Source organism: Carboxylicivirga mesophila (assembly GCF_018271975.1).
GTDB lineage: Bacteria > Bacteroidota > Bacteroidia > Bacteroidales > Marinilabiliaceae > Carboxylicivirga > Carboxylicivirga mesophila.
In genome coordinates this window covers 1-115,343 of record NZ_JAGUCN010000010.1, presented here as the reverse complement: position 1 = coordinate 115,343, position 115,343 = coordinate 1, and the positions used below count along the sequence as shown (strand labels likewise).

Annotated in this window: 86 protein-coding genes and 1 riboswitch (1 of these 87 running past the window's edge); of the genes, 23 read left to right on the top strand and 63 right to left on the bottom strand. The window is 41.2% G+C overall.

Translation table 11 applies throughout. The features are described from left to right. Positions 1–590 carry the 5' portion of a hypothetical protein gene (locus KEM09_RS10305; protein ID WP_212228091.1) on the bottom strand. The gene continues 856 nt to the left of window position 1, outside the view, so the window shows 590 of its 1,446 coding nt (coding positions 1–590); it begins with the start codon at positions 588–590; its stop codon lies beyond the left edge, outside the window. A gap of 206 nt (positions 591–796) precedes the next feature. Here KEM09_RS10305 and KEM09_RS10300 point away from each other — a divergent pair, with 206 nt between their 5' ends. Beyond that, a complete protein-coding gene (locus KEM09_RS10300) occupies positions 797–2,173 on the top strand; it encodes an MATE family efflux transporter (protein ID WP_212228089.1) in 1,377 nt (458 codons plus the stop codon). A gap of 48 nt (positions 2,174–2,221) precedes the next feature. Here KEM09_RS10300 and KEM09_RS10295 read toward each other — a convergent pair whose 3' ends face one another. Then, on the bottom strand, positions 2,222–3,526 hold the full coding sequence (locus KEM09_RS10295) for a carboxypeptidase-like regulatory domain-containing protein (RefSeq protein ID WP_212228087.1): 1,305 nt from the start codon (positions 3,524–3,526) through the stop codon (positions 2,222–2,224). A 398-nt stretch (positions 3,527–3,924) separates the two neighbouring features. Here KEM09_RS10295 and pepF point away from each other — a divergent pair, with 398 nt between their 5' ends. Further along, the gene (gene pepF / locus KEM09_RS10290) at positions 3,925–5,799 is read left to right on the top strand and encodes an oligoendopeptidase F (RefSeq protein WP_212228086.1); all 1,875 of its coding nucleotides are present in this window, start codon (positions 3,925–3,927) and stop codon (positions 5,797–5,799) included. 1,007 nt (positions 5,800–6,806) lie between these two features. On the opposite strand, the gene KEM09_RS10285 is transcribed toward pepF, so the two are convergent. The 4 genes from KEM09_RS10285 to KEM09_RS10270 form a co-directional block, all read right to left on the bottom strand. Then, positions 6,807–7,559 carry an SDR family oxidoreductase gene (locus KEM09_RS10285; RefSeq protein ID WP_212228085.1) on the bottom strand — a complete coding sequence of 251 codons (753 nt, stop codon included), beginning with the start codon at positions 7,557–7,559 and terminating at the stop codon, positions 6,807–6,809. 117 nt (positions 7,560–7,676) lie between these two features. Continuing rightward, entirely contained in the window at positions 7,677–7,976 is a 300-nt protein-coding gene (locus tag KEM09_RS10280) for a hypothetical protein (protein ID WP_212228084.1), read from the bottom strand. Between the two features lie 154 nt (positions 7,977–8,130). Next, entirely contained in the window at positions 8,131–8,511 is a 381-nt protein-coding gene (locus KEM09_RS10275; protein WP_212228083.1) for a hypothetical protein, read from the bottom strand. Between the two features lie 40 nt (positions 8,512–8,551). Then, the gene (locus tag KEM09_RS10270; protein WP_212228082.1) at positions 8,552–9,133 is read right to left on the bottom strand and encodes an HD domain-containing protein; all 582 of its coding nucleotides are present in this window, start codon (positions 9,131–9,133) and stop codon (positions 8,552–8,554) included. A gap of 879 nt (positions 9,134–10,012) precedes the next feature. On the opposite strand from KEM09_RS10270, the gene KEM09_RS10265 reads away from it, so the two are divergent. Beyond that, positions 10,013–11,896, top strand: coding sequence for a sensor histidine kinase (locus KEM09_RS10265; protein ID WP_212228081.1), 1,884 nt, complete (start codon positions 10,013–10,015; stop codon positions 11,894–11,896). A 67-nt stretch (positions 11,897–11,963) separates the two neighbouring features. Here the strand turns inward: KEM09_RS10265 and KEM09_RS10260 are convergent, their stop codons facing one another. The 15 genes from KEM09_RS10260 to KEM09_RS10190 all read right to left on the bottom strand — a co-directional run bounded on the left by KEM09_RS10260 (position 11,964) and on the right by KEM09_RS10190 (position 37,240). Then, positions 11,964–13,391: a sulfatase family protein gene (locus KEM09_RS10260; protein WP_212228079.1), complete on the bottom strand. Its 1,428-nt coding sequence runs from the start codon at positions 13,389–13,391 to the stop codon at positions 11,964–11,966. A gap of 7 nt (positions 13,392–13,398) precedes the next feature. Further along, entirely contained in the window at positions 13,399–14,823 is a 1,425-nt protein-coding gene (locus tag KEM09_RS10255) for a sulfatase (RefSeq protein ID WP_244824950.1), read from the bottom strand. A 106-nt stretch (positions 14,824–14,929) separates the two neighbouring features. Then, positions 14,930–18,340 carry a LamG-like jellyroll fold domain-containing protein gene (locus KEM09_RS10250; RefSeq protein WP_212228075.1) on the bottom strand — a complete coding sequence of 1,137 codons (3,411 nt, stop codon included), beginning with the start codon at positions 18,338–18,340 and terminating at the stop codon, positions 14,930–14,932. Positions 18,341–18,432: 92 nt separating this feature from the next. Next, entirely contained in the window at positions 18,433–19,407 is a 975-nt protein-coding gene (locus KEM09_RS10245; RefSeq protein ID WP_212228073.1) for a LamG-like jellyroll fold domain-containing protein, read from the bottom strand. A 343-nt stretch (positions 19,408–19,750) separates the two neighbouring features. Next, positions 19,751–21,949 carry a M60 family metallopeptidase gene (locus KEM09_RS10240; protein ID WP_212228071.1) on the bottom strand — a complete coding sequence of 733 codons (2,199 nt, stop codon included), beginning with the start codon at positions 21,947–21,949 and terminating at the stop codon, positions 19,751–19,753. A gap of 34 nt (positions 21,950–21,983) precedes the next feature. After that, on the bottom strand, positions 21,984–23,546 hold the full coding sequence (locus KEM09_RS10235; protein WP_212228069.1) for an arylsulfatase: 1,563 nt from the start codon (positions 23,544–23,546) through the stop codon (positions 21,984–21,986). A 56-nt stretch (positions 23,547–23,602) separates the two neighbouring features. Next, a complete protein-coding gene (locus tag KEM09_RS10230) occupies positions 23,603–25,312 on the bottom strand; it encodes a DUF3472 domain-containing protein (protein ID WP_212228067.1) in 1,710 nt (569 codons plus the stop codon). 112 nt (positions 25,313–25,424) lie between these two features. Then, positions 25,425–26,399 carry a LamG-like jellyroll fold domain-containing protein gene (locus KEM09_RS10225; RefSeq protein WP_212228065.1) on the bottom strand — a complete coding sequence of 325 codons (975 nt, stop codon included), beginning with the start codon at positions 26,397–26,399 and terminating at the stop codon, positions 25,425–25,427. A 128-nt stretch (positions 26,400–26,527) separates the two neighbouring features. After that, entirely contained in the window at positions 26,528–28,342 is a 1,815-nt protein-coding gene (locus tag KEM09_RS10220; protein ID WP_212228063.1) for a RagB/SusD family nutrient uptake outer membrane protein, read from the bottom strand. Positions 28,343–28,361: 19 nt separating this feature from the next. Beyond that, positions 28,362–31,856, bottom strand: coding sequence for a TonB-dependent receptor (locus KEM09_RS10215; protein WP_212228061.1), 3,495 nt, complete (start codon positions 31,854–31,856; stop codon positions 28,362–28,364). 195 nt (positions 31,857–32,051) lie between these two features. Further along, positions 32,052–33,062 carry a FecR family protein gene (locus KEM09_RS10210; protein WP_212228059.1) on the bottom strand — a complete coding sequence of 337 codons (1,011 nt, stop codon included), beginning with the start codon at positions 33,060–33,062 and terminating at the stop codon, positions 32,052–32,054. Positions 33,063–33,139: 77 nt separating this feature from the next. After that, positions 33,140–33,709 (bottom strand): RNA polymerase sigma-70 factor, encoded by a 570-nt coding sequence (locus KEM09_RS10205; RefSeq protein ID WP_212228057.1) that lies wholly within the window; start codon positions 33,707–33,709, stop codon positions 33,140–33,142. A gap of 91 nt (positions 33,710–33,800) precedes the next feature. Beyond that, the gene (locus KEM09_RS10200) at positions 33,801–34,109 is read right to left on the bottom strand and encodes a hypothetical protein (RefSeq protein ID WP_212228055.1); all 309 of its coding nucleotides are present in this window, start codon (positions 34,107–34,109) and stop codon (positions 33,801–33,803) included. A gap of 100 nt (positions 34,110–34,209) precedes the next feature. Next, the gene (locus tag KEM09_RS10195) at positions 34,210–36,672 is read right to left on the bottom strand and encodes a bifunctional UDP-N-acetylmuramoyl-tripeptide:D-alanyl-D-alanine ligase/alanine racemase (RefSeq protein WP_244824948.1); all 2,463 of its coding nucleotides are present in this window, start codon (positions 36,670–36,672) and stop codon (positions 34,210–34,212) included. After that, positions 36,665–37,240 carry a thymidine kinase gene (locus tag KEM09_RS10190; RefSeq protein ID WP_212228053.1) on the bottom strand — a complete coding sequence of 192 codons (576 nt, stop codon included), beginning with the start codon at positions 37,238–37,240 and terminating at the stop codon, positions 36,665–36,667. The genes KEM09_RS10195 and KEM09_RS10190 overlap by 8 nt, the downstream gene beginning before the upstream one ends. A 68-nt stretch (positions 37,241–37,308) precedes the next feature. Here KEM09_RS10190 and KEM09_RS10185 point away from each other — a divergent pair, with 68 nt between their 5' ends. From KEM09_RS10185 to KEM09_RS10170, 4 genes are all read left to right on the top strand, one after another. Then, positions 37,309–38,274, top strand: a complete 966-nt coding sequence (locus KEM09_RS10185) for a hypothetical protein (RefSeq protein WP_212228051.1) — start codon at positions 37,309–37,311, stop codon at positions 38,272–38,274. 93 nt (positions 38,275–38,367) lie between these two features. Beyond that, entirely contained in the window at positions 38,368–39,087 is a 720-nt protein-coding gene (gene rsmI, locus KEM09_RS10180; protein WP_212228049.1) for a 16S rRNA (cytidine(1402)-2'-O)-methyltransferase, read from the top strand. A 31-nt stretch (positions 39,088–39,118) separates the two neighbouring features. After that, entirely contained in the window at positions 39,119–39,988 is an 870-nt protein-coding gene (locus KEM09_RS10175; RefSeq protein ID WP_212228048.1) for a Cbp1 family collagen-binding glycoprotein adhesin, read from the top strand. A 58-nt stretch (positions 39,989–40,046) separates the two neighbouring features. Further along, positions 40,047–40,739 (top strand): YjjG family noncanonical pyrimidine nucleotidase, encoded by a 693-nt coding sequence (locus KEM09_RS10170; RefSeq protein ID WP_212228047.1) that lies wholly within the window; start codon positions 40,047–40,049, stop codon positions 40,737–40,739. 298 nt (positions 40,740–41,037) lie between these two features. Here the strand turns inward: KEM09_RS10170 and tnpA are convergent, their stop codons facing one another. The 13 genes from tnpA to KEM09_RS10105 form a co-directional block, all read right to left on the bottom strand. Beyond that, a complete protein-coding gene (tnpA, locus tag KEM09_RS10165; RefSeq protein ID WP_212228046.1) occupies positions 41,038–41,484 on the bottom strand; it encodes an IS200/IS605 family transposase in 447 nt (148 codons plus the stop codon). 317 nt (positions 41,485–41,801) lie between these two features. Beyond that, positions 41,802–42,554, bottom strand: a complete 753-nt coding sequence (locus tag KEM09_RS10160; protein WP_212228045.1) for an energy-coupling factor ABC transporter ATP-binding protein — start codon at positions 42,552–42,554, stop codon at positions 41,802–41,804. 1 nt (position 42,555) lies between these two features. Next, on the bottom strand, positions 42,556–43,314 hold the full coding sequence (locus KEM09_RS10155; RefSeq protein ID WP_212228043.1) for an energy-coupling factor transporter transmembrane component T: 759 nt from the start codon (positions 43,312–43,314) through the stop codon (positions 42,556–42,558). Then, positions 43,304–43,606: an energy-coupling factor ABC transporter substrate-binding protein gene (locus tag KEM09_RS10150; RefSeq protein WP_212228041.1), complete on the bottom strand. Its 303-nt coding sequence runs from the start codon at positions 43,604–43,606 to the stop codon at positions 43,304–43,306. Before KEM09_RS10150 ends, KEM09_RS10155 begins: the two co-directional genes overlap by 11 nt. Beyond that, positions 43,593–44,357, bottom strand: coding sequence for an energy-coupling factor ABC transporter permease (locus KEM09_RS10145; protein ID WP_244824946.1), 765 nt, complete (start codon positions 44,355–44,357; stop codon positions 43,593–43,595). The genes KEM09_RS10150 and KEM09_RS10145 overlap by 14 nt, the downstream gene beginning before the upstream one ends. 29 nt (positions 44,358–44,386) lie before the next feature. Next, positions 44,387–46,225, bottom strand: coding sequence for a cobalt-precorrin-5B (C(1))-methyltransferase CbiD (gene cbiD / locus KEM09_RS10140; RefSeq protein WP_212228039.1), 1,839 nt, complete (start codon positions 46,223–46,225; stop codon positions 44,387–44,389). After that, on the bottom strand, positions 46,218–48,044 hold the full coding sequence (gene cobM / locus KEM09_RS10135; RefSeq protein ID WP_212228037.1) for a precorrin-4 C(11)-methyltransferase: 1,827 nt from the start codon (positions 48,042–48,044) through the stop codon (positions 46,218–46,220). Before cobM ends, cbiD begins: the two co-directional genes overlap by 8 nt. A 15-nt stretch (positions 48,045–48,059) precedes the next feature. Further along, complete coding sequence (gene cbiE / locus KEM09_RS10130; protein WP_212228035.1) at positions 48,060–49,253, bottom strand: precorrin-6y C5,15-methyltransferase (decarboxylating) subunit CbiE; 1,194 nt, start codon at positions 49,251–49,253, stop codon at positions 48,060–48,062. After that, on the bottom strand, positions 49,246–50,637 hold the full coding sequence (cobJ, locus tag KEM09_RS10125) for a precorrin-3B C(17)-methyltransferase (RefSeq protein WP_212228033.1): 1,392 nt from the start codon (positions 50,635–50,637) through the stop codon (positions 49,246–49,248). Before cobJ ends, cbiE begins: the two co-directional genes overlap by 8 nt. A 21-nt stretch (positions 50,638–50,658) precedes the next feature. Then, entirely contained in the window at positions 50,659–51,384 is a 726-nt protein-coding gene (gene cobI / locus KEM09_RS10120; RefSeq protein WP_212228031.1) for a precorrin-2 C(20)-methyltransferase, read from the bottom strand. 9 nt (positions 51,385–51,393) lie between these two features. After that, positions 51,394–52,272 carry a sirohydrochlorin chelatase gene (locus KEM09_RS10115; RefSeq protein WP_212228029.1) on the bottom strand — a complete coding sequence of 293 codons (879 nt, stop codon included), beginning with the start codon at positions 52,270–52,272 and terminating at the stop codon, positions 51,394–51,396. Then, the gene (cobA, locus tag KEM09_RS10110; protein ID WP_212228027.1) at positions 52,265–53,044 is read right to left on the bottom strand and encodes a uroporphyrinogen-III C-methyltransferase; all 780 of its coding nucleotides are present in this window, start codon (positions 53,042–53,044) and stop codon (positions 52,265–52,267) included. Before cobA ends, KEM09_RS10115 begins: the two co-directional genes overlap by 8 nt. Next, positions 53,045–53,641, bottom strand: coding sequence for a precorrin-2 dehydrogenase/sirohydrochlorin ferrochelatase family protein (locus KEM09_RS10105; protein WP_212228025.1), 597 nt, complete (start codon positions 53,639–53,641; stop codon positions 53,045–53,047). Between the two features lie 273 nt (positions 53,642–53,914). Then, positions 53,915–54,119, bottom strand: a riboswitch (cobalamin riboswitch). A gap of 142 nt (positions 54,120–54,261) precedes the next feature. On the opposite strand from KEM09_RS10105, the gene mnmE reads away from it, so the two are divergent. Both mnmE and KEM09_RS10095 read left to right on the top strand, forming a co-directional pair. Next, on the top strand, positions 54,262–55,671 hold the full coding sequence (mnmE, locus tag KEM09_RS10100; protein WP_212228023.1) for a tRNA uridine-5-carboxymethylaminomethyl(34) synthesis GTPase MnmE: 1,410 nt from the start codon (positions 54,262–54,264) through the stop codon (positions 55,669–55,671). Positions 55,672–56,245: 574 nt separating this feature from the next. After that, complete coding sequence (locus tag KEM09_RS10095; RefSeq protein WP_212228022.1) at positions 56,246–57,781, top strand: hypothetical protein; 1,536 nt, start codon at positions 56,246–56,248, stop codon at positions 57,779–57,781. 480 nt (positions 57,782–58,261) lie between these two features. Here the strand turns inward: KEM09_RS10095 and KEM09_RS10090 are convergent, their stop codons facing one another. The 8 genes from KEM09_RS10090 to KEM09_RS10055 all read right to left on the bottom strand — a co-directional run bounded on the left by KEM09_RS10090 (position 58,262) and on the right by KEM09_RS10055 (position 71,532). Continuing rightward, positions 58,262–58,660: a cupin domain-containing protein gene (locus tag KEM09_RS10090; RefSeq protein WP_212228021.1), complete on the bottom strand. Its 399-nt coding sequence runs from the start codon at positions 58,658–58,660 to the stop codon at positions 58,262–58,264. A 54-nt stretch (positions 58,661–58,714) separates the two neighbouring features. Beyond that, complete coding sequence (locus KEM09_RS10085; RefSeq protein ID WP_212228020.1) at positions 58,715–60,100, bottom strand: FAD-binding oxidoreductase; 1,386 nt, start codon at positions 60,098–60,100, stop codon at positions 58,715–58,717. 147 nt (positions 60,101–60,247) lie between these two features. Further along, positions 60,248–61,324 (bottom strand): nickel-binding protein, encoded by a 1,077-nt coding sequence (locus KEM09_RS10080; RefSeq protein ID WP_212228019.1) that lies wholly within the window; start codon positions 61,322–61,324, stop codon positions 60,248–60,250. Between the two features lie 376 nt (positions 61,325–61,700). Beyond that, positions 61,701–66,194 carry a hypothetical protein gene (locus KEM09_RS10075; RefSeq protein WP_212228018.1) on the bottom strand — a complete coding sequence of 1,498 codons (4,494 nt, stop codon included), beginning with the start codon at positions 66,192–66,194 and terminating at the stop codon, positions 61,701–61,703. A gap of 101 nt (positions 66,195–66,295) precedes the next feature. Then, the gene (locus tag KEM09_RS10070; protein ID WP_212228017.1) at positions 66,296–67,834 is read right to left on the bottom strand and encodes a phospholipase effector Tle1 domain-containing protein; all 1,539 of its coding nucleotides are present in this window, start codon (positions 67,832–67,834) and stop codon (positions 66,296–66,298) included. A gap of 38 nt (positions 67,835–67,872) precedes the next feature. Further along, the gene (locus tag KEM09_RS10065; protein WP_212228016.1) at positions 67,873–69,381 is read right to left on the bottom strand and encodes a membrane dipeptidase; all 1,509 of its coding nucleotides are present in this window, start codon (positions 69,379–69,381) and stop codon (positions 67,873–67,875) included. Between the two features lie 5 nt (positions 69,382–69,386). Further along, positions 69,387–70,412, bottom strand: coding sequence for an alpha/beta hydrolase (locus KEM09_RS10060; protein WP_212228014.1), 1,026 nt, complete (start codon positions 70,410–70,412; stop codon positions 69,387–69,389). A 280-nt stretch (positions 70,413–70,692) separates the two neighbouring features. Then, a complete protein-coding gene (locus tag KEM09_RS10055) occupies positions 70,693–71,532 on the bottom strand; it encodes a LytR/AlgR family response regulator transcription factor (protein ID WP_212228012.1) in 840 nt (279 codons plus the stop codon). A gap of 291 nt (positions 71,533–71,823) precedes the next feature. On the opposite strand from KEM09_RS10055, the gene KEM09_RS10050 reads away from it, so the two are divergent. Beyond that, complete coding sequence (locus KEM09_RS10050; protein WP_212228010.1) at positions 71,824–73,371, top strand: carbon-nitrogen hydrolase family protein; 1,548 nt, start codon at positions 71,824–71,826, stop codon at positions 73,369–73,371. Positions 73,372–73,452: 81 nt separating this feature from the next. On the opposite strand, the gene KEM09_RS10045 is transcribed toward KEM09_RS10050, so the two are convergent. Beyond that, positions 73,453–74,598 carry a universal stress protein gene (locus tag KEM09_RS10045; protein WP_212228008.1) on the bottom strand — a complete coding sequence of 382 codons (1,146 nt, stop codon included), beginning with the start codon at positions 74,596–74,598 and terminating at the stop codon, positions 73,453–73,455. Positions 74,599–74,848: 250 nt separating this feature from the next. Here KEM09_RS10045 and KEM09_RS10040 point away from each other — a divergent pair, with 250 nt between their 5' ends. The 3 genes from KEM09_RS10040 (at position 74,849) to KEM09_RS10030 (ending at position 79,298) form a co-directional block, all read left to right on the top strand. After that, on the top strand, positions 74,849–76,456 hold the full coding sequence (locus tag KEM09_RS10040) for a peptidase domain-containing ABC transporter (protein WP_212228006.1): 1,608 nt from the start codon (positions 74,849–74,851) through the stop codon (positions 76,454–76,456). A gap of 3 nt (positions 76,457–76,459) precedes the next feature. Beyond that, positions 76,460–77,833 (top strand): HlyD family secretion protein, encoded by a 1,374-nt coding sequence (locus KEM09_RS10035; RefSeq protein WP_212228004.1) that lies wholly within the window; start codon positions 76,460–76,462, stop codon positions 77,831–77,833. Between the two features lie 82 nt (positions 77,834–77,915). Continuing rightward, entirely contained in the window at positions 77,916–79,298 is a 1,383-nt protein-coding gene (locus KEM09_RS10030) for a TolC family protein (RefSeq protein ID WP_212228002.1), read from the top strand. Between the two features lie 7 nt (positions 79,299–79,305). Here the strand turns inward: KEM09_RS10030 and KEM09_RS10025 are convergent, their stop codons facing one another. After that, entirely contained in the window at positions 79,306–79,770 is a 465-nt protein-coding gene (locus KEM09_RS10025) for an FKBP-type peptidyl-prolyl cis-trans isomerase (protein ID WP_212228000.1), read from the bottom strand. Positions 79,771–79,932: 162 nt separating this feature from the next. Here KEM09_RS10025 and KEM09_RS10020 point away from each other — a divergent pair, with 162 nt between their 5' ends. After that, the gene (locus KEM09_RS10020) at positions 79,933–80,751 is read left to right on the top strand and encodes an aminotransferase class IV (protein ID WP_212227998.1); all 819 of its coding nucleotides are present in this window, start codon (positions 79,933–79,935) and stop codon (positions 80,749–80,751) included. A gap of 48 nt (positions 80,752–80,799) precedes the next feature. Here the strand turns inward: KEM09_RS10020 and KEM09_RS10015 are convergent, their stop codons facing one another. Both KEM09_RS10015 and KEM09_RS10010 read right to left on the bottom strand, forming a co-directional pair. Then, positions 80,800–82,158 carry an SGNH/GDSL hydrolase family protein gene (locus KEM09_RS10015; protein ID WP_212227996.1) on the bottom strand — a complete coding sequence of 453 codons (1,359 nt, stop codon included), beginning with the start codon at positions 82,156–82,158 and terminating at the stop codon, positions 80,800–80,802. Between the two features lie 14 nt (positions 82,159–82,172). Then, on the bottom strand, positions 82,173–83,390 hold the full coding sequence (locus tag KEM09_RS10010) for an OmpP1/FadL family transporter (RefSeq protein ID WP_212227994.1): 1,218 nt from the start codon (positions 83,388–83,390) through the stop codon (positions 82,173–82,175). 285 nt (positions 83,391–83,675) lie between these two features. Here KEM09_RS10010 and KEM09_RS10005 point away from each other — a divergent pair, with 285 nt between their 5' ends. After that, positions 83,676–85,199, top strand: coding sequence for a DUF4301 family protein (locus KEM09_RS10005; protein ID WP_212227992.1), 1,524 nt, complete (start codon positions 83,676–83,678; stop codon positions 85,197–85,199). 97 nt (positions 85,200–85,296) lie between these two features. Here KEM09_RS10005 and KEM09_RS10000 read toward each other — a convergent pair whose 3' ends face one another. Both KEM09_RS10000 and KEM09_RS09995 read right to left on the bottom strand, forming a co-directional pair. Beyond that, a complete protein-coding gene (locus KEM09_RS10000) occupies positions 85,297–85,647 on the bottom strand; it encodes a P-II family nitrogen regulator (protein ID WP_212193013.1) in 351 nt (116 codons plus the stop codon). 183 nt (positions 85,648–85,830) lie between these two features. Continuing rightward, a complete protein-coding gene (locus KEM09_RS09995) occupies positions 85,831–87,171 on the bottom strand; it encodes an ammonium transporter (protein WP_244824944.1) in 1,341 nt (446 codons plus the stop codon). 477 nt (positions 87,172–87,648) lie between these two features. Here KEM09_RS09995 and KEM09_RS09990 point away from each other — a divergent pair, with 477 nt between their 5' ends. Beyond that, the gene (locus tag KEM09_RS09990; protein WP_212227990.1) at positions 87,649–88,737 is read left to right on the top strand and encodes a serine hydrolase domain-containing protein; all 1,089 of its coding nucleotides are present in this window, start codon (positions 87,649–87,651) and stop codon (positions 88,735–88,737) included. A 182-nt stretch (positions 88,738–88,919) separates the two neighbouring features. Here KEM09_RS09990 and KEM09_RS09985 read toward each other — a convergent pair whose 3' ends face one another. The 12 genes from KEM09_RS09985 to KEM09_RS09930 form a co-directional block, all read right to left on the bottom strand. After that, positions 88,920–89,654, bottom strand: a complete 735-nt coding sequence (locus KEM09_RS09985) for an outer membrane lipoprotein-sorting protein (RefSeq protein ID WP_212227989.1) — start codon at positions 89,652–89,654, stop codon at positions 88,920–88,922. 364 nt (positions 89,655–90,018) lie between these two features. After that, a complete protein-coding gene (locus KEM09_RS09980) occupies positions 90,019–91,293 on the bottom strand; it encodes an ABC transporter permease (protein ID WP_212227987.1) in 1,275 nt (424 codons plus the stop codon). 245 nt (positions 91,294–91,538) lie between these two features. Continuing rightward, positions 91,539–92,690 carry an ABC transporter permease gene (locus KEM09_RS09975; RefSeq protein ID WP_212227985.1) on the bottom strand — a complete coding sequence of 384 codons (1,152 nt, stop codon included), beginning with the start codon at positions 92,688–92,690 and terminating at the stop codon, positions 91,539–91,541. Between the two features lie 81 nt (positions 92,691–92,771). After that, on the bottom strand, positions 92,772–93,932 hold the full coding sequence (locus KEM09_RS09970; RefSeq protein WP_212227983.1) for an ABC transporter permease: 1,161 nt from the start codon (positions 93,930–93,932) through the stop codon (positions 92,772–92,774). A gap of 203 nt (positions 93,933–94,135) precedes the next feature. After that, a complete protein-coding gene (locus KEM09_RS09965; RefSeq protein WP_212227981.1) occupies positions 94,136–94,843 on the bottom strand; it encodes an ABC transporter ATP-binding protein in 708 nt (235 codons plus the stop codon). Between the two features lie 41 nt (positions 94,844–94,884). Beyond that, positions 94,885–96,030 carry a hypothetical protein gene (locus KEM09_RS09960; protein ID WP_212227979.1) on the bottom strand — a complete coding sequence of 382 codons (1,146 nt, stop codon included), beginning with the start codon at positions 96,028–96,030 and terminating at the stop codon, positions 94,885–94,887. Positions 96,031–96,035: 5 nt separating this feature from the next. Continuing rightward, positions 96,036–96,620, bottom strand: coding sequence for a TetR/AcrR family transcriptional regulator (locus KEM09_RS09955; protein WP_212227978.1), 585 nt, complete (start codon positions 96,618–96,620; stop codon positions 96,036–96,038). A gap of 492 nt (positions 96,621–97,112) precedes the next feature. Beyond that, positions 97,113–97,898: a prolipoprotein diacylglyceryl transferase gene (lgt, locus tag KEM09_RS09950; RefSeq protein ID WP_212227977.1), complete on the bottom strand. Its 786-nt coding sequence runs from the start codon at positions 97,896–97,898 to the stop codon at positions 97,113–97,115. A gap of 62 nt (positions 97,899–97,960) precedes the next feature. Further along, positions 97,961–101,266: a preprotein translocase subunit SecA gene (gene secA, locus KEM09_RS09945; protein ID WP_212227976.1), complete on the bottom strand. Its 3,306-nt coding sequence runs from the start codon at positions 101,264–101,266 to the stop codon at positions 97,961–97,963. Positions 101,267–101,342: 76 nt separating this feature from the next. Beyond that, a complete protein-coding gene (locus KEM09_RS09940; RefSeq protein ID WP_212227975.1) occupies positions 101,343–101,807 on the bottom strand; it encodes a hypothetical protein in 465 nt (154 codons plus the stop codon). Between the two features lie 111 nt (positions 101,808–101,918). Beyond that, positions 101,919–102,257 carry a DUF4907 domain-containing protein gene (locus KEM09_RS09935; protein WP_212227974.1) on the bottom strand — a complete coding sequence of 113 codons (339 nt, stop codon included), beginning with the start codon at positions 102,255–102,257 and terminating at the stop codon, positions 101,919–101,921. Next, positions 102,257–103,267 (bottom strand): Kelch repeat-containing protein, encoded by a 1,011-nt coding sequence (locus KEM09_RS09930; RefSeq protein ID WP_212227973.1) that lies wholly within the window; start codon positions 103,265–103,267, stop codon positions 102,257–102,259. Before KEM09_RS09930 ends, KEM09_RS09935 begins: the two co-directional genes overlap by 1 nt. Before the next feature lie 265 nt (positions 103,268–103,532). On the opposite strand from KEM09_RS09930, the gene KEM09_RS09925 reads away from it, so the two are divergent. The 6 genes from KEM09_RS09925 to KEM09_RS09900 all read left to right on the top strand — a co-directional run bounded on the left by KEM09_RS09925 (position 103,533) and on the right by KEM09_RS09900 (position 110,918). Then, on the top strand, positions 103,533–104,858 hold the full coding sequence (locus KEM09_RS09925) for a DUF4270 family protein (RefSeq protein ID WP_212227971.1): 1,326 nt from the start codon (positions 103,533–103,535) through the stop codon (positions 104,856–104,858). Continuing rightward, positions 104,845–106,083 carry a BamG family beta-barrel-assembly machinery protein gene (gene bamG / locus KEM09_RS09920; RefSeq protein WP_212227970.1) on the top strand — a complete coding sequence of 413 codons (1,239 nt, stop codon included), beginning with the start codon at positions 104,845–104,847 and terminating at the stop codon, positions 106,081–106,083. Before KEM09_RS09925 ends, bamG begins: the two co-directional genes overlap by 14 nt. A gap of 366 nt (positions 106,084–106,449) precedes the next feature. Further along, the gene (gene rsgA / locus KEM09_RS09915; RefSeq protein ID WP_212227969.1) at positions 106,450–107,508 is read left to right on the top strand and encodes a ribosome small subunit-dependent GTPase A; all 1,059 of its coding nucleotides are present in this window, start codon (positions 106,450–106,452) and stop codon (positions 107,506–107,508) included. Between the two features lie 91 nt (positions 107,509–107,599). After that, entirely contained in the window at positions 107,600–109,096 is a 1,497-nt protein-coding gene (locus KEM09_RS09910; protein WP_212227968.1) for a PepSY domain-containing protein, read from the top strand. Positions 109,097–109,213: 117 nt separating this feature from the next. After that, positions 109,214–110,500, top strand: coding sequence for a sensor histidine kinase (locus tag KEM09_RS09905; protein WP_212227967.1), 1,287 nt, complete (start codon positions 109,214–109,216; stop codon positions 110,498–110,500). 115 nt (positions 110,501–110,615) lie between these two features. Then, the gene (locus tag KEM09_RS09900; protein WP_212227966.1) at positions 110,616–110,918 is read left to right on the top strand and encodes a hypothetical protein; all 303 of its coding nucleotides are present in this window, start codon (positions 110,616–110,618) and stop codon (positions 110,916–110,918) included. Positions 110,919–110,989: 71 nt separating this feature from the next. On the opposite strand, the gene KEM09_RS09895 is transcribed toward KEM09_RS09900, so the two are convergent. The 3 genes from KEM09_RS09895 to KEM09_RS09885 all read right to left on the bottom strand — a co-directional run bounded on the left by KEM09_RS09895 (position 110,990) and on the right by KEM09_RS09885 (position 114,415). Further along, entirely contained in the window at positions 110,990–111,553 is a 564-nt protein-coding gene (locus KEM09_RS09895) for a hypothetical protein (RefSeq protein ID WP_212227964.1), read from the bottom strand. A gap of 23 nt (positions 111,554–111,576) precedes the next feature. Then, positions 111,577–112,998, bottom strand: a complete 1,422-nt coding sequence (locus KEM09_RS09890) for a dicarboxylate/amino acid:cation symporter (RefSeq protein ID WP_212227962.1) — start codon at positions 112,996–112,998, stop codon at positions 111,577–111,579. Positions 112,999–113,149: 151 nt separating this feature from the next. Then, positions 113,150–114,415 carry an LVIVD repeat-containing protein gene (locus KEM09_RS09885; protein ID WP_212227960.1) on the bottom strand — a complete coding sequence of 422 codons (1,266 nt, stop codon included), beginning with the start codon at positions 114,413–114,415 and terminating at the stop codon, positions 113,150–113,152. Between the two features lie 148 nt (positions 114,416–114,563). Here KEM09_RS09885 and KEM09_RS09880 point away from each other — a divergent pair, with 148 nt between their 5' ends. Continuing rightward, on the top strand, positions 114,564–115,130 hold the full coding sequence (locus tag KEM09_RS09880) for a hypothetical protein (RefSeq protein ID WP_212227958.1): 567 nt from the start codon (positions 114,564–114,566) through the stop codon (positions 115,128–115,130). Positions 115,131–115,343: the final 213 nt, after the last annotated feature.

Sequence of the window (115,343 nt, the reverse complement as noted above, 5' to 3'; positions counted from 1 at the left end):
TGCGTTTCATCCAGAGCATTCTGCTTACGAACGGTTAAAAAGTTGGAAACACCTATACTAAATCGTTCGTTGGGGGCAAATGACCAGCTGAGACCAAACCATTCTTCATTGAACTTCTTTTGCAGGTAAACATCACCACTAAAATATTCTTCTCCAGGAATGATAGGTAGCACATCTCCATAAGTACTGCTGCTTTCCGTAAGGCTGATATCCATATTACGACGCCCTAAAAATGAGTAGGCAAAAGAGTGCTTATCCCACCCTTTAACGCGGTAGGTACCAGCCAGCAAACTGGGCGCACCACCAAAAGACGACTGCCTTTTAGGTGACGTGCGATCGCCATTACTATTTGTATCAAAGGCATATGAGCTGAGCTGATACACTTTACCACTAATCAAAAAGGCATTTTCTTCGATAAAACTCAAGCGGGCCGGATTGTAATAAACAGCGCCTAAATCCTCAACACTACCATACACCGAGTTGCTCAGAAGCATGGAGCGTGTTCCGTATTGTTCAGTCCAGTAATGGGCATCCTGGGCACTAACGCTACCCAAAATGACACTTAAAATGATCAGCAATCTGACTCTCATAGGATGGGGTATAGTGATTAAACAAATAACAAATTAGCCATTTATAATGAGAAAAACATATTTCAAAGTTAAACACGCTATCAGATAATCGTAGCGCTAAGGTTTAATTTCTTGCAATAAATGATAAAAACTGACAAAAAGCATGAAATGACCGAGCCGTTGAATAGCTTTTGTTACTTTTGTGCCGCACAACAGAAACTTTATTCATGTCGAAACAGGCACAAAATGTAAAAGAGCTGGAATTTGAGAAGATACCAAAGCTCCTTTGGAGGTATTTTTTGCCAGCCTTTGCGGGTGTCATCATCAACTCTCTTTATAACATTGTCGACCGCATTTTTATCGGGCATGGTGTAGGAGCTATGGCTTTATCGGGTCTAAGTGCTGTATTTCCCATCATGGTTATTATGATGGCGTTTGGTATGCTGATAGGCATGGGGGCTGGCGTGAGGGTGTCCCTAAACCTTGGCAAAAAAGATTTCGACCGGGCCGAGAAAGTGCTTGGCAACGCCTTTGTACTCATGGTGATTGTTGCTTTGTTTATCATGTTTCTGGGATTTACAATTAAAGATCCATTGCTTCGCTTTTTTGGTGTTAATGACGAAACCTTCGACTATGCCAATGAATATCTTAACATCATATTATTTGGATCGGTATTTAATATTGTTGGCTACTCGCTGAATAATCTGATACGCTCTGAGGGCAGTGCAAAGGTAGCCATGATATCGATGCTCATCAGTGCCGGCTTAAATCTGATACTGGATCCGATATTTATTTTTGGCCTTAACATGGGTGTGGCAGGAGCCGCCTATGCCACTATTCTATCGCAGCTGGCTTTATGTATATGGGTCATTGCGCATTTCAGAAGCCGGCGTTCGGTCATACGGCTTAGAGTGCGAAACTTTAAGCTCAACAATGAGATTATCTGGTACATCATCTCCATTGGCTTTGCTCCATTCTCAATGCAAATGGCCTCCAGCCTGGTGTTTGGTACTTTTAATGTGCAGCTGGTAAAATATGGGGGCGATCTGGCGGTTGGTGCCATGGGTGTGATCATGAGCGTGGCCATGCTATTGGTAATGACCGTTATTGCCATTAATATGGCCGCTCAACCCATCATAGGTTTCAATTACGGGGCTAAAAACTACCGCCGAGTGAAAGAAACATTGGTTATAGGACTGATATTTGCCACCATCATCTCTATACTGGGATTTGCCTTGAGCGAATTATTTCCGCGCACCATTATTAAAGCCTTTAATAACAACAGCCAGGAGCTGCTTGATATAGGCACACGTGGGTTAAGACTCTTTTTGCTGGCCCTGCCACTGGTTGGATTTCAGATTATTACCGGTAACTACTTTCAGTCGACCGGAAAAGCCGGTTTGGCAGCCCTAATCTCTTTGCTTCGCCAAGTGATTGTGCTGGTACCTGTATTGTTAATATTGCCCAAGCACATTGGCCTTGATGGTGTTTGGCTGGCCGGACCAATTGCCGATACCGTATCGGCGCTGATTACATCAGTATTTCTAATTTACGAGCTTAAGCGCCTTAACAGGGCCATTGCATTTGGGCAAAAAGAAAGCTGATAGTCACCAGGGACTACCAGCTTGATATATGATGTATTGGTTTTAATGCTAGTTATCCAGCTTTTCGATATTCTTCTGAATCTTTTTAATAGCCGACTCGATTGACTTTTCTGGTTCAATTACATTATAGGCTCCCCAGAAATCAGCATCAGCAAAGCCCATTTCAGTATCGCTCATTACCACACTTTTCTTCAAACGCTCTGTACCTTTAAAGGCTTTCTCACTTGTTCTTTCCCAATCGGTAATAGCCATTTCAATACCGGTATGGTAAACGGTATTAAACCACTTTTTCTTCCAATCCACTTTAAATGTTATCTCACCACGCGAGTAACCATAAATCCATTTACCATCTTTCTCGCGGTAGGTCACCAGATAAGAAGCTTTTGTTGGATAAACATCGGCACCGGCAGGCTTACGCTTGATAAACATCTCACCTACTGCTCTTTTATCCTCCGTATTAACATTGTAAGAAGCACTTACAATAGCCATGGTTTCAGAGTCGATGTATAAGCTGCCATAGAACAATGGTTCAGGTACCCAGTCTTTCTGCTTGAAATTTAAGATATACAATATACGATCGTCCTGACGGGTGATATTGGCAATCTCAAAATCATACTGGTCAAGTAAGTCGTATCGTAAAATCATATACGGACTCTTCATAATATCCAGCATCAGTGTTGAATATGGGCCACCCTGCAATTTGAACAATACCGTATCCAGCTTGCTGTAATCAACGCTCTTACGTCCTTTCAGCAGCTTCACTGCATCGTCCTTATGGTTCGAATAACCTTGCTTGTATACTTCCACTACAGCTTCTGATAAAGATGCATAGTTGCGGCGCTTACGAATTGTTTCGCGGTAAAAAGCAGTCATTTTATTCTCATCCTGCGAGTAGTTGTCTTTTCGATGATTCAAAACTGCCTCAATGAGTAGGTTAGGATCCTTGGGAAACACTGTAATGGCATCCAATGACACCGTTAGTAATTCCAGCTTAATCTTGTTCTTGTCGTCTTTAAGAGATGCAATAGGTACTGATTTTTTTTCATAGCCGATGTATGAGAAGGTCATATTCTTATTCAGCATTTCATTAGGCACTTTTAGTGCAAAACTACCTTCGGAGTTAGTAACTGTTGCAATGTTCGTTCCTTCAATGGTTACGTTGGCAAATACCAGGTCGTCGCCACTGTTTGCATCCACAACTTTTCCTTTGATTTCTTTATAGGTGCCTTCTTCAAAAACCCGCTTCTCTTTTTTTACCACTCCCTGGGCCATAAAAGAGATGGAGAGCATTCCTGCCATCAAAATCCAAAAGAAACGTGTGCTTAATCCAATTGATTGACTATTTGCTTTCATGATATTTAGGTTTAATTGTTTATTTATTGCATTGTCATCATAAGGACAGCTCATAAACTTCCATACCCTTATCGAAAGTTCATTTTTTTTTATCAGGCAGAAGTTTTGAAGGCAGAAGGCAGAAGAAATAAGTCAGTGGTCAGTAGATAGTAGTCAGAGGAATGAAGATAGAAGAAAAATAACGTTTTAATCTAGAGCACCATGAGATTCGTTATCAGCCATAAGCAATTAGCCTTTTAATTAGCATCACGGAAAATGCTAACAACAAGCATCTGGCAGCTCTTCATAATTGATGATAATCATCTTTTCATATCGCCAATAAGCCCCCAAAACACATGTGCTTCTCATTTACTTTCCTTATTTTGCGGCACTAATAATTAACACACAACGATTAAACCATGAAGAAAGTATCTACCAAACTGCTGTCACTGGCCTTAATGCTATTGACTGTAATGACTTCTTTTGCTCAAAAAGAGCGCTCTGAGATTGAAGACAAATACAAATGGAATTTCACTGATTTGTATGAAAGTGACCAGGCCTGGTCGGCTGCCAAAGATAAGCTGGCTAAAGAAATGGAAAAGGTGAGCAGCTATAAAGGCCTGTTGGGCACATCTGCCGCCAGCCTGTTGGATTACATGCAATATTCAGAACAACTGATGAAGGAAGGTTACCGCCTTTACATTTATGCTTCACTTAAATCGGATGTTGACCTGCGCGATGCAGATAACATGGGTCGCGTGAAGGAAATCCGCCAGGTATTTATCGACTATGGCCAGAAGGCCTCGTTTGTAACACCTGAGCTGGCTGCCATCCCTGAAGCCACCATGAAGCAGTTTATCAGTGAGGAACCGAAACTAAAAATCTATGAGATGGGACTGATGGATGTGTACCGCATGAAGATGCACACCCTGTCGGAACTGGAAGAAGCTGTAATGGCTAAAACAGGTATGATCACCGGTACCGCTAATGCAGCATTCAGTGTATTCAGCAATGCCGAAATGCCACGCGCCAGCATTATGATGGATGGTAAAGAAACCGAACTGACACCAGCCAGCTTTAGCGTTGCCCGCTCATCGGCCGACCGTGAGCTGCGCCAGGAAGCCACTAAAGTATACTGGGACAACTACCTGAAATACGAAGGCACCTTCGGTGAGATGCTGAACGGTCAGGTTAAAGTAAACGTTTTCCGTGCCAAAGCCCGTAACTACAATTCGGCTTTAGAAGCTGCCGTTAAGCCCAATAATATTCCGGTTGAAGTATACAAGTCGCTGGTTGCGAATGTGAATAATAATCTGGAGACTTTCCACCGCTACCTGGCGCTTAAGAAGCGTATGCTGGGTGTTGATGAGCTGATGTACTCAGATATGTATGCACCAACCGTGAAAGGTGTGGAACTGAAATACTCTTACGAGGAGGCACAGGAGCTTATCCTAAAATCATTAAAGCCACTTGGTAAGGAATATGTAGAAGTGGTTGATAAAGCATTCAACAGCCGTTGGATTGATGTGTATCCTAACCCCGGTAAGCGCAGCGGTGCCTATTCAAACGGTGGTGCTTACGATGTGCATCCTTATATCCTGATGAACTACACCGACCAGTATAACGAGGTGAGCACACTTACTCACGAGCTGGGACATACCATGCACAGCTATTTCTCAAATAAAACACAGCCTTTTGCTACAGCCGATTATGCCACTTTCGTGGCTGAGGTAGCCTCTACTTTCAACGAGGTGTTGCTGAACGACATGATGCAGAAAAAGCTGAAAGACGATGATTTACGTCTGTCCTTATTAATGAGCATGCTCGATGGTTTCAAAGGCACCTTGTTTCGTCAGACACAATTTGCCGAGTTTGAACTGGCTATACATGAAGCAGCTGAAAAAGGTACGCCTTTAACCGGTAAAGTGTTAACACAGATGTATGGCGATATTACCCGCAAATACTACGGACACGACAAGGGTGTGTGTACTGTTGAAGATAATATTGCAGTTGAATGGGCTGCCATTCCTCACTTCTACATGAACTTTTATGTGTACCAGTACAGTACTTCTTTTGTGGCCTCACAGGCTTTAGCAGCCAAAGTGCTGGAAGGTGATAAAGAAGCCACCAAGCGTTACATCGAGTTCTTGTCATCAGGTGGCTCAGACTATCCTATTGAGCTTTTAAAGAAAGCCGGTGTGGACATGACTTCATCAGAACCGTTTGATAAGGCTATTGAAGCCATGAACGGCATCATGAACGAGATTGAAGCTATTTTGAACAAGAAGAAATAAGCAAGTCTTTATTATAGTATCGAAACGATAGACACAAGATTAAAGACTACTTCTAATACAATTTAAAACCTGTCGGGATTTAAAATCCTGACAGGTTTTCTTTTTTGTAGCCTATTTGGTTGTTGGCCCTCGCCTTTGATTTCTCTCAAATCCAACAGCCCTTAAAACGGATAACTATCCATGCAGAAACCGATAACTATCGGTTTTTAAGATCGATAAGCATCGTTTTTTTTGTGTAATAAAAATGGTTACCAAGCGCACTTTGTATGCTCTATCAATCCATAACAAAAGCCAGGCTATCCCTAACGTGGCTTTGTGTTACTATATAGGCCGGAGGCCTTGTTGATTATGATGTAGCGAGACGCTACGCCAAACGATTTACATTATTTAGTTCCTATAAGGAACGGGGTGATCTGATTTCCTCTCTATCTCACTTATCAAATTTACTAGATATCATAGCAACAAACCCTGTGAATATGATAGCTCTAAAAATATAAATATGAAAATTACTGAGCACATAGGAAATTGTAACCTGTTCAGGAGAGCGTCCCATTAACCTTGATGGAGCATCTCCCAATAGCAAATCTATCATTATAATTGATATTAAGATAATGAAACCTATTCCAAGATATTTCTTACTTCTACTATTCATTTTTTTGCAGTGGCATTTTTTCACTCATTCTCAAAGGTTTGTTTAATACATATTCCCAATAATCATAACTTACAGATGTATTATCTTTAGCTGTTTTATAATACCCGCCGCTGGCGCGGATTTGAATACATGCTACAGTTTTATAACCAAAACATCCAGGAAGCCATTTTCTTCCATAGCACAGATTTCAAATCTGCGCTAGCGGCGGGGAAGTGACAGACTTCGCTTAGCGATGGGCTCATAGCATCAAATATAACAAATGCTACCCTAAAAATAGAGCCGCTTTTGTTGTTAAATCATTTGTACTTTACTAAACCTCGCGAAAGGATTACTCCGGGAGCGGCGTACTTTACCATCACTCCTCATACATCATTTTGCGGGTCATACCACCGTCTATCACCAGGTTAGTGCCATTTATAAAGTTATTGTCTGGTTGTGTGAGATACATACAGGCCCTGGCAATATCAGCCGGCCGGCCTACCCGTCCTGAAAAGTGCTGTGTATGATCTTTAGCGCGCAGTTGAGCGTAATCACCTGTTTCTATCCACCCCGGACTAATACAGTTAACCTGTATGTTATCTGTTGCCATTGAAGCCGCCAAAGCATGAGTCAGGGCAATAATACCACCTTTAGACGCTGCATAGGCTTCACTGTTGTGCTCCGACATCAAAGCCCTTGTGGAAGCAATGTTTACAATGGCACCTCTTTTATTTGGCCGCATCAGCTTAGCAGCTTCGCGTGCACATAAAAAGGCACCTCGCAAATTTGTGTTAATCACACTGTCCCATTCATACACAGTTATTTCATAAGGTGATTTAAAGCTGGTAACACCGGCATTATTGATTAATATATCAAGACAACCATATTGATTCTTTAAGCTTTCAAATAGGTTCACAATTTCATTTGCCACACTAATATCCGCCTGATATACCGCTGCTACTCCCCCATCCTGATGGATCATATCAGCCGTATTCGCGGCCATCTGCCCAGATTTATCCACCACCAAAACTGTTGCCTGGCAACGGGCATAACTCCTGGCTATCTCTCGCCCTATACCAGAGCCAGCACCTGTTACTAATACAATTCTATTTGGAAAGTTATGTGTCATTGGTTCAATTTTATTGTTCAATGCTATTCACAGTTTACACGGAATTGTAATCCATGCCAGTACTTTACGAAAACAGCACAAATTATAATATATGCCTCAACAGAGGATTTTGTTATATTATTCAAAGCACTGTACTTGAAATTCCATTACCACTCCATCTTTCTTCTTATATAAGTAAAGCGTATCAGAGTAGGCCTTTCTGAATATTGAATCACCACATTCCAGAAACTCGACAAGAGGGTTGTACGAAGTTGGGCCCCATTCATAAGCCATGATACTCAATGAATCACCTTTTATAGTATGAACCAATGTGGTTCCTTTGTATTCATCACTTGCTTTAACCCTTAGATTAATAGCTTCATTGTTCTTAACTAAAGGAAACTTTTCTAATGTTTCTTCAGTAATATTATTCATCATTCGTACTCCTAAATAACTTAATCCAATTAGAAAAATGACAAATAGAAAAAAGTATAGGCCGGCCTTGGAACTCATAATATTAGGTTGAATTATTTGCTTAAATTCCTTCATTTTAGTCCACTATTCCACGCGATGGATTAGCACGGGGGCTGGGCTAGAGTCCAGTAAATTCGTCATTATTATCAATAGCAAAGAAGTATACCTTACTGTCTCGAAGAATAAATATTGAATCAGAATATGCTTTTTTAGAAATAGAATCGCCATTTTTTAAAAAGCTACCTATGCTTTCAGGATAATAGTCGTCATTAATTAATGTTGGTAACTTCAACTTCGAGCCACTACTTAATTGTATATAAGTATCATCCCCTATAAACACTTTAGTTACTTCCCCTTCAAATCTTTGCTGATAGCTAAGTTCATCATAGCTCTGCCAGTCTTGATTATATTTAAAAATAACATAAAATGCCATCACAATTGCTCCTACAATTATTCCGAATATTATTTTAATGAAGTGCTTATTTTCTATACTTATCATGTCTAAGACATTTTACACAGTGCAAGCGTGGTATAATATACTATTCCTGCTCCACACCATTCAAACCCAATTCAGCAGCTACCTGCTGCATGCCTTTGATTGTTTCGTCAATCAGCTCCTCAATTGGCATATTTAATAGTTCGGCGCCTTTGGTAATAATCCCCCGGTCAACCTTAGCTGCAAAACGCTTATCTTTCCAACGCTTCTTAACTGATTTAACGCTTAAGGTGTGAATACTCTTATCGGGCCGCACCAATACAGCTGTGGTTACCAATCCGCTCAGCTCATCGCAGGCATACAGTACCTTTTCCATGGTATGTAATGGCTCTACATCGGTACAGATACCCCAGGCGTGACTTAAGATGGCACGGATATAATCATCGGGCCAGTTGGCTTGCTTCAATATCTCTTCTGTTTTAAGGCAATGCGCATCCGGATACATTTCATAGTCGAGATCATGCACCAGCCCTATTATCCCCCATTTCTCTTCATCTTCGCCATATAGCCCTGCAAAATGGCGCATCACGGCTTCAACAGCCAAGCCATGGCGATACAAACTATCGGTTTGATTATAGGTGCGAAATAATTCAAGCGCCTGTTCTCTGGTTGGAATTGTTGTCATAGTTCTGATGTGTTTGAATGGTCGTTTAATACCGATAACTATTCAAAATGCGCCTTTAGTTCGTTTCACTCCTAAAAACACTATGAATATGTATCGGCATTATACCAGCGCATTTTAATATTTAAACGGTATAAGATAATAAAAAACATTGGTGTACGGTTAAAATCTATATATAAGTCCAGGCAAATTGCATTTAACGGTAATATTTCCATTGTGTTAGCTCAAGCCGCTATGGCTCCCGTTTTGACACGGGACAAGTCTTTCCTTTCTTCCTTCAGTTGAAGAAAGGAAACAAAGAAAACCGCCGACGGGTTTCTCACTTACCAATCAAGGCCTTGTTGATGAGAAATAAAGAACTCACTACGCTCAAACAGCTTTATTTCTTTGCATCAACTTCAACCAATGGGGCCCAAGCTGCGAAACCTAAGTCGGAAACAAATTACTAAGAACTTGAAAATATTTTAAATGCGATTGTCCTATTAATAAGCCCCGGGGTATTACCTGTAAAACTAGTATTAGATATTACATGCTATTTTAGCCACAGCAATATCTGATTAAACAGATTTTTAGTTCCGCTTTGCGGAACAATTTGTGATAATCCGTGTCATCTGTGGTTATAAAAAAATATTTAGCGCTTAACGCAACATTAAGTTTTTTAATCGACTAACTGCATCAATTAACGCAAAATGTTTCACTATGAGGATTTAAAGTTATTGTAGTCATGAAATTAGTGGACAAAAGAGGGAATTTAATCCATCTATAGTTTAAAGCACAATCCCTGTCTTTGGCCCATACCATCATTTAATTAACTTCCGTTGCGTAAACAAATATTATTCTGCATATTCGCTAAGGAATTAGTTACGCCAAATCACCATTATTTTGAAGTACCATCCTAAATCCATAAAGAATAATCTGGCCCTTACTATGGGCTTATTTGTGATGCTCACGGTAATGGCACTGGGCTGGGTGCATTATTATGCGGTGCGTGCTTCTATCATGGACGATGTTTATAAAAACGAGCTAATCACCGACCTGAAAGCCCATCAAAGCAACCTGCTGATTATACTGGAAAAAGCCATTGAAACATCAGCTACCATTGCCGATGATCCCGCCTTCATTCAGTGGTTTAGTGGAATGGATGATAGTCCCGAAACTAAGCAAATTGCCCTACAGAAGTTAGACTTTCTGCATAAAAACCTGGGTTATCCGTCTGTTTTTGCAGTAAGTAATACCACCAATGAGTATTGGTGCGAAGACTTTCGATTGCTCGATGTGGTTTCTGAGGAAGACCCCGATGACAGCTGGTTTTTTGAAACACTGCGCCATACGCGCAAAAGCACACTCAACTTCGACTATAATAATGTGCTAAAACAATCCATGCTGTTTGTGAATGTGATTATGGGTGATACCCATCAACCGATAGGCGTAGCTGGTGTAGGTATTGATCCGAGTATTCTTATCAAACAGTTTGAACAAAACAAACCATCGTCCAATACCCTGCTATGGTTAATTGACAGTAAAGGTAAGATACTGCTATCAGAGAATACCGCGGAGATTAACACCAGCCTGTCGGGTCTGTTTGAAACCTATGTGGTGGATAGTATATTAAACAGCCTGGGAGAACAGATTATACGCGAGGTGCATTTCAGCAATGAAAAATATGAGCTGGCTACCATGCCCGTTGGTGCTGCCGATTATAAGGTGGTGATGATTATACCCCAAAGCGACCTGCTGGAAATATTAGATGTTATTGGGTATAATACCGTATGGCTCACCATCATTATGCTGATATTGACCCTAATAGTTGCATCGTGGCTGGCCCGTAACATTTCAAGGCCAATCGTACACCTCACGCAGCTGTCCAGCCAGTTGGCACACTCAAAACTGGATGTTACGGTAAAAGAAAAACTGGTTAATCGCAACGATGAAATAGGTCAGCTGGCCAAAGAGTTTGCCAGCATGCAGAAGCAGCTATCGCTGGTGATAAAGCACCTGAACACCGCCAATGCTGATTTGGAAAAAGAGAAAAGCCAGCTAAAAAGCATCAATATTGAATTGAACACCGCCATTGAAAAGGCATCAGAAAGTGAGAAGCTGACCAAAGCATTTATGGCCAATATCAGCCATGAAGTGCGCACCCCAATGAACAGCATCATGGGCTTTGCACAATTGCTACATGCCGAACTCATTGACAATAAAGAGCTCAGCCCCTTTGCTAACCTTATTGTTGAGAATGGTCATCACCTGCTGGCTATCCTCAACAATATTATTGAAGTAGCCAAAATGGATTCAGGCGTTACAAAACCGTCACCTGGCAAATTCTCAGTTAACCATATCATTGAAGATGGCATCAAGCTCTTTTCTTATGGTTTAAAAAGCAATATCCAACTCATCAACCGGACCGACTCTTCTCATCCTGAAACCTTTATTGTTTCTGATGAATTATTGGTACGACGAATATTAAACAACCTTATTTCCAATGCCATTAAGTACACTCAAAAAGGAACCATTGAAGTAGGGTTTACAAAAACAGCCAAAGAAATAGTACTGTTTGTGTCTGACACAGGTATTGGCATCGATAAAAAAGACCAGGAGTCAATTTTTAAACCTTTCTGGCAAGCCAGCAATTCGAGCTCCATTAATGAAGGTGCGGGCCTTGGTTTGGCCATCTCAAAAAAAGTGGTTGAACTGCTTAATGGCCGAATATGGCTGGAAAGTGAACCAGGTAAAGGCTCGGTGTTCTATTTCTCATTGCCTGTATAAAAAACGCCCCTGACATTCTATCCAAAATACCAGGGGAGCTTACTAATCCTATGAAAAGCAATTTTATTTACTGCTCAATTGGCTGATTACTTTCAATGGCTTTATTGGCATCATCGGCCAAACGCATGATAGTTTTTACAACATCAGGATGCTGCTCTGCCACGTTTATGGTTTCCCCAATATCAGATGATAAATCATATAAATGAGGTGTTGTTAGTTCTCCTGTCCAGTGTTTACCAGGCAGTATTAATTTCCAGTTTTTATATCGCACACTCATCAAACCACCGGTTGCCCTGAAGCCGTATATAGCTTTATGAGGCGATTTTGCACTCTTTACTCCCTTCATCAATGGCAGGATATTTTTGCCATCGATCACGCGGTCATCAGGCACATCTGCGCCTGCTATGCGTGCCATTGTGGTAAACAAATCCATAGCGGCAATTGGCTCATCACAGGTCGCTCCGGCAGGAATATTTCCCGGCCATGTCATGATGCAGGATACACGAATGCCTCCATCGTATCGCTCCTGGTATTTGCCTTCGCGCAGTAAATGCTTACGCTCAGGATTGGTAAAACCAAATTTGCCATAGCAATTCTCCAGTTCCTCATCGCGGTGCACCAGCGGACCATTATCTGACGAAAACACGATGATCGTATTGTCTTCGATGCCCAGGCGCTTCAAAGTATTCATGATGATGCCCACCGATGTATCCAGGTACTCCACAGCATCGCCATAGGCAGCTGCTTTACTTCGACCTTCAAAGCCCTTGGGTACAAACCATGGCGTATGGGTTTCGATATTGGCATATTGCAGGTAAAACGGTTTATCCTGTTCCTTCACGGCACGATATATAAATTTACACGCTTCACGGGTAAACAAAGCCGGTAGCTCGGCCAAATCATTATTGTCGCATCGCTTGATAATCTGAGCCTGCTCAATAAGCGGAATAGCCGGATCGCTTACACCATTGGGCCGCCAGCCACTATTACCAATCCGTTCCGGTCCATGATCATTCGGGTAAGGAATACCCAGAAATTCATCAAAACCGTGCACGCAAGGCAAATATTGTGGCAGATGCCCCAAATGCCACTTACCGTATAAACCGGTGGTGTAGCCTTGAGCCTTCAACAACTCTGCAATGGTCGTCTCCATTTCATCCTCCAGGCCATGCTTCGAGTGAGGGAACAACACAAACAAGCCCTTTCCCTCATTAATTCTTGGCGCGTATCGGCCGGTTAACAAAGCAGCCCGTGAAGGTGTACAGGTGCCATGTGGTGCATAAAAACTGGTGAATTTCATGCCTTTGGCCGCCAGCTCATCCAGATTGGGTGTTGAGATGTCTTTGGAGCCAAAACAGCTTAAATCATCGTAACCCACATCATCCGCTAAAATATGGATGATATTAGGTTGTCTGACTGGCTCATTGCCAAACACCGACAGGCTTGTCAAGCTTATCATGACACTTGCCAGCAATACATATTTTATTCTGTTCATCGTCTGTTTACTTTTTTTGATATTCGGGATTAAGAGTGGTTGGCACAGGAGCATCAGTCTCATTAAGCCAATCAACCAGTTGTTTATTCAAGGCTTCAGCCACCTCAGGATATGTATTCACCAGGTTGGTACTTTCTCCCGGATCATCTTTCAGATTGTACAACTCCCTCTCATTGTCTTCGTAGTAGACGTGTAACTTCCAGTCTCCCTTTATAACGACTGAACCAGGTGTTGTCCGAAAATAAGGATCTCGTGCCTGATCCGTTTCAGGATTAATGGCCTGCAAATAAATGGGAAAATGAAAAAAGAGCGCCTTACGTTTCAAGTCTTTATCTTTTGTGATCAATTTCACCAGTGATTCGCCATCCAATATCTGCTTAGTATCCGGTTTGACACCCGCAATAGCCATAAATGTCGGGTAAAAATCCAGGCCTGACACTTGCTGGTCTATCACTTTACCAGAAGGGAAAACGGATGGCCATCGCATAATAAGTGGCTCCCTGATACCTCCTTCGTAGTATGAGCCTTTCCCTGCCCTGGCAGGGTATTGTGACGAGATATTAGCGATACCTCCATTATCTGAGAAAAATACAACCAGGGTGTTTTCTGAAATACCACAATCATCGAGACAAGCAAGCAGTCGCCCAACATTATCATCCATGGATTCCACCATGGCGCCATAAATAGCATCATTGCGCCCTATGCATCCTGACTTTTGCTCATATTTTTTAATCAGCTCAGCCTTTGCTTGCAGAGGTGTATGGACCGTATAGTAGGGCAAATAGAGGAAAAATGGTTGTTCACTTTCTGTAGCGCTGCTTTTGATAAAATCAATGGCTTCACTTGTCAGCCGGTCAGTCAGATACTCACCATCAGGGCCATCTTTCAAAGCAGCATTCTTATATGGACTGAAGTAAGACTTAGGGTGACCGGCATGCGAACCGCCAATATTCAGATCAAACCCCTGCGAACAAGGATCTTCCCCTAAATGCCACTTGCCCATTGAAGCAGTGTTATAACCCGCTGACTTCAGTTTTTCGGCTATCGTTACTACACTGTCAGCTAATACAGTACTATTCACGACTGGTATGAGCTTCCTGTTGATGGACTTGCCCCTTTCCGAGGAACCAACAGTGTATATCCCGTGCCTTGGTGTGTTTTGACCAGAGATGATGCAGGCCCTGCTTGGCGCACAATTGGCTGCGGGTGCATAGGCGTTATTGAACATGACACCGGTTTCAGCCAGGCGGTCAATATGCTTTGTTTCAAAATAGTTGGAACCACGATAACTCACATCCTGCCAACCTAAATCGTCCACAAGGATTAAGAGAATATTAGGCTTACTTGCTGATTTCGGCTTTATAGCACTATAACTATTGAATGTTGTTAAAACCAACAGTGATGCAAGGACTACAAACGTTTTTAATTGCATGTTCTATTTATTTCTTTTTTCAGCTAAATTGTCTCCCTCGTGCTGTTGCAACCCGAGGGAGACAGATCCATTCTCACATACTAATATATCAACTCAAACAATTCTGCTACTCCAGGAGTATCTTTTTTACAAACTCTCCTTTTGTACTATCAAGCACCTGTACAACCACCAACTCCTTTTGTCGGGATGATAGTGAAATAGTGGATACGCCTTCCTGAATAATTTCCTTTTTCAACATCTTACCAGCTAAACTATAAACACTTACCTGTGCTGACTTGCTACCCAAAAGCTCAACCTTTATATGACCACCCTTAAGCGCATATAGGTTTACCCATTGCCCGGCAACAGATTGTTTAATAGCTGTTGAAGTAGCTGCTAATTGGGTTATTTCACCACCACTTAATGCAGAACTATATATTCTGACATCAACCATTTGTCCAACAAACCTGCGCCCCATTTGATCGTTTCCAATAGTGACATCGCCTTGTGCCACTGTATTGATTGCCACACTCGATGGATAGGTAACTTCCTCTATGCCATCAACAAACAGCTTAACATCATCAACTGTAGGACTGCCATCATCGTCAAACACGCATGCCACATGATGCCACTGACCATCAGCTACATTGGTACTACCGATGATATTACCACCGCCAGGCTCCAGTCGTAAAACACCGTTTGTCTCCAGGCGAAATGCCCATTTAGTAGATGTGGCTGCTTTACCCCAGGCAGCTATGGCCTTGCTGTTAGTCGATGTCTTAATCCAGGCACTAATGGTACGGGCATTGGTTCCTTCTTCCCCTCTGTATCCAGGTACGGTAATATGCGCACTTCCATTAAAGTCAGCGACTGCACCATGCTTTGAATCAGTAATAAATTCAACGCCTGCATTCAATCCATCACGATGGTATAATGAGGCATCCTGTGCATCTCCATCAAACTGATAGTGCACCTGCAGATCGCCCCCTTCGGACGCCACAGTTATATAATCAGTAAGCGTTTTTGTATCAGTCCCGGCACTATTGGCAACCGTGAGACTTACCTCATAAGTACCGGGTGTATCATAGCGAACAATTGGATTAATGTCCAGGCTGGTAGCCGGTGAACCTCCTTCAAACTGCCACTGGTAACTCTGTGGATGCTGTGTGCTTAAATCGGTAAACTGTATTGAACTGCCCACCACTGCATTCACATAGTTGGCTTCAAAGTTGGCGACAGGCGCTTCTACAGCCACTCCATGCAGTGGCGAACACCAGAATCCACGCCCATCGGTGGACACGGTAATCAGGCTTTCGTCACGAGTATCACCATAGTAAATATCCATACCCGACACCCGAACCGCCGGTAAACCATTGGAAAAGTTGATCCAGTCAGACATGCCGGATTCTTTATAAAACACGCCTATATCGGTTCCTACATAGATGCCCTCAGTGGCTGTCTGATCAATCGTCATCTCCAGTAAAGCTACTGCCGGCAGATTGCTGGTTAAATCAGTCCATGAAGCACCCTTATTGGATGAGCGGTAAACCTTACTACCCTGCAGGATGAAAACCACACTCTCATCAGTTGAAAGAGCAGCAATATCATTGACTGACACCCCTGACAATGGCAGATTGCCCGTTAAATTGGTGTACGATGGGGTAGCAGCATTTATATTATCACTGCGATAGAGTTCTGTTCCCCTGGCCACATAAAACACATCCTCATTAGCTCCAGACTGTTCTACCTTCTGTATCTTAGACGTTCCTGCAAACGATGAAATGGTAGTCCAGTTAACTGACGCAGCGCGCACATTATTGCTTCGTTGCAGCTGCTTAAATCCGGCAAAAAGCGTATTAACATCGCTTTTATGTAATACACCGGTCCCGGTATACTCACCACGATCGGTGTTGTCAGGATTAATTCTAGAGTAGTTAAACCCACCATTAGATGAACGGCTCACCTTTTCATACTTCAGGTGATATACGTATTGTTCATCAGTTGGGTCTATAATACAGGTCGCTTCATCACCGCCCCAGGGAGTATACCACACTCCATTATTATTGAGTTTAACCCCACAATGCATAGTACCACCAGCCACGTTTGTTTTCTTTGTCTGGCTTTGGGTACATTCATACACCTCGGCGATAGGCAAACCATCGGTTATCATCTGAAACTGATTGGCGTCATTCAGGTAATAGATGCCTCCGTCATTGGCAGCGTACAGGGCATTATTATGTGGTGAAAAAGCCCAGTTCAACTGATCCATGTGCAGATTATCCCCATCAGTGGTCACTCCATTGAAAAATTGCGTCCAGGTGCTTCCGCCATCTTCTGATTTCCAACTTTTAACGCCACCGGCCCATACCTTGGATGCATCAGCAGGATCAACCACTACAAACAGATTATAGTTGGGCTGTCCCCTCGAAATAGCACCATCATCTTTATAGCCTGTTATACAAGGAGTGGTACCTGACTGCTTGGTAAAACTTACTCCTGCATTGGTTGATTTATAGAAGCCTTCAAAGGAGTCATCACCAAGATGGTCTCTGGCATTTAATACAAATACCTGATCAGGTGCTGCAGAAGTAACCGCTATTTTCATAAAACAGCCTTGCCCGAATGAGGTGTTTTCTGTCCAGCTGACACCACCATCGGTTGAACGATAGAACTGACTGGTGGCACCATTGGTGGCCGCATATAAAATATCCGGATTTGTCGGATGAGGTTTTAAGTCTTCAACTTTGCTGGATGCCTGCACCAGGCTCCAGGATTCACCACCATTGGCAGAACGGTAAATACCATTACCAGCTCCAGCAATAATAACATTTTCATTGCCCGGCTGAATCAATAAAGCCTTCACTTCTGTAGTTATTGAGGTCGTATTCCAGGTGTCACCCTCATCATTGGTGATATACACCCCCATATCTGTCCCAATTAAAATCGTATTTGGTTCTGAGGGTTTGATGGCACTCACATACACCTGCTCAGGAATATTGTCGCATAAGGGTTCCCATGAGGCTCCCCCATCCATCGTCTTGAACAATCCACTTTTGAAACAGGACACATACAAGGTTTGAGGATCACTGGGATGAAACTGAATATCTTTAACACGGCCACCATCTCTTTTGGTTCCATTACGAGGCCCTACATTCACCGGACCATAGCAATACCAATGCCCTTCCATTTCAGCATTTGCCGCATTCATCATATTTCTGTAAGCGCTGCTTACTGCTTTAGCCGGTATCAGATGTCCATTTTCATCGCTACGCTTTGAGTTGATGGCATACCAACGCTCAAACTGCTTATGTCGGTCTCCCTGATAATGCTCGTGGTTTGACCAATAGGCATCAAAAGCATCACGCGCCTCCTGCATGTTCACATCAGGCTGCTCCATCATATCAATCCAAACTGGCAAATCTGAATGTTCCGTACTATTATCGCTTGTTGATACTTTACGATTAAAGTTTAATAATTTACCAACCACTATAAAGGCAAGTAGTGGCAACATCACACTCCACAATTTATAACTCTTCATATCATTATTGTTTTTCTCATGCGCCGGAAAAGAGCTTTCTCTTTTCCGGCTTTGCATGAATCCACTCAAGAAACTCTATCTAATCATACCTGTTATCTGGATAATGCTACTTTCCGAACCAGAATTTTCCCAGTACCATCTTCAATCTTAACCAGGTAAATCCCATTGATTACATTTGGGTTAATAACTGTTTGCCCGGCTTCGATATCTGCTTTATAAATATTCTGTCCATTAACAGAATAGATCGATAACGAAGTCGAGCGCTCTGAAGAAATATTTATACCATTGCCGGTAGAAAATACTTCACACCAGGCATTTATTTTATCGTCATATAAATCAGTTGATACACCATGCAAAGCGGTGATTTCACTGGCCGACAGTGCAACATCATAGATCCTGACTCCATCCAGCATTCCTGTCCAAAAATAATTATTGCTGTATTCCGCTGCTCCAATGCGAACATCCTGGTTAACTACAGTTTCTATAGTTTGAGCAGGATTATAAGAAGCGTTTATATTAATAGGCGTAAATACACCATCCACATAAATTTTGACATCCTGAACAGCTGGCCCATCAACAGGATTGTAGGTAACGGCAACATGGTGCCATTGATCATCGTTTAAGCCTGATACAGTTGATTGCACGTTACAAGCTCCTGCTTCAATCCTAATTGTACCAGTGGCATTATGAATCATCACATTAAACATTTGTTTACCGCTGTTAGTCCCCCACGCTACTATGGACTTTCTTGATGGCCCCGATGAAGGGGTTTTAAACCAGGCAGCTACCGTCCTTTGGCCATCCCCTCCAATACCTTTATATCCTGTTATTGATAAGTACTTAAGCGTTTCACCAGGGGCTTCCCAGGCACTGCTGGCGGTTCCGTCCTTATCATTGCCAAAAACAGGCGCTCCATAGTTGGAAACGGCAGTAATGGCATTTGAACCGTCATCATTCAGATTTCCACTGAAGTTATAACTTGCTAATTGTCCATAACTTGTAACAAAGCCTACCGATACCATTGCAACAATTAATGCCACTTTTCTAAATACACTCACTTTTCTCATTTTGTAAATTTTTTTCATGGATTATAAAATAAGGGTTTGATGCAGCCGACACCAACATGGCCTGGATGATTTTGGGGCTATTCCCTTTTAAATTCATCCATTACCAGAGTGATGTCAGCCATTATTTTCAATGATTTATAATTACTACCCCACATCACAGAAGTGCTTTATTTTCTGCCAATTAGGGATGAATAAATGATATTAATGACTATTTTTTCTTTCAAATTTTGGATATAGGATGTCCAGCGCTGATAACTCCTTATCCTGTATTAATGGAGGAATATCAACGTAATCTTGGTTCTACACACTCAAAGTGTTAGGAAGAGTATGAAGAATGAGCCAACTAAAATGTCACTTCCATTCTATTATTATCTGCACCAATTGCCAATACAGCAATAGATCCTTCAGGTAAATTAACCGAGAATTGATTGTTTATATTGACATGAACTATGGTATCATCTACATACACTTCATAAGCAACAACATTCTCATAACCATTCATATTAAAGGTATATGTTGCTCCTGTGTTGTAACGATTAGCAGTTCCGGTAACAATTGCCTTATTTCCTTTATAAACATCCACCAGTGCCTCACGGATATAGTGTAAGGGCTGTGAGGGTTCGCTATACCCCAATTCCTCAATACGTGCTTTTACATCAGCTGATAAATCATACCCCCACAGGTCGAAAAAGCTGATCAAATCGTAACCACTTATCTTACTAGCCAGGTAGGCAAATTCATGATGTTCAACTCCCCTTTCAGGGTCCGGCGTAATCCTTATTTCCTCATGCAAGTCTTTATAGAAATCTTCCATTCCCAATACCTGTGAAAAATACAGCTCCAATTGCCAGAAATGAACCAGTTGTTCAAAAAAGTATTTCTTATCAACGGCTCCAGTTGCATCCATATGCTTCATACCTTCAACCATAAATGAATTATACGCTGCCATATATTTATCTTGCGTTTCGAGGCGCGACGGATTGCCAAAAGCCGCTTGCACATATAATGAATAAACATTATTTGAGACCTCACCCAGGACGCTCTCGTTAGCCATATTTTTCCACCTAAAGCCTGGCCTGGTCTGATTAACATGTCCTACTTCGTGAGCAGGTCCCCAAATATCAGTTGTTCTTAAACGATCAACATCACACAACTTAGGCATCGTAGATGGATTATATTCTGTCCGAAAACTTGTCGCATGCATATAGGTAGCCGCAGGAGAAGACCTAAAGAGCATTCTTGATTTATTGGTGCGCTTGTATTTGTAAAATCCCAAAAACTGTTCTTCGAGCCACACGATCGAATCATATACTTCTATTAAGCGCGTCGGATCCGGAGTATACTTTTTCAGGTCCTCAGTATTGAATATGATATGGGAATATTTACCCAACAAGTCAATGCGATTACTTACTGCTGAACTTAGCATACCTTGCCATTCCTCATTGGTGTTTTGCTCAATATCAAAGCATCCATTGACCTGACCATTCGCAAAGTTGACTTTAACCTGTTCATCCGAATTGTTGTGATAAAGCAAATAAATCAAGCCACTGATTTCAGCCTTTATTTTATTAACACCAGGTTTGAGTACATAATTTTGACCGGAAAATCCGGATCCTTTATCGTCATCATGATCAATTATCCGAACCACCAGTTCATCACTGTGTTCCTCCGCAAAAACAAGAAGTTCGTCACCTTGAGCAATATAGATCCCGGTTACATTATCAAGCAAACCATAGGTTGATGTTTTGTTAAGGCTACTTTGAATGGAAGGATGCGGGTAACTCTTGTACGTTTTTATGCGACGATCATCGTAAGTTTCATCATAAAGAGATAATGCTATGTTTCGGAACACAGAATTAGATATCGATTCCAGTGCTTCTCGCTCTACGCCAGCTTTTATGGCAGAACAGCTTTTATCGGTGAAGGCATCAGGAATATCCATGCTAATCCCTTCATTATAAAATTCAATTTCCTGAATGGAAACAACATCTCCAACACCTGATGATATATCGAAAACCAGCTTTTTAATTTTATCCTGGTATTGTGCAGGTATCTTTATCTTTTTGGGTGCAGGATCATCGGCATAATCCATTTCAAAGATGTTGATGAAATTCTCAGGATCATCTTTTGTTGATACCTTTACTGTACCCTTTTTAATCCTACCGTTACTCCCAACCTGACGCGGCCAGTAATAAATAAACTCAAAAGATGGAGCATTATCGGGAAATGTTGCCGTTATAACAACAGGAAATTCAGTTGGTGGATTATCCGTAATCCACGGGCTGTGATACTTGGTTGATAAATCTCCGTCAAATGCCATACTCAGGGGCTGTGAAGCTCGTTCAGTATGGTTGACATGCAATTCCAAACTATTAATGCTCACTTTTTCCGGATCGCCATTTATAATCTCATCCGGATCACCTGGTATGTATTCAAATTTAGGTATCTCAACCTCAATTGATTCATCATTACTACAAGCATATATTATACTTATGGCAATAATTCCTATCAGGAATATAGCTTTATGTAGATTTTTTCTCATCGAAATTGATTTAGTGTTTAAAAAGCAGAGGCAATTACTCTTTGATTATGCTATCACCTAATTGCTTAAACTTCCAACGGTTGTTCCAGGATTCAATATGTTCATCTTCTAAAATCTGGCGAACTCGAGCCAAAATTTCAGGGTGCCTGGCTGCTATGTTATTTTGTTCTTGCGGATCCAGCTCCAGATTATATAATTCAAATTGTGTATTGTTTTCCTTCCTAACGTTTTTACAAATTGCTTTAAACTGGCCAACACGAACGGCAAGCTGCCCGCCGTATTCAGGGTATTCCCAATACAGGTACTGATGCTCCTTCTGTTTTTCACCCATTAATTCCGGTAAGAAACTTATTCCGTCTGTATCTTTCGGCTTTTCAACACCTCCTATATCACATAAGGTCGGCAGCACATCCCAGAATGCTGATATATGTCCGCTTTCCGAACCTGCTTTGATATGGTCTGGCCAGGCTGCAATCATTGGCACACGAATCCCTCCTTCATGCAAAAAGCCTTTGCCACTGCCATACTCACTGTTGAACGGACCTCCGCTGTTAAACCAAGGTGAATCTGTCCCTCCATTATATGTAGGACCATTATCAGAACTGAACATGATAACAGTATTTTCATATAATCCCAGTTCTTTTAACTGTGTAATAAGCTGGCCAACACGCTCATCCAGATATGATACCATAGCAGCATAACCAGCATGTGGATAGCGATGTGGGAAATAGCCTCGTTTACCATCATAAGGCTCTTCATCGCCAAACTTTTGTGTATAATAATCTACCCAATGCCGAGGGGCCTGGATAGGAGCATGCGGTATGGGTGTTGCCCAATACAGAAAGAAAGGTTCATCCTTAGAGTTTTCAATAAAATTGGTGATGCGACCAAACATTACATCAGGTGTATATTCATTTAAATTATATGGTTTATAATTATCAATATCATATGGATCAGCACCTTCAGCTAACTTTGTTCCCGGAGCTACAGTATCATTATTCAGATAAAACCGGTTTTCATTTTCATAAAGATGCACCGGGTAATAGGTATGCGCCTGACGCTGGCAATTATATCCAAAGAAATAATCAAACCCCTGCTTTGTAGGAATACCATCTGTATGTGGGGCTCCCAGTCCCCATTTTCCTACAACTGCCGTTTTATAACCACTTGACTGTAAGAGCCTGCCAATTGTTTGTGTTTCTATGGGCAACGGCCTTTGTCCTTCAAGTGTTGAATCGGCGATTTGGGCTCTGTAATTCCACACATCACCCCGCTCTTTCCATTCATCATTTCCGCGCACATAGGAATGTCCCATATGCTTACCTGTCAATAAAACGCAACGCGATGGCGCACATACCGGAGCGCCTGAATAATGCTGTTTAAAAAGCATTCCACTTGCTGCAAGTGCATCGATATTTGGTGTTTCAATCAGTTTTTGCCCATAACAGCCTAATTCTCCATAACCCAGGTCATCTGCAAGAATATAGATGATATTTGGCTTATCGGCTTCATTTGCTTGCTTCGTGTTAGTCGTAAAGCATCCATTTAATGAAATTGTAAACAATGCAACCAACGCTAATAGTGTAATCGTTCTCATTCTACTGGTTCTGATATTAATTTTAAATTCTTACAATTCTTGAGCAGCTAATATTCCTATTCAGTTAAAGTCCTGAACTTTTGTGTATCGAAAGACCATGTAATACCTTGATCATTCTTAATTTTAATTCGATAATAATACTCTGTATCGGCCTCTAGTCCGTCAAGGAATATGGATTGATTTCCAGACGCCAGTTCAATAGATTTATTGTTTTCCCACTTGTCCTCTTTTGTTAAGCCTTCTTCCCTGCCCCAAAACAGGTATCCCTGAGCGTTAGTTCCTAAATCTGTAATGTTCAATGGTAATTCAGCCGAATTGGCTTTAATGTTTTCGGCAGTACCATCTTCAAACGTGGCAGGCATCATGTATAATTCAGCCAGATACTCTCCTTTCAGGTAATAAGGCACGGCATCCGGATTGCTCAATGTAACTGTTATTGCAGGTGTTCCGACTTCACCCCATCCTCCCATCTGCATCGAAAATTTATTACCGACAGTACGCCAATTACGATAACTAAGTTCATTAACCGAAGAACTTCCAATCAGTTTATTTATTGGATACCAGTTTTTATCTGTATCCATCTGCCAGCCTCTGTATTGGGTTTCTCTCAACTCATGGCCACTTCGCTCGGTAGATGCGGCTCCTGCGACTTCAACAAATGTACCTGTCTCCAGGTACTTAATGACTCCTGTCTTATTGTACTTTTTGCCACATCCATAAAGTTTCCAATGGCTATCAACAGGATCTAAGTAATAACTCCAATACGTATTATAGACTTCTCCCGGCTGCATTCTAACAGCAATAAGCTGTGTATTGGTATCAATTCCCACATAAGGATGCGGACCTCGTGGTTTTACCCCTGTACCCTCATGACCATACGAACCAAATGTAAGGCCTGGTCCAACCGCAATTAAATGACTCTCCTGGTAAAAAGGTGGTACCGGGTCATTCTGCCCATAGGACCACAATGAAAAGTTGTACCCGCCAAATGTTACAGTATTTAACGACCATGGTGATCCGGTATAACCGAAAGGAGTTGTTATTGGTTGATAACAGTTAACGGTTGTATTCATAACGGTCAACTCATGCACACTTATTTCAACAGGATTAGTACTTTCAGTCTGCCACTTGCCATGCACAGCAAATGGTCGATATCGACGCATTTCAATTTTTGCATCTTTTGCAGCTGAACCAACCAGGTGTACATTTTTCAGTCGGCCAATATCAGCCCCTTCGCTTTTTGCCATTTTTATCTGAAGCTTCACCATGTAAAAACCTGGTTTCACATCAGTAAATTCAGCCCCATTCTGAATTTCATATTTATTATCACCTCCAGTTGAAGTGATAGTAAGCGATTTCCGTTCATCGTTTAGGTAGACGTATAGTTCAGAGCCATCCTGGGTATCGGCAACACTCATTTCAGGATGTATAAAAAGATTTCCTTCCTTTTCAATGGTCACCCCAAATAAGATAGTGTCATTAAGTTGTTTCCAGTTATAGATATAGTCGTAATATTCAAACTTATTATATTCTTCACCTGAGGTTTTATCAACCAGATGAGCCCTTAAGGTTCCAACAGGAGAAAAAAAGCTTTCGTTGGTAGTAAGAGTTAGTGTGTCTGATACAACTGGCACTTCTTCGTTTATGCTTTCTTCTGATATACCTGCCTTATTACACTGGCAAAACATAAGCATTAAAGCAATTGCACCAAGCATTTTAAACTTGTATAACTTCATATAGTATTTTAAGGAATAATCATTTTTCATGGGATTATTTTTTAGGCCTCAAAAGTCAGAAGCATGGAATTACATAAATAAAGCGTATGTAATTCCATACTCACTTTTTGTCAGATCCTTTTATAAAAGAAATTCCGTTACACTAGTGAATACCTGCTAAGAAGCTAATTTGATCAACATCCAATGCTGTTTCATAGATACGTACATCGTCGATTAGACCAATGTATCTCGAACCTCCTAATTGTGATCCTATATAAATACCTGTTTCGCCAGCAACACCGGTATTAATCGTGGAGGATGCAACTGATGCATCTAGTACCCCATCAACATATAGCTTAACAGTGCTGCCATCATAAGTATAAGCAACGTGGTGCCAGGCATTATCATTAACAGGAGTAGCAGCATTCATACCACCACCTTGCCATTCGAATCGAATGACACCTGAATTCTGCAACTTAAATGAAGCACGACTATATGTACCCGCGGCTCCCCAATGTACAAGGGCAGTTGTTGCTGTTGCATCAGTTTTTACCCAACAAGCTACTGTACGAGCGTTACTACCATTTACACCTTTGTAATTATCCAACAGTACATCCTGACCTGCAGTTCCATTAAGTTTTAATGCCATACCACCAAACTTTGATCTTGGCTCGTAAGTCGATGATCCTCCAGATCCTGTACCACCAGCTGATCCACTATTTTCAATATTATTATCGAAAGTCATTTTAACAGTTGGAGTTACTCCTTCCAAATCAGGAATAACAAGAGGATTGACGGTTACAATTTTAGTTATTTCATCGGCACCAGCATCGTTTCGAACTGTTAAAGTAATGGGTTGTTCACCCTCTGCCAGAAACTCCACAGCAACACTACTTTTATTATCATATGTCGGATTTCCACCTGGAATTCGCCATGTATATAAATAAGGATCATTGGTTGAAGCATCTGTAAAAGTTACAATTGTACCTACTTCTACTGTCATATCATCATCATCGGCAGTAAAATCAGCCACTGGCTTATCGCCTAAATTAACCGTCTCATCATCTGAACACTGGATAAACAATAAGCTTATGCAACTTAATGCAATTATATATCTGAATTTTTTTAGTTTAGTCATCACCTAAAAATTTTTAGTAAGAAATACACAGAAGTTTTACTCTATAATTTATGCAACATCACTTCCATGTCCTAAAATTTAAACTTGTTTATACTGGCAGCTACAAACATGCAACTGCCAGTAAATTGTTATTTCCAACCAGGATTTTGCTTTAAAGCTTCATTTAGTACCTGCTCCTCACTAGGTAGTGGAAACAAGTAGTAATACTCAGGAAACACAGGAGGCGTACCTGGCACTAATTGCACATAGCCTTCAGCTGCACCACCTTGTATCGGAATTACCTTATTATAATCACTTTGCTTTATCCAGCGTCCTAACTTTGGAGCAGAGGCATAAGTCATTTTCTTCCATCTTCTCAGGTCTTCACGACGAAAACCTTCGCCCATCAGTTCAATTGCACGCTCTCTGCGAATTTCCCACAACACTTCGTTAACAGACGGATCGCGCGATGGATCAAAGTCAGCTGTAATTGCAGAAACATTCATTGCAGCCACTTCTCCACGTACCCTTAACTTATTAATGGTAGCATCAGCCACAGCCTGGTCAAACTCACCCAGCTCGAATTTAGCTTCTGCATGGTTTACCAATATTTCACCCATACGGAAGATAGGTCCATCATTAAAGTCTCTTGACGAAGTACGATAGCTAACGTTACTGAAATACTTCCAGAATCGGTATCCGGTAGCCGTTTGTGTTGGTAACAAACCTTCAAAATTTGGCACCTCAGTTGTAATACGATCTGACCAGTTACGGTCGGGCACTTGCTTGTAATGTGATTCCAAATCACCCAACTTTGCACCACTCACACGGGCCATTTCTGCAATCCACTCTTCATCGGCCGGGTTGCCAGTTGGCTCCCAAACACCTGTACCTGATGACTTAACTCGATATGGAGGAGGTGTCATAATAAGCAAACGTGTATCTCTGTCTCTGAACTCGGCATATGCATCCTTGTCGCCCTGAAACTGTGGACTATTCCAAATCGTTTGTCCATCCTTACAAAGGAACATATCAATACCTTTACGGGTTACATCATACTTATTATTGGTCGAACGGGTGTTGGTCGACATCATATGGAAGCCGGCATCATCCTCAATGTAATGACGATAAAGTATAATACCAGGCTGGCCCTGTAAATCCTCACGGTTGAATATTTGATCATAATACGGCATTAAATCCGGATAATCCTGAAGCAGCTTATCAGATGCTGCAACACTGGCTTCTAAAAACTTTGTATAGTCATCCAAACCATGGTATTTACGCCAGGTTCCTTCGAATAGCCCAAAACGGGAAATTAAAGCCCTTACAACATTGGCATTAATTGTATTTTCACCATCTCCTTCTTCTTTAACACTTTCTACCGCTTCCAGCAGATCTCTCAGTATATTATCGGCAACCACCTCGCGCGAATCTCTTGGACCATATAATATATCCGTATCGGCATCGGTTAGCGCATGCTCCACCCATGGCACTCCGCCAAATTTGGCTAACAGTTTCATGTACTCATATGACCTGAAAAATAAACCGACTCCACGCCAGTGTGCTTTATCAGTATCAGACATTTCGGCGTTAGCCACATTATCAATTAATAAATTTGCCCTGCGTATGCTCTCATACCTATTGGTCCAATCCCCATCTGTTGCCGGAATGGTCACTCTATCCCAAAGGTAAGCTTCCCCATTGGTGGCATAGCCATTCTCAATCAGATCAGCTTCAGCATCCCAGGCAATGGTTGTATAATATTTTCCGGTATGACCAGACCAGGGATAAGGATTAAGATTCTCATAAAAACCCCAGGCAAACACTTTGCAGTTGTCGTAGGTTGAAAACATGGTTGCTTCTGACAGTTCATCTTTTGGTGCCAGGTTCAGAAAATCGTCGTTACACCCAACATTAAACAGCAACAGTAAAAAGAGTACTGATATATATTTTATTTGTCTCATTTCTTTCAGTTTTTTAGATTTAGAATGTCAGATTTAAGCCCATAGAGAAATTGCGCATAAATGGATAAGCTCCATTAGCACTTTGATCAGGATCCATCCCTTTTGGCAAATGATCAAAAGTGTAGATATTATCACCAGAAATAAAAACCCTTAATGAATTAATACCTACCTTACTTACAACACGTTTGGGGATAGTGTAACCGAGTGTAATGTTCTGAATCTTTACATAACTTCCATCTGATAGGTACTTTGTTTGTGTATATCGACTCCTTCCATAGTTACTGTTAGTATTACCTTCAGGATTTCCATAGATTCTGGGGTAGAAGGCATCCTGGTTATCAGGTGTCCAATAATCCAACTGATGTGCATAAATATGATCAAACTGGCTTGGATATGGCCAAATCAAATCTGAATTCAAGTTTAGATCGCGCTTACCAACACCACTTAACACAAAAGAGAAATCAAACCCTTTATATTCGGCAAATCCATTGATACCAAACTGATATTTGCGAGTGTTGTTACCAATTACCTTGCGATCGCCAGGACCGGTATGAGCTATTAAATTTCCTTCCTCATCGTATTCTGGATAAATGGTTCCATTACCATTATTGATAATACCATCGCCGTTTAAATCTTTATATTTGACATCACCAGGCAATGGTGTTGGTGCATTCTCAATATATACAACACCCTCCTTTAACTGACGATCATCTCCATAAAGGTGAGCATCCAATGAACCTTCAACAAAATCGTCTACTGTATAATAGCCATCAGTTACATAACCCCATATCTCGCCAATCTTCTGTCCAACATAGTACTGGTTAATTAAGCCACCTTCGTTAAGAAACTTAGTGATTTCACCATCCGAATTAGACAGGTTAACATTGATACCATATCTTAACTGACCTATTCGATCATTCCATTTCAATTCAACTTCCCATCCGCGTACTTCAAGGTCAGCGATGTTTTGTTTTGGTGCATCAGTACCCAACACAGCTGGCAATTGTACACCGGCATTGAGCATACCTAAAGTTTTACGGGAATATAAATCCACATTGGCTCCCAGACGATTATCGAAGAAGCTTACATCTAAACCAACATTGGTTGTCTGTACTTTTTCCCAGGTAAAACCGCCACTCACCAATTGAGCAGGATTAAAGGAGGTATAACGCATGTTTAAGCTTCTGTCGATCCAATATGGGTTGTACTGCTCATAGCCAGCTATATATGGGTAGTAATCACGTGCCCCATCTGTTCTCACCAATTGGTTACCAATCTCACCCCAGGAAGCGCGTAATTTCAACATTGACAAGTAGTCAATTGATGACATAAATGGTTCCTTAGCAATATTCCATCCACCTGATATCGAAGGCAGTACCACAAAACGATCATCTTCAGCAAAGCTCGATGAACCATCGTAACGACCGTTAACTTCAATGAAGTACTTATCGTTGTAGTTGTAATTAATCCGACCGAAGTATCCTAACACAGCCCAATCATAATAGTTATCGCCCCCATCAAACTCTCCCAGGCCAAGGTTAAGCGATGGCTGATCAACTGTAATAAGGGTTTTACGATTCACATTAAAGGCGTTGTAGGTTTTCTTTTCACGGTTATAACCTGCCAGAAAGTTAAGCGAGTGATTATTAAAGCTCACTTTATACTTTGCATATATATTTAAACCATGGTACACATTGTCGGAAGTACTGCGAAATAGCTTCGTATTCTCATAGCGCTGCTGAGGGGTACTGTTTTCAATAAACTTAAACGAACTGGCAAAGCCAGCCTGCTCCTCCACCCGACTGAATTTATAGTAACCTTTTTCGAATGTGTATTCACCGGTAAGTGTCAGATTCTTGATCACATCCAACTCCAGTTTCTGAAAAATTCGGATATTATCATTATTTGTCATCCCAGGCTCCGAATAACGCACTACATTTCCTGGTGTATCGAAAGGCAGAATATTACTGGATGAAAGTTCAAGCGTTCCGGTTGGATCAAGTAAATCTATGTGACCGGTTGGATCATACATTCTTAATTGAATCGCATTGCCATATTGTGCCTGAGGTTGCGAGCGTAAACTACTCCGGTAGATGATATTGGTTGATGATCTTAAACGCTCGGTTAAATCAGCATTAAGCAAGGCATTAATATTGAAATTTTCGTAAGAATCCTTATCAGTAACCATTACACCATCCTCATAACTATAACCAGCATTAATACGATAGCTGATCTTATCAGCACCTCCACTCATCGTGAAGTTATGGATAGTTGAGTAACCAGTATCATCTAAAAAGTCACCAATTACATCGGTATCGGCCAACGGGTAATATTGCCCTGATTCGTCCACAACAATGGCATAATTCTTTCCACTAACAGGATCTTTTACATAAGTAAGTTGTTCCGGATTTGTTTCATATGTATCCAAATAAGATGACCAGGTGTCAACTTTCTGCCCGGCAAAATATTCATATACACCAAAATCCTGAAGTGCCTTTACAAACTGTTGTGTGGTTGCCTTCTCTGGCAGTTCCATTGGTGTTGATATACTAGTAGTTGTAGCATACTGAAACTTCATTGGTTGGTTCTTATCAGCTGACTTGGTAGTAATTAATATCACACCAAAGGCTGCACGTGACCCATAAATAGATGAAGCTGCCGCATCTTTAAGCACTGAGACAGATTCAATATCCTGTGGATTAATATCATTCAAGTCATCAATTGGCACATTATTAACCAATACTAATGGCGAGCCACCATTGATAGACGTCATTCCCCTGATATTAAGGCTGGTTGATGTACTACCTGGCTGTCCAGAGCTTGATACAACTTGTAAACCGGCTGATACACCCTGTAATGCCTGGGCTGAATTTGTTATTGGACGATCTTTGACAATCTGATCCATTTTCACAAAAGAAGTTGCCCCAGTAATATTCTCCTTTTTAGCAGAACCAAATCCTACTACAACAACCTCGTCTAATCCTCTTATATTTTCGAGTAACACAATGTCAATTGTGCTGCGGGCTGCCACCTGCACTGTTTGCTTCTCAAAGCCGATATAAGAAAAGGTAATCTGAGCTTCTTCTGAACTAACTGTTATTGCGTACTTTCCATCAATACCGGTAATAACCCCATTGGTAGGATTTCCCTCTTCAAACACATTCACACCTGGTAGTGGTTCGCCTGTGTTATCAGTAACAATACCTGAAATCGTTAAGGTTTTTTGCTGCTGGTCACTCTGAATTTGAGGTAAAGCGGCATGCAAGATAATTTTGTTATCTACAATTTTGTACACAATATTCGTTCCTTCCAGCAAACCATCGAGTAACTCCACAATACTCTGATTCCTACCTTGTAACGCAACAACCTGGTTTACATCAATTGTGGCATCATTGTATACAAAGGAATAGTCACTTACTTCTTCTATCTGACGAAGCACATCCTTAATAGAAGACCTCATGGTTTTAATATTGATTTCGTTCTCTTGTGAATAAACACTTGCGGATATTGGCATGAGGCCAATTAAAAGTATACAGGTTATTAATTTCATAATCCGAAACCATCTCAACAAGGTATAATTCTCCCTGCTGACGTTAAACATCAGTTTTTTTTTCATAGATTTGAATTGTTATTGTTAATAATACCTCGTGTTGTAGCACGAGTGTTAAACATTGGGAAGTGTTGTAGCACTTCCCTTTTCTTCACTTCATTACTGTTTGGTTATTCGTACATTTCGTTCATTGATAGTATATTGTATTGGTGCAACCACTTTAATTAGTTCCATTACTTCGGTAAGACTTTCATGCGTTATGGTTAGGGTAAATCGCTCAGAAGTAAATAATTCTTCATCCAGCTCTATCTGAACGCCATACCACCTCTCCAGCTTTCTTACTACCTCAATAAAGGTATTGTCATCAAATATGAGTTTATCGTTGGTCCAGGCAGTATAGAAACTAACGTTTGTCTCTTCCATTTCCACTGCCTGCAATTCTTTATTATAAATACATTGTTGTCCTGGCTTCATTAACCACTCTTTGCCGCTGGCATGCACTTTTACACCAACACTTCCCTCCTCAAGCGTTGTTTCAATGATCCTTTCATCCTTGTAGGAATGCACATTAAAACGGGTTCCATAAACGACTAAATCAATACCATCTGTCTGTACAATAAAAGGTCGCTCTTTATCTTTGGCCACATCAAAAAAAGCTTCACCATCCAGCGTCACAATTCTTTTATTGTCGTCTACATCATATTTATAAGTTAGTTCAGTGTCTGAGTTTAGCCAAACCTTAGTGCCATCCTGCAATACCACCTGGCTTTTCTGTCCCGAGGGTGCAATTACACTAAGCTTTTGATTATTGAACTCATTTTGTGACTGATTCATTAGCAAACGAGCCATTGACCCCACCATTAATAACAAGGTGATAATAGCTGCAACGCTCAGCCAGTTGTACTGGCGGCTTGTTAGCATCCTTATTTTACCTGAGTTTTGTTTAGACTGAATGCGGTTCTTTATTTGCTTCCAGTTAGCATCAGTATCATATATCCAGCCTTTAACACTAATGTCGGCAAACTGATAGCTTTCGTTAAACTCATTAAAGAGCTGCTTATTTTCATCCGACTCTTTCAACCACTCCGATAATTTTTGTAATTCATCATCCGTGGCAGTTTTGTCAAAAAACCGAACCATAAGGTTTCTGTAGTCTATATCTTCCTTCATTTTTTGCCTTTCTTAAAGGTAGTACAATGAAGAAGAGTTTTACCCCTACATGAAAATTAAAAAAATGTAAATAAAGATTAAATAAAGGTCAACAATACTGTAGTAAGGTATTCCTTCAACTCTTTACGGAATACTTTTAAGGCACGCCCTATCTGCGTTTCAACTGTTTTCACCGAGATATTAAGTTCCTCAGCAATTTCTTTGTGTTTTTTCCCTTCGTGCCGACTCATCAGAAAGATTTTACGACATTGTGCGGGCAGAGAATCAATGACCTCCTGAGTTTTAATGTCTATTTCTTTGGCCAGTAAAGAATCATGAGTGTCCACAAAATCACCCTGCAGATAGGCTGATTTAATCACATTTAAGTACTTATCCTCAACCTGAGAGTGTTTAATAATATTTAAACTCTTGTTCTTGGCCAGCTGAAAAAGGTAAGCAGTTATTGATTTATGAGCATTAAGGTCAGCCCTGTTCTTCCAGATGCTATAAAAAACTTCCTGAACCACCTCTTGTGTTGCTTCATAGTCATTGAGGTATTTATTGGTGAATGCACACAACTTCCTGAAATATCTGTGATAGAGTAATTCAAAGGCCTGATCATCACCTTTTTTTAATCGCCTGATAGTATCTTCTTCGTGTATGCCCACTCGCCATTTACCTTTTAGAGAGTGCGCAATTTAACGATTTTTAAGAAAACATCTTAACACGATCAGAAATTCAGGGAAGATATGTTAATCACTACAAACATACGCCTTCGCAATGAACACGCTGGTAAATAGGGGTTTCACTAAATTGCTGATGCCACTCTTCTTTCGAATAAGTATATAAGGATAGTGATTGGCCTGAGTGAATTTCCACTTTATAGCGCGCATCCATATATTGCTGCTCCAGACTAAAATCCACCTTCTCATTGGTGAATACATATACTTGTATTTCTTCATGCAAACCTGTTCCCTGAGGAAACAATATGATGACCTCAGCATAGGGATCCAATGCCTGAATATGCGCCTTTATTAAATCGGAAATATCACCTGATGTCTTATTCATGGTGGCAAAAATAGTATTTAACTCCATCAATAAGACAATTACAAGAGCTAATACGCGTACTCCAAAGCCGCATTATTATTACGTTTGCGCATAAGTAACACTATTCCATTACATAAACGCGCTTCACTCTCCGGCTTATACTGGTTAAAATTTCGTAGGGAATCGTACCTAGTTTCTCGGCCACTTCACTGATGCTGATGCCTGCTCCAAAAATTTCTACTTCGTCACTTTCCTGAACATGTATTTGTGTTACATCAGCCATACACATATCCATACAAATATTACCGATAACGGGTGCTCTATGCCCATTAATCAATACCTGTCCCACTCCATTACTTAAACGGCGATTATACCCATCGGCATAACCAATGGGAATGACAGCAATGCGTTTAGTTGATTCAGCCTGCCCTTTGCGGCTATAGCCAATTGTTGCACCGGCTTCAACCTCCTTAACCTGCGATACATACGATTTTAAGGTATTCACTTGCTGCAGAGCTTCATCATGGATAGCTGACACCCCATACATACCTATGCCCAGGCGCACCATATCAAACTGCGCATCAGCGAAGCGTTCAATACCGGCTGAATTAAGCAGGTGACGAATAAATCCATGTCCTAAGCCATTATGCATGGTTTCGCATGCCTGCTTAAAACGGTCTATCTGCTTGCGGGTAAATCCGTCATGCATCGCTTCGTCGCTTCCTGCCAAGTGCGAAAATACACTGCTCACCATCAATTCGTGGCAGCTTTTTAATCGCTCAATCAATTGAGAAATTTCCGTAGGCACAAAACCAAGGCGATTCATACCAGTATCGATCTTAATATGAACAGGCACATTGGTTAACCCCTGACGCTGAACAGCCGATAGAAAAGCATCCAATACCTGAAAGCTATAAATCTCCGGTTCAAGTTCATATTCGAGCATCATAGGGAAACTGCTCAGCTCCGGATTCATCACAATGATGGGCAGTGTAATGCCGGCTTTACGCAGTTCAATGCCTTCATCGGCAAAAGCCACACCCAGGAAATCCACTTTTTGATGCTGCAACAGATTGGCGATCTCAAAGCTACCTGTTCCGTATGAGAAGGCTTTGACCATGGCTAGCATCCGGGTTTCTTTCTTTAGCTTCGACCTGAAATACTGAATATTATGAGATAAGGCGTTGAGATTGATCTCCAATACTGTTTTATGCCTGCGTTGCTCCAACAAGGCCGATATCTGTTCAAATGCAAACTGACGTGATCCCTTTAGTAATATGGCCTCATTTTTAAAATTATTGACATCCACTTTCGCCAAAAAATCAGCTGTTGTGCGGTAGGCATTAGCTCCATCCATAGCGACATAGAGATGCTCTCCAATGCCTATCAGCTTCTCAACCCCCTTCTCACTGGCCAGCTTTTGTATCTGTGCGTATAGTTCCTGGTGGTCCATGCCACTCTGATAAATATCTGACAATATGAGTGTTTTGGACAACCCGCGCTTAGCACCCATCTGGTTCAGAAAATCGAGTCCCAACTCCAAAGCAGTCAGATCAGCATTGTAACCATCATCAATCAGCAGGCAATTATTAATGCCTTCCTTCTGCTCCAATCGCATGGCAATGGTCTGTAGTTTGGGTACTTCATTGATAATGTTTTGAACTGGAAGCCCCAACTCCAATGCCACCAGTACAACCAGCAGCAGGTTATCAATAGCTATCACATCCTGGTAAGGAAAATGCAGAGTAAACGGCTGCCCTTTCCAATTAAGCTGAAGCACAGCCCCTTCTGAGCCTAAATCGTGCTGCAGCAGTTGCAACGCATTGCCATCACCTTTACCGCAGCTAAGCAATTTTTTTTCAGGATAGAGCCTTAATAATGCTTCACCTATCAGCACATCATCACCGTGAAAAAAAATAGTATGAGCCGATTCGAAGAGCTTTAATTTCTCTTCCAGCTTCTCATCCATGGAAGCAAAATTCTCCTGATGAGCGCGGCCAATGTTGGTGAATATGCCAAAATCAGCGTGTATACAATCAGCCAGAGCTCTCATCTCACCTGGTTGAGAGATACCGGCTTCAATTAATGCGAATTCTATATCCTGCTCCAGCATCCAAATGGATAAGGGCACACCCAGCTGGCTGTTAAAACTTCGTGGTGAACGGCCTACTTTGAAATGACTTTCGAGCAAGCGTGCCAGCCACTCTTTAACAATGGTTTTTCCATTGCTACCAGTAATACCAATAAAAGGTATAGCCAAAGATTGCCTGACAGATGCTGCAATAGCTTGCAATGCCTGAACCGTATTTTTACAGATAATAAAGCCGGCATCGGGGTATAAGGAATAGTTTACCTGCACCTGCTCATCAACCAGAAAAGCTCTCATCCCTTTTTCGTATAATTCCGGGATATAAGCATGACCATCGTTATTGGCACTTTTAATAGCCACAAACAATGTTTGATCTGCAACGAATGTTTTACGGCTGTCATAGGCAATTTTCTGAATCATTAAATCAGTATTGCCAGTAACTTTAGCCGAAGACCATTTAGCCAGTTGAGTGAGTGAGTGAAACATATCAGGCATTGGCTTTCATGAAACAACAGCGACACAAGGGCTCGTACTCGTTTTTCTCACCAAGCACCACCAGTTTTTCCTCCTTAGACAAACGATGCGAGAAGTGTGCTAAATCGCCACATCGCATACAGATGGCGTGTACTTTAGTCACGTATTCAGCCGTTGCTAACAAGGAGGGAATTGGCCCAAATGGTTTGCCTTTGAAATCCATATCCAAGCCCGCCACAATAACGCGGATGCCCTGATTGGCTAGCTGATGGCAAACATTGGTTAGTCCGTTATCAAAAAACTGTGCTTCGTCAATCCCTACCACATTCACATTACTGCTCAACAGCATAATATTGCCTGAGGACTCCACCGGTGTGGAACGAATCGCATTGGCATCGTGCGACACCACCTCTTCTTCACTATATCGTACATCCACCAATGGTTTAAATATTTCCACCTTCTGACGTGCTATTTTTGCGCGTTTCAGCCGACGTAATAACTCTTCGGTCTTACCCGAAAACATCGAACCTACAATGACTTCGATCCATCCTTTCTCTGAATCCCTATTGGCCTTATTTTCAAGAAACATTTAGCGTATCCTAATTATTTAATTGCAATCGTTAACTTTGTCAGGTATGTAAAAACTGCGTTACTGCTATGGAAAAAGAAGCACTCATTGATATAATCCTGAATGACATTAAAGAAGTTCACGCATTGGTTAACACCTTTAAAGGTAAAAATGAGATCAATGCAGCTTTTATCAACTTAACCCGCACTAAAATAGCAAACATTAGTGAGGAGTTAAGCCTGTTGGAGCAACTTAATACTGAAAAAAAACAACAGCCCAATACTGAATCATCGCTAACATCGGAAGCCCTTAATACTTCAAATGGCAATGATAGTGTGGCTTATGCCGAATCATCAAGCCGTTTTGCCGAGGGCGAATCATATAGTGCGCAGGATGCTGTTCGCTCAGATAATGGTGATTTAGGCGCAGCGATCCATGCTGATGAAGAAACAATAGCTTCTGCGGGTCAAACAACCGCTGCTGACACACAAACAAAGGCAAGTGAACCTCAAGCATTGAAGGCTGACAAGCAAACAATCGCTCCTGCAAGTGAAGTAAATGCATCTGACACTGAAACAATGGCAGATGAACACGTAACATTGGAGAATGACATTCAAACAAATCATCCTGAAAGTGAATCAAAGACCACTGACAAGCCAACAGAGATGAATGTAAATACTCCAACAACCTCAAGCAATGCTATGAAAGGGGCTAAACCAGCCTCCAGAGCATCGGTATTGGGTGAAGTGATTCGGAAAGATGGCGCATCAGTCAATGAGGCCATTGCCAGCCGCAAAGAATCAGTAGAAGATATCAAGCAAATTGGTAAACCCGTTGATGATGTCAGAAAAGCTTTTGGTTTAAATGATCGCTTCTACTATCAGCGCGAGCTATTCAGCAACAATGCCGACTTGTTTAACCAAACACTGGAACAAATAAACAATCTGGACTCATACGATTCGGCTATCAGTTTTTTACGTTCGAACTATAACTGGCCCGCAGATAATGAAGCCAGTGAATCCTTTTACAAAAGTATAAAAAGACGTTTTATTTAATGGTAATCTGTTAATGCCTTTACCTGCTAATTTGAATTGAGATTTCGGGGCAATTGTACAGATGAACAAATGAGCAACTCAACAATCTGATAAATGAGCAAACTATATATAGTTCCAACACCTATTGGCAATCTGGAAGATATAACCTTAAGAGCCATTCGCATATTGAAAGAAGCGGATTTTATTTTGGCTGAGGACACACGCACCACAGGCTTTCTGTTAAAGCATCTGAATATTTCTACACGCATGTTTTCGCATCATAAATTTAACGAGCACTCGTCTGTTGATAAAGTGGCAGAACGACTAAAAGCTGGTGAAACAGGCGCTTTGGTTTCTGATGCCGGTACACCGGCCATATCAGATCCGGGTTACCTGATGGTCAAAAAATGTGTTGAAGAAGGCATTGAGGTAGAATGTTTGCCTGGTCCAACAGCCTTTGTACCGGCATTGGTCAATTCAGGCTTACCAAATGACCGCTTTTGTTTTGAAGGATTTCTACCACAAAAAAAGGGTAGAAAAACAAGACTGGAACTATTGGCAGAAGAAACACGCACTTTGGTGTTTTATGAATCGCCATTCAGGTTGGTAAAAACCCTTGGCCAATTTATTGAACATTTCGGCGCAGATCGAAAAGCCTCGGTATCCAGGGAGATTAGTAAGCTTCATGAAGAAAACAAGCAAGGAACGCTCGATGAACTTATGCAATATTTTTCATCAAAGACCGTTAAAGGAGAGATAGTTGTGATTGTTGAGGGAAAAAGTGAAGAGAAAAAGAAGAAGGAACATAAACAGGCCAAAACCAATTCACATTAAGTCATCATAAAAACACTTAAACATTTTGCAAATGAGATATTTACTTACCCTTTCGCTGCTACTGGCACTGTTTGGCTGTCAGCAAAAAAATGGCTCATCTGATTCTGATAAAGAAATGGATTCACTAAGAATGCTTTCGATGGAAAAAGATCGCCAGATGAACAACTTAGTAGCTGCCTTAATTGAAATAGATGATAACCTGCAGGCTATAAAAGAAAAAGAAAACCTGATAACACTGAATGTAGCCAGTAACGAAACAGGTGGTGAAGCGCTTGAAGAGCGAATCAACCGCGATATACAGGTAATATATGACCTGATGCTTCAAAATAAAGAACAGATAAGCAAGCTGGAAAAACAACTTCAGCAATCAGGAGCCAACAATACCAACCTGAATAAGCTGGTGAAGCGGTTAAATGCGCAACTTAAAGATAAAACTGTTGAAATCATCAGGCTGCAACAAAAACTCGAAAGTCAGAGTTTGCAGATTGATGATTTAAATTTCACAATCGAAGGCTTGCAAATTGTGGTTGACTCACTGGAAGGGGTAAAATACGCTACGCAACAAGCGCTTGACGAAACAACAGAAAAGCTGTACCGCGCCTATTATGTGTTTGGTACTAAAAAAGAATTGAAAGAACAGGAAATACTTTCGAGTGATGGATTCTTAAGTAAGGCAAAACTTCTGGCAGAAGGTTACTCGCAAGACTATTTCACAACCATCGACTACCGCGAGCTAGACTCATTGAATGTGTATATGGCAAAGGCTAAAATTCTTTCGAACCATCCGGAATCGTCATATACACTTGAAGCGAGTGAAGAAGGCGCTATGGTGCTTAAGATATCAGACAAGGAGAGTTTTTGGAGCATGAGTCGTCATTTAGTAATCCAGGTAAGTAAGTAATTTGATAACAAACAGGCTTCTCAACTCAACTAAAGCCTGTTAATTCGACTAATCAGATATGAAACAATACAAACATCTCTTTTTTGATCTGGACCATACACTTTGGGATTTCGAAGCTAATTCTGAAGCCACCTTAAAGGAGATGTTTGTATCCTATAAGCTATCGCGCTTTTTTAAAGACTACGAGGATTTTCATCAGCGCTACGAGGTACATAACCTCTATCTGTGGGCGCAGTACCGCAGAAATAAAGTGGATAAGAAAACGTTGAATACACAACGTTTCTACCTCCCCTTTGCCGAAGTGGGCTTTGATGATTTAACCGTAGCCAGGCAATTTGCCAGTGATTACCTGTCCATCAGTGCCACTAAAACACTTTTGTTTCCCAACACCCTGGAAGTACTGGAACAGCTACAAAAGGACTATCAACTGCACATCATCACCAATGGCTTTAAGGAAGTGCAGATACAAAAGCTGATTAACAGCGGTTTGCGCCAGTTCTTTACCAATATCTACATATCTGAGCTGATAGGTGTTCAAAAGCCCAACCGTTATTTCTTTGATTACACAGTTAAAAGCTGCCACGCCAAACGCAAAGAGTGTTTAGTTATTGGTGACAGTCTGGAAGCTGATATTATGGGTGCCAAAAAAGCAGGTATCGACCAGGTATTTTTTAACACCAAACAGGTTGCCTGTAAAGAAGACATCACCTATGAGATTAGTGATTTGAAAGAATTACTGGAGTTTTTGTAAAGACACATCGGGCCTTCAGCCCTTCCATTCCTATTATACATCATAAAACTGGATGATGGCCTGTTCTATTATATTTAGCTCTTTCAGAGCTTCTTTGTTAACACTAATATTTTCCCTGTAAGGCAAACAGCTAACAAAACAAATTCAAGACGGCCAAACGTAACTTTGATACATTAAGCCCTTTCAGTGCCACATCCTAATATTATCAAATTGCCTGAAAGGCAATCATTTATCAAGACAGGTCGACAGACCTGTTCTAACCAACCATAACTCTATGAGTGCTGAAGGCACGATATATTTAATCCCACACATATCGCTCATCAAACTCAACATTATATCTTTTGAGAAACTCGCGCAACTCATCTTTAAAATAGGTCCTCTGATGATGTTGCTTCTGCTTGAGGATATACTGTTTTACCGTTTCAACCTTAGAAGCACTTACTGAGAAAATAGCATAGCCATCCTGCCAAAAGAAATCCTGAATGCCCTTGCCCTTCATCCATTTAGATGATGATGATTTAACCTTTGACACCAAAGAGGCAATGCTGAGTATTCGAGGTAGTGTGGCTAAAACATGGACATGTTCAGGATTGGCATATATTGCCTCAACATAGGAGTTTAACTGAGAAAATGTAGCAACCATATAGGCCTGAAGTTCTTTTCTTACTCCTTCATTTATCAATTCTTGACGCTGTTTTGTTGAAAAAACGATGTGAACATACACCTTGGATAATGATTGTGACATAATAAATTGGTTTGGTTGGATCCAATTTACATAAATATTTCTCAAATGACACATCGGGCCTTCAGCCCTCCCATTCACATTATGCAAAGTCAAACAGGCCTTTGGCCTATTCTGATACATTCCGCTCTTACAGAGCTGATTAATTAACGGTAATATCTTGCCAAAAGGCAAACAGCTAACAAAAGAGATTCAAGACGGCCAAAGGTAATTTTGATACATTAAGCCCTTTCAGGGCAACATCTTAATATTATCAAATTGCCTGAAAGGCAATAGCGTATCAAGACAGGTCGACAGACCTGTACTAACCAGCCATAACTCTATGAGTGGTGAAGGCACGATAGGTTTTGCTTTACCGGCGCAATATCTAATTCCTCCAAAAGCTGCTCCCTGGCAAACACTTCACTGGCTGAACCATCGGCTTTCAATTGTCCATTTTGCATTACCAAAGCTCTATCGGCCCACTCATAGGCAAACTGCGAATCGTGAGTACTTACAATAACCGTCTTCCCCATTTCATTGAGCAAATTTAAAATTCCCAACAAACGTTGCGATTGACGATAATCCAACCAGGCAAAGGGCTCATCAAGCATAATAATCTCCGGCTCCATGGCCAATACACCAGCCAGCGCCACCTGTTTCTTTTGTCCATAACTCAGGGTATGCACAGTTTGCTTTCTTAAATCACTTATGCCGGTTAACTCCAAATACACGGTGATGCGCTGCTGCACGTCCTCTTCTTTCAATCCTATATTTCGTAAACCAAAGGCCACATCCTCATCAACATGTGTTGCCACCACCTGCACATCCGGGTCCTGAAAAACATACCCAATACTCCGACAAAGTTGCTTTCGGTGCTTTCGACAATAGCGGAAACGCTGTCCCTGAATATAATAGTCGCCTTCATCGGGCTTTATTACACCTGCAAGTAACAAACATAAGCTTGACTTTCCAGAACCATTACTTCCCATCAAGACCACCTTCTCTCCATTGGTAATACTTAGCGACATATCTTGTAAAGCCTTAATACCAGACGGATATGTAAATTGTATATTTCTTAGCTCTATAGCCATATTATAAACGGATAAAAGATAATGCCACAAAACAACATGCAACTCCGGCAATAGCCAGCACGTTCAAGAAAGAACTCCTCTCCCATTTTTCGGGACAATATATTCGACCGTGATACGCCCGAACCTGCATCGCCTGATAATTTTGCATGGATAATCGCATACTTTTTATAAACACGGCAGACTGCATTGCGGCGAATGAACGGATAGTATTATTAAGCGTTACATAGCCGAGTCGCTGCCGTTGAGCCATCATCACTTCATTGGCAGTTTTTTTAATTCCAAACAAATAACGATACGACAGAAGCATTAATTCAATTACAACATCAGGAATACGACAACGTTTTGCTAAAGTCATTGACTCTTCAAACGACAAACAATACATAGCCAAACGAATAGCAGACAAACCGTTGATGGCTTTAAGAGCTATTATGCCAGCATGCTGCATACTCGTTTGCGTGATATTCCACCACAAACCAAACAGCTGAAACTGCATTATAGCATCTGCGGTCTGATTACCTACTTGAAATATCAAACCAAGAGTTCCGGTAAAGATAAATGCTCCTCCAAATAATAAAAAAAGCCACTTATCATTAGATTTAGGAACCAAGCGGAATAAAAGCACTAATCCCGCAATCAGCATAAGGCTTTGCGATAGCCAATGCTGTATGGAAATGGCTAAAACAAGCCACGTTGTCACCAAGAACACTTTCTCACCTGTTCCTTTTAATATGCCCGCTATTGCCGGATTTTCACTTAGCATCTGAAGCTACTTTTTTACCTCTGATATAACCAATAAAATACGCTAACACTCCCGTACCTATAGCAGCCTGCAAAGCAAACAATAAACTCTCTGTTTCACCTCCTGGCGGGGCCCACACCGACTCGAACCATGGTGTGTAAGCTTCCTTGGCGTTATCAATAGCATCGGCTGCCATTGTATCAGCACCACCAAACTCCGAATCACCTCCCATCCATAAGGCTACAACAGGGATAATCAATACAACTAGCAACAGTATGTAGTTTTGCTTTTTTAAGTTCTTATTTGTTTTCATGCGCCAGCTTATTTTTTCCGAACCCCTTAATAGTACTTAGTGAAAATATAGCAGACTCCTTAATAAAATCGTTCTGCACCAAAACATTAATTACAATGACTGTTAACAAGCCCTCAACGATGGCTACCGGCACTTGTGTAACACCAAAAATCCCAATAAACTTGATGAATGCCCCTTGAAAACCACTAATCGAATCGGGATGAGCCAAAGCTAACTGAATCGACGTGACAACATATGTTGCCAGATTACCGATAACTGCAGCGGTAAACAACGCAATCCGTAAAGAACACTTACTTTTTTGCAATGCCTTAAACACAACAAACGTAATAATCGGCCCAACACAGGCCATAGCAAAAGCGTTAGCACCTAATGTAGTGATGCCACCATGTGCCAACAAAAACACCTGAAAAAGTAATACAATACAGCCTACAACCGACATAGCCATTGGCCCAACCAAAGCCGTACCAAAGCCCATACCTGTTGCATGTGAGCTACTACCGGTTACCGATGGCAGCTTGAGCGATGACAACACAAACGCGAATGCGACTACCATAGCCAGTATCATTCGTCGCTCGGGTGCCTGCGACAATTGCTGACGCACACTTTTAACTCCAAGAAATAAAAATGGAATGAATACAATACTCCAGATTACAGACCATTGCGCTGGCAAATAGCCCTCCATAATGTGCATACCGAAAGCCTGTAAAGGCAACAGCACAATAAATAGTATAAGCAGATTCTTTTTAGTCATTATTTATATCTTCTACACATTAATTTCCTTTAATTCATCAACACACCGTCATTATTAATGAGGATGAGCTGAAGTTGATATCCGTTAACCGCGACAGATGCAACCTCTTCGCAACGTTGCTTCAGTAATTTGAAAAATGGCTCATCCGGGCAGAAAGGAAAGATACTTTCCAGCTCCCGCGCCAGTCGAATAGTTTTTATTTGTTTCTGATAATTTTCAGAATATCCGGCCACACTAACCAATTGAGCGATAAACTCTTTATCCATCACCACATTACGACTATGCGTATCAAGATGACCGGCTGCCAGTTTAACGGCTTTGCCAATCATGATACCCAAATGCGCCACTTTAATATTCCGCTGTGATGCTGCGTTCAAAGCATCTCCGATGTAATTGCCATATTGCACAAAACAATAAGGAGGTAGATGCTTAAAATGCTCTTTCAGGTAACGCTCGCTTCGGCCACCAGAGTTAAATACGACCTGTTCTGCATTGTTTTGCTCAACCACATCAAGTTGACGCTGAATGGTCTGCACATAAGCTTCTGATGAAAATGGCTTGATACGCCCCGTACTGCCAATAATGGATAAACCGCCTTCGATGCCTAATCGCGGATTAAAGGTTTTAAGAGCCAATTGTTGGCCCTGCGGAATAAACACCTCAACGTCAAATCCAGCATTTGGTAAACCATGTTCATCGAGCAAGCGTTCCATCTCAGCCTTTATCATCGCACGTGGCACTTTGTTGACAGCCGGCTCATTAAGCGGCAAACCCAAACCTGGTAACTTAACAATGCCAACACCTTCTCCCCTAACAAAACGGATATCACCCTTTTGATTCAGGTAAACACGACAGCCGATGACCAAACCATCCATCAAATCCGGATCATCGCCGCTGTTTTTTATCACTGTTGCAAAAGCCGAATACTCTTCCTTGTCCATCGTATGTAGTGGCATACTTACCTGCTCACCATCGGGCAAACGAATAGCAATTTTATTGTTACACTCACCTGTGAGCAATAATGTTGCCGCAGCTTTGGCACAAATGGTCGCACATGTGCCGCTGGTATATCCATGTGCTAAGTCTGGCTTTGGCAAGCTATAGTTCGCTTCCATGTACTGACGTAACTCGGCCCGGCATTTAAAAACTTTGGTGAATTCAGGCAATGTAGGTTGTTCGAGCACAAGCAGCGGTAACTGATACTTTTGCGCTAAAGCCACTTTCTGTTCAAACAAGCCATTATGCCCACTGTCTTTTGTCAGCAACACTTGTATCTTTTTTTGCTCAATAAGTTCTTCAGCATCTTTGAAGTTATCAAACGCCAATGAACCCATGATTTTATCCTGACTCACTCCACAAGCCAAAGCCTCATCCCACGACAAAGGACGATCCAATATGCGATACCAAACCTCGGCATCATCCAGACTATCGTGCAGCTTGGCAACGCTTTTAACACCCATCAGGGATAAAATCCTATTGTAGCCCGTCGCTTTACAAGCCTGAATCATTGCATCCAATGACTCATGATAATGCACATTATCAGCTTGCTTTTTGTCAGCAAAAGAACGCTCAATACGGATGTGTGCCAATTCCAGCTTCGCACAGCAAGCATGTATATTCCAATGCAAGTCCCTGGCATACGGATGCGCTGCATCAATGATAAGTTTAATATTCTGCTCCTTACAAAAATGAATCATCTCATCGGCAGGTAAGGCCTGCTCCAGCTTAAAGCAGTCCTCATGCACCTCGAAAGCAGTTGGTGTTTTGGTCGAGTAGAAATAGGTGAATCCCATATCATTCAACCAGTTAGCCGTCGCCTTACCTTCGGTAGTACCACCAAACAATAATATGAAAGGAGTATTATGCATCTTTGCCCTGACGAAATAAGTGTGTGAATTTACGATCGTACAACCTGGAACGGTTATCGCGATTATCGATGGCTTCGCCAACTACAATCATAACGGTTAGCGTTAGGTTATTCTCCTTAACAATCTTAGCCAAATCCATCAACTGACCTCGCCATATCTTCTCTTCTTTCCAAGTTAGTTTATAACAGACTGCAACAGGTGTCTCGGGTGGATAACCTTCCAACAACTGACGCTGCATTTCGTCAATCAGACTAACACTCAAGAACAGACAAATCGTACTCTGAAACTTGGCCAGCTCCGAAAGCTTTTCGCGCGGCGGCATTGGCGTACGACCTTCTCCACGAGTGAGTATAATTGTTTGAATGCGCTCCGGAATGGTAAACTGCGATTGTAGTCGCGCGGCGGCAGCCTGAAACGATGAAATACCCGGTACAATTTCGTATGGCATATTGTGTTGATCGAAGAAATTCATCTGCTCCTGAATCGCACCATAAATACATGGATCACCTGTATGCAAACGCACCACCAAACCTCCTTTATCATAGGTCTCTTTCATGGTGTCAAACTGCTCTTCCAAATCCATTTGTGCAGAATTGCGCACCACACAACCTTCCTTGGCATAATGTGTCAATTGTTCAGGCACCAAACTGCCCGCATAAAGAATCAGATCAGCAGCCTGTAACAAGCGTTTTCCCTTCACCGAAACTAATTCAGGGTCACCAGGACCAGCACCAACAATCACAACTTGACCGCGTCGTTCCTGCGCTAAATCCATAGCAATTGCTAAAGTAAAATGCTTCCCTGCCTCATCGCAACCTTTAGTTTTTTCGAGCAACAGATTAAGATTACCTGAACCCAATAAAGCCGCAGCTTCTGACACATTACTTGCACCGGTTGCGTTAAGTGCCGCTTCTGATATCTTCAGTTTATCAGCCACACGGTTTAAATCACTTGCAGTATGGGTTACCAGACTAATATTTCTCTGCTGTGCTACATCAATAAACGCCTGCTCGTCCTTCTTAATATCAATGGTATGCAAAGCCTTTACAGAGGCACAGCTTAAACCTTCCTCCTCAAGAATAGTACAAATAGCCTTATTGAAATATTCGGAACATAAACCCTTCTGAGAACCCGCACCAAGCACCAGACACTTAGGCCTGAAGAATAAGCAAGGTATGTCAATTTCACTGATATAGGGCGACACGGCAATAATTAGTTCAAACTGCGACTCGTCCACCTCACTAAAGTGGTGAAAGAGTGTTACATGATCTGGTAAAGTATTTTCGAGGTGCAGTGTTCCTGCATCTTTTGTTTCGAGCACTAAAGCCGTTGAAGCCCCATTCACAAAGCTCGCAATGAATTCATTCTCACTCAAGCCCAGATACTCGTTGGTCCAGCCAAAGTTATTTCCGATAATATCCAATGGCCACAATTCAAGAGAATCACTCGCTGTAGTCACAATAGCCTGACCGCCTGTGATACGTGCCACTCGCTTAGCCAGCTCATTGGCACCGCCTTTATGACCCGACACAACAGGCTGCACAAAACGACCATGGATATCAATATTAAGCACAGCAGGATCAGTTTGTTTGCTGCCCAAAACTGGCGCAACAGAGCGAACCGTAATTCCCAATGCGCCTATGAAAATCAGGCTATCCAACTCATTAAAATGCGCTACTATGAAACCAGATAATGACTCAATCGCCTGTGTGCCATCATAGCCACTTGTTGAATAAATGACTGCATCGAGCTCTTGTTGAAGCGTATTGGCCAAAGGCAAGGCATGGCGATTATTTACAATGATTGCTGTTTTGTTCATATTAAAAAACTTGTGCTAGCTATTATTTTTTATTGCCTGATAAAGAGTAACAGGATTATGGTCATCCTGCTGTATAAGCATCTTATCGCTTATGGTCATCGCTACTGCTTCGATGGCTTCCTTAAACGCAGTAGCAGTTTCATCACTTACTGCGTTAAAAACCATGATGCCACCCGGTTGTAAGTAAGTTTCCAAACGGGTAACCATTTCTTTCAAACGTCCGCCATGTCCGCCAATAAAAATCCTGTCGGGAGCTTTCCATTGAGAGAGATCGAATGTGTAAAAATCATCAATACAATAATTGATGCCCGGAATACGGAATTTCTGTTGATTCTTCTGCATTAACGCTCTCGATTCCTCACGCTTCTCGATGGAAAAAACCTCCATCTGCGGTGCCATCTGTTTGGCTTCGATAGAAACCGAACCTGTACAAAAGCCAATATCCCATAATACTTTGGCCGTATCCAATTTAAGCATGGATAAAGTCATCAGACGAATGCTGCGTTTGGTTATCATCTTAGGTCTTCCCTCAAGATGGTGAAAACCCTCTTCTGGAATGCCAAAAGTACGCTCAAAATGAGTTGTTTTTTCCAGAATTAAACAATTGGGCATGATGCTTTCAACAGATGCCAGTTCATCAACCGACAACTCACGAACGACTTGGAGTTCACCCCCCATACGCTCACCAAGATACACCTTGTAATTGAGCAAACCAGCCTCTTTCATTCGCTGACCAATGGCAGCAGGTGTTTTGTTTTTATCCGTGAGCACACCAATCAGCTCCGAACCAGTAATCAGTTCTTTTTCGAGATTACTCCATGGTCGACCGGTTAATGTTGCCACCTTCATCATGCCATAGGGCAGATGACAATGATGAGCCAGCATTTGCAGGCTGTTAAATGTAGGATACACCTTCAGTGGTGCATCCGGGAATTCGCGTTTCAGTGTGTTGGCAATTCCGAAAAAGAGCGGATCGCCCGAAGCAAATACCACTATCTCTTCATTCAGTGCACGATATTGCTCAAAAGTAAGCTGCAAAGGCACCTCCACTTCAATCCAAAGGTGATGAACAGGCAGTAAGTGTTTCACAAGCTCATAATGACGCGCACCACCCGAGAAGTAATGAGCAGATGCAATGATGCCATTCACCTCATCACTAAAAACAGGACTTGTTTCGTCGCTGATGCCAACTACGCGAAAACTACACATCACGACCAGGTTTAAGCGTTACGGCCTCGTCGCGACTCAGTACCGCATTTACGATTGTCGCTGCCAGATTAGAGCCACCTTTGCGCCCTTCAATACTAATGTACGGCAGATTCTTGAAAGTCATCAGACGATGCTTCGACTCCTCCACATTAACAAAACCCACAGGCGCACCAATGACACCAGCCGGCTGAAAGTCCTTTCTACGCATTAGCTCAGTCAATTCAATCAATGCAGTTGGCGCATTACCAAAGACATATAAAGCATCGGGATGTTCCTCAATCGCCAGGCGAATACCTGCCTGTGTGCGCGTAATGTTTTTTTCCTGCGCCAAAGCTACTGTACGCTCATCGTGCAAATAGCATTTAACATTAATGCCATAACGCTCACACGCTTTTTTGCGAATGCCGCTCTGCACCATGGTAACATCGGTAATAATGGTTCCGCCGTTTAGCAGATACTCATTCATACGTGCCACGGCTTCGTTTTTAACGCGTAAGAGCTGTTTCATTTCAAAATCAGCCGTTGTGTGAATGCAGTGCATCATCACCCATTTCTCCTCGTGAGAAATATCCAAATCGGCCAATTGCCCGGCAATGGTTCGAAAGCTCTCCTGCATAATTAACGGACCCGGAGCGCCTTCCTGCTCGTATTTGGAATAATAACCGCGCGGCGTGATAAACTTGTTATTGGACACATAGCTTTGCGAGTTACCAATCACAACGATGGAAAACATATCCACAATCTCTGGATCAAACTCACCCAAAGTAGTTAATGTAATATGCTCCTCTTCACGTTCAACCTGTCGCAATACAGCAACAGGCGTTGATAGTGAACGCTCCTCGAGAAAGAGCTCTTGTAAGCGATACAGCTGCCAGTAGCGTTTCTTGCTGCGCGGATTGTAAAGGACTGTCACGAAATCGCCCATTGCCGCTGCCTTCATCCGTTTTTCAATCAGTTTCCACGGCGTTAATAAGTCAGAAAGCGATAAAATCACAAAATCGTGACTCAAGGGCGCCCCCAGTTTGGCAGCGGCAGCCTGAAAAGCAGAAATACCAGGCACCACCTCAACCGGAATCGATGACTGACGTTTATCCGCCATCTCCAAAATAAGCGAAGCCATGCCATAAATACCGGCATCACCTGAACTGATAACAGCGACTCTCTGACCCGCTTCAGCTTTTTCAAAGGCGATTTTTGCACGCTCCACCTCCTGACGCATGCCAGTATCAATACACTCCGTTCCTTCGGCCAGGTAACATTGAATAAACTGGAAATAATATTTGTAGCCTATCACCACATCTGCCTCTTTAATAGCATCAATGGCCGGCTTTAAAAACAACTCTGGATTTCCTGGCCCTAAACCTATTACTTTTATATTGCTCATATGTATTTACGTACTTTTTGCTCAGCTATTAGTTAGCTTAATTTGCTCCTCGTTACGGATAATGATGATTGAAAAATAGGGTATCCTTCGCTCGGTTAAAACGGATACATCTCTGGTTGTAAACTGCTTGTCTGCACCCATGTATTCGCCATAGAAGAAGTCGAGCTGATGCTTCTGCAAAAATCCAGCAATCCAGTCCTTTAGCTTCGACACCTTCATAATCACCACCGTTTCATTAGCGCTGACATACTCACCAAGCTGGTTTTCACTCTTCACTTCAGGAACAACCAGCACTTTATCTGTTTGCTTACAAATTGGCTCTAGCCCTAATGATCCTCCTAATATAAATGCCGGCACACCCGGAATCATTTCGTATTTCACACCAGCCTTTTTAAAATCATCAATCAAGTAGGCAAATGTGCTGTAAAAAGCGATATCTCCTTCACTGACAACGGCCACCATCTCTCCTGCCTTGGCATGCTGAATGCATTTAGCGGCCAACTGACGATAAGTTTCATTCACCTCTGAACGATCGTATTTCATCGCCACTGAAACCGGACGAAACTTTGTCTCATCAATCTCCAACGAGCCAAGTACACGCATTGCCATGGAACTCTTCATCCCTTTTTCATTGGTTGTTTCAGGATAATAAATGACATCCGCCTGCTGTAGTGTTTTGAGTGCCTTAATGGTGATCAAATCCGGATCACCGGGACCAAGTGCCACACCGTATATTGTTTGTTTCATGTCTATCTGTTAGTGATGATGGCCACAACAATCGTGTCCGTGATGATGGTGATGACCGTGATCATGCCCATGGTGATGATGCGGCACGTAATTCTCCAACGTTTCCTTATCTACGGACGAAATCATATCCACTTCCCCCCGCTCAGCACTCTCCAAACGCTTAATTAATATTTGCGCCAGATCCTCCGATTCGCTTAACAATGGTGCCATAAACACTTTGCGATCCGGATGCTGTTTTGAAAATTCGTCCAGTAAATCATGTGCTTTATCCATGTAAACACCAGGGAAGAACACATAAGGAACGACTATTATATTTTTATATGGTAACTTTTCGCAAATAGATAATGCCTCAGCCACTGATGGATAAGTCATCCGGCTACAGTAACCATTTATGCTAAAAGCGTACTTATTCGTCTCCTGGACCATGCGTGTTAATCGTGCTAAATCGCCATTAGCTGCAACTTTCGAAGCACCAACGCCCAAACCAAACAGTAATGTATCATTCGCCTCCACTTCTGCGCCATTCAGCGCTTTACTAATCAGATCGTTTGACAGATGCAGCATCTCATCGCAATCCCCAATATAGTGCGCCATACTAATAGATACGTTGTACTTAGCCTGCAACTGATAGAGCATGCAAGGAATATCCTTTTGGATATGGACCCCGGTAAACAAAAACACAGGAACAGCAACAATCTCTGTTACGCCGCGCTGAGCCAAACGTTTCACTCCCTCCTCAAAACCAGGTTCCGATAATTCGAGAAATCCAGCTTCCACTTCATAATCGGTTAATAAAGCCTCTATTTGTTTTGTGTATTTTAAAAAGGCCTCTTCGCCTCTTTTCACACGGGTACCATGACCACAGATTAAAACTCCTTTTTTAGACATGTATTAATTCTTGAGGTTTAACAGATTGAATAACCGGTTTGAGTTGTTCGGAAAAGTTGACTACTTCGCCAATGACCATTAAAGCTGGAGGTAAGAACCCTTTATCCTCCATAACATCGCCAATGGTTTTAAGCGTAGCTGTCAGCATTTCTTGTTGCGGGTAAGTTCCCCAGCGAATCAGGGCCACCGGAGTCTCCTCTTTCTTACCACCAGTAATCAATTCATTGGCGATGCGTTGCGCATTACTCACGCCCATATACACAACCAATGTATCTGATGCTTTTGCCAAGGCTTGCCAATCAACAGAATTGTTTCCTTTTGCTGGGTGCCCGGTTACGAATGTTACCGACGAAGCCACATGACGGGCTGTTACAGGAATCCCCATGTAAGCAGGTACGGCTACACCCGAAGTAATGCCGGGGACCACCTCGTAATCAATTCCATATTCGATAAGGGTCATTATTTCCTCTACTCCTCGTCCGAACACAAAAGGATCACCACCCTTTAAACGCACAATATTCTGACCTTTTGAAGCATAATGGGCTATCAACTCATTTAGTTCTTCCTGTGGAAAAGTGTGCTTATCCTTCTTCTTCCCCACGTAAACCATTTCGCAAGCATCAGGGCAATAGTCAAGTAGTTCTTTATTAACCAGGTAGTCGTATAAAACGATATCGGCCTGTTTGAGCAACTTCACAGCTTTTAAGCTGATTAAATCGGCATCGCCGGGACCGGCGCCAACCAACCATACTTTACCGTAGTTGGGATTCATTTATATTGAGTTAAGGTCTACATTGTAATTTTCTATCTGACTGATTAACTCATCAATCAAAGCATTCATTTCATCCTGACGGGCCAGGTCTCCGGTTTCAAGATATTGCTTCCGTTTCGCACCAATCTGCTCTATCGCTTCAGGCGTAACTGCTGTTAATTTGGCCATAAAGTATTTACGTAAACGTGCAGATAATGCAGGAGAAGTTCCTTCGGTGGTAATCCCCACATTCAGATGCCCAACCTGACAAGTGGCGGGAATGATGAAGTTGCCCTTATCGGCACCATCCACACTATTTGCCAGTACACCATTCTCTTGTGCCTCTGAGATGATTTGCTGATTGATTGTTTTGTTATTGGTAGCGGCAAATACCAGGAAAAAGCCAACGACATCGTTGTTGTTATAACATCGGTTGATATGCTTCATCCTGTTATCACCAAGTAACTCCTGCAGAGCCGGTGTTAATTCTTTGGAAATGACAGTTACGGCTGCACCGGCAGACAGCAATTTATTCACTTTTCGTTGAGCAACTTTACCGCCACCAACAACTAAACAAGCTTTATCTTTTATGTTGATATGAATTGGATAGAACTGCATGTTAAGCCTGTTTGGTATTTAACACACCTGTTCTGTCCTCTTGATACATCAAGCCATTAAAATGTTTATTCATAACACACTTTAACGCCCCGGAATGAAAGTGAAATGCATAAAAAAGCATACAACATCCTGCAACCATACGTTTCAGTCAAATTGGTTAATAACCCATCTGAAACGGCCTGTCGCCATTACTATCTGCACCTATTAAGCGCCGTAACTATTGATATGCTTTTTATTCATGTATCAAACTTTTAAACCCGAAAGCTTTGATTAATAATTATTTGTTACATGGCAGGTTTTCTGACTTACTCCCTCCTGATTGCGCCTTCCCATTTCGCTAAACTGAAACAGTGACCTTATGCAATGGAGTTAACAGAGCTTACAGCTGCGGGTACAGCTCCGGATTTACACCGGATTCCCTCTTTCCGCCAAAGTCCGAATAGGTTGACTTTGACTCACCATTTATGATCGCAAATGTAATACAATTTTACAAGCGCCAAACCGATGAGGACATTTTTCTTTAATGAATGGTTTAAGGGCTCAATTGCGTATATTTGCAACATTATTAAAGATTCTAACACATAGCCAGCGCTTCTGCACTGGTTTGAAAGACCAAAAAAATGCTAAGCGAAAAAGATACCATTTGCGCCATATCAACTGCCCAGGGAATGGGTGCCATTGCTGTTATCCGTCTATCGGGCAATCAATCCATTGCTGTCTGTGAAAAAGTTTTCAGACCAGCCAAAGCAGACAAGAAATTAATGGAGCAAAAAGCTAACACCATTCATTTTGGCAGCATTAGTGATGGCGACAAAGACTTAGACGAAGTATTGGTTAGCATCTTTAGAGCGCCTCATTCGTTTACAGGTGAGGATATTATTGAAATAGCCTGCCATGGTGCCCCCTATATTCAGCAGCAGATATTACAGTTACTCACAAAAAACGGTGCCCGACTGGCAACAGCTGGTGAGTTTACCCAACGTGCGTTTATAAATGGCAAAATGGACCTGTCGCAAGCTGAAGCTGTGGCAGATTTAATCGCCTCACGAAGCGAAGCAGCCCGACGTGTTGCACTGCAACAAATGCGTGGCGGTTTTTCAAGTGAATTGATTAATCTGCGCATGCAACTACTCAACTTCATTTCGCTAATTGAACTGGAACTGGATTTTAGCGAAGAGGATGTGGAGTTTGCCAATCGCAATGAACTTACTAAACTGGTTGCTGAAATTGAATCGGTACTGAAAAAGCTGGTTAACTCATTCGCATTGGGTAATGCCATCAAAAATGGTATTCCGGTGGCGATTGTGGGACACACCAACGCCGGCAAATCAACACTTCTAAATACCTTATTGCAGGAAGAGCGTGCCATTGTATCGGACATCCACGGCACCACTCGCGATGTAATTGAGGATACCATCAACATTGAAGGTATCAGCTTCCGTTTTATCGATACTGCGGGCATTCGCGCCACTCAAGATGAGATTGAAAACCTTGGTATCGAGCGCACTTATGCTAAAATCAGTAAGGCAACCATTATCTTACTCATGCTTGATGTTAACGATCCGGATAATAAGATACATGATGCCATTACTGATGTAAAAAAACGCATGGATGATCATCAGCAGCTGATTGTGGTTATTAACAAAACTGATTTGGCCAACGACGGTGTTCAGGAGCGCTTCCAGAAGAGCAGTTTCAAAGAGTTATCCGGCACCGATGCCATAGTGCCCATCTCTGCTAAGCAACAATTGAATATCGATGCTTTAATAGCCGCTCTGCTCAAAACCGTTAATCTCTCAGCTATCGACAATGACGAGGTGATTGTCACCAATGTGCGTCACTACGAGGCTCTACAAAAATCGCACGAAGCCATCCTGCGCGTGGTTGATGGCCTGCAATCTGGTATTACAGGTGATTTTCTTGCTCAGGACATTCGCGAAGTGCTTCATTTCTTAGGTGAGATCACCGGACAGATCAACACAGATGAAGTGTTAGGTAACATTTTTAAGAATTTCTGTATCGGAAAATGATTTATAACACTGATATTTAGATGCTTAAATACACGTCAAGCATACAAAATTTGTTCATAAATACAAAGTTTTTGAAGCAAGAATAAAAACTAGTTTCCTAGAGTATATGCCAACTTAGTAATATACAATTTGCACTCTACCCAACTAAACCAAGCGGATCCATAAGATTTAATTATGGATTAGCTCAATAATGCAATACCTCAATGTGATACAAATGATGCAATTTCAGAATAGCATTAATACATTAAGATTCACACCTCACCTATAACACTGAATACCTATTAGTTACATCGACACTTATCATCCTTTTTCACCAGCCACAAATTAATGGAAGTAAGTTCTGCTATTCTATAGTTATTAAGATCTGGCAATCATTTATAAGGCAATTACCCTTGACGAAATTTACCAGGCGTGCTATTTTAGGCGGGTCTGATAATTTTAAACAAGGGAAATAGTTATCAGCTATCATTTGATTATAATGTTGTTTGTGGGAGAAACAGCTAAATCTCCCATAGCATCACCTTAACATCTGCATTACTCTATCGCTTATTAGGAAACTTAAAACCTGTAAACAATGAAAAAAATTAATGCATTTAAAGTAGTACTCTCTTTGTCGATACTGCTAATGGGTATTGGTTGCGATGAAGAAAAGAAGGAATTCATTGAGTCCGAAAATTCGATGACATTAAAATCAACCTGTTCAAGTACCGATCCCACAGTTCCGGTAGACATTATCCCAGTTGTAGTAGATGGCAATACCCCCGCGGTGACATCCACGAATGTGAAAATTGATCCACCAGTAGCAGGAACGTACGCTCTTGGTGCTGGCACGGTAACTATTGCATTTAGCAATGAATCGTGCGGACAAGTGATGACCTGGGAAGTATCCGACAATATTGTAATCGATCACGTGTATGCGAAAGGTAGCGATAAATACAACGACTATGACTATACTGGTGAAAGTCCAAAACCGAAAAACGATGGCAACCTACACTGTCCTGTCAATCCAAGTGGCTCATATGCCGACTTTAGCCATGTAAACTTTGTTTTTCATTATCAATTGACTGTTGCTAAAACGGCTGAAACAGAATTCACCAGAAAATGGGATTGGGTAATTGATAAAGTTGCAGATAAATCAGAACTGGTGCTTTCTGAAGGACAGGTATTCAATGTGAATTATGATGTCACCACTACTGCATCTGCAGTTGACAGCGACTGGAAAGTAAGCGGCACTATCACTATACTTAACGAAACACCACTGGAAGCTGTTGTTACTGACATAACAGATATTGCAGGAGGAGTAACAGCAACTTTGGCATGCGAACTGCCACACACACTTGCACCTGGAGAAACACTAGAATGTGATTACTACGCCGATCTGCCTTCTGGTGCGGATGGCACCAATACTGTAACAGTAGTAACCAGCACCCCAATGGTGGAAGGAGGTATTGCCACTGCTGATTATACTTTTGGAGAACCAACTAATGAAATTGACGAATGTATCACAGTCAGTGATGATAAATTCGGTGGCTTGCTTGGCATTATTTGCGGCAGTGACTCTCCTTATATATTTGAATATACACTTAGCCCTCCAAGTGAATGCGGTGAGTATGAGTTCACAAACACAGCAAGCTTCGAAACGAATGATACACAGACTTTGGGAAGTGATGACTGGACAATATCAGTTACGGTGCCGTGCGACAATGGATGTACACTCACCCAAGGCTACTGGAAAACACATTCTGAATTCGGCCCCGCTCCTTACGATGATACCTGGGCTCAACTGCCACAGGGGGCATCAACTGGCTTTTTCTCAAGTGGACTAAGCTACTACCAAGTACTTTGGACCCCACCGGCTGGTAATGCCTACTATCAACTGGCCCATCAATATATCGCAGCTGAACTGAATATGCTTAATGGCGCTTCAAATGGAGATATTATTGATGCATTTAATAAAGCAACAAACTTGTTTGAAGAATATAGCCCGGATGAGGTAGCTTCTTTCAAAGGAAAAGATAAAAATATGTGGACCAAATTAGCCAGTACATTGGATGCCTATAACAATGGTATAATCGGACCTGGCAGTTGTGATGAAGAGGTAATAAAATAGATTGCATACTAAAAAATGGCATGATACTGATTTAATCAAATACAAAGAAAGGTGCGCAGTTAACGCACCTTTCTTTTTAGCTACCAAGAGTCCCAAAAGATTTGTAATCATTTCAAAGTTATCTTATACGAAAACTTTAAGGAATTGATTATTGAGCCTAAGTGCACTATTTTAAAGGATAGATATTGTATACACCTTGTGACTTCAGCCACTTTTGTAAAAGATATGAATGCTCCCATTTATTTCTAAACGATGTACCAGATAATGTTTTCTACATTCACCCCGGACAATACACCATCTATAAAGCAGATATACAGCCCAATAAATAACAAAACAACTTTTCCCCCAATTGCACCAAATAAAACATTATAATCTAATTATCAACTCCTTAGTATTTTCGAATTGATTTTGCAAATAAACTGTATAAAAAAAGGGAAGCCTTTAACACTTCCCTTTCTACATATTATATTCAGTTAATTATCAACCATTAGCCGGTTGAGCCATTTTATTGATAATGTGACTAATTACATGCGAGTGTTCATCTTGTGGACTGAACAACACCATATTTGACGATTCCTCGGCGATAACTGTGTGTCCGGGAGGCCAATAAAACAAATCACCTGTTACAACAGTTTCCTCAGTACCATTTGTGTATTCTACCCGGATACGGCCATCTAACACATAGCCCCAATGGGGACATTGACATTTGTCTTCATGCAATCCTTCGAGTAATGGAGAAATATCAGTTCCTTTGTTCAAAGTAAAAAATTCGCCACTAATTCTACCATACCCTGTTGAATCACCAAATCCTGTTTTCTGTCGGGCAACAGCTGCCGGTGAGTTAATTTTTACCGGCACATTTTCTTTCGCAATTTTCATAGCTGTAAGTTTTTATTTAACAATCACATTAACTTGTACATTTTGCTGTTTCTTTTAAGGTCTTATATTTTGATTAACCCTAAAAAGATTATCTGGATCATATTTCGTTTTGATTTCGAGTAAACGTGGGTAGTTGTGCTGATAACAAGCCTGTACTCGCTCCTGTCCTTCTTCCATCATAAAATTTGAATAGGAACCTCCTGCTGAATAAGGGTGTAAGGCCTCCCAATACGATTTACACCAGTGCGTGATCTTTTCTGCATTCGTTGGATCAGGATCAATTCCCACAATAACACCCGCATATTTGGCATCGCGATAAGCCCAAGGAGTATCGGTATTGCTAACTCTAGCAGCAGCACCGCTGAGTGGATACATGTGCATTTGAGACAAAGGAGTTGGTATCTTCGAGCCAAACTCGCGATGAATCACCTTAACTTCTGCACCTAAGTCCTTAAAATAGTCGCCGCGCCAATAAAACTGAAGACCAGGTGGTAATAAACCATCAAAAAGAGTTTGAATAGCAGGATATGGCATCTCACCTACGAACTCAAATATGGGACTCTTCGAACGAACTTCCTTAAAGTCAGACTCGAACCTATCACTATCACCTGTATAACACCATACAATGCCACAAAAAGCCTTGTCATGTAGCTCTGAAGGAAAGGGGTCTCCCGGAATAACCATGGTGGCAATAAACCCGTTTAGATCTTCAGGGGCATTGTGTATAAACTGATGATACCACTCCATGATCTCTTCTGTTTGTTCGATGGGCCAAAGTGTTGGACCTCCAATAACAGTTGACAAAAGATGAGCCTGAAATTTAAATGAAGTAACTATTCCAAAGTTACCACCTCCACCTCTAATTGCCCAAAATAGTTCAGGATAACAATCTTTATTAGTCGTTACTAAAGAACCATCAGCCAAAACCATATCAGCTTCAAGTAAGTTGTCGATAGTTAAACCAAATTTACGACTCAAATAACCAACGCCACCACCGAGTGTTAAGCCTCCAACTCCTGTTGTTGAAATGATCCCTGCCGGTATGGCAAGACCATAGGAATGGGTGACGTGATCCACCTCGCCCCATAGGTTGCCTCCGGCTACCCGAACGGTGTTATCAGATGTATCAACCCTAACGTTTTTAAGCCTTGACAGGTCTATTACCACTCCATCATTGCATATTCCTAAACCACCACCATTATGACCACCTCCCCTGATGGCCAGCAGAAGATTATTATCACGAGCAAAATTAACAGACAAACGAACATCAGTAACATCCTGACAATATGCAATCAAAGATGGGTATTTATCTATCATTGCATTATATACCTGCCGGGCATTATCATATTGCTTATCGTTTTGAAGAACAACATCACCTCGTATCTGAGTAATAAATTCTTCTACTTTAGAAGGATTTATATCTTTTAATGATTTTTGCATGCCTTTATCTTTTATATGCAATTTATGCGCAAAAAGAAAGACAGAACTAGCAATATTGATTCAAATACTGGTAAAATCAATTCAATTCCTAGATGGTGTTAATAACAACTAAGCAATAATTACCTTTTAAATCCTATAACTATTAAGTCAACCTATTGAGGAGGCAAGATAAGAAGAGGGCGAGATGCCGAATCTTTTCTTAAAACATTTAGAAAAATAAGACGGGCTTCCAAATCCGTTTTCAAAAGAAACTTCGGCAATTGTTTTATGCTGCCGTTCAAGCATAACGAGAGCATTGTCTAATTTAAACTCTTTAATCAGCTCATTTGGAGATATTTCTGACAGTGCCACAACATTTCTATACAGTTGCGATTTGCTTAATCCTAATTCAATTGCTAAATCATTAATGGTGAATCCTGGTAAATGACCCAATTGATCCAATTTCTTGCCAAGTTGTGCCAAAAAACGCTCCTCCATTGGTGCTAAAAGCTTAAGCCCATCAATACCCTTGCAACATTCTAATCCTTTATGCTGACAATAATCTTTTACAGTATGTGATACCATAATGCCGTTATTATTTGAAACAAAACACAGGTATTTGGACATATTGATAGAATGACCAAAGAAATTAGTATCATTATCTATTGGAGTGCCGGCATATAGGCCTAATTTAATTTTATTACGAGATATACCCGAATTGTTGGTTGCAAGAACAAGATGACGTACCTCGTTAGCACATTTTATGGCATCTTCGGCAGCAGTAAATGAACAAAGCTCTGTGTTACCAATACGATCTGCTAACCTCCCATTATGCTTTTTTAAAACAACTTGTATTTCAGCTAAAATATTATCTTGAGTTTGATTACTGCTCTGTCCAATAAAAAAATATCGAAAAGCCAATAAAAAACGTAGTGCCGATTCTTTAAGATAAAGCGAACTATCATGCCTGATATCATCAGGATCCTTTATTCTTCCCAAGAATGATTCAACGACCTGATTATCGACCTCAACAATCTGATGAGGAACCAGACCATGTGCATTTTTATGCAATTCTTTAACGGACTCTTTGGTTGGTGCCTCAATCAAACAAAATGCTGTTTGCCTCTCTTCATCAAACCAATATGTTAATGCCCGGCAGTTATACAAGTGTTGAATCTTTAAATCCTGCTGATGAGCTTCAGCTACATCTTGAGCCGTTACACCTGGTAAATCGTGACGATCCATGTATATTGGCATAATGATCTTCTTTTGAAATAATCTCTTGTTATCGAACAGTTATTTAAACTCCCTTATAATTAATCAATTAGGCAATATAAGGAATTTTAAAGATTAGTTAAACCTTTTTGAGCTCTTTTATTAATCACCATGCCAATGTCTCTAATAATGTTTTCTACATCGAGAACTAACATTTCACCCTGCTTTCCTATTGATTGGCAACCAATTAAATAACAAAACAACTTTACACCCCCATTTGTACTCTAAACTTGTCTATACCAGAATTATAATCACTTTAGTCTCCATGTCTCGAGATAAATCATAAAACACAAAAAAGAGGGAATCCGCATTAAGAGACCCTCTTGGTATTGTTAACACACGCCTATCAACTTCCGCTCCTTAACGGAAAATTAAAGAAGCGTAAAGCAAAGGTGAGAATGGCTCCAATGGAGATAAGAATGGATTGAATGCCGGTTAAAAACTCCTGCTGGGTCACCACCAGGAATACGATGATGGCCACGCCCAACAGCTTAAGTGGCAATCCGTATTGGCTCCAGCCCGCTTTGCTATGCTCGCGCAAAGATGCATTGATGGCATCCACTTCATTTTCCTGGCGGGTAACAAACAGCGTGAAACTCAGATTAAACAGCTTAAGAAACTGCCCATTCTTTATCAGGCCTTTATTAATAAGAATATTAATCACGCCCTTTTTATGCAGGTTGATAACGTAATCATCAGCTATATCATAAAGAATGGATTTTTCTTCATTATCACAACTATCCCATATCTTTTGGTAATAGGTACGATTAATGAGGTAGGCCTGAAGGACATTATCTTCATTGACTACCTTATTTTTAATCTCTTCGGTTTCTTCATTACCCCATTTATAGTCATTCTCCGACAGGGTATCCTGCCGCCTGAACAGCTGGTATTTATCAACCAATGCGGCATTTTTACCAATTTCATCATCTATCCAGCTAATGTGTTTTTTCCATTGCTGCTTGTAAGTGTCACCAGTAATTGATCTTTCAGGCCTGAACTCATCCTCCCACTCCTGCTTAAGCGCACCTATCTGCTCAAGCACATCTTCTTTTAGGGGCTGCCTGGTTATGGGTACATAGGTCATGGAGAAGTAGGCCAAACAATTAACCAAACGCTTGAGGATCGTATCCAGCTGCATCCGTTTCTTCGCTGTTTTTTTATTGTTCTTGCGCAACTCTGAAATTAAAGAATCACGAAAATGCTGTATTAATATACGAGGCATTTTAAAGCAAACGATGTTGAAACTCAGGAACTGTTCTGTTTCCAGCACATTTTCGAGGTACTCAACAAAGGTTTGTAGTTGACTCACCCCTTTAAAGCTCATATGATCGATAAAAAGGTACACATGCTTATTGGCATTGTTGTCGCGCAACAAGCTTATTAAGCTCTGTGGCAGATGCAGCCGATACATTTTTGTGTGTTCATTTTCGATGCATTTTCGGTAAAAAGCCTTATCGGGCATAGTTACAATGTATTTGTTCTCACCCTTTTCGAGCTCATGTAACTGCGTTTTACTCTGTTTTTCGGTAAACATGGTTTTTGCATACTTAAACCCGGGAAATAAATACCGATTGGCCATGGTAGGTAAATACATAAAATACAGCACCGAAATTACCAGAAAACCATAGACAATACCTAAGTAACGCTTGGTGATATGCCACAACCCTGGTTTGTCCATCCGCATCACAAACAGTTGGTCGTTGTGCGGAAAACCACCTGTTTTAACTTGTAGATTTAGACTATCTCCACTTATAAAGTAGGTATACTGCTTAAGAGTATCATCGGAATTAATATAACTGGGCTTTACCCGGTTTCCACGATCTTCAATGAGGTTATTTAAGAAGAACATATTGGCCCTGGCCTGACCAAAAACATGAACGTAATTAAACGTTCCCTTCAGTTGATCCAACCTGAAATTACACGATTCAATATTATTATCACCTTGTTCATCTACCAGGGTATCAAACTTCATATGATGAAGCTGCTCATAGTAATTCCCTTTTCGTTCCAGCGGTTTAATCGTACTCTTACGGTTATTTTGTTCCAGCAACAGCTCTCTGCGTTCCAGAATCTGCTCAGCCACATACCGCTGCTGTGCCATGTAATGCAAGGTGGTTTCCTGCTGGTAAACAACGGTATACAAAACCACCAACGGCATAAAAGCAAATAGCAGCAGCAGTGTGTAAACGTATAGGTAGTATTTTATCCGGAAAGTATTCAACACACTCACTTTCTTTCTAAGAACAGCCGCCACCTTATCTTTAATCGCCTTCAGCCTTGTGCCATTATTTTTAAAGGAAACAAACAATAGCCCATTGAAAGTCGTTAGGATAAAAACACTCCCTATAAAAGAATAACTCATAAAGCAGGTTTTGGGCATCATCAGTTCAACCAGACTTAAAAGTGCAACTGAAAAAATGGCATAGTAGATGAACAACTTAAAGGTGATTTTGCATGCACCTTTACCACACAAGAAACGCATTTGAGCCAATAATGAACCGGCTCCTATAAGCGCCAGCAGACTTATCCAGTGTATAACATAAATGCGTCTAAAAAATAACATTACTACCACCACCCAAAGAACTATTAACAGGCTATTGTGCAGAGCCAAACTGATATATTTTTCTGCGATCTTCTTTTTCGGAAAAAAATACAACAGCGAGTGTGGCGGATTGTGGATATCTGAGTTAAAATTTTTGTACATGCGGTACCCCCATGTGCACAGAAACCAGAATAGCACAATAAGGATAAAAGCTGCAATGATAATGTATCCGGCATGGTTGATGATTTGAGCATAATTATTCACCTCGCACATGGTGACGATGAATAAATCCAAATCAACATTCAGGGGCTCCACCCACATAAGGGTGGGTTTCATTTTATAATCGGCCTTAAAAACATCTTTTCGGTGACTTAATATGGCTGCCTTTAAATCAGGATGCTGATCCGTCTCATAAAAAAGATTCTCCCGAACATTATTTTCAGGGTCTTTATGAAACCACACTTTACCCTTACTATCAATAACACAAAAGGAGTAGCCATGGGGTAAAATGGTATTGCTTACCGATGTTAGTTCAGTACCAATACAAGCTAAATAGCTGGACTTTCCGATTTTCGACGAGAAAATAACTTGTGGCCGGGCAGTTGTTAAAGAAAAAATGGATTGCATGCCAAATGCAGTGCCATTCTGCGTAAAAAGGGTTGGAGCGTTAAAGTAGTCACGCATCCTTATGTCAATGCCATCCATGGTATCAATATCGGAGTATCTGCAATTATTGTGAGTTATATTGAGTATTTTCCCGTAATCGTTACTTACAATTACATCTGACATCTCCATTGCAATAAACTTACCTTCAAAGCGTTTGGGATCAATATGTCTTTCGCGATCTTTGGCTACGAAGATATCGAGCCACGACAAGGTATCGATGGTCAAAAAACTGGTTTTAGCAATAATTCTGTGGAGAGTTACTGAGTCTCGTTTAAAACTTTTAAAGCTATCAGAGGTTACAAAGTTTGACAATGTATCTTTTACTGCTGTGATATTAATCAGTAAACTATCCAACTCCGCGTTAAAGTCATGGCGTATTCCATTTGACATTTGTTCTAAATGTTCACCATCACCCTTCAGATGCCCCTTGATGTATGCCAGGTTAGTTTCGTACAAAATAAAGTAACCCATAATAAACACCAGGCCAACCGAGCTGAGTACTAATGTTATCAGATTTTTGATGGAATAAGCTTCACCCGCAGCCACTACAAAGAGTTTAATAACCGGAATACTAAATAACAGTAGCAGAACAAATACCGTAATGGCGGTGAGAAGGGCCCGGTCGAATCCACGCTTTAATGAAGCATATTTAACTTTTGGTATCAGGCCAGCCAGGTAATGAATATTCACCCCATCCACTTTAACTACAAATAACTGATAGTCTTCACCCTTTAATGATATGGGAATTGATAATTCATAAGGATTTTCGAATGAAAAATCAGAGGAGCCTCCGCCGAGTGATAGTTCTATTTTTTTGGAAGTGTTAAACAGATGCATCAGCGTATCAATATTTATTGACTGCTTTGACTTTTTCTGCTTTAGTTCTATATGCGTATAATCAAACTGATTATACACCACTTCTGTGGAATCAAATGCAATAAACCCTTCGAAAAAATCAGCTTCATCCAGCACGTTGGGAAAGATTTTATCTTTATGAACCGGTAATTGACTTAGGTATGGTGCTATGACGTCATTAAGAATGGAGTCAATTTCGTACTCATAGTAGTTAACTTTTGATGGCTCTGCCAAATAATCAATATCATAAAACAAATAGTCTTCTTTGTTGCTTTCGTTATAATTGTACCTGTTTTTTATTTCTCGCTCTATTTTATACTGCATAGCAGGGAGCAATTCATCCAAGACGGCAAGGTATTTTTCAAATTGTTCATCAAGAACAATGTACCTTAGCATTAGCGGCTCCTCTTTTTCGATCAGATAGCTTCTATTCTCATATCTATACAGTACTGAAAATGTAGTATCATACAACTCCTCAAGATCAAATTCAATCTCACTCATCTCCTGATAAAGAGGCTTAATTGAATCTTTAACAGCATTGACTTCATCAATATCATGCTTAAGAATATTAAAACTATTAGCTCCCGTAGTTTCAATATCCCTCTCCTTCTCCCTCAAATCTCCGGCATATCGATATAACATTTTAAAAGCCTGTCGCTTTACTTTATCTTCTTTTACACTTTGAATATGGAAATAGTACAAGCCCATGGCCAGTATAATAACCAGGGAGACCGTCATTAATATTCCAAATCGTTTACCTGTTAGTTTTTGCATAATTGTTAGTTTGGCTGGCAGAATGAATGGTTAAATCGTCATAGAAAGGGAGATATTCATCTCCCTTTTAACAGTTTATAGTCAGTAAAACATAGAGGCATTTACGCTTCCTCAATCCTGACCTTCAAAAAGCCACTATTGTTGCCATAGTAACCGTTCAGATCGTTGGCAAAAGCACAAAACTCGCCTGACTTTTTGGGGGAGTAGTTCTTTAGTCCGTTTCCTATGGCAAAAGCCTCGTCATCATTATGACCAATGCAGCCACATAGAGTGAACCAGTCTACACCGTTGCCCGTCACTCGTTTAAATGGTTCGGCAATGGCAATGGCGATTTCGCGCGCAGCAAGCTTAACTTTGCCTCTATTCCAGCCGTTGCCATCAACCGGATGAATACCTCCATCGCGCCATTTATACTTGTCTATTTCAATCACTTCGATATTATAAGATTTACCTTTCTGAAGATATATGCCAGTATGATTGTATTTTAAATAGGCATACACACGTGTTACGACACCTCCTTTAGATGGCACCTTCAGATTACTTCTGTTCATCAGCTTATGTTCCGAAGTCCCCCTAAACTCTTTGGTGGTATCGTCGCGGTACCAGATTGTATGCTCAATCCCTTTAAGCGATTGTGGCTTATAATCAGCATCACGGAAGATACGATCGGCTACTGACCAGTGTACCATTGGCAGTTCCTCTTTAAGCACCTTATCTTCTTTAATCACACAACACAAGCGGTCGGTTAAAGTGATGTGCGATATTACAGGCAGTCGCTTTTGTTGATGATTAAGTCCAAGTGGATTGGGATCAATCTGTACATCATCAGGTTCAATTTCCAGTCCGGAATCAGAATGAAATACCTGATCGTATTGAATATTTTTGGGCGATAAAAAGCGAATCTCCAGCTCAGGCAACTCTTCAAACCAATCTAAAAAGAAGCGGAGCGCATTATCCGATAAACCATCGTAATTATAGCCACCACCCACATCGCCATGAGCCCCCGGAAACCAAATTTCGGTTACTCTTTCATCCTTATTCATTAATGTTGGCTGAAAGACCTTTCGCTTATCATCCAGTGAAACCAGGTGCAAAGCTTTCAGAACATTGGAAGGAAGCGTATGACCATGCTCAAATACCACATCTGACGAAGGCCTGTCTTCTTTTCTGAAATTTGGCATACCTATGGAAGCTACTGTATCAAAAACACCTTCTATAACTATTTGTCTATTCACAGTGCTATTGATAATGGCTGCAAATCGCCTGGCCAAGGCAGCACCCCGACTAAAACCTGTAACAACGATATAATCTATATCTTCGGAGTAATAATCATTGAAATTTTTAGAGGCATCTTCAAGAATTGTTTTCACATCTTTGCTCTCTTTTGATAGGCCTGCATTAAATTTACGCTGAAAGAAATTTCCGTACGTGCCAATGCCGTGATAATAGAATGTATACGAACCATTTGACAGTTGTGTTTTCCCATATTCCTCCTTCAGTTGGCCACCAAGAAGCAGATGAAACTTAAGTACATTGGTTATACTATCATCTTCTTCTTTACCACTCAACCTTCTATCCTGGATGGCATCAGCAGGTTCATTATCGGTACCATCAAAATTAAAAAACAGTATCTTTTTCATGTCTCAATGTTTTTTACCCTTAATACATCGTTTAAATCTTAAAAGTGCTTATTCAAAAACTCAACCCCATTATTATAAAATACATCACTCACAAAAGCAGCCGGATCAGGAATCAGGTCGCTGGCATATAGTTCTATCGCTTCTTCGAGATTATACTGCAGAAATTCAAAGTCCTCTGCCGCTGGACAGCAATCAATGGCATTAATTAAACCATCAAAGTCGGAACCTATTACAATGTGTTTTCCGGGGTTAACAGGCTTATCCATTGTTTGTCCCACTATCATGATATGCATAATATTATTTAGCAGGTGCAGCAAATGATTGCGTTGCTGGGCCATGCTCCGTTTAGCCCCCTCTCCTACCAACAAAAGCGTTTCCTCTTCTTCATTCTGACGCTCCTCTTCTTCGTCAAGTTGGTTTTCATCGTCATCCATATGCCGGTGTTGTTGCTCTGCTAGTGGCATGGGCGCTATAAATTCATTCCATTCACTATCACTAATAAACTCTTTACTCGTCTTTTTTTCTTCTTTGGCATAACCAAGCACCCGCTCATCCAGTATTAACCCTATTAGTCCGCCCGACCTAAGTATCGCCTTAATATCTTCATCATACAGATTAATGCTATCCGGATTAAAGCGGGTTCCATTTATGTGTCCTCTCTGCCGCTCATATTTGACCTTATATACCGGATGCGCCTTTTTCTTACGAAACTTCGCAATGGGTTTCGTGCTCCACGAACACCCGGTGACCGCTACGTGAGAGGCTATTATTGGCTTATCGCTATATTTCGCGTAGAACTGTTTGCGTGCTACCATACTCAGGTGTTTGATATCAATCAAAATGGGCTTTCCTTCCCATCGAGCATTCAGGCAGGTATCTATCACCTGATGGCCCATATCAGAGATGCCATTTCCCAGCGGTAAGAAGGGTTTCTTACCCAGTATTTTAATGGCATACGCATGATTGGCAAACACATTTGGGCTAATGTGCGTTAATGTGAGGTATAACAAACGCAACGGATCTCCTTTGCGGTATTCCTTTAGCTTATCGGTAATTATATTGATATCACTTGATTCATTGCGTCCGTAATACAATGCATGCCCACCTTCGAGTGTTGCTATTAAATACAGTGTATCCATGTCATCAGGTTCATACTCATCCATTGAATTGATCCACTTTACCCGTTCCCAGGGCTCTTCTTTATTAACAGCATTGTTTATGACAGAATCTATTTCCTGCTCCAACAAATCGGGATAACAATAACCTTTAACCTTTCGGGCCATCCGCCTAATCTGTCGTTTATCGATATAACGTACCGGACCGGCTACGGTTTGAACCAAAGCCCCTTTTAGAAAAGCTGCTTCGATGGCCATTAAACCAACACATGCCAGGTTACAATTGCCATCCAAGAGCTGATTTAAGTTTGATTGTGAATCAAATATCTTATTGGCAATATTATCTACTTCGTCCCAGGGGCTCTTCCGATGTTTCTGCAAAGTCAGCATCGGTTTCAGGGTTGGATGACAATGTAAATCAAACGTTTTCATGGTGTTTATTTTAAAAGGTACTTGTTCTGATTAGCCATATAGGTGCGCTGCGGATTTTGGTCTTCGTCGGCTCCATTCAGCACCTGTCCAATATCTTTAATGACTGTTGCACTGTTCTTATAATACCAGTGGTCAATAAGCTTTTCGCGCCCTGTTTGCTGATCGCTTATTTTCGTACAATCGACAACATGCACGTTATTAGGAATATTAAATGGCGATACAGGACCGTTTTTACCCAGGCGGCTTTCAAAATTTTTGGTGTATTTAGAAATACGAAGCGCATCATCACTTTTATGAGTATACACGTGCAGACGCTCACAAAAATCGTTGATTCGGTAGAGCGGTTTACCCTTTTCGAAGGTATCGTGCTGCACATCAGGTGCCGCCAATATTATTTCATTAAAGACCTGACCAATGCCGGCATAAGGCCCTTTACTCACACTATGCACCATCTGCTCAAACACCTGACCACCCAGACTATGTGCCAACAGGTGGATGCCGTTTCCGCACCGCTTGTCGGTACCTACTACCTGACTAAAAAACTGCAATAGTTTATACCACCCGCGGGCAAAAGCCTCTCCGGCATAGCGGGCATCAGCACGATCGGCCCGGTATTGCAATATGTTGTTGTTAGACGGCCAGGTAAAGCCAACAATTCTCGCAATATTGGAGTCATCGTTTTCTACATATGCTTTTTGCAGGTGTTGCATGTTTTGGATAAAGCAATCGAACCCACACTGAAAACCATGAATAAACACAAGTGTATCATTCTTTTTATCATCTTTGAGCATATCAGCATATAACTGATGAAACCAGGCTGCGGACCCCTGCGTTTTATCAGTGAGATAGTCAACATCCTGATAGTTACCATTTTTAATAGCCACATCGGGCAATAAACGGTAGCTTTCAGTTTCAAGATTAAGGAAGCCAAAACGAAGATTCATAGTAGCTCCGGCCGAATGGCTGGTATCTACCTTTTCTGCACCATTATCAGTAATGATGCTGCGGTTAGTAAAGAAAAATTGTTCCATTTTGCATGAAGAACTAATCGATTAGCATTAAGCAGTAGCGAACAAGGGGAATATGCACAGCTACTACACTTTACTTCAAAAACGTCACCGATTAGTTGAAAGATTGTATAAGTAAGGTTGACAAGGATGATTTTTGACAAACACAAGTCAATACTCAAGCTTCCGATACATCAACAAACAACACTCACACAACCACTTACACAAAGACACAAGTTAACCTGAAAATAAAGGAATGTCAAGTCTTTTTTAAGTCAGCATGAATAACTATAGTTGATTTCACTTACAAAAATGACTTAAAGTGGCTGTGGTAAGTTTTAGATATCGGAATAGGTTCCTGGATTCCCTTAAGCATGGCCACCTGCTTCTTTTCAAGTCTTTTAATGATGGTGATCTTACTTGTATTAATCATATAAGAACGATGACATCGCCTGATGGGTAATTGCTGTAATGGTTCTTCCAGATTTTTAAGTGAATTGCGTATAAGTTCTTTGCGAACTTGCTCTCCTTCGATCTGATAATATATCTCCACATAATTATCCATTGAAACCAGATAGAGGATCTCACTTAACTGTATGGACAATTTTATTTTCCCATTTTCATCGGTAAACTGAACCAGCGTATTGGCAACTTTATGATGTTTAGATTTCTGCCTGAACTCATTAATTGCTTGCTGCTTTTGATACCACGACAGTAGTATTAACGAAAAGCTATACGGCGGAAGCAAGGTCAACCCAACGTATTTTAAATTGGAGGAAAATTCAGCAACAAACTGCCAGAAACTTCTTATATCATCATATAGTACTGTGAGTAAAAGAGTCAGCAGAGCAAGCTCAGCTAAAGTCCATAGTGCAAAATGCCACACTTTGCTAACTCTGAACTTTATTAATTTGGGTAATAAAAGCTGCGAAAAACAGAAATATAATCCCCCAATAAGCCCTAATAATCCCAATTCAAATACCTGCTTGTTATTCGAAAAGACATACCACGTTTCAAGGTTATAGGGTTTATAAATATTGAGAAACAGCACCAGGTAGATGGTAATAAATGCTACAAAAAATAATCTGGACCTGACGGGCATTAACAGGTTAAATGGTCTGTTTAGCAAATGTGTATTGGGCATGGACTATAATCTATGCTTAAGCTGATTAGTATAAGTAACAAAGATAAGAAGTTCTGTTTGACCTGTTGCATCAAGTTACATTGGATGCAAACCAGACTAAAACTAATCGACTATATTCATCAGCGAAGCTGATTATTAAACACTAAGCACGTTTGACTTTGCTATTTGATTATCCTAAAATAATTTTACGAAATAATAGCAGGTGTCAATTATATCTATAAATTAGCCAGCCATTAATGCTATCTTTTACTTAATTACAATCATCTGTTAATTTGACAATTATAGATTACCATGGAAACAAAAACAGACGTTCAGGCTATTGATAATATAGAGTTGGTTTTCCTCACCCTCGATGATTATGATGAAATTAAGAATGCCATGCAGGAGGCCTATTCGAACATGCCCGAAGCCTATTGGAAAGAACAGCACATTAAAACACTGATTGAAAAATTCCCGGAAGGACAAGTCGGCATAAAGGTAGACGATGAATTAGCAGGATGTGCTCTGTCAATCATTGTTGATTACAAAAAATTTGGCGATAAACATACCTACAGCCAAATCACCGGCTCATATACTTTCAACACACATACCCACGATGGTAATAAGCTATACGGCATTGATGTATTTATAAGACCCAAATTCAGAGGCCTGCGCTTAGGTCGTCGCTTATACGATTACCGTAAGGAACTCTGCGAAAAACTCAACCTGAAAGGTATTGTATTTGGCGGACGCATCCCCAACTATCATCAATATTCTTCTGAGATATCGCCACGTGAATACATCGACAAAGTGCGTAACAAAGAAATTCACGATCCGGTTCTTAATTTCCAGATGTCAAATGACTTTCACCCGGCACGGGTACTTCAGGGCTACCTGGAGGGCGACAAGGAATCAAAAGAATATGCCGTATTGCTGGAGTGGGACAATGTTTACTACGAAAAAGAAACAGACACAGCAGCTACCAAAAAAACCATTGTTCGCCTTGGTCTTATTCAATGGCAGATGCGACTTTACCGCGACTTTGAAGAGTTGATGCAGCAAGCCGAATACTTTGTCGATGCTGTATCGGGCTACAGGTGCGACTTCGCCCTATTCCCTGAATTTTTCAATGCGCCGTTGATGTCAAGGTATAATCACCTGTCGGAACCCGAAGCCATACGCAAACTGGCCGAATACACAGAAGATATAACCAAGCGTTTTGCCGAACTGGCCATCACCTATAACATTAATATCATTACAGGCAGTATGCCAGAGGTGGTGGACAACAACCTGTATAACGCAGGCTATCTGTGCAAGCGTGATGGTGGTATAGAACGCTTTGAAAAGCTGCACGTGACACCTGACGAGGTAAAAGTATGGGGATTGCAGGGAGGTAATACCATTCGTACCTATGATACTGATTGTGGTAAAATTGGTATTTTGGTTTGTTACGATGTTGAATTTCCGGAGTTGAGCCGCCTATTGGCCGAAGATGGTATAGATATCCTGTTTGTACCCTTTTTAACCGATACGCAAAATGGCTATTCGCGTGTAAAAAGCTGTGCACAGGCACGAGCCATTGAAAATGAATGTTACGTGGCTATTGCCGGAAGTGTGGGTAACCTGCCCAAAGTTCATAATATGGATATTCAGTATGCACAATCGATGGTATTTACGCCTTGCGACTTTGCCTTTCCAACAAATGGTATCAAGGCAGAGGCCACCCCCAATACTGAAATGATACTTATAGCTGATGTTGACATTGATAAACTGAGAGAATTAAATCAGCTGGGCAGTGTGCGCAACCTCAAAGACAGACGGAAAGACATTTATACAATAACGCGCACTTCTGGTAAGTAAGAGTACAATTTAAATAAGCAAAGTGTACAGTGCTGATGCCATAAGTCTTGCTTTGCATCAGCACTGTATAAAATTACATTTCTAACTCTTATCCATGCCCTTACGTATCTCCAACTCAATTTTTTTATTCCACAATCGCTTCAATATTTCATCGGCTTTTTTGTTGTAGACATCAGCCATTTCCTGATTATCTGTTTTTGAATACAATCGAACCAGTGCATAGATGGCGGGCAGGTGTAAATCATTTATTTTAAGTGCAGCATTCACCTGTTCAATAGCATCAGCATAGAAGCCAGCCTCCTCCAGTTGATTGGCATTAGATAGTGCTTTTTCCAAATCTGTAATATCTTGCTCTATTTTGAGGTTTAATATATTTTCCGACTTGGTAACCACCATGGAGCAAGGTAAATCACGAACTACCAGTTCGGTAACACTACCCAGTAAAAGCCGCTGAAAAAGTGTTTTACCTGTAGCGCCCATAAATAGGATATCCACCTGATGCTGCTTTGCAAATTTTAATATTTCCTTGTAAGGCTGACCATGCAGGGTAATCAACTCATAGTTTACATCATTAAAATTGAACTGCTCAAGAAATGTTTGAAAGCTATCGGCATTTTCTTGCACGAGCACTCTGTTTTCCTCGTCATAATCCACCTTGTAACGCAGTGAATACATTTCTTCCAAAGGTTCAAACACATTAAGAACATTCAATTTTGCTTTAAAAATGCGAGCTATTTTGATGGCATTAGTTAGTGCACGAGCCGAGGCATCGGAAAAATCAACCGGGCAAAGAATGGATGATGGCACCACCCGACTACTTTCTTTCACTACCCAAACCGGCTTTTCTGATTTACGCAACAATTTTTCCACCATGTAATCCACCGATTGTTGATTATCCGAAAGGTGAAAATCATCCGGAATCAATGTCATATTAACCTTATGCTCTTCGCCTAATCGTATAATCTGCTCGAACATATTACCATAGGCAATCAGCTTTTTGGCATGCACACCTGCATCCGTAAAACGCTTTAACAGTTCAGCAAAATCGTCTCCAACATACTTTTCAATAATGTTTTTTACATTACCAGTTTTGGCCTCCGCAGGCAATACTTGCAAAAGCAAAAGCTGCGATTTAAACTTCTTTGCCAGTTCAACAGCAACAGCCATCTGCGCTTTGGATACCTCACTCACCTTAACAGGAACTAATATCTTCTCTAACAGTTTCATAGGCTTTTTATAAGAAAAACATGATTTAACGTATTTTGTTTAGTTAAAATGACTTAAACTAAAACAAAATACATTTCATAATTGCTAATAAAACAGAGGATAGTCTTAATTTTATAGGCGTTTAAACTACATTAAGTTTTCAACCAACTTGCAAACAAACCTACATCAAAGGTGTTTTAACATCATAAAACAAACAGACGTAATAAGACCGCAGATGATTTTACAACCGACAAAACGGCTCTGGAATTTATTGAAGAAGTATAATTCAGTACTAAAACAGATATACTTGTATGCTTTTTTTATTGGAATCATTAACCTGACTTTACCGGTTGGTATACAAGCAATAATCAACTCATTACAAACTGGCGAACTAACATCAACTTGGATAGTACTGGTTGGATTTGTGCTGGTAGGCATGGCACTTACAGGTATCTTGCAAATTTTCCAGTTACGGCTGGTTGAAAATATTCAGCAGGATGTTTTTGCCCGCTCTGCGTTCGAATTTGCATTTCGATTTCCGCGCATAGCATTTCTTCAACTAGACAAAGTACATGCGCCGGAGCTTGTCAATCGCTTCTTTGATACTTTAACGATTCAGAAAGGTCTTCCTAAAATTTTGATTGATTTTTCAATGGCCATTTTCCAAATATTCTTTGGCCTGATCCTGTTAACTATATATAGTTCCTATTTTATTATCCTGGGATTTATCCTGGCAGTTATAATCTGGATCATATATAAAATAACCGGTCGAAAAGGATTGGATACCAGTTTGCAAGAAAGCAAATACAAGTATAAAATTGCCCACTGGCTAGAAGAAATTGCAAGAACCAATGCCACCTTTAAAATATTCAATAAAAACAAACTACACCTCGACAAAACAGACGATATTGTTAGTAGCTACTTAGAATGTCGCCAAAGTCATTTCCGTGTGCTGTTGCAGCAATTTTGGTTATTCATTGGTTTTAAACTTACTGTAGCTGCCAGCTTACTAATACTGGGAGGCATTCTGGTCTTTCAGGAAAAAATCAATCTTGGCCAGTTTGTTGCAGCCGAAATCATTATCATTCTTATAATCAATTCGGTTGAAAAGGTGATACGCGTGATAGAAACCATCTATGATGTACTGACAGCCCTTGAAAAAATAGGCTACGTAAGTGATCTAAAACTGGATGAGAATAAAGGAACATCCACCATTAATAACTCAACAGGACTGTCTGTTAAGGCCCGAAACATTTCCTTATCATTTCCAGGCGAAGATATAAAAGTTCTGAACAATATTTCCTTTGACATTGCAGCCAACGAAAAAGTGGTTCTTTACGGCACTTCAGGTAGTGGCAAAACGATTTTAACAAAGTTAATCTCCGGGTTGTTTAACTCAACTGAAGGCGAACTACTGATAGATAATGTACCTATATCGCACTATAAACGTGATGATTATTTCTCATCTATTGGTGTTGGGCTGCCCACCAATCAACTGTTTGAAGGAAGCATCAGAGATAATATTTTGATGGGGCGAGACCTGCCCGATGAAGCTCTAGATAAAACCCTGCGTTTTCTGCATTTAGATGAGTTTCTGAGAAGACAATCATATGGTATTGATTCCATCATCGACAGTGGTGGGCGCAGGCTTCCCCGCGGTGTTATTCAGAAGATACAGATAGCCCGTATATTAATTCATAAACCCAGGTTATTGTTACTTGAAGAACCTTTGCAGTTTATTGAGGAAGATGAAAAAATAAGAATCATTGATTACCTGACCTCAAAAGAGTTTAACTGTACGGTACTTGTGGTATCAGACTTCAATTATTGGAAAGAGAAATGTGAAAGAATTATTGACTTAAACCAAATAGGACAATAGGACATGCTAGATATCTCAAATAATAGTGTTAAAAATGATATTGAACTGAGCCAGTTTAAATCCTATCAGATCATTCTGAAATGCCAGGTTAAGCAAGCTCCTATATATGTGATGCTGGGCTGTTTTGTGGTATTGCTAATTGGCCTGTTTCTTCCGTGGACACAAAATATAAGTACTAAGGGCTATGTAACAACCCGTCAGCCCGAACAACATCCTCAGGCCATACAATCTGTCATATCAGGTCGTATTGAAGAATGGTTTGTGCGCGAAGGTGACTTTGTTAATCAAGGCGATACCATATTGCATATTTCTGAAGTAAAAGCCGAATACTTCGATCCTAATCTGATAGCCAATACAACCGAACAACTTGAAGCGAAGAACCAAAGCAGGACTTCATACGACAGTAAAATTGAAGCACTAAAAAAGCAATACAGAGCACTTGATGAAGGTCTGGCACTTAAACGTCAGCAAACGCTTCAAAAGCTGGCGCAAGAACGAAACAAGTCTTCAATGGACAGCATCGATCTCGAAGTATTTCGCAATAACCTGGCAATAGCTGTTAACCAGTATAGCCGAACAAAGGAACTGTATGATAAAGGATTGAAGACCTTATCTGAATTGCAGGAAAAACAGTACAAAAAACAAGAAGCAGAGGCAAAGGTAAGTGTGCAACAAAATAAGTGGATTAACCAGCAAAACACTGTGGGTATTCTCACCATTGAATTATTGGCCATTGAACAGGAGTATACCGATAAGCTGGCTAAATCACAATCGGACCTGCAATCGGCTATTTCGGCCAAGATGGAGAACGAAGCTACAATTGCCAAACTTAAGAGCACAATAAGTAATTACAGCATGCGCCAGCAATACTATTACCTCACGGCGCCTCAATCTGGTTATGTCACAAAAATATTAAGAAAAGGAATTGGCGAAACAATAAAAGAAGGCAGTGACATCGCTATCATTGTGCCCGATAATTATGACCTTGCTGTTGAAGTATATCTTAAGCCTAATGATCTTCCGCTATTACATGTGGGTAATAGTGCACGCCTGCGCTTTGACGGATGGCCGGCCATTGTTATCAGCGGATGGCCTCAATCATCAACCGGCGTATTTAATGGTACCATAGTGGCCATCGATCAGTACATTAGCGACAATGGCCATTACCGGGTACTCATTAGCCCTGAAGTAGCTGACAGACCCTGGCCCGAGCAATTGAGAGTTGGTGCCGGAACCGAAGCTTTCCTGCTCCTAAACAAGGTACCTGTATGGTATGAATTATGGCGCCAGCTAAACGGCTTCCCACCCGATTTTTACCAATCAGGAGTTGATAAAGAGGAGGTTAAACTGAAAGCTCCTATTAAATCAATTAAATAAACCATAATTAAGTGACATCATACAAAACAACGGCAAGTTGAATACAACGAAATACATAATACACATTTGCATTCTTCTAGTAATGAGTCTGACAGGTATACGCGCCTCGGCACAATCAGATAGCCTGGTACTTAGTTACGATGATTACATTACCAATATATTACTCTATCACCCGGTTGCCCAAAAAGCTAAGCTTAAGCCATCTTATGCCGAAGCCGCTTTAATGAAAGCCAAAGGCAGCACCGACCCTACACTCGATGCTGATTGGGATAAAAAAAACCTGAATGATAAACTTTACTATGAGAAGTTTCAAAGTCGCCTAAGGTTTCCTACATCCACAGGTGTTACTATTGTTGGCGGATATGAAAACACAAAAGGTGATTATCTCAATCCAGAAAATACCACTGATGAATATGGCTTATGGCATTTAGGCATTGAAATTAATGTACTGAATGGTTTATTGGTTAATGAACGAAACACTGCTATCCGTCAGGCCAAAGAATTTCAGAACCTTTCACTTAATGAGCAAAACACCTTACTCAACGACCTTCTGTACAATGCAATGTACACTTACCATACCTGGCAATTGTACCACTCTTTCATGGATGTTTTGAGTGAAAACATCACCATCGCTTACGATTATTATACTAACACCCGTGAATCGTACCTGCAGGGGGAAAAAACTTCAATGGATACACTTGAAGCACACATTTTATACCAGGAAGCCATTAGTCTGTTCAACAAAAATGAGATATACCTGATTAAATCCAGACAGTCGGTAGAAAACTATTTATGGTATAACAACGAAGCTCTTACTTTGCAATCGAACACTCTTCCTGAACACTACAGAGAGCTTTATCGTCACCAGGTTGTACGTTACGACAGTGCGCTCATTCACAATCACCCTGCTATACAAGCCTCTATCAACAAGCTATCTATAACCGAGATTGAACAGCGACTGAAGCGTGAAAAGCTGAAGCCTAAATTAAAGGTGAAATACAACCCTCTTCTGACAACTTCAGATAACATGGCGATTCATAGTTTTGACATTGCCAATTACAAAATAGGCGTGGGCTTTTCAATGCCATTATTGCTGCGTTCGGAACGCGCTGAAGTAAAGATGGGAAAACTAAAGCTTCAGGAGCTACAACTGGATTTAAACTACAAACAAAATGAATTATTAAATAAGGCCGAAGCTAGTTGGTTACAGCAATCGGTGTTACAACAGCAAATAGACATTAACGAAACAAATGCCATTAACTACAAACAATTGATGGATGGTGAAGCCGAAAAGTTTAAATACGGCGAGAGCTCTGTTTTTATGCTGAACAAAAGACAGGAGAAATACATAGGCAGCAGACTAAAGTTGGCCGAAGCTTACATCAAATATCAGCTGGAACTGCTCAACTATTTGTATTACTCCAATCAATTGATTAGTGACGAATCATTAACCAGCTTACCTTAAACTTTTATCAATCTATGACTTGTGCACTATCAGGCAAAATAACACTCACCACCTTAAACTGATCATAAACCAAAGTTGCATGGGGCGGAATAACATCTCCTGCACCCATAGCTCCATAAGCCAGCGAATCAGGCAATACAGCAATTATCTCATCGCCTTCACGAAGCAGCATCGACACTTCTGTAAATCCTTTAATCAAACGTGTAGAATCAGCTATAAACGTAAAAAGTGAATCAGGCAATTCATTAGTGTTCCAAACAACTGAATCATCCACCATCAGGCTTAAATAGGTTCCTACCCTTGCTCCTGATACAATCCTTGGTCCATCGCCTTTTTTAAGATACAAATACTTTAACCCACTGGCCGTTTGAATAGTGTCGTTTGTTTGCTTATTAGATGAAGCAGTACCCCCGTACTGGCAAGAGGCTATGACGAATGCCATAAAAAGTACTAGAATTGTAAAGTTCTTCATTGAATCGAGATTATATATTCACACCCCTAAATTATCACATATTTATTTAGATGAGCCTTGACGCTAGCTATTTCTTACAACTGACTAATAATTCACCATATAGGTCAGAAGTATAAAAAAATGTCTATCTTCATCTTCGTTTATAACCATACCTCATATTCAATGCAATCTGTTATACTAGGACAATATTTCCTGATGGACAGAACACTTAAGTCGGTGAACTTTTTCAACAGCGCTATCACCGACGAAGAAGTGTGCATTTATGAGGTATTTCGCATTCAGAACAATATGCCCCTGTTTATTGAAGAGCACCTTAAGCGTCTGGAGAACAGCCTTAAAATTGCCAACAAGCAACCAATCATTCGCATCAGTCAGCTAAGCAACCGGCTAAAAATGCTTTATGCAGCCAACAATATTTCAGATGGCAATGTAAAGCTCGATTTCAGGTTTATGCCCGACGGCGAGCAGGTTTTTATGGCCTATTTCATACCAAGCAGTTACCCTACTGAAGAGCAAAGGCAAAAAGGCATTAAGTGTTCCCTCCAGTTTTCTGAGCGTCACCACCCCAACGCCAAAATCTACAACCCTGATGTTAGAGGCAAAGCCAATACCATTATAGAACAACGGCATGTATACGAAACGCTGCTGGTGAATAGTGATAATTGCCTGACAGAAGGTAGTCGTTCCAACCTGTTTTTTATTAATGGTAATACGCTCATTACTGCTGATGATTCAGTTGTGCTTCCCGGGATAATGCGCCAGCATATCATATCTATTATTGAGGCTTTAGGCTTATCTCTGGAATACAGATGCCTGCCTGTTGAGGATATTAGTAAAATGGAAGCCGCATTTATCAGCGGAACATCTCCCCGTCTGCTGCCCGTTAATCAAATTGGCGAATACAGTCTGAAAGTGAATCACCCGTTATTGCAGCAACTTAGAGTTGAACTGGAAAAAGATATTGCTGCCCGGTTAAAATAAAAAAAGGAGGGTTACCCCTCCTTTTTACCACTCATATATCAATTCCCATTAAGGAAATTTTACCATATCGTAATCGTTAATATTGGCACGTGGCACAGTAGAGCCGTATGTATCATTTATAGCATCAATCATGGCATTGGCAATGATAGCCGAACCACGACCCGTTGCATGAATACCGTCTAAAGAAAATATACCTCCTGTCACAAAAGTTCCAGTATAGTGATGTCCGTCAATAATAATACCTTTTGTGCTTAACTCCTTCATTAATGCATTAGCATCAAAGAAAGCTAAACCAAAACCATCTGCCAGTTCTTTACTTATCGCATTAAACTGATTAGTGGCCGTACTTATCATACTTAGCTCATCTTTTGTCAATACAAATTCATTACCTAAAATCGGATCACTTGTCGGTCCCCAGCTTAAAGCCTCAGACTGAGCGGTCAGTAACAGTCTGTCTTCTGCTGTCGCCTGTCTTCTATGCCCAAGTTGTGCCGGGATTGATTCATCGTAAATCACAAAAGCATTAGGTCCTTCTGCAAAAACCATTTGGGGCAACCCTACAGACTCTGCTGCGGCATTGTAATCTGCATATTTAGCATTTAAAGCTGCGGCTGTTGCAGCATCAATTACAAATGCATTATAAGGAACAGTTGTAAAGAAAGGGATGGATGACACATCTGGTATATTGCCAACAACACCTTTTGCTCCTTTTGCTGTTAAAGTATTTAATACTGCTGCTAAAGCAGATTCAAAGGTTGCAGCATCGGTAATGTCAGTTACGCCATTGCCAATTCCGCCAACACCGCCAGCTAAAGCAAACGATAATACATCATTTCCGGCTAACCAACAGCTAAAGAATGTTGGATTTGCTGTAGCAGCATCTCCCAAAACATGTGTCACATCTGAACTGGCAAATCGAGCAAAAAACGGATTAGCCTGAGCATAACCAGCGGCAACTAAATGAGTTACCTTTGCTCCTGGAACACCAAAATTCTGATTATCTTCATCATAGGCATCTTCAGCTAAAATGGCCACATTACCAACTGAAGGTACAGGAGATAATCCCCTTTCTGTTACTTTTAGCTCAAAGTAACCGTTTAAAGTACCTTGTGCATCAATAACGGTAGTACCAACACTTCCTTCAGCCTGAACCAATGGTTGATGATATGATTCATTGCCCACATACATCAGTTGTTGTCCTAATATGTAACTGAAGCTTTCCTGTTGTCCTCTTAGCCCCAAAGCACCATCGGTATATCCTGCGGTGTAAGAATCTCCAATAGCTATAAATTTAGTAAAATCTGCTGTTCCCTTTGAGGGGTTAAAGTCGTCTACTTTTGGCTCACAAGCAGCCAAAAGCACTACCATTGCCAGCAGCATATATTGATATATATTCTTTTTCATCATTACTCCGACTTTTTTTAGAATGAATAATTAATACCAATACCAGGAATTACTGCATTTGAGTAGTAAGTTCCGTAAAAATTGGTTGGTGCGTAGCCATCTTCACGCTTGGTACCATGGATATAAAGTAATGAAGCATCCAGCGATAGCTTATCGTTAATGTGATAACCACAACCTAATGACATACCAATTTTGTTGGTACCAGGTGTTTCGGGTGTCAGCAAATCTTCGGGAATTGGCGTACTGTCGTAATACACACCCCCTCTGAACTGAAACTTCTCATTTAGGGTATACTCAGCTCCCAGGCGGTATATCATGGTGTTTTCAAAATCACGTTGGTTATGCGAATCTGGCACTGTTTCAGCTTCAAAGTCGAAATTCAAACTTTCGTAGGCCGACCACTCAACATATTGCAGGTCCACGGCCAATAATAGTTTCTCATTCACCTGATAACCTACACCAAAAGTAATATTGGCAGGCATCGGTAGTTCAGACTGAAACTTGGTATCGGGATATAATCCTCCAAGCGATGGTGGCACTGTAAAATCAGCATCTCCCTCATCTAATTCAACCATCACCTTTGAGCGGTAGCTTAGTCCAAACGACAATTGCTCATTTGCCTGGAAAGAAAGACCAGCATTAAAGCCAAATGCCCAGGTATTACCAGAAATATTAACACTTGCCACACCATCGGCCGACTGGGCAGGCAGTGCTTTGTTTAAGTCAACATCACCATTTACGGCCATAAAACCAACACCCAAACCAAGTTTATCAGTAATTTTATACGCAATGGTAGGCTGAATAAAAATAGCACGTAAAGAAATATCCTGAATAAGGTACTTACCATCCCAATCGTCACCCCAATTAAGTGAATTACCATAAGGAGTGGTGACCGCCAGTCCGGCTGCCAGCTTATCATTTATTTTTGTTGCTCCATAGAAGTAAAATGGTGTTCCCATTGGGTTATCCGATTTAGCTTCATACATTGATGGACTTTGTTTGTGGAACGTATTTTTAGAAAAAATAAAACTACCGCCCAATGAAAAATCATACTTTTTATCCATCAAACTTAATGCGCCTGGGTTAAAGTGCATGCTTGAGGCGCCCATAATTAATCCGGCTCCGGTATGTCCCATCCCAGTTTGCCGGTTGCCTTGCAGGTTTACCTGATAACCTTCAGCAAATAGCTGAAAACTAAGCATAAGTAACCCACAGAATAATCCGATTCTCTTCATAAAAGAATGATTAGTGAATACTTTTTAAGAAATTTTAACAGGGCGAAGATAGCCTTATTTTTTAAATATCTAAACATTTAAATAATTGATTATCAGTACATTTGAACTTTTTGTTCTTTTGTTCCATTAGTCTACTATCCTAACCTTTAAATTTCAGAGAAATAACGGATAGGTATTAGGCATTCCAGCTCAAATTAGTTAAGGATATTGACCTTAATTTAACGGCCTTGATTTGTTATCAACATTGAAAAAACTTATTATTACGTATCTTTAAAATTCAACCACATGTTTACGAAAAACGACCTTGAACAAATCAACAAAAAAGGAATAGATATTAAGCTTATTGAGCAACAACTGGAGCATTTCAAAAATGGATTTGCTTTTGCTCAGTTGCGTAAAGCAGCAACCATTGACGATGGAATCATTCAAGCTTCTGCAAAAGATCATGAGCGTTATATCAATTTATATAATAAGGCTCTGAATGATGGCTTGAAGACAATCAAGTTTGTACCTGCATCAGGAGCAGCTACCCGCATGTTTAAGGCTCTTTTTGAGTTTCTAAATGCGAATGAAGAACAAAAAGACGTGATGATGCAGCAAGCACCATATGATGCTTTTTTTGCGCACATTCGTCAATTTGCCTTTATCGATGATCTTGAAAAAGCTTTGCAAAAAAGAATAGATACCAAACACATTGACACAAAGTTAGCTACACAAGTAGTAGAACATCTTTTACTTGGCAAGGGATTGAATTATGGCAGCCTGCCCAAAGGCCTGCTGAAGTTTCACATGGGTACTGAGTCGGCACTGACTCCTTTGGAAGAACATCTGAAGGAAGCGGCACAGTATGCAAAAGTAAACGATAAAGCCAAAACACATTTCACCATTAGTCCTGAACACGAGGAGCTTTTTAAACAGCAGCTTGACGCAGGTAAGGAACAAATAGAAGCGCAGTTTAGTGTCAAATTTGATGTGAGTTTCTCATTTCAAAAACCATCCACTGATACAATTGCCGTCAATCCTGACAATACACCATTCAGAAATGATGATGGACAACTACTCTTCAGGCCTGGCGGGCATGGGGCACTCATTGAAAACCTGAATGATCTGCAGGAAGAACTTGTTTTTATTAAAAACATTGATAACGTGGTACCTGAGCATTTACAAAGCGATACGGTTGCATATAAGCAAGTACTGGCCGGTATTGTATTGGATAAACAAGCACAGATATCTGATATACTCAAAGGACTAGATCAGTCATCTGACGAGGCCACGGATGCGGGAGTTGACTTTCTGGTGAATGACCTGCAAATGGAACGTTCGGCCATTGAACAATTATCTAATGACGAGAAGCGTTCCTTACTATTAGATAAACTCAACCGTCCTATACGTGTTTGTGGCATGGTTAAAAATGAAGGCGAACCTGGCGGAGGTCCATTCTGGGTAAAACAAAAGGATGACAGTATAAACCTGCAGATTGTGGAGGGAGCACAAATAGATCCCAACAATGCCGAACAGCAAGCCATATTAAAAGCCAGCACGCACTTCAACCCCGTAGATCTGGTGTGCTACACCAAAGATTACAAAGGGCAAAAGTTTGACCTGACGAAGTTCGTTGATCCTGAGACCGGTTTTATTTCTGAAAAAACACAGAACGGAAATGCACTTAAAGCACTTGAACTGCCAGGTTTGTGGAATGGTGCAATGGCACATTGGCTGACATTTTTCGTAGAAGTACCCATCAGCACATTTAATCCTGTTAAAACGGTCATGGACTTATTAAGGCCTCAACATCAACCTGAGAAGTAACCATTTACTATTCAATAAAAAATCCCTCTTCACAATGTGAAGAGGGATTTTCGCTTCATAGATTTGGAGTTATTATGGAAGAACTTCCATAGTTTCATTAAATAGCATTACTACCTTTTTCACCGGTTCTTATTCGGATGCACTCCTCTAATGGTGTTATAAAAATCTTACCATCACCAATTTCTCCCTCTACCTCGCTTACCGATTTTGCCCCTTCGATGATGGCATTAACGGTTGTATCAACAAATTCATCATTGACAGCAATTTCCACACGCATTTTAGGAATAAGTGATGGAATTACTTTTTTACCACGGTAAACTTCTTCTCGCTTTTGAGCGCCATGGCCCGACACCCGACTGACTGTAATTCTGGTAATACCGGCAGCTATAAGGCTCTCTCGAACCTGATCAAGCTGGTATGAACGTATAATAGCAGTTATTAATTTCATCTGTGTAATTTTACTTTTTGTTGTCAGATGGAACTCGCAAGTAAATTTTAATCAAACACTTATTTGCCCTTTATTTAAAATTTACTAGTTCGTTTCATGTCTTTAATAGTTTATTCTTGTTGGTTGCAAAGCGGCTGATCTGCCTGCCAACTTATTAACTCAATACTTAAAGTGATAAGTTAATTAATTAGGATTTAACATGCCATAACCGCGTTCTCCATGGTAAGCATGGTCTAATCCCTGCATCTCCTCTTCAGGTGTTGACTTAAGGCGAAACAGTTTTTCAACTACCACCAATATAATCAGGGTTAAGACAATTGAGTAGGCCATTGCTATAGCCACAGCTGCTACCTGCACACCTAACTGTTGCCAGATACTCCAGCTTCCTCCGGCAGCTTCAGCAGCATTAGCCATCCAGCTATCCCGTATAAAAAAGGTTAAGGCAATCGCACCAACAATACCCCCTACTCCATGAATCCCAAAGGCATCCAATGAATCATCGTAGCCAAGTTTATCTTTAACAATGAGCATTAGGTAACAAATAACAGTCGCCAGGGCACCTAAAACCATGGCTCCTAAAGGCTGTACGACACCAGCCGCTGGTGTAACAGCTACCAAACCAGATAATATACCTGAAGCAAAACCCAGTGCGGTCATTTTACCCTGATGGAATCCTTCAATTAATATCCATGTTAAAGCTCCAGCTGCGGCAGCCACTTGAGTTGCAGTTAATGCCTGAGCTGTACTCAATCCACTTGATACACTACTACCCGCGTTGAAACCAAACCAGCCAACCCATAGCAGGCCAACACCCATCATCACCATCACCAGGTTATTGGGACGCATCTGACGGTGAGGATAACCACGACGAGCCCCCAGGTAGATAGCTGCCACCAATCCACTTACACCAGCAGAAATATGCACCACCGTACCACCGGCAAAGTCAATTGCACCATCGGCACCCATATTAAACAAGAAGCCATCTTCGGCCCACACCCAGTGACACAATGGATTATATACCAGTAGTCCCCATAAGGTAATAAACACCAGGTAACCTCTGAATTTCACTCTTTCGGCAAATGCCCCTGCTATTAAAGCTGGTGTAATGATGGCAAATTTCCCCTGAAACATGGAAAATACATATTCGGGTACGCCACCTTCCATAATTGTTTCATCGATGCCTTGCAAAAACACGTAATCTGAATTCCAGCCAAACCAGCCACCCAGCACACTGCTTCCAAAACACATGCTATAACTAACTGTTACCCAAAGCACACTCATGACGCCCATAGCAGCAAAACTATGCATCATGGTACCCAACACATTTTTTGAGCGCACCAGTCCACCGTAAAACATGGCCAGACCAGGAACCATGAGTAATACCAAAGCTGTAGAGGTGATCATCCAGGCCGTGGCACCAGAATCAACACCGGGTTGCGCACTTAACTCCATCAGTCCTCCTAACCCCATTATAATTGCCAGGGTTGCCAACATTCTTTTTTTCAGTCTAAGATTTAATTTCATAATAATGTGATAAAGATTATTGATTCAATGCCCAGTTCGATTGGTCAAAATCCAACTTTAATCTGCTCAATTAGGATATACAATGTTAAATACCAAACATGCAATACCAATTCCCCTTGTCAGAATAATTATGACATTTATCAGTTTTCGGATACAAATATATAAATATGGGGTGTTATTACAAATTATTAGTATTTTTTATTTTATAACCCCATATTAAAACCATATAACATGCATTTAATTGCTTTTATAAGATGTTGACCCCATTTTATTACACCCTTCATTCAAATTATACACATCCTTCATCTATCAAAAACCAGCTTAACAGATAGCACTCATCAGCAAAATATTATGAAACCGAAAACACCGACATATCAAACAAAATCATAAATTAGTAGTGATTTACCAATAATGGCTATCGGTTTTATGAAGCGTATACCCAAGAAATAGTTTAAAACATAAGAAACACAGACATAAATGAACAAGCCAATTATTTTTATAGCCCTAACTCTACTTCTATCGTGTTCTAATAATCAAACTGGCAATTTTAGTGTTTCCATCGAAAGATCTCATTCCTACATCGAAGGCTTTATGGAATCACATAAAGTTCCCGGAATGCAGATAGCCGTATCACACAAAGGCAGCTTAGTTTGGTCACAAAGCTTTGGCTATTCGAATCTGGAGCAAAGTACTCCGGTTCATCCAGAGACCAAATTTAGGATTGCAAGCGTATCTAAGTCCGTATCAGCAGTTCTAACAGCCCGTCTATACCAAAACAGAATTGTGGACATTGACCAAGCCGTCAACGATAAACTTGCATGTTTTCAGCATATCCCGGAGTCGTTTACTGTGAGGCAATTATTTTGCCATGCTGCTGGCATCAGGCATTATTTACCCAAAGACACCTCGGGTATTAACTTCCATCACAGTATTCAAACAGGCTTAAACATCCTGAAAGATGATTCGCTTTTGTTTGCGCCTGGTCATAAGTTCCACTATTCAAGCTATGGGTACAATATTGCGGCAGCCTATATTGAAAAACAGACAAACCTAAAATTCGAAAAACTACTAAAAGACTCTCTTTTTGTACCATTGAACATGAATAATTCTATAGCAGACCATCCGTATCAAATAATACCTAATCGTACATCAGGCTATGAATTAAACACCAAAGGCGAAATTATTAATGCGCACTTTTTCGACAACCGTTACAAAATACCTTCAGGAGGTATACTTTCCTGTGCCGAGGATCTGACTAAAATATGTAATGAACTTCAATATGGTACTTATTTGAATAATAACAGCCAACAATTACTATTTACACCCTACAAGTACAGTGGCGAAAACGAAAGTGATACAGGATTTGGGTGGGTGGTAACCAAAGATGAGCACGGTAACAGACTATATGGCCACCTCGGGGGCATTACGGGCGGCTGCTCTGCCATTATGCTATACCCCGATTTGGAACTGAGTGTCATTTGGCTTGGCAATCTGGATGCCGATTGGTCAGCCGAGCCGACAATTACGATTGCCAACTTCTTTATTGACGAAATCCAGAGGAAATAACACCACACTGCGCTCACCGTGCAGTGTGCATAAATTGAAGGCTACCTGGAGGAGCTGCTCAACACAACTCATATACAATCAAAAATTGATTCAAAAGATGAGCAAAATAACGCAACTCATATTTGAAACAATCTGGATGACCGCCCAGGTTGCACATACAAACCGATAGTTCGCCAGATGCTTTACTGCTTCAGAGCCGCTTTGGTAAACAGGTAATCAGGGATTTCCTCATCAAACTTGATGCTGCTGATTTCCCAATCGGTACCGTCACCTTGCTTAAGCACATCCTTAAAGTTAAACTTCATGGGGTACCAGCGGCCTTTTATCTGTTTAAAATCACTCAATACTGTGCGCTTTAGCAGCTGACCACTCTTGGCGTAAAGCTCCTCTTTAACAGGTAAAAAATAGGTTTCATCAACCCAAAGCTTACGCGAATAGTAGGCTGCATCGTCCACCTTGGCAGTAAGCTTTAGCACAAACACTTTGTGTCCATCAATGGTTTCGGTAGATTCGATGACCGGTGTATATACATCACACAGTTTACGATCATCCATCATATCCTCATAGGACAAGTCAGACCCCATTAATGACTGGCGCAGCATGTGACCGGAAATCTGCACGATGCGATCGTTGGCCGGGTAGTAGGTCCACAGGCGGTCATCGAGCTTAAGCATTTTTGTACCCTTCTCCCGCGCCGGAGACAGGTATTCGGTAAACGACTTTTCAGTGCCCATGGTGTAACTTACCGATGTAATGGTGCGGCTGTTACGACGGCCATGAATGATCATGCTCGACTCAACAATGCGCGTATCGGCCGACATGTTATCGTCTATCTTTTGGATGATTTCATCGGCGGTTTGTGCTTTAACTGGTATGGCGAAAATGGCTATCAGCAATAGAGTTAATAATCGTGTCATATGTGTTTATGTTAGTTTTCTAGTTGTTCGTTAGTAGACGTTAGTTGATTTAATGCAAAAAACTAACGCCTGCCTGAGATTGATATATTCCTAAACTCGGGTCGTGTGTTCCTACACTCGGATCATGCGTTCCTACCCTCGGGTCGTGTATTCCTACCGGCTATTCTTGTGTTCCTACACTCGTTTCTTGAGCTCCTCAGCTCGGTTCATGCGCTCCTCAACTCCATTCATGCGCTCCTCAACTCCATTCATGCGTTCCTCAGCTCTGTTCGTGCGATCCTCAACTCGATTCGTGCGTTCCTCAGCCCTGTTTTTGCACTCCTCAACTCGATTCGTGCATTCCTCAGTCCAACACCTAATAGATTTACACCTCCAGCTCTTTAAACAGCTGAGCTGTTTTGCGCTTGTAGATGGCGTATCCGGCCAGGGCGTTCCCCAGCGTCATGGCCAGCAGTCCCGGTATAAAGCCAATGTAAAACAGTTCGGGAGATACCTTAGCGCGGTAAACCATAGGCATCATCATGGTCACGTTTTCCATCATCGAACTAAAATCGATACCGTTCTCCTGCAGGTAATAAGATGTTGCAATGCCCAGTGCCGACCCCACCACCGAACCAATGGAGCCAATGATGATGGCCTCATAGATGATAGTGCGGAAGATATGCCCTTTTTCCTCACCCAATGCCAGTCGCACACCATACTCGGTGTAACGCCTTAAACCACCCAGCAGCCCGGTATTCCAAAGCACAATGGACATGGCAATTACAAATATCATCACCATCATGGCACTCATGTTATCAGCCATGTTGAGGTACTGTTTCAGCGAAGGCTCATCGCGCAATCGCACCATAAGGGGTGCAAACTCATCGCTTTCATCATTGTACTTCAGGTTGAAGCTGTTGCGCACTGCTAAAGCCAGCTCATCGTCGTATATGTTTGATTTACAGTAGCCCAACACCTCACCAGCGGCATCTATCATATCAAAGGCCTGTTCGGCATCAGTAATATCCATGATGATGGCACCCCGATCGAGCATGGCCATGCCAAAATTAATGGTCCCACACACCTTGAAGGTCGGCACCACCATACTGCCATACATGGTTGAACCCATCACCGAAATATCATCGCCAATATTGACCGCGAAACGCTCGGCGAATTCGTTGCTTATAAGCACTTCACCTTGCTGCTCAGGTAAGCGCCCCTTAACAATCGATTTAGGAATATTAAGGCGCTCTGCCTCTTTCGATCCGGGTGTTAACAGGTCAACCGCGCGTCCGGCGGCTGGTCCCTGTGCCCTTGTTTCGCCATTGGCATCGGGCACATCCAGGAGTCCACCAAACTGAATGCGTCGCACCCATTCCATATCGGGATAATCGGCTTCCAAACGGCTGATGAGCTCACTCACATCGAGCAATGCCAAATCATTTGGTATCTGCGCCTCATTATCGGCATAGGCACGGCTCATCACCTTCACATGACCCATGGTGTAGTTGGCATTCATGTCAATCATATCGCCAAATACACCTTTCATCCATCCGCTCATAAAAACGGTCAGAAACACGCCCAAAGAGACTACTATTACCGGCAGCAGACTTCGGCTCTTATCGCGTAATATACCTTTGATTAAAAATTGTATCATGATTCGTTTATTAGTCAGTAGTTAAAATAAGATTTGAGTAGTGAGATATGAGCAATGAGACTGATTTACATGATGTCAAAACATTTAATTTCAACAAAACCTTATTCCTACATAATCAAACAACTAACGTCTTTTTAAAATCAACTTTAATTTTATTGGTCTCTAGACTGTATTTCAATCATACCAGTTCTTTTACTAATGTACTATCTATATTTCTCATCTCTCTCCTCTCTTTATTCTCTTCCTTATTTTCCCTTCAGCGCATCCGTTGGGCTCATATAAGCTATTTTACGCGCCGGGATAAAGCTGACGATGGTGGATGTCACCAGCACAATGAGCACCGAGCCCAACACCAGCTGCCAGCTGTAATAGGGATACACGCGCTCGGCAATGGTAATGCCCATGTCAGCACTGCCAAAGTTGATGCCGATAGTATTAATCCACACAAACAGTGGAATGCCATAGGCCGCACCCAATAAGGCCGCCAGAATACTGTGCACACCACCCTCAATAGTAAAAATACCCACCACCTGCTTGCGGGTTAAACCCAAAGCGATATAGGTACCAATCTCCTTCTTGCGCCTGAAGATGGACAGTATCTGCGTATCAAAAATGGCCAATAGAGCAATCATCAGCAGAACCAACTGTATGATACGCCCACTTATGCGCTCCGAATTAATTAAATCATCTAAATCCTTTAGCAAGAAATCGGCTGACTTAAAGCTCCACCCTGCCAATCCGGCAACTTCTGACCCACTCACCAATAAAGTCGCTTCGTTGTCAAAGTCCATCATCTGCTGCATCACCTGGTAATCGATGTATAACTGTCCCTGGTCGGCTTCGGCCACATCACAATTAAACACCTGAGCCACCACAACCTGCCTGGCATCAAAAGTACCATGTCGATCGCGCCATCGTAGCAGTACCTGGTCGCCTACCTGCAGTTTGGTCGCCTTTGCCATGCGCTTACCAATTATCACTTTTGCCTCATCGTCATCACCATTCAGCGCATCGGTGGGCAGCTTCAATAATGTCTGTTCAGGCGGTATACCTCTCAAAAGAATGCTCTGCATACGACCCTGAGGATAAATGGTGGCCTGCTGCAGAAGTTGTGGTACCAGGTGCCCGCCGTCGATTTCTTGTTGAGCCTGCTCGTCAATCGGCTGATGCGCCTCGTTGATGGTGTATACATCGTACTTATCGTAGTCAGGATGCCAGTATTGCCCCTGTCCAATCTCCCAGTCCTGCGTATCATTTCTGCTCTGCCGGTTCCAACCATCAATCATACCATTGTAAAATACAATGAGCACAAAGGCCAGCGACAGCACACTCACATTGAGCCAGGTGCGTAAGCCTGCTCCCAAAAGATTTCGATATGCTAATTTAAATGCGACCATATTTTAGCTTAGAGTTTAGTAGTTTGGGGTTCAGGGTTCAGGGTTTAAGAGTTGAATGATTGTGTTTTTTTATCTTGTGTCTTACTGTATTTTCCCTTTTAATGCTTCCGTTGGATTCATTCTTGCAATCTTTCGGGCCGGCAGATAGCTCACTATAGCAGATGCAATGACTACCAGCACGATGGTTGACAGGATGAGCCGCACACTGTAATAAGGATAAATGGTAGCGGCCATAGTGATGCCCACGTCCACATCTCCAAAACTAAGTCCGATGGCATTGAGCCATATAAAAAATGGAATGCCATAGGCGGCTCCTAACACAATTGCCAATATGCTGTGCGCTGCCCCTTCGATGGTAAAGACACCAACCACCTGCCAGCGAGTCAATCCCAGGGCGATAAAAGTGCCTATTTCCTTCTGCCTTCTAAAGATGGACAGCACTTGTGTATCAAAGATGGCCAAAAGAGCAATGAGCAGTAACACGGCTTGCAGCACAATACCACCACCCTTTTTCGATTCAATCAGCTGGTCAAGCTCTGCTAATAGAAACTTTATATCCTTAAAATCCCAGCCATCCATAGTGGCAGGTTTTTCCTCTCCAGTCACCAGCAGAGTGGCATCACCTTGTAAGCCCATCATGGTTTGCATGGCTTCAAAATCGATGTATATCTGTCCATTATCAATCGAAGGCACATCTGCGTTAAAAACCGATGCAATGGTGAGCTCTGTAGCATCAAAAGTGCCGTTCTTATCGCGCCAGCGTATCAACACCTTATCGCCTATGCCCAGTTTGGCGGCTGTAGCCATTCGCTTACCAATGACAGCAGGCAAACCTTCGGTCACGCCTTTTAGCTCTTGGGTAGGCAGCTTTAATAGCTGTTGATCATGAGGTATGCCTTTGAGCAGCACACTCTGCATGCGCCCTTGTGGGTAAATTGTAGCCTGCTGAATCAACATCGGCACCAGACTCCCATCCTTCACCTTGCCAATGATTTGCGCATCCAAGGGCTTATGGGCATCTTTTATGCTGTACACATCCAGCTTATCGTAGTGTGGATGCCAATATTGTCCGTTGGCCACTTCCCACTGTTGCGTATCTTTACGGCTCTGTCTGTTCCAACCATCAAGCATACCATTATGGAAAATGATGAGCACAAAAGCAAAGGACAAAACACTTACATTTAACCAGGTGCGTGTGCCTGCACCAATCAGGTTTCGATATGCTAATTTAAATGCGACCATTTATTTTAGTTGAAAGTTTAAGGGTTGAGGGTTTAGGGTTTAGGGTTTAAGAGTTTACAAGTTGAATGATGGTGTTTTTGCGTCCTAGATCTTATGTCTTTAAATAGCAACCAGAGATTAGCTAGTAGAAACTAGCGATTCTCATGGTGCTTCATTCTTTTCTTCTGCTATCGGCCTTCTGCCTACTAACCACTGACTAATCATTACTGACTACTGACCAATTCCACTTGCTCATCGGCTACCACTTTCCCATCAGCCAACGATATCTGACGCTTCAGGTACTGCATCACCTTCTCATCGTGTGTAGAAAAAATGAAGGTCACACCCAGCTCCTCATTCAACTTCTGCATAGTTTGTAAGATGTGGTGCGAATTCTTCGAATCGAGGTTGGCAGTAGGCTCATCAGCCAAAACGATTTTCGGCCTCTTCACCATGGAACGGGCAATAGCTACCCGTTGACACTCGCCACCCGACAGCATCGATGGTTTTGATTTTTCTTTATCGGTCAACCCCACCCATTCGAGGGCCTGCATCACCGCTTTACGGCGTTCTTCGGCAGAAATATTTTGCAGCAACAAAGCAAATTCCACGTTTTCATACACAGTGTACACCGGCAGCAGATTATAAGTCTGGAATATAAACCCAATGTGGTGATTCCGCATATTGGCAGCCTGCTTTTGCGACAACTCAGCAATGGAGCGGCCTAATACGGTAGCTTTTCCTTCGCTGGGTACATCAAGCGAACCAATAATATTTAGCAAAGTGGTTTTTCCCGAACCACTGGGACCAACCAAGCCTGCAAACTCACCTTTACCAAAGCTCAGGTTGATATCGGTTAAAGCCGTAAAAAAGCCATTTCCTACCGGGAAACGCTTGGTCAGATGCTCCAATTGTATGATTTGATTATCCATATCTTGAAATATAATATCATCGACAACAATTCGTTTTACCATTAAAAATTATACACCAGCATTAGCTGAATACCTTTGCCACCAAATAGATTTTCGGCATTACCTTGCAACGGCATGTTATAGTCATCCGGATTCCAATAAGCCATCATATTAAGAGCAATGGCATCGTATTGCTTACTCCAGTTGATAAAATTATACCACTTGCTATCGGCCCAGCTATAGAACACAATTGTATTGACATTATCAAACATACCAATGGGGTAATTCAGTGAACAAGCCGTAATATTGATGGCGTCATTAAATGCAAATGCTTTTTTATCATAGGAAGTTACTAAATGTTCAGCAATAATGCTTAAACCGTTGCCTATACCAAAAGTGTAATCCAATCCAATATTCAGATTAACCTGGTTGGTGAGTTCGCCCATATCTTTATTCATATTTACCCAGGCACCTTCAAACCAGAAACCCACCACCTTGTCGAAACGTGCATCGAAGCCCAATCGGTTTTCAGGTATCTTATCCCACTCGGCTACCTCACCATTCAAATGTCTGCTATCGGCCACACGGTGATGATACGATAGGGCCACCTCTCCAAGCGGCACAGGAGCCTGAATACGCCCTCCAAACTCAGGGATAGACCGATTACTCCTCATATATTCCCATCCCTTTACATTATCGTTGCCATACAACACCCACACCCACAAATTGGCGTTATTCATAAAGTAATAGCGCATCAATCCACCCCACACACCATCGGTCAGCTGCAGAGGATCACGCGGGTCCACCTGGTCGAACCACATCAATGGGCGCAGTAAAGTCGCCGAGCCAAAGTTGATTTTCTGCAGTCCCAGCCGTACTTCCAGCTGATCGGTTGAATAGCGCCCCCAGATGCGATAGGGACTCACTTTACCATTCCAGTCACTCGAATCGGGTATTTGCAAGCCCACATCACCCACCATATTGGCAGATGCCTCAAAATCCAAACGTCTGTCAAGGCTTAAATCAACCGTATAATTTGCCTGAGGAATAAACCGTCCGCCAAAATACACCGGATAAGGATTATCCTGGTTATAATGCATCCATCCCACCATTTGCCCTTGCCAATCGATACGGTTTGGTTTTTCGACTACCTGGGCATTAGCATCAACTATTACACACCATAATAATATAAACAGTTGCAGTCTCATCCTATTCACTTCTGTGGCATCATACCATAAAACAGGTAGCGCATATTTTCCATTATCAGTTCACCGGGCGAATCATACCTTGCCAATAGAGTTTTGTCATTGACGGTTTGCGTCATCAGATTCATCTGGTAGAGGATAAAATCGATGCTTACATCTTGCCGTATTTCATCGTTTTGTTGAGCTTGCTTCAGGAATTCTGCAAAAATACTGGCAGATTGTTCGCTATACTTTTGCATAAAAGCCAACAAGCCATTATCTGGGTTGGCATAGATATCGTTTAGAAACTCCGCACTTAGCTCTTTAGTGCCCTCCATTTTCATGTGCATCATTTGCTCCACTTTTTGCTCGAAAGACAATTCGGAGCTAATCAGTTCCTCAAATTGCCCCATCGCCTGCTCCATAATGTCTTTTAGAATGGATTTAGCCAGTTCAATTTTGTTTGGAAAGTACTTATAAAAGGTCATCTTACTCACCGATGCCTCCTTACATATCTCTTCAATACTCACCCGTTTAAGGCCGTATTTCCAAAACAGCTTTTTACCGGTTGAAAGTGCTGCCTGATATTTCTTGTTTTTGGTAAAATCCTTCATCCTAAATATACTTACAGTACAAATATATACGTTTTATTTATTTTAATATACTATTCGTATATTATTTTCACATATGTAAATTGCTATTTTTGTTAATTCAAGACAAATATTGAATTAATAACCTGAGCTCGACGTAAAATTTTGAACTCATAACACTTACAAATAGCGAGTTTCAACTGTATATTGACAAAAGAATAGCGGGCTATTTTGAGTCGATTACAAGAAGAAAATTGCTGTTTGTAAGAGTGATGAACAAGCTTTGAATAAATAATGCCCCTTCAGTCCAGCGGACAGCTTCCCAAGGGAAGCATTTGCAATGCAACCAATCAATACCTTCGCATGCTGGAAGTGCAGACGGCGACGTGCAAAAGTCTGAAATCAAGGGTTCGTATCATTAATAAAGTATCGCAACAAGAGACGAAACTAATGAAGCACGAAAAAGCCGGAACCACATTAAGCGATTCCGGCTTATTCAAAATAATCAGGTACAGATTATTTTTTCAATGCTTTATAGATGTAATAAATGCCTGCTATAACAAATGGCACGCTTAACAGTTGTCCCATGTTGAAAGTCATCCCCTCCTCAAAAGCTTCCTGATTTTCTTTCACAAACTCAATAAAGAAACGTGACGCAAATATGCCAATCAGGAAGATACCGAAAATAAGCCCCTGCTTTTCTTTGGCTTTTGTCTTCCAATAGGTGAAGAATACGGTCACAAAGGTTATCAGGTAGCAAATGGCTTCATATAATTGTGTTGGATGCTTGGCAATCGTCTCTCCCCTTCGCTCAAACACAAATCCCCATGGCAAATCAGTCGCATGACCATATATTTCAGAATTCATCAGGTTACCTAAACGAATGAATACAGCAGCCAAAGCCACCGGCACTACCAGACGATCAAGCGTCCATATCATACTACGTTTAGTTACCTTTTTAGAGTAGTAATACAGGGCCACCAATATACCAATAGCACCTCCATGACTGGCCAGACCACCTTCCCATATTTTGATGATATCACCAAGATTCTGCGAATAGTAATCCCAGCCATAGAAAATTACATGACCTAAACGAGCCCCTACAATCGTGGCAATCACCACGTACATAAAGAGCTTATCGAGCCATTCCTGTTGAATACCCTCTGACTTAAACATACGCTCGATAATATAGTAACCAAGCATAAAGCCCATAGCAAACAGCAAGCCATAGTAACGCACATGAATTGGACCTAATGAAAATATTTCGGGATCTACATTCCAGTTGATTGAATTGAGTATCATATTTTAGTAATTAGTGAATAGTGCACAGTGCACAAGGCACTACGCACTAAAAAGCTTTTAATCTACAATCCTTTACCGTGGCACTGTTTATATTTTTTACCACTACCACAAGGACAAGGTTCATTACGTCCCACTTTCTTTTCAACACGCACGGGCTCCACTCTCTCAGGCCTTTTCTGCTCGCCATCACCTGAACCACCACCTCTGCTAAACTCATCTTTGCGCGTCTGCATTTTACTATAATCCTGACGCTTGCGCTCCTGTGCTTCCTGCACACCATCAGCATTCTGAATAGGAATATGCCCCTTCGAAAGCAATGACACCACTGCCTTGTTGTTATCACCAATCATTGACTTAAACAGGTTGAACGACTCAAACTTGTAAATCAATAATGGATCCTTCTGCTCGTAAGTAGCATTCTGCACTGCCTGACGCAAATCATCCAACTCACGTAAGTGCTCTTTCCAGGCATCATCAATAGTAACCAGCATCGAAGCTTTTTCAAATGAGCGCACCAGCTCAACAGACTCAGTCTCGTAGGCCTTCTTTAGGTTAGTGGTGATGTTATATACTTTCTGACCATCGCTGATAGGGACTACAATATTTTTGTACATCTCTGACTTGGTCTCATACACATCTTTAATTACCGGATGAGCCTGCTTAGCAATCATTTCATTTTTGCGCTTATATGCCTCCCACATCTTAGCAAAAAGCTTATCCGACAATTCATCAGCCCGTCCTTTCAGAAACTCCTCTTCGGTAAATGGCGACTGGGCGGAGAAAATGCGAATAAGTTCTAATTTGAAACCTTCAAAGTCTCCAGCTTCCTGGTATTCAGCAACCACATCGCCACATGTATCCATCATCATATTGGAAATATCAACCTGGATACGTTCACCATGCAAGGCATGACGGCGCTTGGTATAAATCACCTCGCGTTGTGAGTTCATCACATCATCATACTCCAGAAGTCGCTTACGAATACCAAAGTTGTTCTCTTCCACTTTTTTCTGCGCACGCTCAATGGACTTGGTAATCATACTGTGCTGAATCATCTCACCATCTTCCAGTCCAAGGCGGTCCATGTACTTCACAATACGATCGGAACCGAACAGACGCATCAAATCATCTTCCAGCGAAACAAAGAACTGCGAAGAACCCGGGTCACCCTGACGACCTGCGCGACCACGTAACTGACGGTCGACACGACGTGATTCATGACGCTCTGTACCAATAATGGCCAAACCACCAGCAGCTTTAACTTCTGGCGTCAGCTTAATATCAGTACCACGACCTGCCATGTTGGTAGCAATTGTTACAATACCAGCCGCACCTGCTTCAGCAACAATTTCTGCTTCGCGCTGGTGCAATTTCGCATTCAGTACATTGTGCTTAATACCACGCATTTTTAGCGTACGGCTTAATAATTCGGACACCTCGACTGATGTAGTACCTACCAATACGGGACGTCCCTGCTCAACTAAGCGAATAATTTCTTCACTCACCGCATTGTATTTCTCACGTTTGGTCTTATAAACGATATCTTCCATATCGTTACGCTGAATAGGACGGTTGGTCGGAATCACCACCACATCCAACTCGTAGATATCCCAAAGCTCGCCTGCTTCCGTTTCGGCTGTACCGGTCATACCCGACAGCTTATTGTACATACGGAAATAGTTCTGCAAGGTAATGGTAGCATATGTTTGTGTAGCCGCCTCAACTGTTACACGCTCTTTGGCTTCAATGGCCTGGTGTAATCCATCGGAGTAACGACGACCTTCCATGATACGACCAGTCTGCTCATCCACAATCTTCACCTTGTTGTCCATCACCACATACTCCACATCTTTTTCGAATAATGTATAAGCTTTTAACAGCTGGTTGATGGTATGAACACGCTCCGACTTAATGGAAAAGTTCTGCAGAATCTCATCCTTCTTCTTAGTGCGCTCTTCTTCAGGCATTGTCTCTTTCTCCAGGGTAGCAATCTCCGAACCTACATCGGGTAAAACGAAGAAGTTAGGATCCTCGGCCGAACCGGTAATCAAATCAAGCCCTTTATCAGTCAGCTCAATGGAGTTATTTTTTTCATCAATCACAAAATAAAGCGGGTCGGTCACCACATGCATATTCTTGCTGTTCTCCTGCATGTAGAAGTTCTCCGTCTTTAGCATACTGGCCTTCACCCCCTGCTCACTCAAGAACTTGATAATGGCCTTATTCTTTGGTAATCCTTTAAAAGCACGCAATAACAGCAACGAACCTTCTTCCTGCTCTTTTTTATTGTCCGATTTCATTTTTTGCTTAGCCTCAGCCAATACACCTGTTACCAGCTTCTTTTGTGCTTCTACAATCTTTTCAATTTTAGGCTTCAATTCGCCAAACAACTGATCATCGCCTTTTGGCACAGGACCAGAAATAATCAATGGCGTACGAGCATCATCAATTAACACCGAATCGACCTCATCGACGATGGCATAGTTGTGCTTGCGTTGCACCAAATCGTCAGGCGAGATAGCCATGTTATCGCGCAGGTAATCGAAACCAAACTCGTTGTTGGTACCAAAAGTAATATCTGCTTTGTAGGCTGCACGGCGCTCAGGCGAGTTGGGTCGGTGCTTATCAATACAATCCACCGACAGGCCATGGAATTGATATAAAGGCCCCATCCATTCCGAGTCACGCTTGGCCAGGTAGTCGTTAACGGTTACCACGTGCACACCACGACCAGCTAATGCATTCAGGAACACCGGCAATGTAGCTACCAGTGTTTTACCCTCACCCGTTGCCATCTCAGCAATTTTACCGCTGTGAAGAACAACACCACCAATCAGCTGTACATCGTAATGTACCATATCCCAAGTAATTTCATTACCACCGGCTGACCACGAATTATAGTAAGTAGCCTTATCGCCATTTATCTCCACAAAATCTTTAGTGGCCGATAAATCACGATCGAATTGCGTAGCTGTCACTTCTAATGTTTGATTCTGAGACAAACGACGTGCTGTATCTTTAACAATCGAAAATGCCTCTGGCAAAGCATCTGTTAAAGCCTTTTCAAGTTTCTCAGTAATGTCTTTTTCAATCTTATCGATTTCCTTATAAATCTTCTCTTTTTCGCCAACAGTTACATTGCCATCCTCTGTTTTTGCGCGCAATGATTTAATCTGTTCTTCATCAGCATTTACTGCATCCTGAATGCGCTGACGCAACTCGGTTGACTTCTGACGAAGTTCATCATGTGAAAGTTTTTCAATCTGTGGATACACCTCTTTAATCTTCTTTACGAAAGGATCCACCTCTTTCATATCTCTGTCGTACTTGTTTCCAAACAGTTTGGAAATCAAACCACTAATTGCCATATTATTGTTTTATAGAGTTTTAAAAAATAAAGATATGAGACAACGATATATGTCTCAAATAAAAATGCGGAAGGTATCAGGCAAGAGGTCCTGCCCTGGTAATCAAAGAATACTTATTGCGATCGATGATACCCAGCGTATGTTCATACCTGGAATACGTATCTGCAATATTTCGCAGTCCCAAAGAGAGATGGTCTGCAGAAGCAGTATCAGCTTCATCATTCAAACCAGGCAATGACTGACTGCTCTTTACAACACTATAGGCTACCTTAACTGGCAGTGCCTGATAGTTCGCAGGTAATTCGCGAGATTCGTCAATGGCATTTTCCCAGTCAATAACTTCTTGCCAGTGACTTGTAGACAGGAGTTGAAATTGCTCAAGAATTATCTCACGAACATCAATATCATCAAAAAACAGTGACTTTCTGGCACCAGAATCAGACACACACGCAGCCGTCATCAGCAGTGTTACACCGATGAGTTTAAAATATTGCGCTTCTATTTTCGTTTTCTGATTCACCTTAATTGACAAATTGCGCATAAAGATGCGAAAAGATTTTCAATTAAAGTCAAAGATAAGGTTGTTTTGAATATGGACTTTGCTTAAATCATCATTAACTCCATTCATATTACTTCCAGCAAAAGTTATAACCTAATTATCGAGGATACTATCAACTTCTTCTGAAGACAAGGCGGGTGCTTGTTTGTTCTTTAGCTTAGCAATCACCAAACGGGCCGCTTTCTTCGCCTGCTGCTTGTGTTCAAAGGCCTGATATCCTTCCCGTGTTGGAACAAAATCCTGCTGTATAAGTACTTTTTCATTTTTGCTGATGCGATAACCATAGCCTCCTTCGCACTCATAGACAGCATAGGTATATGCGGAGGCTGACTCGTGAAAATAAACCCCAACGGTGAGCAAAAGCAAAAACGCAATGCACCACCTTAAACGATGGCGCACTGAAAAACTATTACACATTCTTAATTTAATCATTATTCCTGCTCTTCATATGGGTTAAATGTCCACACGTCATCAAAATAATAGCCTCCGCTGTTACCTCCCACAACGTATGGTTGATTGTCCACTACAAAAGCAACTGCATTGTAACGAGGTGAACCATCAAAATTGCTTCTTTGCAGCCAGATATCTGAATCAGGATTGTATTCCCAGGTCAGATTGCCAGGTGCACCCGGACCGCCGGTGGTAATATACCCCAGTCCATTAATGGAAAAGGCTGTTGCATTAATCGCCACAATGTTGTAATCATCGTCGTAGCTTTCGTCTTCATTGGCATCGTTCCCAATACTGCGCTTTTCGGTCCATTCGCCCGATACTGCCTCGTACTCCCACATGTCTTCGAGGTATTGCCCATTATCGGACCCTGTGCAGACATATGCTTTATTGTCAATAACAAAGGCCACCGCATCGCGTCGTTTTTTACCACCAATACTTACTGCCTGCTCCCATTTATCAGATTGAGGCGAATACATCCAAAAATCCTTCATCAGGTTGCCGGCATACCCTGTTCCCACATAACCTTTATTGTCGAGCGAAAATGCTACTGCACCATAACGTGCTTCAGCCGGAAAATCAGCTTTTTGCATCCAGCTATTCGATGCTGCATCATACTCCCAGGTATCTTTTAGGCGGTCACGACCATCATAACCCGTAGTCACATATCCTTTGCCTTCGGCAGCAAAGGCTACTGCACCGTTGCGCGCCGCACCTTCAAAAGGAGCCACTTGCGTCCAGAAATCCTTTTGGGCATCATAGCGCCAGAAATCCTGTAAACGCTCATCCTCCACACCGTCATAACCTGTTCCAACGTAGGCATAGTCACCAATAACAAAACTAACGGCTCCAGTGCGAGGTACACCTTCAAACGCTCCCCGCTCAGTCCAGTTACCCATTAAATCGTCATCGTCATCACTCGATGAACAGGCAGTTATAGATAAACAGACAGCAACAATCATTAAAAAACTTACTTGGCTTATATTATTCATTGGTACGTATTTAAAATTCGCTCAAATCTAATTGCCATTCGTTGGTTCATTACAAACAATTCGATTAACGCACCGTATTTTTCACCTTTCGGTCAGATATCTTAAATCAGCGGTTTTAAAAGAGATAATCCGTTCAGTATTTCCATTTGATGATGTGAAAGCGCCATTAGTTGAATTCCTCTTCTTCGATATTGATAAAATTTAAAGTTGACTGAGGCAGTATCTTAATTTGTGGCTCAATTGTAATAGAAATCATCATATGCACATGCAACATCAAACTATTTATAAGCATACTGTATTTATCATTGTTCTTATAGTTGGTCTGGCTTCCTGTCAGCAAGGCGAACTCGATTTAAGAGACGATTTTATAGGCTCAGATTCATACACAGCACTAATTGATACAGTAACGATTCAGATGTCCACCTTTCGTTCCGATTCGGTAGTCAGTTCATCAACAGGCAGTGCCCTTATCGGGCACATACACCATAAGCTATTAGGAGGCCAGGAAGCCAAATCCTACTTCACCATGAGTTATCCCAATGATTTAAGCTGGGACACCGAAAAACAGGTTTTTGACAGCTTGCTGGTGGTGCTCAAACCCAATGGCTATTATATTGGTGACACCATTGCTGATGCAGAGTACCACGTTCATCGTGTCAATGAAACAATAAGCAGCGATGACGGCTATTATTACAGCACCAACTCGTTTAGTTACGATGAAGTGCCTATTGCCAGCAAAAGCTTTCACCCCTCTCCTGGGAAAGGTAATGAGCTTACCATACGTTTAAACGATAACTTTGCCAAAGAAATCATCGACTTTGTAAATGAATACAAAAACCACTCCGATAAATCAACCTTGTTCAAGGAGCAGTTTAAAGGCCTGGTATTTACCTGCGACACTAACACAACCAGATCGGCCATTGGCTATTCAAGTGGTGATGAGTCGGCCATATTCAGATTCTATTCGCATACGATAGGCATTGAGAAAGAGGAAATAGTTGATGAGTTAAGCATTGATGGCACCCTAACCCAGTTTAACCACTTTTACTCCAACGATAAAAGCATTAAGTATAACCAGTTGGATAATCGAAAGACTTTATTAAGAGAGCAAGACGCAGATAATATGACGCTGCTGCAGAATGGGTCTGGTTTACAATTCAGAATTGATTTTCCTACCATTAATAATTTACTTGAGCTAAAGGCGCAGGGGCATATCGTTAAAGCCGAATTGAGAATTAAACCCAACATGGAAGTAATGGCCATCAAAGATCTGCCATCCACCTTATATATAGCTGATATTTACCGGGCTAACGAGATTTGGGGTTATCTGAGCGATTCGAATGGCAACACCCTAAACAGCAGTTTAGTGATTGATTACATCTACCAGGAAGATACCTATTATACCTTTGATATCACCTACTACCTTAACTCACGCCTGCTTGAACCGGTTGTTGACATTGACCGCGGCCTGGTAATTAGCCTGCCCGATAATGTCGGCAGCTCCTATTCGTGGTTAGCAGCCAATGGAAAAACATCAGGCAATAATCCTTCAGAACTTCTGCTATACTATTATTACTATGACACAGAATAAACTCACATTAGCCCTATTACTTTTAACGCTAACACTCGGCTTAACAGCACAAAACAATACATCCTCGCCCTATTCCCGGTTCGGTATTGGCATACTTGAGTCGAAAGCTGATGTTACTTCTGCCGGAATGGGGCACGCCGGAGTAGCTCTATCATCCGATGGGTTCCTGAATAACCTCAATCCGGCATCGTATAGTTCATTAGATAGCACTAACCTGATTTTTAATATCCAGGGTCGCTTATCATTCGCCAATTACGAAACCAGCAACGACCAACAGCGAAATGTGGACAGCAACTATGAAGCCATCAGCATTGGATTTAGGGCCGGTAAAAACTGGGGTATGGGATTTAGCTTATCGCCCTATTCGAGCATTGGTTATAGTGTTAATACAGAAAAATATATACTGGGCACCATTGATAAATATCCGGTTGAATACAATGGTAAGGGTGGCTTAAATCAGATTGCCTGGCACAATGGATTCCGAATTTTTAAGGGATTATCACTGGGAGTCAGCACATCCTACCTATGGGGTTCAAGTGATATTACCGAAGTATCGTATTATCCGTCCATTATTGGCGAAACGATTTACAATGAACGTAACTACCATTTTTCAACCCTCATGTTCGATTATGGTTTCCAGTGGCATCAGGCTATCGGACAAAATATGTTTTCACTGGCCGCAACTGCCAATTTCTCAACCGAACTCAACTCTCATTATACGCATCGCATTTACAACGATGTCACATCCGACCTAAGCTCAAGCTCGGGCGACACGCGCAACTTCTCAATACCTATGGGTTATCAATTCGGGCTTGCTTATCAAACACATAAAGGATGGACAATCGTCGGTGATTTTCGCTATAACAACTGGGCCGAATCTGACCTGTCTATATCATATGGCTCACCCCGCGATACCTATGGGGGAAACCTGGGTTTACAATATGCACCCACAAGGTATTATGATTCGTTTTTTAAACGCCTGCACTACCGTATTGGCGCATTTTATAATCAGGAGTATTACTCAGTACTCAAACAGGATATTGACTCAAAAGGTATCACGGCCGGTTTAACCATACCTCTGCGCGGAAAATCGAGGGTCAACCTGGCCTATGAATATAAACACTCCGGAACTACATCAAATGGCTTAATCAACGAGCAGTTTAATACCATACGTGTTGGACTAACTTTTAGCGAAAAATGGTTTCAGAAAACACAGTTTAAGTAAAACAGCTTTTAATTAAGAAACTCCTTAATACAGAAAAATCCCAACTAGTTCCTGGCTGAAGAACTTTTTGGGATTTTTAATAACCAATAATTTAAAATCGCTTGTAATAATATGACTTCATTAATAACCGGTACAAAAATAGCGCTCAGCCAGGTGCCGTGCAATCACCATTTGTTGGGATTTTTAGGCCTTTCTGTAAAAATAGGCTATATTTGCAGCTTATGACACAAGTTGTTTCGTATCTGGTAAAGTAAAGACAGGCAAGTCTTTACAAATTCTCATCTTCGACCTTTCCGGTCGGCCTGTCTTTGGTGTATCCACACATTTTTAAAATTTGATTTAAAACTTACGATTATCAGATAAACAATGACTAGCATATTACAACAATACGGATGGCAACACTACTGCCAAAAGCACACCAACAATTTAACTGAAGATACCATTGGCCGAATCAAAAGCGTTAACAAAACCAATTATGAAGTAGTTACTTCAACCGGTATTATTAGTGGTGAAACAACCGGGCAACTCCTTTATTCGAGCACGAAAGAAGCCCTGCCCCATACAGGCGACTGGGTGCAGATAATGCCCTACGAAACCAGCTGCATCATAACAAGTGTGATGGAACGTTACAGCGAGTTGGGTCGTAAAGAAGCCGGCCGAAAAACCGATAAGCAACTGTTTGCTGCAAATATTGACCTGGCATTTATAGTGCAGGGACTCGATCAGGATTATAATCCCAGGCGATTAGAACGTATGGTGGCCGTGCTGAATGATGCCGGCATTGAAACCATCATCCTTTTGAATAAGGCTGATATAGCTACTGAATCGGCGGATAAAATGGCAGAAATAAGTCAAAACCTGCCCAACACAAGGGTAATGCGGATTAGTGCTCTGTTAAATGAAGGTATCGAAGCCCTTGAAAAATTCATGATTCCTGAGCACACCTATATAATGATTGGCTCATCCGGTGCAGGTAAAAGTACATTACTCAACAGCCTGATGGGGGCTCAAATGCAAAAAACCAACACCATTAGTGACTCAGTTGGCAAAGGCCGGCACACCACTACTAACCGGGAGTTATTTGCATTGCCCAATGGCAGCCTGATGATTGACACAGCTGGCGTGCGGGAATTCGGTTTGGCTATGAGTGAAGTAAATGCGGTAGAACTGACATTCTCGGATATTCAACAACTGGGTGGACAATGCCGCTTTCAGGACTGTACGCACACCGACGAACCGGATTGTGCCGTACTAAAAGCTCTTGAGAGTGGACAGTTGCAACACGATCTTTATGAGAGCTACCTGAAGTTGCGAAAAGAAGCCGAGCACTATTCGGCCTCCCAACAAGATAAGAAGCGCAAAGGCAAGGATCTGTCGAGGCTGGTACGTGATATGAAGCGACAGAATATGAAAAAGCGGTATTAGTAATTGAGTTAATCCCTGCAATTCATCCCGAATTGTAGGGATTTTTCAATAACAGGCAAACAATTACTTAAATGTTTCTATTTTCGTAGCCATGAAATTCTGGCGTAAATACCACAAATGGGCGGGCATCATCCTTTGCTTTTTTCTCATCCTGTTTTCTTTTTCAGGCATTTTATTAAACCACAGGCAAGCTATCAGCTCTATTGATATTCCGCGCCAATACCTGTCAGAGAGTTACCAATACGATAATTGGAACAATGCGGCCATTAAAGGAAGTATAAAGCTCGACAGTACCCAAAGTATCTTTTTTGGCAACATCGGTTGCTGGGCCTTATCATCAGCTACCAATGAATGGACAGATTTCAATCAGGGCTTTGATAAAGGAATTGATAAGCGTAAAGTGACCAGCATGCTGCTAACGAACAATCAACGTTTATTTGCCGGCACCCTGTTTGGGCTCTATGAGTTCTGCAATAACCGATGGAATTATATCTCACTAGATATAGAAAACGAGCACATTACTGATCTAATTGAACACAAGCAACAACTGCTTGTGCTTACAAGAAGCGAGCTTGCTAAGTTTGATTTAACAAGCAATTCATATCAATTTATGCAGCTTCCAGCACCGAATGATTTTGATGGTAAAAGCAGCCTGTTCAAAACCATCTGGCTACTCCACAGTGGTGAAGTGCTTGGTTTTAGTGGAAAAATCATCGTGGATATTATCGCCATCATCATTATTTTCCTTTCAGTAACAGGTATTATCTGGTTTCTTTCGCCATCATTGATTAAACAGAGAAAGAAAAGGCAAAGATCAGCCAGCAAGCATAAGCAACTGTTTCGATTTTCGGTAAAATGGCACAATAAGATTGGCTACTACGCTGTTATACTGTTAGTTTTCACAACATTTACCGGTATGTTTCTGCGTCCGCCGCTATTAATTGCCATTGCTAATGCGCAGGTTAAAAGCATTCCTTTTACCGTACTTGATTCGCCTAATGCCTGGTACGACCAACTTAGGGCCATCAGGTACAATCAAAAGTATGACGTCTTCTTTGTATCTACTTCTAAAGGCATGTATGCTTTAACAGCTGATTTTGCCGAGATGGTTAAAGTACCAAATCAACCTCCTGTATCGGTGATGGGCATTAATGTGTTTGAGGAAAAAAGTGAAGAGCACTACTTAATTGGTTCCTTTAGCGGACTTTATTTGTGGAATCCGTTTGATAACAGTTGTTTCAACTACATTACCAGGCAGCCACATAAGGCCAATACAGGCATGTCGCGCCCAATAGGCACACATATGGCCACTGGTTATTACCAGGATGGCCCTCGCGAAGTATATTTCGACTACAACAGCGGGGCTCAAATGCTCACCCAAGGTAGTTATTTCTATCCCATGCAGGAATCTATCAAAAACGCTGCACCTGTATCACTATGGAATGCTGCATTAGAAATACATACAGGCAGAATCTTCCAGGATTTAATTGGTTCATTTTATATTCTCATTGTACCAATTATTGGATTAACTACTATTGCGCTTTTATTATCAGGCCTATGGATTTACATCAAGAAATTCAACAATTAAACACCTACTAATCTGCACTATAAATCCGATCTTACAAAAGCACTAGCACCATACGTTATTTTTTATAACTTTCTCCTGACTTTTGCGTAATGCAATACAGAAAAGGAAAGAGTCGGGATGTTGGGAAAGCAGTTTATTAACAGAATTAAAGAACTGGTATTAATTAAGCCAGATGAGTACACTATTCAGGAGCTGGTACTTATACACATGCTCCATATAACGCTGTGTCTGATAGTTATCTCTGCCATATTCAATCCTTTTCTGGGGCTCCCTATGAGTGTAATATATTCCAATTTTGCTTCATCCCTAATTATTACATTCATATACTGGGTGGCACGAATAAAGAGAAAATTTAGAATTGCTAAGCGCTTATACCTTGCGTTTGTCGTTTTAATGATCAACTTTTTGTGGCTGGAGACAGCCGGCAGCTCGGGACCAACATTATTTTACATACTGGCCTTTGTGCCATTGCTTACTTTTTTACTTAACAACAATTTATTGAAGTATGCCTATATGGTTATTGGCATCAATGTGCCGGGCTTGTTACTCATCGAAGCCTATTTCCCCGAAATAATAACCTATTACCCGAGTGAGATTCAGCGTGTATTGGACATTCTGATGGTTTGCCTCATTTTTATCATATTCGAAATACCTCTTATTATATACATTAAAAATCTGGTTATAAACCAACGAAATGAGGCCCTTCATTCTGAAAGAATCAAAACCTCATATGTAACCCATCTAAGTCATGAAATAAGAACACCAATGAATGCTATACTGGGTTTTGCCGAGCTATTGGAGCAGGACGACCTGGAATTAGCTGAAAGAAAGGAATACATTAATATTATCAATGACAACGGCCACACTTTACTCAACCTACTGAATAACATCATTAATATTGCGAAGATTGAAGAAGACAGCACCAAAGTGTCGCTATCTAAATTTAACCCTGATAGCTTATTGAAACGCATTCAGGCATCATTGTCATTCAAAGCATCTAACGGTGTAGATTTCAAAACACTGAAGAAAACAAATGAATCAGTAATGATTCACTCAGACATTATACTTCTTTACCAAATACTAAGCAACTTAACTTTTAATGCCCTGAAGTTTACTCAACAAGGTCATGTTTACCTGAGTTATGCAATAATTGGTGATTCAATCAAATTTACTGTTGAAGATACCGGGCTGGGCATATGCCAATCAAAACATGATAGTTTATTCAATCAATTTGAGCAGGATAGCGACAATAAGCTTGTCAACTTTAATGGAAGCGGACTTGGATTAACCATCAGCAAAAATCTTTCGCATTTACTTAAAGGAAAGCTGTATTTTGAATCAGAAAAAGATAGGGGCACTTCCTTTCATCTGGAAATTCCGGTTGACTATAAAGTGACAAAATAAATCAATAGCTATTTAACAATCAATAACAAATACTTTGTCACCTCTTATGCTATATTGGGTGTCTTTTGAATAAACCAGTTAGGTTTAGTATAAAATTCACCCAACAACAATTTTAATGAAACAAGCTGTCAAAAAAACAAAACTACGCTATTGCCTACCGTTGCTGATATTTTTGGTTTATACACTAACATTAAAGGGTCAGCACGACCAAACTCAGTTAAAGGATAAGATTAAACCCGGCAAGCGCCAGGCTACCCTTATATTATCAAATGGACAAAAAGTGGAATTGTCTGCCACTGATTCGCTCAATTACACCCAAAGCGTTTCACCAATACACAAAGTTGATTCGAGCCAATATTCGGCACCTGTTCATAAAGGCAACAAACCGTTCATACAACAACAATCTACTGCTAAATAATTCCCTGCTGTTGTTCGGAAGATGTTTCTCCTATCACTGTAGCTACTGTCGCGTCACCTCTTGTATGTTTGCTATAACCATTTTTCTAGTTCTTCCAAAACTCCCTGTGGATCTATAATTATTGCATACAACTTTTTACTATAGAAGACCAACTCAATCATTCCATACATCTCTGAATCAATAAGAACATGGTTTATCTTATCTCCATTCTCAAAGTAAAACTCATTGTCAATAGAAAAAAGTTGACAAACAGTGTGATTGACCAAAACCTCTTTATTCTTGTAAAACCTTAATACATCATCAAGAGTGGTAATAGCATTTAGGGTATTACCTTCGAAAATAAATGAATTAGTCGTTTGGTAAAACTTCATATAATTATGAAATGCTAAAGTTTTATAATAAACTATATAAAAATCTTCATAATACAGCTTTCCATATTTAATCCACTTTTTTGAATTATCAACTTTAAAACCTCCCGCCTTTTTATCATTTATTAGAGGTTTCCCATATAGATTTAAAACATCATTTTTCTTTAAAACAATGCTTTGTCCATTAAAGTAGCAGTATATTGAATCATTCTTAGAAAATGAACTTAGCGAGTAAAGAATCAGAAGGAAGCATATAGAAATTCTCATAATTTTATAGACTTGTCTATTATTCAATCATTAAACACGCCAACCTCCTCATTTTCACCAGCACTCACCTCTCCTATCACCGTAGCTACTGTCGCGTCACCCGTCACATTAACTACTGTACGGACCATATCCAAAATACGGTCAACGGGTAAAATGATACCAATCCAGGCCGGGTTCAATCCTACCGAACTAAGGACAATCATCAGCATCACCAATCCGGCACTTGGGATAGCTGCTGAACCAATACTTGCCAAAGTGGCCGTTAAAATGATAGTCAACTGCTGGGCCAGGTCCAGGTCTATCATATGCATTTGTGCCAGAAAGATAACCGCTACCGCCTGGTATAGACTGGTACCATCCATATTAACGGTGGCACCAATGGGCAGTACAAAGCTCGACACTTTTGGATCCACTTCCAGGTTCTCTTCCACACACTCTAAGGTAACCGGCAATGTGGCTGCACTGGAACTGGTAGAGAAAGCCAGCATTTGCGCCGGACTGATGCCCTTTAAGAAACCTTTAAAACTCAGGCGTTTTACAAACACTCTCATCACGGTTGGATAAATCACGAAGGCCATCAACAGCAAACCTCCCAAAACCGACAATGAATACCAAGTAAGACCTTTAAAGAGTTCAAATATTTTCGCAGGGTTATCACCGGCCATTTCAGACACGATGCCGGCCATTAGAGCAAACACAAAAAACGGAGCGCCTTTCATTATCAAGTCTACCATTTTCAGAAACACTTCACTTAAACCATTGACCACCGCAATCACCGGCTGCGCCTTGTCATTGGGCACAAATAGCAAGGCAATACCAAAGAACAGGGCAAAAAAGATGACCTTGAGCATGCTCCCATTGTCAGTCATAGCTTTAAACACATTATCGGGCACCATGTCTTCAATAAAAGTTAATGGTCCGCTATCTTTTTGGCTTTCGGCCTGCTTGAGTCGCGATTGCACATTCTCATCTTCATCAAAGCCTCTGCGTTTGGCCACTTCAGCTATTAAATCACTATTAACCGGATCGGCCAGCATATTGATATCATCATGCACTTCCTCCCCTTCTTGTTGGGCCCAAAGCTCATAGGCAATACGATTTTCTTTCCGTACCGTTTCATCCATCCACGTTCCGGGTTTAGCTACATTAACAATAAGCAAACCCAGCGAAACAGCAATAACAGTTGTGCTTAAATATAGTACGAGCGTTCTAATCCCCATACGCCCAAGATGCTTTGGATCGCCCAATCCAACAATCCCACCAATAATAGAAAACAGCACTAATGGAATAGCTATCAATTTCAGCAAATTAATAAAAATACGTCCCCAGGGAGCCAGCCAGTTAGTGGTAAACTCACTCCACCCGAAAAAGCCTGAGAGAACAGCCCAGATAATCCCTAGAAACAAACCGATAATTATTTTCCAATGCAATGCTAATTTCTTCATTCAGATATGCTGTTAGTTTAGTCTTAATGCGCAATTTACAAAAAATGCAATAATAGCCAGTTTGAGACAGACCTTGGGGTAACATATGTAAAAAAAGCTGTCTCAATGATGAAACAGCTCCTTTGATATAGATTGTTTAGTTGTGACAGAACTAATTTATCGCAATATGGCTTAGCAGTTTAATCTGATCAACGGATGAATAGTCGTACTGATATAAACCATCCTCACCTATCATCAGCAAAATATCGCCCAAAGGAATCACATCAAAAGCATTGATATCCGGATAGTGAGCTACCAGATGATCGTCAATCGCATAAGGATCATCAGCATCATACACCTTTAGACCAGCACTACCATCGCATATAAATAACAAACCATTATCTATGCCTAAGCCATAGGGTTCTTTCATGGCGTATGCCTCAACCAAAGCGGGATATTCCAGCGTGCTGATATCAATTACGTTTAACTGACTTTCGATGGCTCCGCACAAATTGCCACCACGCAGGGTGACGTAGGCATAGTCACCTTCCACAACCACCGGGTCGCAAGCCGTTGCATGCCTGAATTCGGCAATAAACTCCGGATTAGCCGGATTCTGCAGACTGTAAATAAACATACCGCTCTGGGCGCCGATAAACAGGTTTTTATTATAAGGGAACAAGGTTTCTATTTGCCAGCTAATAGGTATCTGCTTAGTAAATGACGGATTGGAATTAACAGAAACATCAAACAGGTGTAACGATGCCTTATCAATTGCATACAGATAATCATCATATAAGGTAAATCGCGCCATGGAACCACCAATGCCACTTCCACCTCCGTTAACCTTGGCGGATGATAAAGCATCAGCAGTAAAAAAGGTCGATTCCCACATCGGAAATGTACTGTACATTAGCTCATCCCTTTTCACTTTCACCGTTTCGGTACTTACACTATACCCCACAATAACCCCTTTCGATTCATCAACCTCAGAAACGATGCCTTCGTTAAATGCAGGAATGATGTACGGAAATACATTCTCATCTCTATCGACCTCAACAACATTGTTGATATCACTGATGTCGAGTGTTACCAAATCAATATAACTATCGGCATATAGCATGGTGCCTTTGATGGCCATATCAATGTTTCCGGGTATCTCCAGAAAAGCCAGTTTCTGTGGTTGTTCAGGCAATGAATTATCAATAATATGAATCCCCTTCTGATATTCGTTAATGAAAATGAACTGGTCTTTAAAATAAATCTTACCTGGTTGATAAATAGACTGAGCACTCTTCATGGTATAGGAGGCTCTTAAGTCTTCATAACTTAAATACTCAGGAGTATGAACAAGGTAAGTTTCTTCAATCTTGTCGCTACAGGAAAAGCAACATAAACCAATGGTTAAAGCGATAAACAGGTGTTTAATTTTTTTCATAGCATAGGGTTTTAAATGTTTGGATAGTGGTAATCCACATTCTATCATTTCATTAGATGCGAATTTTAATGAATGGTTGCGTAGGATTAATTTGAAAGATGACGCAACTATTCGAATAAAAATCAATCTAACTCTTAAAACCACACCTATGAAACAACATCTCACCCTTTTTAGCTTGTTCCTGGTTACCATAGTATATGCCCAGGACGAAAACACGCTTGCTAACAAAACTAAAGGTTACTTTAACTATACATCCATTGGTATGCTTATAGGCTCATCAGGCGACGAGCAACCTCATATTACATCATTCTGGATGGAGCACCATTATCAGCTCAACCAAAACCTGTCATTGGGACTTGTAACCGGACTGGAATGGTTTGATGTAATGGTATTGCCACTCGGGCCCAATCTAAAATTAATGCTACCTCAACAGAAAAAAGCAGCCTATTACTGGAGCCTGGCACCTGGCTATGCAATAGCTCTGGAAGATATGGAGTTTATGGATATGGAAATTACAGATACCAAAGGAGGTGCTTACTTTAATACAGAGGTGGGCTATCTGTTTCCCAGCCGGCATAATTACAATGTATTTGTAGCCATTGGTTACAGGTATCATGAGTTTGAATTCACCCGAAGCGACTGGTTGGCGACTCACGTTACGCGAAAAATAACCTACAACCGCTTTTCTGTGCGCTTGGGTGTACGCCTGTTTTAATGACAGAAAAGTAATGTATTCAAAAAGCTAATGATCAAGTGAATTACTTATTAACCTGAGTTCGATTAAAATTACAAAGCTCAAAATTTCTTAAATAACTGATTTACAATGCTAATCCCAGAAGCGTAGCGAGCTACGGTGATGAAATTTAAAGCAGTAAATCGATTATTTAAGGAAAAGCTTAGAGTTTCACTTATAAATATTCATTTTCAT

Coding starts and splice junctions, on each gene's coding strand:
- tnpA (WP_212228046.1), bottom strand. CDS start 41,484: ATGTCACAATCATTATCCAAGGTGTATGTTCACATCGTTTTTTCAACA.
- bamG (WP_212227970.1), top strand. CDS start 104,845: ATGACACAGAATAAACTCACATTAGCCCTATTACTTTTAACGCTAACA.
- cobJ (WP_212228033.1), bottom strand. CDS start 50,637: ATGAGCAATATAAAAGTAATAGGTTTAGGGCCAGGAAATCCAGAGTTG.
- KEM09_RS09935 (WP_212227974.1), bottom strand. CDS start 102,257: ATGATTAAATTAAGAATGTGTAATAGTTTTTCAGTGCGCCATCGTTTA.
- KEM09_RS10155 (WP_212228043.1), bottom strand. CDS start 43,314: ATGCTAAGTGAAAATCCGGCAATAGCGGGCATATTAAAAGGAACAGGT.
- KEM09_RS10090 (WP_212228021.1), bottom strand. CDS start 58,660: ATGAAAATTGCGAAAGAAAATGTGCCGGTAAAAATTAACTCACCGGCA.
- KEM09_RS09925 (WP_212227971.1), top strand. CDS start 103,533: ATGCAACATCAAACTATTTATAAGCATACTGTATTTATCATTGTTCTT.
- KEM09_RS10115 (WP_212228029.1), bottom strand. CDS start 52,272: ATGTCTAAAAAAGGAGTTTTAATCTGTGGTCATGGTACCCGTGTGAAA.
- KEM09_RS09890 (WP_212227962.1), bottom strand. CDS start 112,998: ATGAAGAAATTAGCATTGCATTGGAAAATAATTATCGGTTTGTTTCTA.
- KEM09_RS10230 (WP_212228067.1), bottom strand. CDS start 25,312: ATGAAAAATGATTATTCCTTAAAATACTATATGAAGTTATACAAGTTT.
- KEM09_RS10170 (WP_212228047.1), top strand. CDS start 40,047: ATGAAACAATACAAACATCTCTTTTTTGATCTGGACCATACACTTTGG.
- KEM09_RS10015 (WP_212227996.1), bottom strand. CDS start 82,158: ATGATGAAAAAGAATATATATCAATATATGCTGCTGGCAATGGTAGTG.
- rsgA (WP_212227969.1), top strand. CDS start 106,450: ATGACTAGCATATTACAACAATACGGATGGCAACACTACTGCCAAAAG.
- mnmE (WP_212228023.1), top strand. CDS start 54,262: ATGCTAAGCGAAAAAGATACCATTTGCGCCATATCAACTGCCCAGGGA.
- KEM09_RS10020 (WP_212227998.1), top strand. CDS start 79,933: ATGCAATCTGTTATACTAGGACAATATTTCCTGATGGACAGAACACTT.
- KEM09_RS09905 (WP_212227967.1), top strand. CDS start 109,214: ATGTTGGGAAAGCAGTTTATTAACAGAATTAAAGAACTGGTATTAATT.
- KEM09_RS10025 (WP_212228000.1), bottom strand. CDS start 79,770: ATGAAGAACTTTACAATTCTAGTACTTTTTATGGCATTCGTCATAGCC.
- KEM09_RS10070 (WP_212228017.1), bottom strand. CDS start 67,834: ATGAAAAAGATACTGTTTTTTAATTTTGATGGTACCGATAATGAACCT.
- KEM09_RS10300 (WP_212228089.1), top strand. CDS start 797: ATGTCGAAACAGGCACAAAATGTAAAAGAGCTGGAATTTGAGAAGATA.
- KEM09_RS10250 (WP_212228075.1), bottom strand. CDS start 18,340: ATGAAGAGTTATAAATTGTGGAGTGTGATGTTGCCACTACTTGCCTTT.
- KEM09_RS10055 (WP_212228012.1), bottom strand. CDS start 71,532: ATGCCCAATACACATTTGCTAAACAGACCATTTAACCTGTTAATGCCC.
- rsmI (WP_212228049.1), top strand. CDS start 38,368: ATGAGCAAACTATATATAGTTCCAACACCTATTGGCAATCTGGAAGAT.
- KEM09_RS10240 (WP_212228071.1), bottom strand. CDS start 21,949: ATGAGAAAAAATCTACATAAAGCTATATTCCTGATAGGAATTATTGCC.
- cbiE (WP_212228035.1), bottom strand. CDS start 49,253: ATGTGTAGTTTTCGCGTAGTTGGCATCAGCGACGAAACAAGTCCTGTT.
- KEM09_RS10190 (WP_212228053.1), bottom strand. CDS start 37,240: ATGTTTCTTGAAAATAAGGCCAATAGGGATTCAGAGAAAGGATGGATC.
- KEM09_RS10105 (WP_212228025.1), bottom strand. CDS start 53,641: ATGCAGTTCTATCCAATTCATATCAACATAAAAGATAAAGCTTGTTTA.
- KEM09_RS10235 (WP_212228069.1), bottom strand. CDS start 23,546: ATGAGAACGATTACACTATTAGCGTTGGTTGCATTGTTTACAATTTCA.
- KEM09_RS09900 (WP_212227966.1), top strand. CDS start 110,616: ATGAAACAAGCTGTCAAAAAAACAAAACTACGCTATTGCCTACCGTTG.
- KEM09_RS10160 (WP_212228045.1), bottom strand. CDS start 42,554: ATGGCTATAGAGCTAAGAAATATACAATTTACATATCCGTCTGGTATT.
- secA (WP_212227976.1), bottom strand. CDS start 101,266: ATGGCAATTAGTGGTTTGATTTCCAAACTGTTTGGAAACAAGTACGAC.
- KEM09_RS10035 (WP_212228004.1), top strand. CDS start 76,460: ATGCTAGATATCTCAAATAATAGTGTTAAAAATGATATTGAACTGAGC.
- KEM09_RS09885 (WP_212227960.1), bottom strand. CDS start 114,415: ATGAAAAAAATTAAACACCTGTTTATCGCTTTAACCATTGGTTTATGT.
- cbiD (WP_212228039.1), bottom strand. CDS start 46,225: ATGCATAATACTCCTTTCATATTATTGTTTGGTGGTACTACCGAAGGT.
- lgt (WP_212227977.1), bottom strand. CDS start 97,898: ATGATACTCAATTCAATCAACTGGAATGTAGATCCCGAAATATTTTCA.
- KEM09_RS10145 (WP_244824946.1), bottom strand. CDS start 44,357: ATGACTAAAAAGAATCTGCTTATACTATTTATTGTGCTGTTGCCTTTA.
- KEM09_RS09880 (WP_212227958.1), top strand. CDS start 114,564: ATGAAACAACATCTCACCCTTTTTAGCTTGTTCCTGGTTACCATAGTA.
- cobI (WP_212228031.1), bottom strand. CDS start 51,384: ATGAAACAAACAATATACGGTGTGGCACTTGGTCCCGGTGATCCGGAT.
- KEM09_RS10050 (WP_212228010.1), top strand. CDS start 71,824: ATGGAAACAAAAACAGACGTTCAGGCTATTGATAATATAGAGTTGGTT.
- KEM09_RS10210 (WP_212228059.1), bottom strand. CDS start 33,062: ATGAAGGAAGATATAGACTACAGAAACCTTATGGTTCGGTTTTTTGAC.
- KEM09_RS09985 (WP_212227989.1), bottom strand. CDS start 89,654: ATGACACGATTATTAACTCTATTGCTGATAGCCATTTTCGCCATACCA.
- KEM09_RS09930 (WP_212227973.1), bottom strand. CDS start 103,267: ATGAATAATATAAGCCAAGTAAGTTTTTTAATGATTGTTGCTGTCTGT.
- KEM09_RS09940 (WP_212227975.1), bottom strand. CDS start 101,807: ATGCGCAATTTGTCAATTAAGGTGAATCAGAAAACGAAAATAGAAGCG.
- KEM09_RS10280 (WP_212228084.1), bottom strand. CDS start 7,976: ATGATGAATAATATTACTGAAGAAACATTAGAAAAGTTTCCTTTAGTT.
- KEM09_RS10065 (WP_212228016.1), bottom strand. CDS start 69,381: ATGAAAACGTTTGATTTACATTGTCATCCAACCCTGAAACCGATGCTG.
- KEM09_RS10260 (WP_212228079.1), bottom strand. CDS start 13,391: ATGAACAGAATAAAATATGTATTGCTGGCAAGTGTCATGATAAGCTTG.
- KEM09_RS10275 (WP_212228083.1), bottom strand. CDS start 8,511: ATGATAAGTATAGAAAATAAGCACTTCATTAAAATAATATTCGGAATA.
- KEM09_RS10075 (WP_212228018.1), bottom strand. CDS start 66,194: ATGCAAAAACTAACAGGTAAACGATTTGGAATATTAATGACGGTCTCC.
- KEM09_RS09975 (WP_212227985.1), bottom strand. CDS start 92,690: ATGGTCGCATTTAAATTAGCATATCGAAATCTTTTGGGAGCAGGCTTA.
- KEM09_RS10010 (WP_212227994.1), bottom strand. CDS start 83,390: ATGAAGAGAATCGGATTATTCTGTGGGTTACTTATGCTTAGTTTTCAG.
- KEM09_RS09895 (WP_212227964.1), bottom strand. CDS start 111,553: ATGAGAATTTCTATATGCTTCCTTCTGATTCTTTACTCGCTAAGTTCA.
- KEM09_RS10080 (WP_212228019.1), bottom strand. CDS start 61,324: ATGGATCGTCACGATTTACCAGGTGTAACGGCTCAAGATGTAGCTGAA.
- KEM09_RS09910 (WP_212227968.1), top strand. CDS start 107,600: ATGAAATTCTGGCGTAAATACCACAAATGGGCGGGCATCATCCTTTGC.
- KEM09_RS10295 (WP_212228087.1), bottom strand. CDS start 3,526: ATGAAAGCAAATAGTCAATCAATTGGATTAAGCACACGTTTCTTTTGG.
- KEM09_RS09980 (WP_212227987.1), bottom strand. CDS start 91,293: ATGATACAATTTTTAATCAAAGGTATATTACGCGATAAGAGCCGAAGT.
- KEM09_RS10005 (WP_212227992.1), top strand. CDS start 83,676: ATGTTTACGAAAAACGACCTTGAACAAATCAACAAAAAAGGAATAGAT.
- KEM09_RS10200 (WP_212228055.1), bottom strand. CDS start 34,109: ATGAATAAGACATCAGGTGATATTTCCGATTTAATAAAGGCGCATATT.
- KEM09_RS10215 (WP_212228061.1), bottom strand. CDS start 31,856: ATGCCAATATCCGCAAGTGTTTATTCACAAGAGAACGAAATCAATATT.
- KEM09_RS10045 (WP_212228008.1), bottom strand. CDS start 74,598: ATGAAACTGTTAGAGAAGATATTAGTTCCTGTTAAGGTGAGTGAGGTA.
- KEM09_RS10150 (WP_212228041.1), bottom strand. CDS start 43,606: ATGAAAACAAATAAGAACTTAAAAAAGCAAAACTACATACTGTTGCTA.
- KEM09_RS10220 (WP_212228063.1), bottom strand. CDS start 28,342: ATGAGACAAATAAAATATATATCAGTACTCTTTTTACTGTTGCTGTTT.
- KEM09_RS10000 (WP_212193013.1), bottom strand. CDS start 85,647: ATGAAATTAATAACTGCTATTATACGTTCATACCAGCTTGATCAGGTT.
- KEM09_RS10060 (WP_212228014.1), bottom strand. CDS start 70,412: ATGGAACAATTTTTCTTTACTAACCGCAGCATCATTACTGATAATGGT.
- KEM09_RS09965 (WP_212227981.1), bottom strand. CDS start 94,843: ATGGATAATCAAATCATACAATTGGAGCATCTGACCAAGCGTTTCCCG.
- KEM09_RS09960 (WP_212227979.1), bottom strand. CDS start 96,030: ATGAGACTGCAACTGTTTATATTATTATGGTGTGTAATAGTTGATGCT.
- KEM09_RS09995 (WP_244824944.1), bottom strand. CDS start 87,171: ATGAAATTAAATCTTAGACTGAAAAAAAGAATGTTGGCAACCCTGGCA.
- pepF (WP_212228086.1), top strand. CDS start 3,925: ATGAAGAAAGTATCTACCAAACTGCTGTCACTGGCCTTAATGCTATTG.
- KEM09_RS10285 (WP_212228085.1), bottom strand. CDS start 7,559: ATGACACATAACTTTCCAAATAGAATTGTATTAGTAACAGGTGCTGGC.
- KEM09_RS09990 (WP_212227990.1), top strand. CDS start 87,649: ATGAACAAGCCAATTATTTTTATAGCCCTAACTCTACTTCTATCGTGT.
- KEM09_RS10030 (WP_212228002.1), top strand. CDS start 77,916: ATGAGTCTGACAGGTATACGCGCCTCGGCACAATCAGATAGCCTGGTA.
- KEM09_RS10225 (WP_212228065.1), bottom strand. CDS start 26,399: ATGACTAAACTAAAAAAATTCAGATATATAATTGCATTAAGTTGCATA.
- KEM09_RS10245 (WP_212228073.1), bottom strand. CDS start 19,407: ATGAGAAAAGTGAGTGTATTTAGAAAAGTGGCATTAATTGTTGCAATG.
- KEM09_RS10095 (WP_212228022.1), top strand. CDS start 56,246: ATGAAAAAAATTAATGCATTTAAAGTAGTACTCTCTTTGTCGATACTG.
- KEM09_RS10185 (WP_212228051.1), top strand. CDS start 37,309: ATGGAAAAAGAAGCACTCATTGATATAATCCTGAATGACATTAAAGAA.
- KEM09_RS10255 (WP_244824950.1), bottom strand. CDS start 14,823: ATGCAATTAAAAACGTTTGTAGTCCTTGCATCACTGTTGGTTTTAACA.
- cobA (WP_212228027.1), bottom strand. CDS start 53,044: ATGAATCCCAACTACGGTAAAGTATGGTTGGTTGGCGCCGGTCCCGGC.
- KEM09_RS10085 (WP_212228020.1), bottom strand. CDS start 60,100: ATGCAAAAATCATTAAAAGATATAAATCCTTCTAAAGTAGAAGAATTT.
- KEM09_RS10195 (WP_244824948.1), bottom strand. CDS start 36,672: ATGCCTGATATGTTTCACTCACTCACTCAACTGGCTAAATGGTCTTCG.
- KEM09_RS10270 (WP_212228082.1), bottom strand. CDS start 9,133: ATGACAACAATTCCAACCAGAGAACAGGCGCTTGAATTATTTCGCACC.
- KEM09_RS10175 (WP_212228048.1), top strand. CDS start 39,119: ATGAGATATTTACTTACCCTTTCGCTGCTACTGGCACTGTTTGGCTGT.
- cobM (WP_212228037.1), bottom strand. CDS start 48,044: ATGAACAAAACAGCAATCATTGTAAATAATCGCCATGCCTTGCCTTTG.
- KEM09_RS09970 (WP_212227983.1), bottom strand. CDS start 93,932: ATGGTCGCATTTAAATTAGCATATCGAAACCTGATTGGTGCAGGCACA.
- KEM09_RS09955 (WP_212227978.1), bottom strand. CDS start 96,620: ATGAAGGATTTTACCAAAAACAAGAAATATCAGGCAGCACTTTCAACC.